The organism is Sutterella sp. AM11-39 (assembly GCF_003472385.1).
GTDB classification, from domain to species: domain Bacteria; phylum Pseudomonadota; class Gammaproteobacteria; order Burkholderiales; family Burkholderiaceae_F; genus Duodenibacillus; species Duodenibacillus intestinigallinarum.
Map to the genome: position 1 here is coordinate 1 of NZ_QRLV01000007.1, position 113,464 is coordinate 113,464.

Here is a 113,464-nt window from a genome sequence, read left to right on the forward strand (position 1 = left end):
GTCTTGCGACCGGTTGAAATCCTTCGCCAATGTTGGAAGGGGTTTACCTGTTCGCGGCACCGCTCCTACCTCTCAGAGCTTTTAACCGCAAACCGCAGAGCGCGGGACTAGGATTGACATCCCGCGGTGCCTATACATTCCCAACCAACGTAGCCCGCCTTTTGGGCGGTCTGAGGCTAGTCAACCAAGGCTTTTATCAAGCCTCGCTCTTTAGAGCGGGGTAGTTGACTCAAACCCACCGACTTTTCTCGAATCTCACCGTTGAAGAAACCATCCGTTTTCCGGTTCTGTTCGGCAAGCGAAAGCCGCTTCTTGCCTTCGACGAGCTCGTCGAGCTGCTCAGCATTGAAAAGCTGCTGGAACGCCGCCCCAAATCCTTTCCGGACTCTTGTTGGGCGTTTCGCGCGCAAGCGGCGAAGTCGGCATCACCATGATGGTGGGCGGGAACCTTTCGGGCAAAACGAACACGCTGTCCTTGGAGATCTTCAACGCGGTCTCGCGCGCAGACTTCGATGCCGCCGCAGCTCTCTGCCTGGTGCTCTCGATCTTCACAATTCTGATCTTCGCGGTTTTGGAAGGCCTTCGCCGGCGGACGCCCTCCGAGTAGCAGTTAATGCGCCGCTTCCCAGTTGTCGGCCACGCCCACTTCTGCAAGCAGCGGCACGGAAAGCGAAGCGGCCGACTGCATGATGCCGGCAACGTTTTGCTTGACCAGTTCGACCTCGTCCTCGGGTACTTCGAGAATCAGTTCGTCGTGCACCTGAAGGATCAACCGGCTCTTGAGATGCTGTTCCTTAAGCCAGCGATCGAGCGACACCATCGCACGCTTGATCAGGTCGGCGGCCGTACCCTGCATCGGCGCATTGATGGCGGCGCGTTCCGCCCCTGCACGCACGGCCGGGCGGGAACTCAGAATATCGGGCAGCCACAGGCGGCGACCGAAAGCCGTCTGCACGTAGCCCTGCGCGTGTGCGGCTGAGCGTGTCTGCTGCATGTAACGTGCGACCCCCGGGTAGCGGGCGAAATATTCCTCGATGTAGTGCGAAGCCATCCGGCGTTCGATGCCGAGGTTTTGTGCCAGACCGAAAGCGCTCATGCCGTAGATCAGACCGAAGTTGATCACCTTGGCCATGCGACGCTGTTCTGGAGTCACGTTTTCAGGCTGCGTGCCGAACACTTCGGCAGCCGTGGCGCGGTGAATGTCCTTGCCTTCGCGGAAAGCCTTCAAAAGGCCCTCGTCCTGGGAGATGTGCGCCATGATGCGCAGTTCGATCTGCGAGTAGTCAGCCGAAATCAGCTTGCATCCGGGCTTGGCGACGAACGCTTCTCGCACGCGGCGCCCTTCGGCGGTGCGCACCGGGATGTTCTGCAAATTGGGTTCGGAACTTGCCAATCGCCCCGTCACGGCCGTTGCCTGACCGAAGGTCGTGTGCACGCGGCCATCTGCGGCGTCGGCCATCTGCGGAAGCTTGTCCGTATAAGTACTCTTGAGCTTGGACAGCGCTCGGAATTCCAAAATCAATTTCGGCAGCGGATAGTCAAGCGCCAATTCACTCAAGACTTCTTCGTCGGTCGATGGCGTCCCTGAAGCGGTCTTTTTCTTCACCGGCAGCTGAAGCTTTTCGAAGAGAACCTGTGCGAGCTGCTTGGGACTGGCCGGATTAAAGGCGCCGCCCGCAATTTCCTCGATCTTTGCCTTGACTTCATCGATGCGCTCGGACAATTCCTTGCTTTGCTGTGCAAGTTTGTCGCGATCAATCAATACGCCCGTACGCTCCATCCCGGTGAGCACCTGCATCACAGGAAGTTCCATATCGCGATAAATCGATAAAAGCGCTTCGTCTTCGGCAAGTTTCACCCACATCACCGAAGCGGCGGTACGCAAAAGCGCAGCGGTACGTACCCCGAAGGCTGCGGTGTCTTGCATCGGCACGGCAGCTGCATCAACCTTGCTTGCTCCCTTTCCGTAAAGCGCCTCATCGTCCTGGGCCGAGAGTCCGGCCGTGCGGGCGACGATCTTGGCGAAGTTGTGCTTGAGATGCGCTTCGAGCACATAGCTCATGAGCATGGCGTCGTGCACGGTGCCCGCCACAGGAAGTCCGGCGTTGGCCAGCAGATGCTGGCAGCGCTTGGCATCAAAAAAGACCTTGGCAGTCGTACCCGCAAACCACGGCGCAAGACGCTCGCAGAGGGCTTTTGCGTCCGCGTTCTGTCCCTCCTGATGCGCCAAGGGGACATAGGCCGTGCGCAGCGGATTAATCGCAAATGCCACACCCACCGCCGCATCGTGCATGGGGCTGGCGCTGTTGCCCGCCACCCAGACGGCCACGGGGAAGCGATCGGCGGCAGCCGCATTGAGTTCGTCGGCCAAAACGGCGATTTCTTCAGCCGTACGTACGACGCGCACATCATCTGCCACAACGGAAACGGGCGCAGGCGTCGTCTCCCCGGCTCCTTCCGTCGGAATCGAGGGTGCGGCAAAAAGATCAGGCGTCATCGTCGGAACGACTGTTTTGGGAGTGCGCGCGGCACGGCGCCCCGCAGAACCGCTCATTTCCCAACGAGCGTAGAACCGAGCGAGAGCCTGGGCGTCCGGGTCCTTTTTGGCAAACGCGACCGGGTCGAACGTAACGGGCGCCTGCGTACTGATCGTGACCAACTTCTTTGCAAGATCCAGAAACGGAATACCCTCTCGCAGATACTCGCCGATTTTGCCCTTGACGCTGTCGGCATTGGCCACGAGATTGTCGAGACTGCCGTATTCGGCAATCCATTTGGCTGCGGTCTTCGGACCGCACTTGTTGATGCCGGGCACGTTGTCGACCTTGTCACCCATGAGTGCCAGATAGTCGATGACGCGCTCGGGATACACGCCGTACTTTTCAAAGACGCCTTCGCGATCGAGCACGATCTTGGACATCGTGTTGATAAGTTGAATGCGATCCCCCACAAGCTGCGCCAAATCCTTGTCACCGGTCGCGATCACGACGTCCCAGCCGGCGGCTACCGCCTGCACGGCCAGCGTACCCAGCACATCGTCGGCTTCAACACCTTCGATCTGCAACAACGGCCAGCCCTGAAGCTTGACCAGCTCAAAGATCGGCTCGATCTGGCTTCGCAATTCTTCAGGCATCGGCGGACGGTTGGCCTTGTACTGCTCAAAGAGCTCGTGGCGGAAATTCTTCCCCTTGGCATCAAAAACGCAGATTTCGCAATCGGGCGACACGGCCTCGTGCACCGTGCGCAGCATTCCGTTGAAGCCCTTGATGGCGCCCGTCGGCTCGCCCTTGCTTGTGGTCAAAGGCGGCAGCGCGTGAAAGGCTCGGAAAAGGTAATTGGAACCGTCGACAAGAAGTAGTTTGGGCATGAATCGATCGTCTCAAAATTTCAGTCACTCGATTCTAAAGAATTCCGCGGCCGCAACAGTGTCGCAGAAACGCTCCACTCCATATTTTTAAGGCGCTCCTAACACGTTTTAGGCCCGTAAAACCGCTAAGATAGAGACACACGCCGAGGATTTCTTTCCGCGGCAAACTGATAAAGAAAGAGAGGATTTTTGAATGCGTAAACTCTTTAGCGCACTGGTTTTGGCCGGCATGGCCACCGGTCTTTGGGCACAGGTCAACGATGCGCCGCCCGCCTACGTTCCGCCCTCCGAAGAAGTGCAGCGCAACGCTCCCCCTGCCCCCGATCTGAACGCCAACGTCAAGCGCTCGAACCGCGATGCCCGCGAAACATACGAAGCCTCGCGTCTGGAGCCGTCCGAACGCGACATGCAGCGCGCCCGTGAAGAGCGCAGCAAGCGTGTGGATACCGGCAAGGTGACGAAATATCGTTCGGAATACGGCACGATCATCGAGGAAACACACGATCAGAACAACCGCGTGACCGACGTGCGCGTGACGCCGGGCTCGACCGAAATCCCCTACACGATGAAAAACCGCAGCGACCGCCCCGTTGACAACCGTCCGGGTGCCGATCCCCGCTCCACGCTCGATACGCCGAAGTTCATCGAGTTCAGCTGGTAATTCGGATCATGGCCGTCTTTACGACACTGTCGACGCAGGACGTGCGCTCCCGGCTCCCCGACTTCAACATCGGGGAGCTTTTGTCGCTTGAGCCGATTGCAAGCGGCATTGAGAACACCAACTATTTTCTGGACACGACTGAGGGTCGTTGGGTGCTCACCGTCTTTGAACGGCTCTCCGAAGAGCAGCTTCCCTTCTATCTGGAACTGTGCGCGCACCTGCGCGGACAGGGCTGCCCTGTGGCCGCTCCGGTGCGCACGAAAAACGGGCGCCTCTTTTCGCACATCAAGGGTAAGCCCTTTTCCATCGCCAACCGTCTGGAAGGGAGCAGCATCGAAAACGTCACCCCGCAGGAATGTGCCAGCATGGGTGAAGTACTCGCCCGCATGCATCTGGCAGCAAAAAGCTTCACGCTCTTTCAGGAAAACCTGCGAGGTCCGCAGTGGTGGAAGACAACGGCGCCGATCGTGCTTCCCCACCTTGCCCCCGATGTGGGTCAAATGCTCTCTGAAGAGGTCTCGCATCAGCTTGCCGTCTTCTCCGATCCCGACTTCAAGACGCTTCCCGTAGCCGCCTGCCATTGCGACCTTTTCCGCAACAACGCCATGATCGTCGGGCACGGCACCGCGCAGGAACGCGTGAGCGGCGTATTTGACTTTTACTTTGCGGGCTGCACGGCTCTTTTGTTCGATGTTGCCGTCACCGTCAACGACTGGTGCACGGACTTCAATGCACCCGACCTGCGATTGGATCCGAACAAGACCGAAGCCTTTCTCAAGGCATATCACGCCGTGCTTCCTTTCACGCAAACCGATTGCCGTTGGTGGCCAGACATGCTCAGAGCCTCCGCGCTCCGTTTCTGGCTCTCTCGCCTGTACGACTTCTACCTGCCGCGTGAGGCAAGCATTTTGAAGCCCCACGATCCAACATATTTTGAAAAGATTCTGAGGAATCGAAAGCGCGAAACTATTGCGCTTGTTGCCTAAAATTTTGCGTTCTGGGAAGAGTCCTCTCGGCTCTTTCCTTTGTTTCATTCAACCTTTTGTTTCAATGACTGACAGCAACACTTCGCGCCGTCTGCCCGCCGCAAGCGGCTGGTACTGGTTTCGCGACGCCGCAACGGCCGTCGGCCGCAAACCCCTCAATCTTTTGGCCGTCACGATGCTCTACCTGCTCATCATGGGCTTTCTGAGCGCCATTCCATATGCGGGCATCGTCTTTGCGGCGCTCTTCATGCCCTTTGGCACCGCCTTTATCGGCCGCAGCACGCGCACCGCGCTTCAGGGAGGCGATCCGCGTCTTTCCGAACTCAAGGCTGTCTTTGCCGATCCCGTCGTGCGTCAAAACCTTATGCGCATCGGCTTTGTTTACGGCTTCATTCTCATCACCGTCAACGCGCTCTACGGCCTGATGGCCGCCGACTCCATCGCGCTCTGGAAGATTGACGCCAACGATCGGCTTGACTGGGCAAGCGTGCAAGCCAACATTCCCTGGGACGCCATCGTCGCCGTGACTGTCGTCTACATTCCCGGTCTCATGGCCGTGTGGTTTGCCCCGCTTCTGGCTTCGGAAAAACGCATGAGCTGGGGCAAGGCCGTGTTTTATTCGTTCTTCGGATGCCTGCGCAACATCATCCCGGTGATTTTGCTTGTGCTGCTTGTGGGCGCCATGATCGTCGCCTTCGGGCTGCTTGCTTCGGCACTGATTACTGCGTTCGGCTCGACCGACGCCGCTGTGACGTTCGTCGTCATGCCGCTTGCCTTCATGATGCTCACGCTCGTCTACTCGGTCTATTGGCCCATGTACGCTTCGCTCTTTGAAGACGTTCGCTAAAAGAAGTCTTCCGGCGTCATCACAATTTCGAAAAAAAGGATTATTCTCGGTTGGCATTTCTGCGCGAAGGCCGACCGAGTTTTCTTTTTGCGGATCCGCTTTTTCGCACGAAAAATTCCTTGGAGTTGAGATATGCAGACGACCATTGAGCTGCCGCCGCCGGTGGAAATGACAATGCCTTTTTCGCAGGTGTTGGGACGTCGCCGCAGCCGCCGTGAATTTTCAGATCAATCTCTTGATCTGCCGCTTCTTTCGACGCTGCTGTGGGCCTGCGCCGGACAAAACGGCGCCGACGGCCGACGCACCGCGCCTTCGGCTCTCGACAGCCGCGAAGTCGAATGTTTCGTTTTCGACCAAAAGGGGGTGTGGTCCTATTGCGCCGAAACCAATGCTCTCAAGCTTCTTGCCGAGGGTGATCACCGCTCGGCTACCACTGCGGGGCAAGACTTCGTGCATTCGGCTCCCGTCACGCTGATCTTTGCGGTCAATCAGGCAAAAACCGAACGCATCTCGGGCGGTCTTGCAGGCGCCATCTGTCAGTCGGTCGATGTTGGCGTCATGGTTCAAAACGCGCTTCTGGCGTGTTCGGCCATGGGCCTTGCCGCCGTTCCGCGCGCCTGGTTTGAGCCGCAGACCGTACTTCAAGCCCTGGGACTCACCTCCTACGATCCTCAAATGGCCGTCACTGTCGGCTTCCCGAAATAAGGAGCTACGATGAAACGCATTGATGAACTCAAAGACATCATCAAAGGCAAAAAAGCCGCTGAGGCACCCAAGGCTCCCGAACGGGAGCTGCCAGAGCCGGACGATATGTCGATGTCGCTCACAGAGGTCCTGATGCGCCGACGGTCGTCGCTCGATTTTTCCGACGCCCCCATCTGCGACGAAGATTTGGTGCGCATCCTGTGGGCGGCTGACGGCTTAAACGGCAAGGGAAACAACGCAAACCACCGCACGACACCCACGACGCTCAATTGGAAGGAAATCGACACTTACGTCGTCAAGGCCAACGGCGTATGGCTGTGGGTGCCGGAGCGCCGCGTCTTGTCGTTTGTGCATGAGAAGGACTGCCGCAAGGACTTCTGCCTGCTGCAACCGATGGTCAAGCAAGCGCCTGTACATCTGGTCTACGTCTATGACCAAGCCAAGACGCAGGGACTGATGACGGATCTGGCCATGCAGATCGTGCAGTTCATCAACCGCAAGAACATCACGAAACTCTCCAACGAAGTGATGGCGCACGCTCCGCTTCTGGACACGGGAGCCAAGGTGATGTCCGTTTACATGGCCTGCGCTGCGCTTAACATCAATTGTCTGGCGCGACTTACCTTCGACTCGGAAAAGGTGCACGACACGCTTCAGCTTACCGCAACGCAAGTGCCCCTGTGCGTGCAGACGCTCGGCTACAGACCCAAAGGACTTCTGGATCTCGCTTTCTGATCGACCAAACGTTTGACGCCGGCTCGGTTGAGTCGGCGTCTTGCTTTTGATTTGCAGTCCAGGCCGTCAAGCCTCTGATTGATCAGAGGAAGACATCAGGAAAACAATTCGCTCATTTCTTTGCTGCGGGCTCTGCAGGCCTGCACCGCCGCCTTGACGGTACCGCGCAGATCGTGCGCTTCAAACGCTTCGATTGCCTTGGCCGTCGTGCCGCCCTTGCTCGTGACGTTGTGACGAAGCACGTCAAACGCCTCACCGCTCGTGCGAGCCAAGGCCGCCGCGCCTTCCACCGTGCTGAGCGCAAATTCCTTGGCCTTTTCAGGAGTAAGACCTTCCTGCACAAGCGCGTCGGCAAGTGCTTCCATGAAGAGAAACACGTAGGCGGGTCCCGAGCCGGGGCCGGCGGTCACCAGGTGCAAATCGTCCTCGCTTTCGACCCATACCAAATCGCCAACCGTCTGCATAACATATTGAGAACGTGTGCGGTCGTCTTCGGTTGTCCGCGGACCGGCAAAGAGTCCAGAGAAACCCTTTCCCACCATCGAAGGCGTGTTGGGGATGCAGCGCACCACACGGCAGGTGCCGAGCCACTCGGCAATCACGTCGGCGCGAACGGCCGCTGCGATTGAAAGCACCGTCGTCTCGGGCGACACCAACGAAGCCACTTGCTCACAACATTCCTTGAGTCCCTGCGGCTTGACGGCCAAAACCACAACGTCAAGCGCCGTGATCCAGTCGCCGGGTTTCTCTTGCGTCGTGATGCCGAACTGCTCGCGCAACGCGGCCAATTTTTCGGGATGACGATCCATCACCGTCACAAGCTTCGGATCCGCGCCGCTTGAAACCAAGCCCGCCACAATGGCACGCGCCATGTTGCCGCCGCCTAAAAAGCCGATTTTGAGCATCTGTCGAGTCTTCCAAAAGATGTTGAAGAAAAGTCGTGACGATCATCATACCGCGGGCATCCCGGGAGAAAATCGCAAACTCCAAAAGTCGTCGATGCGTGATTTGGTGCAACCGATTTTGACTATAGTGTCATCTCGTTCAACAAAATGCACAGCTAAACGATGTCTTCCTTCTGGATGCTGGTGGCGTCCTTTCTTTTTGCAGTCATGGCGGCAAGCGTCAAGATGGCCGCACCGGAAATCGGATCCTTTTCGATGATTCTCTGGCGCGGCGTCTTCGGCTTCGTCGCGATTTTCGTCTGGGCCCTGGCAACCGGCCGGTCTCTGAAGACACCGTGCTTCGGCTCTCACGTCAAACGCAGCGGCATAGGTACCGTGGCTCTGGGCATGTGGCTATATGCCGTCGCCAATCTTCCGCTTTCAACAGGCATGACGCTCAACTACACCTCGCCTCTTTTCATGGCGGCCTTCGTCGTGGGAGCCGCACTTTGGTACAAGAGGCCCGTGCAGTGGCAACTCGTTGTCGCTACGGTCGTGGGTTTTGCGGGCGTTGTGGAAGTACTGCAGCCGGAGTTTCATGCGGGTGATATGTTTCCGGCTCTCATCGGTCTGGCCTCAGGATTGCTGTCTGCCGTTGCTTACATGCAGATTCGGGAACTCACGCGTCTGAACGAACCCGACTGGCGCGTGGTGTTTTACTTCACGCTGTTCAATATCGTCTTCGGCGCCATCACGCATCCGATCTTCGATCAGCCCGACGTGTACACCACCAAGAGCGTACTGTGCATCATTGCAGCGGGAAGTTCCGCTACGCTCGCTCAGATTGCGCTCACCAAGAGCTACGGATCGGGCAATCTGCTTCTCAGTTCCATTCTGTCGTTCTCTGCCATCGTCTTTGCAGTCATTATGGGCGTCGTGATTTTCGGCGATCCCATCGAACTGCAGAGCTTGCTTGGGATCGCTATCATTATTTTTGCCGGTGTTTGCGCGAGTGTCATCACCAAGCGCGCATCAGCCCGTAAAAAGAAAGACCCATCCTAATTCCATCGAACCGTCTTTAGGAAAACAGCATGTCCGGCTCTCAGCTCATCTCCGTTACCGAACTCAACGCTCTTTTGTCCGATCCCAAGCTCGTGCTGCTTGATGTCCGCTACAGCCTGACCGATGCGGCTTACGGACGGGCCGCCTATGCCGAAGGTCACATTCCGGGAGCTCGCTTTGCCGATCTCAAGACCGACGTCGCCGGAGTCTGCTCGGGCAGCAATGGCCGCACGCCGCTGCCGGATTCCGGACGCTTTTGCGTCAATATGCGTCGCCTCGGACTCAATCCGGATTCAACCGTCGTCGTCTACGACGACGGAGAAAGCAACTTTGCCGCCCGTCTCTGGTTTACGCTGCGCTGGGTCGGTTTTGCCAACGTACGCGTCCTAAACGGCGGGCTTTGCGCCTGGAAGGCAGCAGGTCTTGCTCTTCAGGTCGAAGAACCCGAATGGGAAGCCGGCACCTATCGCGCCACCATGCCGCTGGAGCGCGTCTTTGACGACGACTTCGTGGAACGCAATCTGGAGCTTCGCGACTACACGCTCGTCGACGCGCGCGCTCACAACCGCTATACGGGCGAAGTCGAAAACCACGATCCGAAAGCGGGACACATTCCGGGCAGCCTCAACCGTCCGAGCGGCGATAACCTCCTTCCCAACAAGTGCTTTAAAGACACGGAAACGCTTCGTCGAGAATTTGAGACGGTCTTTAACGGTGTTCCTCACGCCGACATCATCAACAGCTGCGGCTCGGGCGTGACGGCCTGCTGCAATCATCTGGCCATGATGGAAGCGGGCATTCCGGCCGCGGGCGTCTACATCGGCAGCTGGTCGGAATGGGTAAGCGACGACAACCGTCCGATCAAAACGGGCGACGAACCGTAACGGCACCGTTTTTGCCCAAATTGCTCCGATTCAAGACCCGAGCACCTGAAAATTTCGAGGCGCTCGGGCTTTTTTCGAGCAATTCCTAACCTTCGTCTAGGCCTCGCCGTTCTAAAATGGCTCGATTGACTGCGCTAAACCGTAGTCGCCGATGAGACAAGACCATTCACACAGAAAGCAGTACCGTGAACGACACCAAAACCATTTCCTTTTCCATGGATGCGGCCGGACAGTTGCGCGCAGCCGATTTCAAACCCCGCAGCCTCAAGAAGGTGCTTGAGTCCGAGCTGGGCGAAGACTGGAAGAAATCTCCCAAAAAGCTCCTCAAGGCCATGACCCGAGTGTCCGACCTCTACACGGTCATCTTTGCCGCGCGTCAGCGCATGATTCCCGAATACATCGCCAAGTACGAAGCGCTGCATGATAAGGTCCGCGAATTGAGCGCACAGGGCCTCAAGGCGCTCGAACTCACCAAGGACGGCCTTCCCTCTCAGGACGATCTCGACGCCGCACAATCCAATGATGTCTTTGAGCTCTACGCCGAAACGCGCCGCGACGCGCTTCGCTGCCACCGTGCACTCTCGCTGATGCAGAAGTCTTCGCTCACCGACTGGGTGGAGCGAATGGACAAGACCGAATTCAAGGCGCTCACTGCCACAGCCAAGACACTCTTGGAACGCAACATCCGAAAGAGCGACTCCCTTTTCTGCGCGCTCAAGGACAGCCCCGAGGGCGCCGCCCTCGCCGTGCTAATGGATATGCCGCCCGCCTCGCTCAAGCCCTTCGGCTTCTCGCAGACGATGCTCGGCGACGTGCCCTGCGCCGTGGTTTCCGATCGCAAGGCATTCAAGAGCTGGTGTGAAGAGCAAGGTTTCGAATTCTCGGAGACGACCGCGGCTGAAAAGTCCCGTACACCCGTTCCCCAAAAGTCCGCTAAAGTCGAGAAAAAGGCAGAAAAGCCGGCAAAACCGGCCAAAATCACCAAAACGGCTGTTAAGCCGCAAGAAAATCTGACGGTCAAGATCATCAAGACGGAAGCCAAGCTTGCAACCTCCAAGCCCAAGGCCGCTGCGCCGGCAAAGGTATCGCCCGCACTCAAATCCGCCGCGTCGGCTTCTTCCGTCGACGATCTCGCCAGCCGCCTTGTGAGCAGCCTTCAGATTGCGCCGAGCGCCGTCGAGCACCGTTCGCCGGGGCGCCCCCGCAAGAACGCCTCCAAACCCGCTGCCGCTCAGACGGGCGTCTCGACGACAATCTCCTCCCGTCCGGCTTCGCGCAACAAGTCCGGCGGCAACCATAAGGCATAACACGAGCCATGGATCACTACGGCTACGCCGACGCTCTGCGCGACGCCGTGCAGAGTCTTTCGACCAAAGAAGCTCAGGACATGCTCTTTGACTGTCTTTTGAGCGACACGCAAAAGGGAGAGCTTCTGATCCGGGCGCTCCCCACAACGCCGCCGCGCGCCGTGGCCGAAAGCTTTGCGCGAACGATGCTGTCAATTCTCAGAGAGCTGTCCGACCGTCTGCGGGAAGATGCTGCCAAGCCCACGCTTGCCTTCTTTCTTCCCACAAACATCGATCATTACTTGAAGAAACTCGCGGAATTTTCCGCACAGGCCGCACAGCGCCTGCCCGTGGGCGTTCTTTTTCCGATGCTTTTTGCGATTGAAGAGGAAGCGCGCCGCATCACCACGACGACCGTTTTGCCTCACGGAGCCGACTGCCACGATCCGCTTTTTACCTCCGCGCTCAAGGCAATGATCGGTCTTTCTCCGACCAAACGCTGGCAGACGGCTGAACTCATCCGCGCCTACGTGGGTACGCTTCACGAAGAGCGTCACCGCACGCTCGTTTTGGACAGCCTCAACAAGGCGCTCGCTGCTGCCGAAGCCTGAAAATACGCCGCCCGGTTGCAAAAAGGCCCGCATAAGCGGGCTCTTTTTTGCGCAGTCGCCCGCAAAAGGCGACTGCAGTAGGAAGCATCCGATTACTTGTTGCTCGGGACTTTGCCGGTCACGCCCTTGACGAAGTAGTTCATCGTGGTCAGCATCTTGTCGTCGGCACGCTTGCCTTCAGGGATCTGAACCTTGCCTTCGTTGTCCACGATCGGACCGGTGAAGACATCGAATTCCTGCTTTTCCATCTTGGCGTAGGTGGCGTTGATGTCGTCAACCACCTTCTTGGAAGCATCCTTGGAGATATTGGACAGACGCACCATATGCATTTCGGCGCCGCCCCAAATCGGCTCAACCTTCCACTTGCCGTCCATCACTGCCTGGATACGCTTGGCGTAGAACTCGTCCCAGTGGTGCGTCACGGCACCGATCAGCTGCGTGGGAGCGGCCTTGACCATCGGGGAGTTGTAGCTGATCACTTTCACGCCCTTGCTTTCGGCCGTAGAGGCCACAGCCTGGGAGTTGGTGTGGTGCGTGATGATGTCGCAGCCCTGGCCGATAAGCGTATTGGTCGCATCGGCTTCCTTGCCCGGGTCATACCAGGTGTTGGTCCAGACCACGTCAACCTTCACGTTGGGATTGATGGTCTGCGCGCCAAGCGTGTAGGCGTTGATGCCCTGGAGCACTTCGGGAATCGGCACAGCGGCAACGTAACCCAAGTGGCCATCCTTGCTCATCGAAGCGGCAAGCTTGCCTGCGAGATAACGAGCCTGATAAAAGCGAGCGTTGTAGTAGCTGAAATTGTCGGCCGTCTTATAACCCGTGCAGTGTTCGAACTTCACATCGGGAAATTCCTTGGCCACCTTGAGCGCCGGGTTCATGAATTCAAAACTCGTCGCAAAGATGATCTTATTGCCTTGCGAAGCGAGATCGCGAATCACGCGTTCGGCGTCGGCCATCGTCGTGACGTTTTCCACAAACTGCGTCTTGATCTTGTCGCCGAACTGCTTCTGGATCAGCTGACGCGATTCATCGTGCTGCTTGGACCAACCTTCGTCGGCGCTCGGGCTCGGATAGATCCAGGCGGCCTTCAAAGGACCGGAAGAAGCGGTGGCGGCAGGAGCCTCTGCCTTCTTCGGAGCAGGTTTGGACGAATCGTCGCCGCAGCCGGCCAGCACCAGGCAGGAAGCGGCAGCAAGAGTCAGGGCAATTTTCTGGAATGCCATCAGGGATGCCTCTTTGAAAAGAAAGGAAAATATGGGAATGGGGAAAGTTGGCGTGATTTTATCAGTTATCGACTCGATGCTGAAAAAGAAAACGGGCGCGCCGGCAAAACGCTTGAGTCTTGCCTTTGCACCCGTCTTCCGGCAACGTTGATTTTGTTACTTGCCGGTGGGCACCTTGCCGATCACGCCCTTGACGAAGTAGTTCATTGTGTTGAGCATCTTGTCGTCGGCAACCTTTCCTTCAGGAATCTGCACCTTTCCTTCGTTGTCGACAATCGGGCCGGAGAAGACGTTGAATTCTTTCTTTTCCATCTTGGAGTAAACGGCGTTGATGTCTTCAACCACTGACTTGGGCGCATCAGGCGTAATGGCCGATAGACGCACCATGTGCATTTCGGCGCCGCCCCAAACAGGCTCAACCTTCCATTGGCCGTCGTAAAGCGCCTGGATTCGGTGGGCGTAATACTCATCCCAATGGTGTGTCACGGCACCGATCAGCTGCTTGGGAGCCGTCTTCGTCATGGCCGAGTGATAGCTGATCACCTTCACGCCCCGGCTTTCAGCCGTTGCGGGAACAGCCGTCGAATCGGTGTGGTGCGTGAGAATGTCGCAGCCCTGACCGATCAACGTGTTCGTGGCGTCCACTTCCTTACCCGGGTCATACCAGGTGTTGGTCCACACGACGGACACCTTCACGTCAGGATTAACGCTCTGCGCACCCAACGTGTAAGCGTTGATTCCCTGAAGCACCTCGGGAATCGGCATGGCGGCCACGTAACCCAAATGAGCGGTTTTGCTCATGGAAGCGGCGAGTTTGCCCGCGAGATAACGGGCCTGATAAAAGCGTGCGTTGTAGTTGCTGTAGTTGGCAGCGGTCTTGTATCCGGTGCAGTTTTCAAACTTTACGTCCGGAAACTCCTTGGCTACCTTGAGTGCCGGATTCATGTACGTGAAGCTCGTGGCAAAGATGATCTTGTTGCCTTGAGCTGCCAGATCACGAATGACTCGCTCGGCGTCCACCGTATTGGTGACGTTGTCGACCACTTGAGTCCTGATCTTGTCACCGTACTTCTGCTCAATGAGCATACGGGCTTCTTCGTGCTGCTTGGACCAACCTTCATCGGCGCGCGGGCTCGGATAGACCCAGGCGGCCTTGAGCGGTTCGGTGGAGGCAACGGCCTTTTCGGCCTTCTTGTCGGTGGTGGTGTCTTCTCCGCATCCGGCCAACAACAGGCAGGAGGCGGCGGCCATCGTCAGGGCAATTTTCTGGAAAGCCATAGTTGTTTATTTTTGTGAAAGCACGAGCAACTTTTCAGACGCAAAAAAGCCGCCGCCGGCCCCGGTTGCTCGCCTTTTCGGGACCATGATCGGCGGCTCAATCAAAAAAATCAGTTTCTCGGATGAAACGTCTTGCCAAGGCTTGCCGGCACGTTGAGCGCAATCCACTTCGGGTTGCGGCTGATGAGGATCAGCACGAGAATGGTCGCCAGATACGGCGTCATCGACATGATCTGCGAGGGAATCTCAATGCCCATCGCCTGCATATTGAACTGCAGCATTGTCACGCCGCCGAAAAGATAGGCGCCGAGCACCACGCGAAGCGGACGCCAGGTGGCGAAGGTGACAAGCGCAAGCGCAATCCAACCGCGGCCCGCCGTCATGCCTTCAGCCCACAGAGGCGTGTAGACAAGCGACAGATAGGCACCGGCCAGACCCGACATGAAGCCACCGAAGAGCACTGCCCAGAAACGGATGACACGCACGTTGTAGCCCAGGGCGTAAGCCGAGCTCGGCGATTCTCCCACCGCACGCAGCATCAGGCCGGGGCGCGACTTGTAGAGAAACCAGCCCACGGCGGCCAGGCCGATCAGGGAGAGATACACAAGGCAGTGCGATGAAAAGAATGCATCGCCCAAGAACGGAATCGATTCAAGACCGGGAATGCCCGTGGGCGCGCGGCTCGGCAACGCCATGCCCTGCAGAGGCTGGCCCACGAAAGCCGAAAGACCGGCGCCGAAAAGCGAGAGCGCCAGACCGGCTGCGTACTGATTGGCGTAGAGTCCAAGCGTAAAAAAGCCAAAGAGCGCGGCCATCACGAGGCCTGCCAGGGCACCGGCCAGGAAACCGAGCGCGAAGCTGCCCGTGGCGTAGGTTACGCCGAAACCGGTCACCGCGCCCATGAGCATCATGCCTTCGACACCCAGGTTGAGAACGCCGCTTTTTTCGTGAATGAGAATGCCGATGGCGGCAATCAGCAGAGGCGTACCCGCATTCAACGTCGCAGCAATGACAGAAGCAATCACACCAGCATCCATGATTAAGCCTCCTTGCTCAGCTTGCGTTCGGTAAAGCCCTGCCAGACAGGCTTAAAGTAGATGAGCGAATCGCAGATCAAAAGGAAAAAGAGAAGCATGCCCTGATAGACACCCGTAATTGAGCTCGGCAATCCCAGACGGGACTGGCCGAGTTCGCCGCCCAGATAAAAGAGCGCCATCACGAAGGCCGCAGGGATGCAACCCGCGGGCGACAGACGACCCACGAAAGCCACGATAATGGCCGCAAAGCCGTAGCCCGGACTGATGTTAAGCGTGAGCTGTCCGACGGGCCCCGCAACTTCGGCAACGCCGGCCAAACCGGCCAGACCGCCGGAAATGAGCATCGAGACCCAAAGCAGACGCTTCGGACGGAAACCGGCGTACTTGGCTGCCAAGGGCGCCATGCCGGAAACCTTGAGCTGAAAGCCGATGAACATACGCACCATCATCACCTGGATGACAAGCGCGGCCACTACGGCCAGAACAAAACCCAGATGCAGACGCGTGCCGCCGAGAATCACCGGCATGCTAGCCGCGGAAGCAAAAAGCGCGGACTGCGGAAAGCCCAGACCGTCGGGATCCTGCAACGGCCCCTGGACACAGTAGGCAAGCCCGAACTGCGCCACGTAGACCAACATCAGGGATACGAGAATTTCGTTGGCGTTGAATTTGTCTTTCAGTAACGCCGTGATGCCGCCCCAGAAGGCGCCGCCCGCAATACCGGCCAGCAGAACGATCACCAGATACCAATGGCCAATGCCGTCGGGGCAAGCCAAAGCTGCCCAGCCGCCGGTGATGGCGCCCGCAAGGAACTGGCCTTCGGCACCGATATTCCAGATGCTTGCTCGAAAGCAGACCACGAGACCGGCGGCGCAAAGCAGCAGCGGCGTCATCTTCACGCCGACTTCGGCCCAACCGCGTAGGGTTTCCAGAGGCGCAATCAAGAACACATAGAGCGCATTGAGCGGGTCCTTACCCAGCATCGCAAACAGAATCGCACCGAATAACACAGTCAGGCCAAGAGCCAGAACCGGAGAAAGCCACATCATGCAGCCCGGGGTTCTGCGGGCAACCAAACGCACAGGAAATTGCATTTTTATTCGGCCTCCTTGTCGGCGGACTGAGCGTGACGGAAGGGGCTGCCCACCCACAGACCGGCCATCCAGCGGCCGAGCTCTTCGGTCGTAATCGAACTGACGGGAATGGCCGGCGATATACAGCCGCGATACATCACGGCAATGCGGTCGCAGATGGCAAAGAGCTCATCGATTTCTTCGCTCACGACCAGAATGCCGGCACCCTCGCTGCGAAGGCGCATCAGAGAATTGTGAATCACCGTGGCGGCCCCCACGTCCACGCCCCAGGTGGGCTGGTCGATGATGAGTACACCCGGAGAACTCAGGATCTCGCGACCGACAATGAACTTCTGCAGATTGCCGCCCGAGAAGCTTCTTGCCGCCGCCTTCGGAGCTTCGGGTTTCACATGGAAGCGCTCGATGACGAGATCGGTAAACGTTTCGGCCTCTTCCTGCTTGATAAAGCCGTGGCTGTGAAAATCATCACCCGTCAAAAGCGTGTTGTTGATGAGCGAAAACTCCGGCACCGACCCGTGACCAAGACGCTGCTCGGGCACGTAGCGCAAGCCCTTGGCGCGACGCTCGGCCGGATCGAGATCGTCAACCGCTTCACCGAAAAGCTTCACGGAACCCTTCGTCTGCTTGAGTTCACCCATGCAAACGCCGAGCAATCGCGACTGACCGTTGCCGGAAATGCCGGCGATCCCGACGATTTCACCCGCACGCACCGTGAGCTTGATGTCCGTAAGCCCCGTGACGTGATGGCCGCCGTCGAGACTCACGCCCTTGAATTCGAGCGCCACTTCGCCGGGCGTGCCTTCCGAAGTCAGAAGCTTGGGCGGTTCCTTGCCGATCATCAGGCGCGCGAGTTCCTCTTCGGTTTTCTCCTTCGGATTGACCGTTTCGATCACGCGGCCGGCGCGAAGAATCGTGCAGCGATCGGCTAGCTCGCGAATTTCGTCGAGCTTGTGAGAAATAAAAAGAATCGAAACGCCTTCGGAGGCAAGCTTCTTGAGCGTTTCAAAAAGCTTGCGGACAGCCTGAGGCGTCAGCACCGAGGTGGGCTCATCCAGGATCAGAAGCTTGGGATTGCTCATCAGGGCGCGGATGATTTCCACGCGTTGGCGCTCGCCCATGGAGAGGTCGGCAACGATGGCAAACGGATCGACCGCAATGCCGTAGCGCTCACCTAACGCATTGATGCGCTTGGCGCACTCCTCCACGGAAATCTTTTCGGCGATGCCGAGAATGACGTTTTGAGCCACCGTAAGCGTTTCGAACACGGCAAAGTGCTGATGCACCATGGCAATGCCCAAACGGTTGGCTTCCGAAGGGCTGCTGATCTGCGCAGGACTTCCGTCAAACTCGATGAAACCCTTGTCCGGCGTGACCGAACCGAAGATGATTTTCATGAGGGTGGACTTGCCGGCGCCGTTTTCGCCAAGAATAGCAAGCACTTCCCCGGGACACACTTCCAGACAGATGTCGTCGTTGGCGACGATGCCCGGATATGCTTTTGTGATGTGATTGAGCCGAAGTCGAGGGGTCATTGCAGGGCTTCTGAAAACGCAAATACCTTCGGTATCTGCAGCATCGTGCAGCCGAAGTCGTAAGGTGCCGTAATTGTAAGGTTTGAGGCTATCTTTTCCAAGAGTGAAAGCCGAGTTTTTCGGTTCTCTCTGCTCGATTCTTCTCTCGGGCTAGGACTCTCTTCGATCCGATTGCTGGAACTTGTCGTTCGTGAGCTTAAAATCCGCTGACTAGTTCGCGACTTTTGCCGCGCTCAGACTTATCTTGTAGAAATCCCAACCAAAGGAACTTTTCCCATGCAGATCGTCACTCCCGACTTCAAAAGCGAAAACAAAGGTCACTACAGCGCCGGCGTCATCTCCAACGGCACGCTCTACGTTTCCGGCCAGCTCTCGATTGATCCGGATACGCGTGAAGTCTGCAAGGGCGACATCCGCGAGCACACCCGTCTGGCTTTGAACAACGTCAAGCGCGTGCTTGATGCCGCAGGCGTTACCACCAACGACGTCGTCTTCTGCCGCATCTACACGCCGGACGTCAACTACTGGGGACCGATCAACGAGGAATACGCCGCATTCTTCGGCGCACACAAGCCCGGTCGCGTCATTGTCTCAACCACAACGCTGCACTTCGGCTGTCTCGTTGAAATCGAAGCCGTCGCCGAAATGCCCGCCAAATAAGCATCACACCGCTTTCGCAAAAAAGGCAGCCTCCGGATTCTCCAGAGCGCTGCCTTCTGTTTAACCGTTGCTAAAAACCGATTAATCAGCTTTGACGCTGACGGACAGTCTCAAAGAGACAAACGCCGGTGGCTACCGAAACGTTGAGGCTGTCGACCGCCCCGAACATGGGGATCTTGGCCAGTTCGTCGCAGCGCTTGCGCGTGAGCTGACGAAGTCCCTCTCCTTCTGCGCCCAACACCCAGGCAAAAGCACGCTTCTGATCAAATTCATAGATCGTCTTTTGCGCTTCGCCGGCCGTGCCGACCACCATAACCCCGGCGTCACGAAGCTCGGTGATGCTCGCGGCAAGATTGGTGACCGTCACAACGGGGACGCTTTCCCATGCCCCCGCTGCGGCCTTTGCGGCTGCAGGCGAAAAGCTAGCGGAACGATCGCGCGGCGCAATCACTGCCTGAACGCCTGCGGCATCGGCCACGCGAAGGCAGGCGCCGAAGTTGCGCGGATCGGTCACGCCGTCGAGAACAAGCAGCAGCGTGTCCGGCGTGATGCTGTCAAGCAGCGTGTCGAAATCGAGCGTCTGTTTAAGCTCATCGGCAAGCGCCACGATGCCCTGATGCGGAATGCCCGGCGCCATACCCTCCAGACGCTTGGCGTCGGCCTGCATGACCTTGACGCCGGCAGCCGCAAGACGATCCTTGCATTGCTGCATGCGCTTGTCGCGGCGCGTAGCTTCGACGTAGACGACACGGATGGAGTCGGGATTGAGTTTTGCTCTGGCATTTACGGCGTGAAAGCCTGCCAATACGACTTGTTTGGGCATTTTTAGAATCTTCTCTTCGTTTTTTTGTTCTTATTGCTGCGGGTGCGTTGTTTATCCGTGTGATTTTGCACCATTTCAAAGTCAATGCGGCGCGTTTCCGTGCTCGCGGCAAACACGCGCACCGTCACTTTGTCGCCGATCATATAGCGCTCGGAACCGAATTCAGCTTCAAAGAGCATCTTTTTGTCGTCGTAATAGAAATACTCCCAGCTGTTGAGACGACTGACATGCACGAACCCTTCGACGAACACGCCGGTAAGCGTAACGTAAACGCCCGCAGGATTGGCGCCCGTAATGACACCCTCAAAGCACTTGCGGCGGTACCCGGAAATATAGTCGGCCTTCATCCAGGCGACGATGTCACGAGAAGCGTCGTCGGCGCGTCGTTCTGCCGCCGACGTCAACAAACCGAGCACTTCCCAGGTCATGTCAACCTTGCTCTTCTTGACTGTTTTTTCGCCCTGAGCAGCCGCTAGCTCCGACATGCGTGCCTGCATCAGCTCCTGCGGCGCCTGCGCCAACACCGGTTCGTAGCGCTCGCCCTTCAAAATAGCACGGATGGTGCGGTGCACCAGCAGGTCCGGATAACGGCGAATCGGCGAAGTGAAGTGCGTATAGGCGTCGTAATTGAGGCCGTAGTGCGGCTTCTTGTCGGGGCTGTATACAGCGCGCTGCATGCTGCGAAGCAAAAGCGTATTGATGACTTCGGCTGCCGGCAGCGTTTCGGCTTCATGCGCCACCTTGGCGTAATCCGCAGGAGTGGGTTTTCCTCCGCCCGAGAGTTTGAGACCGAAGGCGCCGAGCGTCGTACGCAGATTGGCGAGCCGATCTGCCGGCGGCGCATCGTGCACGCGATACAGGCTCTTGGCCTTGTTCTGACCGATGAAGTCTGCGGCGCACACATTGGCCGCAAGCATGCACTCCTCAATCAGACGATGCGCATCGTTGTGGTCGCGTTTGCGGATGGCCACGATCTTCTGCGTCTGCGGATCCGTTACGATTTCGGTTTCGGCCGACGTAAAGTCCGCAGCTCCGCGGCGACCTCGGGCCTGAAGCAACGCCTTAAAGAGTGCGTAGAGATTGTTGATGTCGGTAAGGTTGCCTCCGCGCACCAAAAAGTCCTGCACGTCGCCGTTGAGCGCGTTCCAGACACTCGTATAGGTAAGACGCGCCTTGGACCGAATCAGTGCCGGATAGAACTGATAAGCCGTCACCTCGCCCTTCTCCGAAACGATCATGTCGCAGACAAGCGAACAGCGATCTACTCCCGGATTGAGCGAACACAGGCCGTTACTGAGCTTCTCGGGCAACATCGGCACCACGCGCGTCGGGAAGTACACGCTCGTGCAACGCTGCTGAGCATCGGCGTCAAGCGGACTTTCGGGCGTGACGTAATGACTTACGTCGGCAATGGCGACCAAAAGGCGCCAACCGCCTTCGCCGTCATTGAGCGGAGCACACCATACCGCATCGTCAAAGTCGCGGGCATCTTCGCCGTCGATCGTCACGAGACCAACATCTCGAAGATCAACTCTCTCCTCGATTTCCTTGTCGCTTTCGACCGCATCGGGCAGCGCCTGAGCCTGCGTCTGGGCCTCCTCGGAAAATTCGCTCGGGATACCGAGGCGAGCAAGCGTCATGTCGATTTCGCTTTGCGTGGAGTCGATGGGGCCGATCACGCGTCCGACCGTACCGGTCAACGGCACAATGGCGGAAAACGGCTTGCAGCAAGACTCGTCAATCTTCATCGTGAAGAATTGCTGCTGAAGTTTCTTGACAGCGTTCTTATCCAAACGATTGGCAAACGAAGAGCCGCAGCCTTCCACGCCGGCCGACTTTGCATAGTTAATGGTGCAAACGGGTTCACGCAATGCACGGCTAACCAGAATGCGCGCTGCAAACCCGTAGTCGTCGTTGACATAAGCACCGTAAACAACATCCCCCGGCAACAAACCGTGGTGCGGATTGGAACTTTTAACGCCTTCGACAATCTTGTCGGGATTCTTAAGACTGCGAATCTTGAATTCGCCGGTTCGATTGCCGACCAGACGCACAAGATCTTCTTGCTTTGAAATACCGGGACCACGCGTGTAATGACGGGCTTGCTGAGCCGGCGCAATGATTTCGCTTGCCAAAAGCCTTTCAAAAGCCTCCTTTGCCGCAGCAAGCGTCACACCGAACGTTTCGTGATAGCACTTAGTGAAGACGGTTTTGGAAAAAGAATCCCCTTGGACAAGGACAAATGCCCTGTCGGCGTAATTGGAGGTGTTCTGCTTCTTCTTTTCGGGAGATGCCTTGGATCGACTGGGTTTCTCGTGAACTTTCTTTTGCATTTCGAATTCTCTATGTGCTCTCGGAGCATCAATTGGCTACAAAACGGCAGACGCATCGGCAACATCCTTCTCGTCGGCCTCGAATCAAGCGCATCATACCTGAGGAAAAATGACGGAACTCTGACAAGATGATGCCGACTATCTGAACAGACCGATCAGTTGCGGCGCAGAGCCTGTCGGCAAGTCTTTTGAGCAAGCAATTTCTCCTAAAAATTGCTCGCAGAAATTTTTTTCGAAAATCGTTTGACATTTTTATTCTGTTTGGTAATAATTCGCGTCTCAGAAAATTTGTGCCCAAGTGGCGAAATTGGTAGACGCACTGTGTTCAGGTCGCAGCGCCGAGAGGCATGCTGGTTCGAGTCCAGTCTTGGGCACCAAACACAAATTTCTGAAACGCTGCAAAAAAGGACGCTCGCCATTCGGTGATGCGTCTTTTTTTTTCGAAAATTTCCGGTTATGCACATCACACTGCGTCAGCTTGAAATCTTTCTTGGTATCTACGATCAGAAAAGCTTGTCAAAAGCTGCTGCCAAACTCTGTGTGACGACAAGTGCGGCAAGTCAGTCGCTCAAAGAACTCGAGAGAATACTTGGAACAGAACTGTTCGAACGAAAATCCAATGGCTTGTTTCCGACAGATGCTGCCTCTGCTCTCCTCCCTCTGGCCACACTGGTCGTAACTAAAGCCAGCGAAATTGAGGATATTTTCGCAGCCAGAGAAAAAGGGCTGGCAGGGAAGCTGATCATCGGTGCCAACCGCGCCTGCGGCATTTATATCCTCTCCCGAAGGCTCCCGGAATTCAAGCGACGTTATCCGACTGTGGATCCGATTTTGCTGATTGAAGACAATGAAATCGTAGAAGCCGGAGTTCTTGCCAACCGTATGGATATTGGCTTTATCAGTCGTCCCCCCGTGGATCCATCGTTAACCTTTTTCCCGTGTTTCCGTGACGATTTCGTATTGATCGCCAGCCCGAAGAGTCCATACATATCGGTCGAAGCGACAACGGAAGATTTCTGTTTAGCCACCTGGATCATGGATCAGGAAGCAACGGTAAGCGATGCAGCCAAACGATGGCTTTTGGCCCAGGGAATTACCGTTTCCAACATCCTTACTATGAATACGATGGGCGCGATCAAACGAGCGGTTCAAACCGGTCTCGGATTGGCTGTGATGCCGTTGCTGTCCGTTTCGGAAGAAATTCGCCGTGGAGATTTGGTTGAGTTGAGAAAAGAGGTTAATCCGGATCATAAAAAAGAAAGCAGCCGCTGCATCTACGCGATCTACAAACAAGAGCATTTGCCTGCATTGCGAGAGCTTTTCTTCAAGGAATGCAACATTTCTCCGCTGTCAACGCTCTAGTACCCAAAAAAAGAGGTCCTGTCGAACCAACAGAACCTCAAATGTCTGCCTTTTGGCAACAGCAGACCTCCACTGCCAAGAAACAGACGAGATTAGGAGAAGAATGTTTGCTTATTTTGCTTTGAGTGCATAGGCAGCTGCATGTTCGCCGCTACGGCGACCGAAGACGACGGTATCGGCAATAGCATTACCTCCGAGGCGGTTAAAGCCGTGTACGCCTCCCGTCACTTCTCCTGCCGCATACAGCCCCGGAATCGGGCGACTTTGGATGTCCAGCACCTCGCTTTCCGGCGTGATCGCCACCCCACCCATCGTATGATGAATGCCGGGAGCAACAGCTACTGCATAGAAAGGAGCCTTTTCAATACCAAGCGGCATATCGGGACGACCGAATGCTTCGTCTTTTCCTGCCTTGCGGAACTTGTTGTAGTCGCTGGCCGTCTTTTCGAGAGTTTTCGCATCCATGTCACAAATCTTGGCCAGCTCAGCCAGAGTATCAGCTTTCTTGAGCATACCCAGGTGATCATAGCCTTGCACCATCTTTGCAGACTTATAGAGGTTGCTGTCAAAAACCAACCAAGCTCGCTTTTGAGGCTGATGCAAAATTGCGTCGCTTGCGCGGTCACGTGTTGTAAGTTCGTTCACGAAACGCTCACCGTTGATGTTGACCATTACAGCGCCGACTCCGCGAACGGTTTCGCTGATCAAAATACGGCTGTCGAGGCCAACGGTCGGATGAGCCTGAACCCAATCGATATCGGTCATGGAAGCACCGATATTGAGAGCCATGGTAATGCCGTCGCCGGTACTCGTTACATTGTTTGAACTCGTCATGTCCTTGAAGGTCGGACGATAGAAGGCAATCATCTGCTTATTCTGACCGTAACCGCCGGTTGCCAAAACCACCGCTTTCGCTGCAATTTTGTAGTAGCCGGAGTGCTTGCCATGCACAATGGCTCCGGCAATTTTGTAGTCTTTGTCGAGCAAAAGCTTGACGGCACGGGAATTCACCCGGGCGCCAACGCCTTCTTTTGTAGCTTGGGCGCGTAACACATCCACAATGTGCGGCCCGACAGACATACCTCCGTGGGGACGGTGCGTTCGATCAACGGCGGCTCCTCCGGAACGTTTGACGTCCGAAAGATCAGCCCCCATGTCTTCCAACCATTTGACGCCGTCGGCGCTACCTTCAGCAAGAATTTGTACAAGCTTCGGATCGTTTTTGCCACGCCCGCCCTTCATGGTGTCTTTGACATACTGATCAACGGTATCCTTAATGCCTTTCTTAGCCTGTTGAGGCGTCCCGACAGCGTTGTAACCGCCGGCAGCGAGCATTGAATTGCCGCCTGCAAAAGAATGTTTCTCAAGCAAAACCACCTTGGCTCCGGCGCGCTTTGCCGCAATTGCCGCATTTAAGCCGGCCGAACCCGCACCGATCACCAGTACGTCAACCGTTTCGCGAGGAGCAGACTTTTCGGCGGCTGCAACAGCCTCGTCATCAATCGTTGCATCCCACTTGGCTGATTCAGGAGCATCGGAAAATGGCATCTTCAAATCAAATGTGTGACAGTCATTGCAGACGAGCTTGGGTTTTGCGTGTGCGGTATGACAAGCCGTGCAATTAATGGGACTTCTGTCGCTTAAGTGACTTGCATGCGGATCAAAGTGTTTTGTTTTGTCAGCTAATTTTTTATAGTCTCCGTGACAAGCCATGCATTTGTTGTTGAGATCAATTTCGTCGTCCGGAACGTTAGCAGCCGTCACAGCGTTCGTGCCGTGGCAAGCAGTGCATCCTCCCATACCGGCATGAAAAGAAGCCAGGTCTTGGGCAGTTGCCAGTCCTGAGACAGTGGAAAATAAGGCACTGAGCACAATTGCCGTAATTGGTTTGATCATCTCTTTCTCCTTAGATTCGCAATGCTTCCGGGTATTGACGTAGTGTCAGTAAGCAGCAAAGCGGTGGTTTATGTTGTCAGGCAAAGAGTGTAGGGGCAGCGATAGCGCGGCTTTTGACTTGAATCAAACGCAAAGACGTCCGTGTTTCGAAGTTTTGTATCACGGTTAAGTTTTTCTAAACCGGCAAAACTCCAGCAGCTCGAAAAGCTCTCTAATCAATTGTCCCGACGTTAATATGTCAAGAAACCTCAAAAAAATTCTGGATGAGACTTTTTGCGCATTCATGCCATTTCTTCTCATAGTGTGCCATTCGATCGCGCCGATTCGGTTCTCGCACTAGGCTTCTGACTGCCTTCCAACGATTTTGACGGTCATGTGGTTTTCATCTTCTTGTCTTTGCAAAGCAGCTACGGAACTTGTGCTGTTCTTCACCTTGACAGGGATCACTGTACCTGTCAGAGCCGAGGCGGCTATTGCGACGAGCCAAGCAGCGGAGGCCCAAGGAATCGCGACTGCAGACTCGCGCATCCACTATGTCATCGGCATCGGTTCAGCCTTGCTTATCGGCATCATCCTGGGCAACGTGGTCTATTTTTGGCGTCGTGCGGAACGCATCGAAAGAGAACTCGACGAACTCAGGGAGTAGCGCATTGCTCACGCCCGCGAGAAGAACAAAGAAAACGATAACCTATTCGTCTGATCAACCAAAACGATGCCGACACGTCAAAAAGCCCGCATGCCAAGACCGACACACGGGCTTTCGCAAGGTCCTTTGGTGCGAATTAAGCAGCGCTGCGAGCGTTGAGATCCTCAATGAGAGCCGGCAAATCACCGATGCTCTCGATCACATAATCGGCACCGGCGGCATAGAAGCGCTGACGAGCCGATTTGATCTGTTCGGCGCGCTTGGCTTCAGGCAACGCCGCCCAGCTCTGCGCGTCCAGACCGATCATGGAGCTGCCCACACAGACGCCGACGGCAATCACGCCCGCGTTCTTTGCTTCGGCCATGTCGGAGGTCGTATCGCCCACCTTCACAACCTGACGCACGTTTGATAGACCGAGGCCGCGCATATTGGAGAAAATCATGTACGGCCAAGGACGGCCGAAACCGTTGTTGCTGTCGGCCGTTTGAACCATTTCGGGTGCGTAGCCGCCCCTGCGGGCGCCTTCGGTCACCACAGCCATCATTTCCCGGGTAAAGCCGGTGGTCGAACCCACGCGGATCTCGTTTTGACCGAGATACTCCATCGTTTCGAGAATGCCTGGAATCAGATCACAATGTCGATCAAGCACAGCCATCAGGGCCGGTTCAAAGTCGGCATAGATCTTTTCGGCATCGGCGTCGGTTGCCGCGGCACCGTACTTGTCCTGCCAGGCTTGCGCAATACGAGGCATCGCGAGCATCGTCTTGATGTGATCACGTTTCAAAAGCCCCATCGGCGCACGAACTTCCTCGTCCGTCACGTCAATGCCGGCGCGGCGAAATGCTTCCTTAAACGCCGAAACAGGACTCGTGCAACCGAAGTCAACCGTCGTACCCGCCCAATCGAAAATCACGCCCTTGATGCGGTTCATTACATAAACTCCTTGGTGTACTGTGCAAACAATTCAAGAATGCGGTCGGCGTCCGCGTCGTAGATTTCGCCGATGTTGCCGATGCGGAAGGTGTCTCGGTCGGTGAGCTTGCCCGGATAGATCACATAACCCTGTTCCTTGAGCCAATGGTGCATGTGCTTGAAGTCGAGGTTGCGACCTTCCGGATAAAGGAAGGTGGTGATGATCGGCCCCTGGAAGGCTTCGCTGACGAACGGTTCAAAGCCAAGAGCACGCATTCCTTCACGCAACTTGCGGTTTGTAGCTGCATAGCGTTCGCCGCGAACCGTCACTCCGCCCTCTTGCTGCAGTTCCTTGAGCGCCTGCGCAAAAGCGGCCACGACGTGGGTAGGCGACGTAAAGCGCCACTTGCCGTTGTCCTTTTCCATCGTCTTCCACTGGGAGTGCAGATCGAGCGAAATCGTGCGGGCGTTGCCTTTGGTAGCCGTAAGCGCTTCGCGGCGGGCAATGATGAAGGAAAAGCCAGGGACACCCTGGATGCACTTGTTCGCAGAAGAGATCAGAAAATCGATGCCGAGCTCGGCCACGTTCACATCCACGGCGCCGAAGGAGCTCATGGCGTCCACGATAAAGCGCAGGTTGTGGTTCTTCACGACTTCCGAGACACTCACCAGATCGTTGATGAGGCCCGAAGTCGTTTCGTTGTGCACGATGCTGATCGTCGTGATCTCGGGATGTGCGGCAATCACCGCCTCCAGACGGGCAGCGTCGACGCATTCGTTCCAAGCGAAGTCTTCACGCACAAAGGCGATGCCGTAGCGCTCCAGAATCTGGCACATGCGTTCCGAATATGCGCCGTTGACGGGCACGAGCACGCAGTCATTCTTACCGACCACGGAACTGAGAACGCTTTCCACGCCGAACGTACCCGAACCCTGCATCAGTACGGTGGTGTAATCAGTTTCGGAAACGTGGGCAAGCGTGAGGAGTTCACGGCGCACGAACTGGGTCATTTCTTTGTAGTCGTCGTCCCACGTGCATCGATCAACAAGCATTTCCTTACGCACGGACAATGACGTCGTCAGGGGACCCGGGGTCAAAAGTTTGTAGGTATTCGGATCGGCAATCATGACAAAACAAAAAAGAAAACTGCCGACTCCCGTTTGAGAGCCGGCTTATTGAAAATCAACAGAATTATTTGCCGGCGTCCTTGACCATCTTCTGGTGCTTCTGCAGCAGTTCGACGGTCAGCGGCTCTTTATAGAAGCTCGGACGAGCAGGCTTGTTTTCAGCGGAAACCGTTTCACCTTCGTAAAGTGCCACGGGGTAGAACTTCAAGAGTTCGGGGCGGCCGTACTTGACGATGATTTCAACGACCTTTTGAGCGTTCGGATTGGTCTTGGCTCCCTTGTCAACGACTGCGGCAGCTTCCTGCAGCTGAAAGTTGCCCTCTGTCGGATCGATGTAGTCGATCGGCAGTCCGCGTGCCTTGTCGGCCACAGCCTGATGGCGCAAACCGAAGCCGACGGCCGCCTCACCGGCACGCAGCTTCTTCAAAGGACCGGAACCGGACTTTTCAAGATGGGCGCCGGCATTCTTTTCAATCGCCGCCACCGTCTTGGCACCGGCTTCTTCACCCTGCGCAGACATCACAGCCTGCGTCATGAGCCAAGAGGTGGAACTGCCCATGATGTCGGGCACGGAAATGTGGCCGGCATATTCGGGCTTGGCAAGATCGGCGATGGACTTCGGAGCTTCGAGCTTGCTTTGCTTCAAAACTTCGGTATTGACGAAAAGTGCACCCGTGTTGCCCAGAATCGGAGTCCAATAGGACGGAGACGGCTGAATGGTTTTGGCCTTGTTCTGAAGATCTGCAAAAAGCTTTTCCTTTTTCTGGAAGCTGTCGAGGTAGTAGGTCGATAACGTCACCACGTCGGCTTCGATGTTCTTGCCTTCGGCCGCAAGCTTGCCGCCCAGCTCGGACGTGCCGAACGACTGGATAAGATAGGCACCCTTCATGCCATTTTTGTCAAGGGCATTCTTCATTGCCGTCTGAGCTTCTTCATCGGCGTTGGTGTAGATCACAACTTCGGCGGTCTTGGCGGGCGCCGCGGTACTCTTGCCCTTGTCGGCGTCGGTACCGCTGTCGTTGCCGCAGCCAACCATGGCAGCACACAAACAAGCAGCAAAAGTCAGTTTGAAACAGGTCATCGGTTGCATTTCTTTTAAGCTCCGGTGGAAACAGGTGAAAGCGTGGGAGTACGGCTCGAGCTCAGGCGGCGCATGATCGACTGAATCAGACCGCCCTGCGGGTTCTTTCTTGCACGTTCCGCAAGGGCGTCGCAAATGAGCTTGACCGCAACATTGGTAAAGAAAATCAAAAGCGAGAGCACAAAGATTTCTTCGAACTTCTCGAAATACTGGAGTTCCTTGATCTTCGTGGTGATCAGCATGGTGCGGGCGCCCGACAGGAACACGACGGCACTGATGGTCACCATGGAACTCACGAACATGTACTGGAACATCTGCCAGAGCGTAGCGGCGGAATTGGGCACCACGACGCGCATGACGGTCTTGAGCCAACTGTCGCCCATCAAGGCGCCGGTGGTTTCCCAACCGGCGTTCATCTTGCTCAGAGCCGAAGTGGCCATCAGGTAGGGCGACGTGAAGAAGTGCACCAGGTTGACGAGCACCAGAATGGCAAACGTGTTGGCCAGCATCGTGCCGCTCATGGCAAAGAGAAAGCCGATACCGAGCACCATGCCGGGCACGGTGTTGGTGAGCATGGCAAAGCTGTCCATCGTCGTCCGGCACCAGCCCTTAAGCTGAGAGCGTGCATTGACCATTGCTGCGGCGTAACACAGCAACGTGCCGGTCACGGCACTTGCTAGGGCCACTCCGACCGAATTGCCGTAGACCTCCCAGACGACACTGTCGGAGAGAATGCGGGAGATCACGTCAAGCGTAAAAACAGGCTTATAGGGCCACTGCTCAACGAAAGGCACCACGAACATCACGGCAAAGACCGAAAGCAGTACGGCGGCGATAATCACGTAGTAGCCGGCAAAAAGCGCATCGCGCACGCGGTTGCGGGCAGGCGGCTGATAATTGATGCGGTTGTATCGGAAGTTGAATCGCTCGACGTACTTCAAAAGCATCACGGAAGCAATCGAAGGAACGAGCATCGCCATGGCGATCACGGCACCGCGGCCGAAGTCAGGCACGGCACCCATCATCGTGGTGTAGAGCTCGGTGGCAATGACGTCGTATTGACCGGCGATTGATACCGGAATACCGAAGTCAGTGAAAGACAAGAAAAAGCTGAGAATGAAGGCCGAGCACAACGCACCTACCACCGGACGCAACGCCGAAATGTAGAAGGTGCGCCAGGGACTGTCGCCCATCAGGCGGCTCACCGTAATCGTGTTGCGGTCAATGTAGTGGAAGGCGTTGGAAAGGATCAGGAATGCGGGCGGAAGCGTGTAGATTACGTCAGCGATCAACAGCCCCCAGAAACCGTAGATCGAAAACGGCAGCACGCCGAAGATTTGGCTCACCAGCCCCAGACGTCCGAAGGAATAGATCACCGCAAAGCCGTAGGTGATCGAAGGCAGAAAAAGCGGTAAAAGAATGACGATCTGAAAGACCTTCTTGGCCCAAGGGTTGAGTCGCGTGAAATGCAGACCGTAGGCACAGCCGAAGGCAAGCACAGCAGCGATAACCGCCGACAAGCCCGACACGGCAAAGCTGTTGGAAAGCGCATTCCAGAAGCGCGGTTCCGAAAGAAGCGAGGTGTAGTTCGCAAGCGTCAGGCTGCCGTTGCCGTCCAAGATCGACTGAAACAAAACGCAGCCGAGCGGATAGAGCAACACAGCCGAGAGCGTGAGCACCACCAGGGCAAACACGATCTTGAGTTCGCGGCGCTCGCGCCCGAAGAGTTTATCCGTAAGAGTGGTCATGACAGTCATCCCGCAACTTAAGCCAGAGCACCAGATTCGGCTTTGAGCGTTGCGGCGTTCTTAGGGTTTGGGCCGCTGAACAGCTTCAGGATGTTGGTGCGCTTGACCATCAACTGGGAAATGATGAAGTCATTGACGAAATCGTCTGCGGGCTTGTTGATGATCGTCATCGGATCGGCAAACTGCGCGATGCGTCCGTTGTTGATGATGAGCACGCGGTCCGAGAGCGTGAGCGCCTCTTCCGGGTCATGCGTCACAATGAGCGTCGTGAGCTCAAACTGACGGGCGATCATGCGGATTCGTTCTTTAATGGACTCCTTGATGAGACCGTCCAAAGCCGAGAGCGGTTCGTCGAGCAGCAGAATGCGAGGCTTGAGAACCAACGTACGGGCAATGGCCACGCGCTGCTTCTGACCGCCGGAAAGTTCGTCGATGCGCTGGTGCAGATGCTTTCTCAATCCCAGAAGATCAATCAGTTCATTGACTTCCTCGGGAGTGGATGCGGAAGGGTTGTTGCGAAGACCGTAGACGATGTTGTCGTGAGCGTTCAAGTTCGGGAACAGCGCAAAGTCCTGGAACACGATGTTGAAGCCGCGCTTTTGCATCGGCACATTTGTGAGGTCCTCGCCGTCGAACATAATTTTGCCCGAGGTCGCTTGCGTCAGGCCGAGAATCAGATTCAGAAGCGTCGTTTTGCCGCAGCCCGACGGACCGAGGATGGAGACAATTTCACCTTTGCGAATGGAGAGCGAAATGTCCGAAAGGATGGTTCGATTTCCGTAGCTCTTGTTGATGTGTTTGAGGGTGAGCATTTCTTAGCGTCTTGAAATTGAATTCTGGGCAGACGCCATTTTGAGAGCTGCTTGTATCGAAGCCGTGACAGTTCTGTGACGAGTCTTTGTCTGTTTTATGACGCTTTTATGACAAGATGCATCCATTGAGCAAATCCTCTCCTGCCTATAATCCGACTGACCACTCGACTGATTTTTTGCTCCTGCAAATTTATGAAAACCATTCGTCTGCTTTATCCGGACTGGCTCAGCGGCGGGCTTGAGACTTACTACTTCGGCGCCAACCTGCTGCAGCACATTCTTCCTGCCAATCCGAATCAACCGCTGGTCAAAGTTGACATTCCGACTCCGGACGGTCGTCAGCGCAAAGTTCAAGACGGCATCGCCGGAAAAGACGAAGTGCTCGCCGGCATTCGAGCCGCACAAGCCGCCATTGAAAACGAAGCCCCGCAGCGGATCATCACGATCGGCGGCAATTGTTTGGTATCCCAGGCACCATTCGATTATCTGCACGGGCTTTATCCCAACAGCGGCATTCTGTGGCTTGATGCTCATCCGGACGTTTCCATGCCCGAGGACGGTTATCCCAATGCACACGCCATGGTCTTGGGGGCATTGCTCGGAGCCGGTGAACCGTCAATGGCGGGACTCATGAAAAACCCCGCGTTCAAGCCCGATGAGCTACTTTATGTCGGTCTTCAGGGACTGCACGACTATCAAGCCAAGTTCCTGGACAACTTAGGCGTCAACTACAAAGTGCAGACAGAAAACTTCGTTTCTGACGACGACATCAGAGCGTTTGTGCAAAAGTTCGATCATGTCCTCGTGCATCTGGATATCGACGTACTTGATCCTCAGTACTTCCACTCCACCTATTTCGCTAATCCGAATCTTGTCGGAGACGGTTCAGGAGGCGGACGCATGACAATGGATCAACTTGCTTCAATCCTGCATCTTGTTGCCGCTAACTCAGAAATTGCAGGCTTAACGATTGCCGAATACCTTCCGTTTGACGAAGAGCGTCTGCACAAGCTTTTCGGCTCATTGAAGCTTTTCACTGATTAATTTTTTTAGAGGACTTCCATGTCGGTTTTGATGCCCGAACCCAAGAACACGCTGCTTGGTAAGGACACTGTTTACAGCGATCGCTACAACCCGGACTTGCTTCAGCCGATTCCGCGCGCACTCGGGCGCGATGCCATCGGCGACCATGATTTCCGCGGCACGGACATCTGGCGCCTCTATGAGCTCTCTTGGCTCAATGAACAGGGCATCCCGCAGACGGCCGTGGGTGAACTTCTGGTACCGGCCAGCACGCATTCCATTGTGGAGTCGAAGTCTTTGAAGCTTTACGCGGGCTCCTTTGCCATGACCAAGATGAGCGGCAAAGATGAAGTGGCTCACCGCATGGCCGAAGACCTGTCGTCCCGTCTGGGGGAACAAGTCGAAGTACGTCTTTACGATGTAACCGCCTATCCCGGTGCCGTGCGTGCGATGCCGGGCATCAATCTTGACACCCTGACGCTGTCTGAAGGCGATATCGTGAACGCGTATGAAACCGAGCCGGCCTATCTGAAGTTTGACGAAAATCGCTCGGAGACGGCTACCGAAACGTTTTCGACCTCCGTTTTCCGCTCTCTCTGCCCGGTCACGGGGCAACCCGATCTGGCAAGCATTCTGATTTCCTACACAGGTAAGGCGATTGATCAGGCCGGCCTCTTGAAATATCTCGTTTCTTACCGCTGCCACCGCGGGTTCCACGAGCAGTGCGTCGAACAGATCTTTCACGACTTGCGCGCAACCTTTGCGCCGGAAATGCTTGAGGTGTACGCCTGCTTTACCCGACGCGGCGGCATTGACATCAATCCGTTCCGGTCATCGATGCGTGACACTCCTGACGAGATCATTCGAGAGATGCGTCAGTAGATTTTCGAACAGTTGACGACAGATCGCGACAATTAAAAGCAATTTCTCTTATTGAGGCTGCAAATCATGGCTACTCCCTATCAATTTCAATGCGACTACATCGCCGGTTGCACGCCGCAGATCATGGACGCTTTGCTTCGCCACAATCTCACCGAAGTGCCCGGCTACTGCGAAGACATGTTCTGCAAGGAAGCCGAAGCGAAAATCCGCGAAGCCTGCAAGTGTCCTGACGCCGGCGTATTCTTCTTTGCGGGCGGTACGATTTGTAACCTCTCCTTGATTTCTGCCGTTCTGCGGCCCTGGCAGGGTGTTCTGGCGGCACCGAGCGGCCACATTGCCGCACACGAAACGGGAGCCATCGAAGCCACCGGCCACAAGGTGCTTGAAATTGACGCTGTCGACGGCAAGCTGACGGCCGAAGCTGTCAAGAAGGCGCTTGTTTCCTACCGCACCAACGCCGAACGCATCTTCTACGTGGAACCCGGGCTCGTCTACATTTCCAACCCGACGGAATTGGGGACTCTTTACAGCCTCGCGGAACTCGAAGAACTCTCCAAGGTCTGCCGCGAAGAAGGACTCTTTCTTTATGTCGACGGCGCGCGTCTTGCCTATGCGCTTGCTGCAGGCGACATCAAACTTGAAGACTACGCACGTCTCACCGACGCCTTCTGCATCGGCGGCACCAAGTGCGGTGCGCTGGGCTGCGAAGCCTTGGTTATCACGGATCAGAAGCTTGCGAGCGACTTCCTCTCGGCTCAGCGCCAGCGCGGAGCGCTTCTGTCCAAAGGTCGTCTTGCGGGATTGAGTTTCTCGACTTTCTTTACCGATGATCTTTACGGGAAGATCGGCAAGCGAGCTATTGAGCAAGCCATGATGCTCAAGACTGCATTTGTGCGTGCGGGCATTGAGCTCTACATCGACTCGCCCACCAATCAGCAGTTTGTGCTACTGAACGATGCTGCAATTGAACATCTCAAAGGGAAATTCATCTGGGAAGACTGCGGCAAACACAGCGACGGCCGTACAATCGCACGCTTCTGCACGGCGTGGTCGACAACGGATGAAGCACTGCAGGCGCTGCTTGATGCGCTCGGCGAGATGGCTTCGGAAGCAAAGGTCTAGGAAATCTCTAGGCATGTCCGGACGGAAGGTGATCGAGAACGGATGCCTTCCGCTTTTCTTCTATATTCTTCTAATCTTCTAAAAATCGTAGAAGATTAGAGGAAAAATCCGACAAGCAAAGAACTTTGGAGCAACTCAGACCGACTCCAAACCCAGCATCTTCATCACGGTCGGCAGTCCCGAAGGCAGTTCGCCCTGCGCTCCGGGAACCGGCCGAGTCCCCGCTTCACTGTGAAAATCACTGCCGGTACTGATGGCCAATCCGTAAAAACGGGCAAACTGAAGCGCCTTCTCGGTAAACGACGGACTTTGCGAGCCGCTCACGACCTCAATGCCATCACCGCCGCATTCGGCAAAGCCTTCGACTAAAGCATCAAGCTGCCAGTCGGCAGAGAAGCTGTAACGACCGGGGTGAGCCAACACGGCAATACCGCGCGCCTTGTGGATGAGCTCGACGGCGTCGGCCACCGATCCCCAAGGAGCGGCCACATACGCGAGCTTTCCTTCGCCGAGGTATTTGTCGAAGGCTTCCTGCTGATTCTTGACGATGCCGCGCTTCATGAGCGCCTTGGCAAAGTGCAGACGCGAGAGATTGCTTTCGCGGGCCGAAAAAGTCATGGCCTCTTCGAACATCCCCTCAATACCGAGTTCTGCAAAGCGTTCTGCCATCAAAACGGCACGGCGATCTCGCTCAGAACACATCGTCGTTGTGACAGCGAGCAACTCTTCGTCGTGCGGATTGATGCCAAGCCCCACAACATGAATGTTTTTGCCGGCGTAGATCGTCGAGATTTCAATGCCGGTGACAAAAGTAAGGCCCTCAAGCTGCGCGGTACGCTGCGCAAGATCAACACCGGCCACCGTGTCGTGATCGGTCAGAGCCATCGTGCGAACGCCGCACTCGCGCGCAAACCGTACCAGCGCGTCCGGCGCCAAACTGCCGTCGCTGGCTGTTGAGTGCATGTGCAAATCAAGCGTTCCCACCGAGCCTCCTTCTTTCGTCTATCGCGGTTACAAAGATCACTGCCGTGTCGATCACGCTTTGGTGTCGGTACAATCCAAAACCCAAGCAACATTATGACGTTTAGCAGTCGTACGATTATGGCTCGATTCTCCTTCGAAAACCACGTCCCTCAGGTATCTTTTTCAGCCTGGACCGCAGAATCCTCCCAAGTGATCGGTCGCGTCGAACTCAAAGACAACAGCAGCATCTGGCCGGGAGCTGTATTGCGCGGAGATTTGGAGTCCATCACGGTGGGAGTCGGCAGCAACGTGCAGGACAATGCCGTCATTCATACGGAAAAAGGCTTTCCCTGCGTCGTTGAGGACAACGTCACCGTCGGACACGCCGCCGTTTTGCACGGCTGCACCGTCAAAAGCGGCGCCCTGATCGGCATGGGCGCGATTGTGCTCAACGGTGCCGTTGTGGGTGAAAACGCCATTGTCGGCGCTGGCAGTCTCGTTGCCGAAGGCAAAACCGTGGCGCCCGGCACGCTCGTCGTGGGCACTCCCGCCCGTTTCGTGCGCAACCTCACCGAAGAGGAAATCCGCACGATGCACCGCAACACGGCGCATTACGTCGAAGAAGCCCGCCGCTTTGAAGCAGGACTGCGTCGCATCGACTGAAAAAAAATTCGCGTGGCAAAGGCTTGAAATCAAGCATTTTTGCCCTCATTTATAGGCAAATGAGGTTGCTCTATCGAGCGGCCTATCCGACCTGTTTTTTGTGTCCGTCGCCGTTGGCATTTAGTCGGGCGACCATGACGAATCTGAAAATTTATGGCTGATTCTCTCGTTAAGCTCCTTTTTCCCAATCAAAACTGCCACGTGCAGAGCGTTCGCCTGACGGACAGCTGGCAACAGATGAAGGCTTCGCTCGAAGCCCCGGCCCCCGTGCTGCGCATGCTGGGCGAACTTGCCGCTGCCGCCGCTCTGATGGCTTCAGGCCTGAAGTTTGAAGGCGCACTGGTACTGCAAATCGTGGGCGACGGCCCCGTAAAGCTCGCTCTCGTTGAAGTGCGTTCCGGCTTGAAGATCCGCGCCACCGTGCAGATGCGCGCCGGCATGGAAGTTCCCCCCAACGCCACGTTCAAGGACATGGTCAACGCCAACGGCAAGGGCCGCTGCGCGGCAATTCTCGACCTTGCCGATCGCCGCCCCAACGAAGATCCCTATCAGGGGGTGGTGCCTCTGACCGGCAACACCGTCGCAGAAACACTCGAGGGTTTCATGACGATGTCCGAGCAGCTGCCTACGCGCATGTGGCTGTCGGCCGACGACAAGGCCGCCGGCGGCATCATCATGCAGCGCCTGCCCGCCCACGGCGGCAAGGCGGCCGAAGGCACGACCGAGGACACCGTGGAAGAAGGTTTCCGTGAAGTGCAGACCTTCGCACAGACCGTCACCCCCTCGGAACTTCTCGAAATCGAACCGATGGAACTGTGCCGGCGTCTTTTCTGGGAACTCAATCCCAGCGTGCTCGATGAGCTCACCCCCACCTTCTCCTGCCGCTGCTCGCGAGAAAACATCACGCGAATGATCCGCTCGTTCGGCGAAAAGGAAGCGCGCGAAATCATCGCCGAACAGGGTACGCTCAAGGTGCGCTGCGAATTCTGCGGGTCGCTCTATCTGTTCGACTCCAAAGACATTGACGCGATCTTCAGCGATCATCCCGTCAAACAGACCTCGGCTGACATTTCAACCACGAGCAAAGGTTCGGCCTGATTTTTGACTCGGAGCCATCGCACGCTCCGTATAATGAACTTCTGCCTGCAGGCGGGCGTCGTCCTGAAAGCCCGCCTTCGGTTTTTCCAACATTTTCGGTACTTCTATGTTTCGAACCACCAGTCGCCGTACGCTGATCGCTGCAGCGGCGCTCGCCATGACGGGCTGCGGCTTTCGTCTGCGCGGCCGCTTCTCGCTTCCGTTTGAGACGCTCTACATCAGCTATAACCTCAACACCCCGCTGGGCTCTCAGCTTTCGCGCCAGCTCAAGGCGGGTTCCGATGTCCGACTGGTGAATTCGCCTTCGGAAGCGCAGGCCATTCTCTACGTGCTCGGCGAACGCCGCTCCCGCAACGTAGTTGCCTACAACGCATACGGCGATGCGCGTGAGTACGAGTTGAAACTCGAAGTGAGTTTCCGACTGTCCGCTCCCGACGGCGCACAGTACCTGCCCGACACCGTGATTGCGGCCGTGCGTGAAATCTCCTACAACGAGGAGGACTACCTCACTCGCGATGCCGAAGAAGCGCTGGTGATCAACGAGATGCTCTCCGACATCGTCGTTCAGATGGTGCGCCGCATCGAAAAGGCTCAGCCGCCCAAGCAACCTGAAGATCTCACCACCCGCTAACCGTTTTTTCTGACACTCGGGCAAATCCGATGCGCTTTTCCGACCTGGAGTCCTATCTTGCGCAAACCCCTCTGGCACCTCTGTGGGTGATCACGGGCGAAGAGCCGCTTCTGATGCTGGAAGCGGCCGATCTGTTGCGCGCCAAGGCTCGGGAGGAAGGCGCAACGGAACGCGAGGTGCTCAACGCCTCTGCCATCTGGGACTGGTCGAAGCTTCCCGAAAGCTGCACGGCCATGAGTCTGTTCGGTGACAAGAAAATTGTGGAGCTGCGTCTGGCAAGCCCCCGCCCCGGCGTTAAGGGAACGCAGGCGCTCACCGACATTGCTTCGATGCCTTTGGACGGCGTGACGCTTGTCGTCACCATTCCCTACGACTGGAGCCTGAAAAAAGCAGCCTGGTACAAGGCGCTCACCGCCAACGCCGAAGTTGTCGAATGCAACAGCGTTTCGGCTCGAGAACTCCCCTCCTGGTTTGCTGCGCGTCTGGCCAAGAAAAACCTCAAGGCCGAACCCGCCGCCCTCAAGATCCTGTCGGATCGCTGTGAGGGAAACCTTCTTGCCGCAGCGCAGGAAGTCTTAAAGCTCGCCTATCTTTTCCCCGAAGGCTCCGTCATCACGGAAGAGGCAGTCACGGACTCCGTGCGCGATGTAGCCCGCTTTGACGTAGAAAACCTTCTCGAAGCGATGTTTGCGGGCGACGCCGCCAAGTCGCTTCGCATCGTTGAAAACCTCAACGCAGCAGGTGAATCCATCCCCTCCTTCATGTGGATGATCACCGAAGAGCTGCGCATGACGCTGAAATTCCGCGCAGCGATCGACAACGGGTCGGATCGCAACTCTGCGCTGCGTCAAGCCGGTGTTTGGGGTGACCGCTCGGCTCGCATCACGCGCGCAGCGGGACGCCTCAACACCCGCAAATTGTCGAGTGCGTTACTGCTTTGCGCAGACATCGACAAGATCAGCAAGGGTCTGACCGTCCCCAACCGCGACACCGATCCCTGGATTGAAATTGCTGCGCTGGCCGCTTTCGTGGCTTCCTAACCGTTCTCATTCCAACCGCCTTTTGCCGGTCTCTTCCCGCTCCGTCAAGTCTTGAGCCGCTACAATCCAAGAACACGCTTTCGCGTTCTACTGTAGGGTTACAGCATGACGACTTCCGTTTCCAAATTGATGATTGAAGCCGGGCAAAAGGCTCGTGCCGCCTCGCGCCGCATGGCCGCCGCCTCGACTGCCGACAAGAACAAGGTCCTTCTTCGTCTGGCCGAACTGTTGGAGGCTAAGAAAGAGGACATTTTTGCAGCCAACGAACAGGATCTCGTCAAGGCAAAGGAAAACGGACTGAAAGAATCGTTCGTGGACCGCCTGCGCGTCACGGAAAAAGTTCTGGGGCTGATGGCTGAAGGTGCCCGACAGACTGCGGCCCTTCCCGACCCCGTCGGTGAAATTTCCGAGATGCGCCGTCGCCCCTCGGGCATTCAGGTCGGACGCATGCGAGTGCCGCTTGGCGTTCTCGGAATCATCTATGAGTCGCGTCCAAACGTGACGGTGGACGCGGCCTGTCTTGCCGTCAAATCCGGCAACGCCTGCATTCTGCGCGGCGGCTCGGAGGCGTTTGAAACAAATCGCATTCTGGGTGAACTGGTGCAACAAGCTCTGACTGAAACCGGCTTACCGACTGAGGCCGTGCAGATCGCTCCCACTACTGATCGCGATTTCGTGGGCGAAATGATTCGGGCCAACAAATACGTCGACGTGATTATTCCGCGCGGCGGCAAAGGACTGATTGCGCGTCTTGCGGCAGAAGCCACCGTGCCGATGATTCACCATCTTGACGGCATCTGCCACACTTACGTCGACAAGGACGCTGTCATTGACATGGCTGTTTCCGTCACCGACAACGCCAAGACGCAGCGTTATTCGCCTTGCAACGCCACGGAAACGCTTCTGGTCCACGAAGCCGTTGCAGACGTATTTCTGCCTCGCATCGGGAAAATCTTTGCGGAGAAAAACGTGGAGATGCGCTGCGACGCCAAGTCAAAGGCCGTTCTGGAAGCCTCGGGGCTGTCCTGCGTCGACGCTGATCCGTCGGATTGGGATACCGAGTACAACGCGCCGATCATTTCGATTGCGGTGGTAAAGAGCCTTGATGAGGCCATCGCCTTTATCGAAGAGCATTCGTCCAAACACACGGACGCCATCATCACCAATAATCTGCAAGCTTCTCAACGCTTCCTGCGTGAAGTGGATTCCGGCAGCGTCATGGTGAACTGCTCGACGCGTTTTGCCGATGGCTTTGAATATGGGCTCGGAGCGGAGATCGGCATCAGTACGGGAAAATTGCATGCCCGTGGACCGGTGGGGCTTGAGGGTTTGACGAGCCTGAAGTATGTGGTGATCGGCAACGGAGAAGGACGACAATGAGACGCAGACCAGCCAACATCATTTGAGACCATCACTTACGAGGTGCACGGCTGGTCAGGGTTTTCGTCACCTCCTTTAGGAGGTGACCAAAGTTCCTAATCTTTGGTACGTAGTCGGCAGAACAATCGAGTTGTAGCATCACCTGAAAGAACCACAAAGATCAGGTTCGATGTCATCACGGTCGAGGTGTACGACCGGAAAAGGAGAAAAAAATGTTGCAACGTCGAGATTTGTTCAAAGGCTTATGTGCAACGGCAGTCGCTCCCGTGCTTGGTTCCGCAGCAACTCAAGCAATCGCGATGCCCCGACAGGATAAATGGTCTCTGTCGGCTATCCATCTGACTGCTCTTGATCTTCCTCCCGAAAAGTTGGCCGTAGAAGCCCATAAAGCCGGATACGACGCCATCGGCATTCGTATCAATCCGATTTCCAAGGGGTCCGTATCCTATCCCTACAAGGCTGGCAGCAAGGAGCTTCGTTCCTTCAAGAGCCTTTTGGCCGATCTCGGTATGCGCGTCAACGGTGTGGACGGTTTTGCCTTAAACAGCAACACTGACCCCACTCAATTTGCCGGTATTTTTGAAACGTGCGGCGAACTGGGCATCAAATCGCTGTGCATCTGCGGCGATGCTCCGGACAAGCCCAAATTTGCAGCTATGTTTGCCAAGATGTGCGAAATGGCCAAACCTTACGGCTTCCGCATTGACCTTGAATTCATGGCGTGGCGTACCATCGGCACGCTGGAACAGGCCTATGAACTCGTCAAGATGGCCGGTTGCTCCAACGGTACCATCGCCGTTGACTCCCTGCATCTGTACCGTTCCGGTGGTACCGCTGCCGATCTCGACAAGATCCCGGCTCGCTATCTGGGGGACATTCATCTGTGCGACGCGGTCAAGAATCCACCGATCGACCGCAAGCTCATTGCTCAGGTTCGTGCCGGCAAAGCCAATCTCGACAGTACCTCCGGTACGCCGAAGGGATTCGAAGGACTGGTCAACGAAGCCCGCCTCGGTCGTCTGCTTCCAGGCGACGGCGAATTGCCTCTGGTCGACTTTATGCAACATATGCCCAAGTCCTGCGCTATCGGTGTTGAAGTCCCCGTCCCGGGCCTGGCTCCGGAAACGGTTCTCAAGCTCTCCTATGAGCATTCGATCCGCGTGCTCAATAAGCTCTAAAGAGCCAGTTTCGCCCAATTGAAGCAAGCCTCCGTTGCAATTGCTGTAGCGGAGGCTTTTCGCATGATCTTCAGAAAAGTCAAGCCAAAACGAAGCTTATTTCAGACAAGGTTCGCCTTTGCCTGTAAAGCGTACCGTGCTCCGGATTTGCCGGCTTCCCGACCAAACACAAAGCAGTCGGTAATGGAGCATCCTCCCAACCGATCCTTTCCGTGCACTCCTCCGGTTGTCTCTCCGGCTGCGTACAGACCGCCGATGGGAATGCCCTGAGCATTGAGTACTCTGGCATGTTCATCGATTCTCAAACCACCACAACAGTAGTGCACATACAATCGTTCTTTTCCATAAAAGTAGGGAGGCTTATTAATCTCTTGGGTAAACATGTTTTTACCGAAATCTTCGTCAATGCCCTTGCGAGCAAAACTGTTGTATCGCTCCAAAGTCTGACGCAACGTATTCTTGTCGACTCCCATCCCAGCAGCCATTTCCTCAACGGTATTTGCTACCGACACAATTCCGTTCATGATCTTTGAACTTCGACTCGCACCCTGAATCGACTGTGAATCTGTGATAACCCAGCACTGTTCATTCGGCAGTTTGCGGATAGCCGTACTGATCTCGTTCCATGACGAGCCTTCGTTGACAAATCGCCTTCCCTGTGCGTCCACGTAGATATCGGCGCCGACATAGTCTGTCAATCGCCCTCCCCAAAAGGGAATCACCATGATGCAATCCATATCCACCAAAGCGGCTCCCAGTTGCGCTCCCATCTTAATGCCGTCGCCAGTAGCACAATCTGTACCGGTGAAATATGGATTGGCCGTCGTCGGGTAGCGAGCATCCAGCCAAGGCACATATCGGCTGCGCATGGCAACGTTGCCGCCGTAGCCGCCGGTCGCCAGAATGACTGTGGGGGCCTCAAATTCCACTGACTGCGATTCGGATTGCACGACCAAGCCTACGATGCGGTTATCCGAGCCGGTTTTAATCTGCATCGCACGAGTCGAAAAGCGAACCTCCACACCCAAGGAACGAGCACGTTTATTTAGCGTCGTAATGTAGTCGTATCCAGCACGTACAGCGCTCGATATGTAGCTTCTGGGTGCTAAACCCGCCAAAGTCTGAAAAACATTGTCTTCCCAACGCAGCCCCATGGAGGCGAGCCATTCAATGATGTCAGCGGACTCGTATACTAGCTTTCTCTGTAGCGCTTCGTTCCCTCGACCGTCAGCAAGCCTACGCATACCTTCCAGCATGGTGTGCGCCGACGCTTCATAGTCTTTTTGCGACACATTTTTACGACTCAGAGCACTGACATAACCGGTGGAAACCATAGTATGACCACCGAGTGTTGTTTCCTTTTCGAGTACCAGTACACGACGCGCGCCATTTTCAGCCGCCGATACCGCTGCCGAGAGTCCCGCCGCACCGGAACCAACAACAATAACGTCGTAGGAATGATCAACACTGCCGGCATAAGCAACTTTGGCTGCCAGAAGTCCTAAAAGCAATTTTCGCCGCTTCATACCGCTCTCTCGCCTGATTTGAGTTTGATCTCGAAAATCGTGAAAAGTCGGGTGAGTTCCGCACTCGTATTGGCTGCAAGCTTAGCCATTGCATTGGCACGATGCATCTTGACCGTCGTCTCTTCGATGCCGAGTTTTCGGGCAATTTCTTTATTGCGAAGACCTTCGGAAACGAGTTTGGCAATTTCAAGTTCTCGGTGAGAAAGCTTGTCGATCCGCTCGACCAGCTTTTGAAGCTGTTCATATTCGTTGGTCTGTTGGATGCTCAAAGCAACGGCTTTGGTCACCCTTGCAAGCAAGCGCTGCGGTTCCACCGGTTTTTCCAGAAAATCAACCGCTCCGTGGCGCATGGTGTGTACGGCCATTTCAATGTCGCCGTGGGCAGACAGAAAAATGATCGGCAACTGACAGTTTCGCTTTTCAAGTTCCTGCTGAAGTTCTAAACCAGTCATGGCTGGCATACGAACGTCCAAAAGCAAACACCCCGGCCGTTCCAATGCATCTTCGGAAAGAAATTCAGGAGCACTAGCATACGTAATGACTTCCCAGCCCAGCGTTTCAATCAGCATCTTTTGTGACGCCGCGAATTCGTCGTCATCATCAACGATGCGGATAAGAACAGTCGTATCTGTCATGCCGCGAACCTCAGAATTTTTCAAAAATGACAGTAAACTTCACGCCGCATGGGATGAGCCGGTCGATCTGGATATGCGCCGAGTGGGCATCGGCAATACTGCGTACGATGGCCAACCCCAAACCCAGACCTTCGGCTGTTGTGGAATCACAAACGTCCGACAACTGCTTGAACTGCTCGTCCGTCAACGCGGGTCCGGAGTCTGCTACCGAAACATACACGCATTTGTCGTCGGTATGCGTGCGTACCTCGATATTTCCGTTGTTTTTGCGAACTGCTCGACCGGCGTTTTTCAGCAGGTTCAAAAAGAGAATCTCTATTTCAAGTGCTTCAGCATTGATCCTCGCGTCCGGATCAGAGAGCATCACCGAAATTTTGGGCGTACTGTCGGCGTAGTGTGCAAAACTATCGACAGCGCGTTTGACAAGGTCGCCGACCTTGCAAAGCTTGTGCTGCGAATTGGGCCGCTTGACGTAGGATCGAACGCGATCCACGATCTGAGCAATACGGTGGGCCTCACGATTGACGGCATCCGTGACATCGGCAAGCTTGGACTCGTCCTTCGCTCCCGATTCAATAGCCATCTGCAGCACGGCGCAATAATTGATGATCGCTCCCAATGGCTGCTTCAAATCATGAGCAATGACCGAACTCATTTGCGAAACCAGGGCATAACGCTCCATATTGTGCAGTCTGTGATTAAGTCCTCTCACCTCCTCAAGCATTCGTCCCTTTTCTTCAACGAGGTCATTGAGTTTGGCCGTGCGAATCTTGACCAATCGATAAAGACGAAGTTCGCTGAGAGTTAGAAATGCCAGCAAGCACAAGACGATGGTGATTTCGCTCGAAAACCGCTTCAAAATCCCTTCAAAAGACCAATCCTTCAGATAAGCGTAGGGACCGATTTTCAGCGCCTTAAACAATCGGTTGATACTATCGAAGCGACCGACAACCTGCCAGGAAAAAGAAGTATTGTCTTTTTCTGTAATGCCACTGCCGTTAATCTTTTCCCGCATTTGCAACAGAGCAATGCTGATTTGCTTGAGCGTTTCAGGATCGAGATTTTCATTGACTGAACCGAAAATCTGGTCCGGATATAAGTGGGTCGAATGCGAGCAGGAAAAGCCCGGCGTACGGCGGGCGTTCAGAACTTTTAGTTTACCCGCCTCAATCAGGCCTCGTTGCTCGGCCACCTCCAGTTGGCAGGTACTCAGGACACCGGCATCGCTACGGCCGGACAACACGGAGCCGACAACTTCCGGAATCTGATAAGTCTCAAAATCAATGCGAGAAAAGAAAGAGTCCGCCTCATGCCCTTGGGCGGCAAGTTCCCCGGCAAAAGCTAACCAGCCCCCTAGAGAGTCCGGAAGAGAAGCACTGATAGTTTTGCCTTTCAAATCTGCAATGTGATTGATGTCAGCTCTCGTTTTGAGCGCAATGACAGCCGAACCCAGAGATCGATTGGCGTCTTTGGCAAAACTGCTTTTGCGTACAGCCAGAGGATGCGCACTGATTGATGAACTCAGCGTAACAAACACATCGCTCGGAGCAATCACGAAGTCCGGTCTCGTGCGAAACAGATCGTCAACAGCTTTATATGCAGCGATATCAACCGTCCGAAATGAAATGTTCGGCAATGTCTTTTTTAGATAATCCAATGTTGGCGTAAGAACCTCTGCCCTGAACCCCGGCTCATTGTTATTGACCAGGCCGATGAGCACGCTTCGTTCGACTGCGTCTTGGCTTGAAACCGGCGAAGCGACAAGCAATGCCGCCAACGCTGCCGCCGCACAAAAGGACTTGACCGTATGCATATTGGTCATTCTAAGGGAGACAGATGTCTTTTCACTACCTCCTTTTTGAGGTAGTTCGAAACTGACAAGGCGCCTACCATAAGAGCTGTGAAAAAGAAGTTGGAAGCCTAATTGGTTCAGCTTCCAATTGCCTCCATTAAAAAAGGAGAAACAAAATGATGGATCGCCGCGATTTGATCAAGACCGGTTTAACCGGCATGATGGCCGGCCTAGTGGCTCCGACGATGGCCTCGACCGTCCTTGCACCTGATGCCAAGATGATGCCGGTCGACACTCGCAATGGCCGCAACGGCTGGAAGACGCCCGCTCGCCGTGTCGTGCAGATTAAGAAATGCCGCATCGGTGAAGGTTCTCCGAAGATCATTGCTTCCACCACAGCCAAAACACCGGAGTCCTTCCTTAAGATCATGAAGGACTATGCAGCTATGCCCGAACTGGATGCCATCGAAATGCGTCCCGACTACATCGGTGAAATTTCCGGAAAGGAATTTGCCGATCTTTCGCGTGAAGCATACAAATTGGCCGGCGACAAACCCGTTCTGATGACCTTCCGCGACAAAACCGAAGGAGGTGGTCGTCACGTCAGCGATGACTGGTACGGCCAGTTCTATGATGCCGTACTCGACAACGGCTCCGTCGACTGGTTTGATATTGAACAGTTCCGCGATATCGAAGTTTGCCGTCACATCATGAAGAAAGGCAAAGCCAAGGGCAAGGTCATGATGTTCTCGGACCACGAATTCGGTTGGACCCCCTCCGAAGATGAAATCATACGTCGTCTGCTGTTTCAGGAAAAGGAAGGCAGTGACATCCTGAAGCTGGCCGTAATGGCTCATAACACCGGTGATGCTCTGCGTCTGATGAGCGCCACTTGGAAAGTGCGCAATTACTACAGCGATCGTCCGATGCTCACGATGGCCATGGGACGCTGGGGCGTGCTGTCCCGTTGTACAGGTGAATTCACTGGCTCGGATCTTTCGTTTGCTATGGTGGGCGGCATCCCGTCCGCACCGGGGCAGATTCCATACAAAGATCTGAAAGTTGTACACGACGTCTTGCATAATGCCATGTATCCGAAGGGAAAGTAACTCCTCTTCTCTAGGGACTTAATGTTGTCGCTTTCGGTTTAACCGAAAGCGGCAACGAGCCTGAAAAAGGAACAATATGATTCGCACAACTTTAATCACAGCCGCTGTGGCCATGGCGTTAGGCGCCACTGGTTCGGCATGGGCTGCCGGATACAAAGCCGGCACCTATCAGGCCTCGGCTCAGGGCATGGGTGGTCCGGTGAAAGTCGAAGTCGAGTTCACGAGTTCGGCGATTAAAGCCGTCCGCATTGTCGGAACCACAAAGGAAACTCCGGGCATCGGTACGACTGCTCTTGAAAAATTACCACCTTTGATCGTTGAAAACCAAAGCCTTGGCATTGACGCCATCACGGGCGCCAGCAAATCTTCTTCGGCAGTTCTCACGGCTGTGGCTGACTGTGTCCGTCAAGCCGGCGGAGATCCCAAGGCACTGATGGCTGTTCCGGTCAAGAAGTCCGGTAAAGCCGCTTCCAAGACCATTGAAACCGATCTGGCCATTGTCGGTGCCGGCGGTGCTGGTCAAGTGGCTACCTTGAGAGCATCAAGTCTCGGCAAGAAAGTCGTTTTGATTGAAAAGATGCCCTTTGTGGGCGGCGCAGCAGCCATCAACGGTGGCACGGTCGTCATTCAGGGTTCCAAGATTCAAAAAGAACTTGGCGTGAAAGACGACACTCCTGAGATCATGCGTCAGGACCTTTTGAAGAACGGTCACAATCTCAACGACCGCTCCAAGCTTGACCTCTATGTCAACCATGTCGGTCCGACGATCGACTGGCTGTTGGATCAAGGGTTGGTTCTCGATACTAAAGCCGGTTTTACAAACGAAGCAGAATATTCCAAGCCTCGTTGCATTCGCTGGCTGGGCGGCGCTCCCGCCAACATGAAACGCATGCACGAACTAGTGCAGAAAACCAACGCTCAGGTCTTTACCGGCACGAGAGCCGAAGAGCTGATTGTTGAAAACGGCGCCGTGGTGGGCGTAAAAGCTGTCAGCAACGACGGAACGACCTACACGATCAAGTCCAAGGCCGTGTTGTTGTCAACGGGCGGCTTCGGTTACGCCAAGGATATGCTGACTGGCGCCTTGAAACAGTCTTTGTACTACGGGCCTGTTTCCTCCACGGGCGACGGCCACAAAATGGCCAAAGCCGTCGGCGCAAAACTTCAGCTGATGGAATACGGCAAGATCTATCCCAATGGCGTGGAAGTGGCCCCCGGCATCGCCAAGTCGACAATTTGGGCCAACAAAAACGCCTTTGAAAAAGGATCCGGCATTCTGGTTGCCAAAAACGGCAAGCGCGTCATAAGTGAAACCGCATCAAACAATGCCATCAAACAGGTTGAGCTCAAGCAGCCCGATTCGACGCTCTACATTCTGATGGATAAGCCTACATACGATGGCTTCGTCCAGGGGTTGTACATCGGCGGCATTACCGGTGGTGAAGTCGATTCCTGGATTGCCAAAGACGGCAAGGGAACTCCTAAGTTTGTGAAGGCCGATACCATTGAAGCGGCCGCCGCTAAAATCGGCATCGACGGCAAGGCTCTCAAGCAAGAAGTGGTTCGCTATAACAGCTTTGTCAAGGCGGGCAAAGATGCTGACTTTGATCGTCCGGCTAAGTTCATGACCAGAGCAGTAGTCGAACAGGGCCCCTACTTCATCATCGAGCAACAGCCTCGCTTTGCGACCACGATGGGCGGTGTTGTGACCAACGACTCGTTCAACGTACTCGATACGAATGGCAAACCTATCAAGGGGTTGTTCGCAGCAGGTGAAATTGTTGGCGGCGCCATGGGCGACGACTCGCCTCCCGGCGGCAATATGGGCTGGGCAGTTACTTCCGGCAAGCTTGCTGCCGAAGGTGCTGTGAACTCTATGAAGTAAGTTTTCTCTTCTCTCTAGACGATTGCTTGCGCCTTTCTGCCTTCGGGCAGCTGGGCGCAAGTTGTTTTCTGAATCGAACGAGCGTTCGGAGCTGACACCGACATCAGACAAAGGGACTCGGAAATGGCAATAAAAAACCGCGAACCCTTAATCCTTCCAGGCTTTCGCGGTGACCTTCGACATTCAACGGTGTCGTCCGTGTTGTTTTGGCGTCCCCATGGGGATTCGAACCCCAGTTCTAACCGTGAGAGGGTCATGTCCTAGGCCTCTAGACGATGGGGACGAGAGGCTTTCACTTGAGAGGCTCCATTGTACGACCTGACAAGAAAATTTCAAGTCGTTTTGCAATCAAAAGCCGACCAAACATCCTGTGCTTGATCGGCCTGATTGTTTCGGAAAACTTCGTCAGTGCTTGTCTCGGAAGCTACCAGACACCAAATTGAATTCAAAGAAACGGCATTCCAACGGACCGTTGAATAGCGGCGTCTTCTTGCTTTCCTTCAGACGCATCTGACGCGGCAGATTGCGGTCGCTCGTAAGAAAGCGTGCCGTCCAGCCCGAGAAGTTGTGCTTCAGGTTGTCGGCCACATCCTTCATCATGGACGCTACCGTCGCGCTCTTCGGATTGGACTGTTCGCCGTAGGGCGGATTGGCCACAATGAGGCCGGCCGGTGCGGGCGGCGTTACCTGACGAGCGTCGCACTGGGTAAACGTAAGGCGTCCGTCGTCAATCAATGCGCCAAGTCCTGCGCGGCGGGCATTCTGTTCTGCCTTACCGACCACAATAGTGCTGATGTCGCTTGCGGCAATTCTCACTTTTGTGTGCATGTTGACTCGGGCTTTGGCTTCTTCAAGTTCTTCCTGCCAAATGTCACGCTCAAAGCCAGCGAAGTTTTCAAACAGGAACTTGCGCTTAAGACCGGGGGCCACTCCGCAGGCGGCAAGTGCAGCCTCGATGGCAATCGTGCCGGAACCGCAGAACGGATCCACGAGCGGCGTATCAGCACTCCAGTCTGCAAGCATCAGAAGACCGGAAGCCAAGTTTTCCTTGAGCGGCGCTTCGCCCTTGTCCGTACGCCAGCCGCGCTTGAAAAGCGCTTCACCGCACAAGTCGAGATAGAACGTGCAGTGCGTGTCATCGGCAAAAGCAAACACGCGGATTTCAGGATGCGCCGTGTCCACGCTCGGACGTCGGTCCATGAAGTGCATGAAACGATCGCAAATGCCGTCCTTGATGCGCAACAGGGTGAAGTCGAGGCTGCGTAAGGGAGAGCGACGGGCATTGATATCCACGCGAATCGTTGCGTCGGGACCAAACCAGTTTTCCCACTTCGTGCGGCAGGCAAAGTTGTAGATGTCTTCTTCGTCTTGATAGTCCGATACGCCCACGCGCATCAAAATGCGGCTCGCCGTGCGGCAGTAAAGGCAAGCACGCTGTGCCATGAGCATCGAGCAAGTGAACGTGACGGCTCCTCGTTGAACGCGAAGGCCGGTGATGCCGATGGCTTCGAGTTCCTGAGCGCACAGCTCTTCAAGCCCCAAGGGCACGACAACATAGAAATGAGTGGGATTTTTCATTGAATCAGAAGTTCCGCCGCTTTCGCGGAAATTGACCGCTTTCGGTAATTGTCCGCCGACGAATAGAGAATGGAATAGTGTTCGTGCGAATTGTAAGGAAAAACGGTCTCTTCATGGCAAAAAACGGCTGATTTCCACTCCGAAACAGCGTTGTTCAACAGCATAAAGACCTCTAGGCAAAAGGCTGTAGAGCGCGCCAAATCTCTTTCCTTGGCACTATCAAATGCGGTAGTATCCGTTGAAACAAATTAAAACAATGAAGCTCTGGCAAGCTTTTCTTCGCCACAGTTCCCCTCTTTCAAAAATCCAAACGAGGCTCCCTGATGGACTTGCTCTTTAACCCCATCATCTTGTCGGTGTTGGTACTTTGCGTACTCTGCCTGGTCAAAGTCAACGTTCTTGTCGCGCTTATCCTTGCGGCCATCACCGCCGGCCTGTCGGGCGGCATTGACATCGGTAAAACGATGACGCTTTTGGCCGACGGCTTTTCCGCCAACGCCACCACCGCGCTTTCCTACATCCTGCTGGGTACCTTTGCCGTTGCCATTGCGCACACAGGCTTAATGCAAGTGCTTGTTTCCTGGATTTCCAAACATCTGGGGTCTCGTCCGGCGGTTTTCTGTCTCGTTTTGGCCGCCATTGCCTGCTTGTCACAGAACGTGGTGCCGGTGCATATTGCCTTCATTCCGCTGTTGATTCCGCCGCTGCTCTATCTGATGAACAAGATGCAGCTTGACCGCCGAGCGGTGGCTTGTTCGCTCAGCTTTGGCCTGAAGGCTCCCTACATCACGCTGCCCGTTGGTTTCGGTCTGATCTTCCAGGGCATCGTCGCTGACAGCATGACTCAAAGCGGCATGAAGACCACGGTGTCGGACGTCGCTTCCGTCAACTGGATTCTCGGTGCGTCCATGTTGATCGGTCTGCTGATTGCTGTCTTTGTGCTCTATCGTAAACCGCGTCACTACGAAGATCGCCCGGTCATCGGCATGGAAACCAAGGCCGAGGAAATCAAGAAGTTTGAACTCAAGCACTGGGCGACGCTTCTGGCCATTGTTCTGGCCGTTGTGGTTCAGCTCATTTGGCAGTCTCTGCCGCTAGCCGCTTTGATCGGTCTTCTGGTCATGATTCTCGGTCGCGCCTTCCTTTTCCGTGAATTGGACGATCACATCGCCGGCGGCATCTCCATGATGGGCTTTATCGCCTTTGTGATGCTCATCGCGGGTGGTTATGCAGCCATTCTCAAGGAAACAGGCGCTGTTAATGAACTGATTCAGAGCGTAGTTCCCTATCTGCACTCCAACAAGATTCTGGCTGCCACCATCATTACCGGAATCGGTCTTATTGTGACGATGGGCATCGGCACATCTTTCGGTACCGTGCCGATCCTGGCTGTGATCTACGTGCCGCTGTGCTCCGCTGTGGGTTTCTCGCTTCCTGCCACCATTCTTCTGATGTCAGCTGCCGGTGCTCTGGGCGATGCCGGTTCTCCTGCCTCCGACACCACACTCGGCCCCACGAGCGGTCTGAATGCCGACGGTCAGCATGACCACATTTGGGACACTTGCGTACCGACCTTCATTGCCTACAACATCCCGTTGATGATTGCTGGCATTGTCGGGGCTCAGTTTCTGTAAACAGGAAACCAGCTAATTCTTCCTGACGGGCGGTCTTTTCGGATCGCCCGTCTTGTTTTCAAGTGTTAGGCCTTCTTTTCCGAGCGCAGCTGTTTGACGGTTTTACCGTTGATGCCGTAGTTGGTCATCGGCACCTCATCGATGATGACCACCAGATGCGTCGTGTCCTTGCCAAGCACATCGGCGATGAGTTTGGTAACCCCCGCGATAAGCTGTTCCTTTTGCTCAGGAGTCGGCGCTTCGCAGTCGCCGGTGAGTTTGATGTTGATGTAAGGCATGGTTTGTTCCTTTGATTGAATGGAGCAATCTTCGCACTGAAGCCTTGGTTAATTCGATTAAGGATGCGAGGCCAACGCGAGATCAGGGCCGTTAACCGCAATTTTTCCCTATAGGTGTTGTAAAAAAGCATCACATCCATTTGAGGCTTGCTTTTGAATTTGAGAGTTACGCAATTCGGAGTGAGAATGCTCGCACCCTTTCGGAACAAAGGGTGATTGGGCCTTCGGGCATGTTGCGGTTCCTTGCAGGCTTGCAACGCTTAAATCCCGGGCCTTTTTGATCAAAAAGATCCCCTATCTTTATAGGAACAAATCAAAATGAAAAAGACTCTTGCTGCAGTTGCCGTTCTTGGCGCTTTTGCCGGTTCTGCTCTCGCTGCTGATGTTCAGCTCTACGGTATCGTTGACACGGGCTTGCAGTACGTGCATGGCGACACCGATTCTACGTCTGCCAATAGTGACTTTGATTCCTTCTCGATGGAATCCGGTATGGCTTCCGGCTCCCGCTTCGGTTTTAAGGGCACGGAAGACCTCGGTAACGGTCTGACGGTTGGTTTCATTCTGGAAGACGGCATCAAGTCCGACACCGGTGTTGACGACGACGTGTTGTTCAATCGTGAATCTAGCCTCTTCCTGCAGGGTGGTTTCGGTAAGGTTGCTTTCGGCCGTATCGGTTCCTTCAACGGTGGCGTGAGCTCCTGGGCCAAGTACGGTGTGATGTCCGTCTTTGGCACATCCTGGGGTGACTACTCCGCTCAGGCTGGTACTTGGGCCATGGGCGCCGGTATGTGGAACAACATGATTGCCTATGAAACCCCGAGCTTCGCCGGCTTCAAGGTGTTTGCTCAGTACGGCATGGGTAATCAGGTAGACGGTGTCGATGAGAACGGAAAGGCCGGTAAGTTTGGTGAAGAAAACGAATCCTCGAGTGACCGCTACTATGCTATCGGTGCCTCTTACAACAACGGTCCTTTGAGCTTGTACTTCGCAGTTGATTCCATCAACTATGCTTCTGTCACCATGGAGCAGGCAGGTGAATCCATCAAGGATCAGGATGACAGCCTGACCGTGACCTTCGGCGGCAACTATGACTTCGAAGTTGTCAAGCTCTACGCTGGTGCTCAGTACTTTGACGAGATCAAGACCAGCAAGATGAAAGGCATTATTCAGGACGTTGAAGCCTTCAATAACGGCACGGATAAATTTGCAAGCCGTATGAAGGGCTGGAGTCTTGGTGTTTCCGCTGGTATCCCGGCAGCAGGTGGCACCGTCATGGTTGGCGCCGCCTATCTGGATGCTGAAGCTGCTGACAGCGTTGATGCTGGTCACAAGGATGATGAGCTTTCTCGCTGGATCATCTCTGCAGGTTACGACTATCCGTTCTCCAAGCGTACCGATGTCTACGGCGTTGTGACCTACAACCAGGACAACCTGAAGTTTACGGGCGATCATGCTGATCAGGATCCGTACATGTTCGGTGTGATGGTTGGCCTGCGTCATCGCTTCTAATCAGCCCTTTAGCTTGATTACAGCGCGCTCAGCGTATAGCTGAACACTAAGCCCTCTGAAAGATCGGAACCTTCCGAAGCCTCAGAGGGCTTTTTGTACCAGTTCAAATTTCACTCGTTTGATGTCAAATTTGCAGTGCTCATTTTTTAGGCATATCACAAAATTTATTACAAATCAGTGACCGAGAGGTCGAACACCCACACTTATTCACAAAACCTGTGAAGAACCACCTCCTTATCCACAACGATAGGAATTGTTAAGCAACAACGCTTTGCAAATCCAAGCATCAACTCCTCATAGCGGCCTCTACAATTGAGGGTAACGTTCCTTCCCGCAAAGGCAAGCCATGCGCACACCGATTCTTTCTGCCGCACTAGCGACTCTGTTCTTAAGCGGTTGTTCAACAACCGTGATCTTTGAAAGCGACTTGGAAGGTGCCGAGGTCACGACGGTTGCCGGCCAGAAGTACGGAATGACACCCGTTTCCGTGTCCTTTTCCAACGATGATCTGGATGCCTCTCGCGGACCGGACGGTTGTGCACGTATTCTTGGCGTAACCTATACGTGGCCTTCGGGCGCCAAGGTCGCCTCTCCCAATCCGATCGTGCTCTGCGGTGACGGTTATCAATTCCGTTATGTCATGAAGCGTCCTACTGATGCTCCTGGCATTGAAAAAGATTTGCAAAACGCTCTTCAGCTCTCGAAGAGACGCGAAGCACAGTTGCAAGCTGAGTTGGAAACCGAGCGTCTCTACAACGATCGCTTCATGTGGGGGCCGTTTATGTGGGGACCGATGATGATGCCTCCTCCCCCGCCTCCGCCTCGTCCCCATCGTTGATAATTTGTCCCTCATTTAACAGAGCGGAAATGAGTCACTGTGGCTAGAATGGCTCCACTTTGAATTTTTTGTTTTTTTAGATCTCATGAAAGTTCTCGGCATTGAAAGCTCGTGCGACGAAACCGGCGTTGCGCTGATCGACAGCGAAAAAGGACTGTTGGCAGACGCCGTCCACACGCAAATCGATATGCACCGAGCCTACGGCGGCGTTGTGCCGGAACTCGCCAGCCGCGACCATATCCGCCGTGCGCTGGTGTTGATTGACGACGTTCTGACGCGCGCAGGCGTCAAGAAAGAAGAAATTGATGCCGTTGCCGTCACCGAAGGCCCGGGTCTGGCCGGAGCGCTTCTGGTCGGCTCGTCCGTCGCTCACGCCATCGGCTATGCCTTAGGCATTCCCGTGGTCGGAGTGCACCATCTGGAAGGTCACCTGCTCTCAGCTTGCCTTGCGGACCCTGCTCCCAAGTTTCCCTTCATTGCGCTGCTGGTAAGCGGCGGACACACGCAATTTATGCGCGTCAATGCTTTCGGCAGCTATGAACTGTTGGGAGAAACGCTGGATGACGCCGCGGGCGAAGCATTTGACAAAACCGCGCAGTTGTTAGGTGAAGGCTATCCCGGCGGTCCTGCGGTTTCTCGTCTGGCCGAAACAGGTTCGCCCGGCGCCATTGAATTGCCGCGTCCGATGCTGCACTCTCCGTCGCTTGACATGAGCTTCTCGGGGCTCAAAACGGCTGTTCTGACCGCCGTCAACGATGCCAAGGATCCCACGGATCCTCAGTTCCGTTCGGATTTGGCTTTGGCGTTTACTGAAGCGGTTGCCGAAGTGCTCACCACCAAGGCCATCAAAGCCATCAAAACGACCGGCATCAAACAGTTGGTGGTGGCAGGCGGCGTATCCGCCAATAAGACGCTGCGAGCCAGCCTGATCGATGCCTGCCGCAAACGGGGTGCACGAGTCTTCTTCCCGCCTCAGCGTTTGTGCACCGACAACGGCGCCATGATTGCCGTGGCCGGCATGATGCGTCTGCAACGCATGACTGAAGAGGAACTTCAAAACGCCCGCAAGCGCTGGAGCTTCTCAGCCAAGCCGCGCTGGACGCTTTCTCAAGCCGCCAATCCGGACGCCGTCAATCCGAGACAGCGATTCCGCAATCACTGATACATTTCGGGCCGGAAATTCCGGCCCGTGTCATTTGTATATCCGATTTTCGTGACAACTGCCTAAATCTGCATCACGGACATCAACTCAGAACTCGTCATTGAGCGTGCTGGCGATTCTTGACCCACTTCTCCCAGCCTTCCTGACGCAACTTGCAGGCCGGACACTCGCCGCAGCCGTAGCCCCAGTCGTGGAGCACATCGTGGTTACCCATATAGCAAGTGTGCGTCTGAGTGCGTACAAACTCCACAAAGGCGTCACCGCCGAGGTCGTGCGCCAGCTGCCAGGTTTCTGCCTTCGTGAGCCACATCAACGGTGTCTCAATCACCACCTGACGATCCAATCCGAGCGAAAGCGACACCTGCAGGCTCTTTAGCGTGTTGTCTCGGCAGTCGGCGTAGCCCGAGTAGTCGGTTTCACACATGCCGCCCACGAGAACAGAGCCGCCGCGGCGGTAGGCAATCGCAGAAGCAAACGTGAAAAAGAGAAGATTACGTGCCGGAACGAAAGAGTTGGGCACGCCGTCCTTTTCAAACTCGATTTCGATCTCGCGCGTGAGAGAGCACTCCGAAATCTGGCCCAAGACCTTCATGTCAATCATGTGATCCTGACCGAGACGCCCCTTGGCGTAAGGCAGAACGTCTTCGATGGTCTCTAGGATGTGCTTGCGGCATGTGATTTCAGCCGTGTGGCGCTGGCCGTAGTCAAAACCGACGGTCTCCACTTCCTTGAAATTTTTCAGCGCCCACGCCAAACACGTCGTCGAATCTTGTCCGCCTGAAAAAAGCACCAACGCTTTCTTGTCCGCAAAGCCACCGGCCATCTTGAATCCTTTTGCAATCATTGAGAACGGATGGATTCTACGGTGAATCAATTCAAAAAAAAGCAAACTGTTAACAAAAAATAAGAGCCCTTGCAATCAAGGGCTCTCGAGTCAAGAAAAAATCTTTTTGGGCTATTTAGTTTCTTTCAGGATTTCTCGTACTGCAATGCGAGCAAATGAAGGCGGGACAAAAACATTCACATTGTGTCGACCGAGATTGGAATCTGTTACTTGGCCAACTGCATAGAGTCCTTTGATTGGTACCCCATTCTGATCCAGTGCTTGTGCTTTTGTATTGATTGCTATTCCTCCCAAAGTTGCGTGTACTGCAGGCTCAATTTTCACACCATAGTATGGAAGCGTGTCGAATTTGCATCCAAAGGTTTTACGACCAAATTCAGGATCGTTGCCACTTTCTGCATAAGTTTTGTACTTCGCAATTGTGTTAGCCAGTCCTTTCGGATCAATTCCCAACCGTTTTGCTAGGTTTTCGAGTGACTTATCATGCAACACGTAACCTTTTTGAACATAATCCTTGATAATTGCCAGCTTGGATACCGAACTCTGGTCAAAGATTAGAAAAGCTTTTCCCGTGCCCCCAGTAGCTTTAATCATTGCCTGAGTCACACCAGTTTTGTCATTGCTCGTATCATCGATAAATCGATTACCACTCTGATTGACCATGATACCGCCACTTGTAAAGCGTAATGCGGTAAAGGAAATCTGGGTACCGTTGGCATTGTATGTGCTTGGATTAAGTACGATTTTTCCCATATCTGTCAGCTTTGCACCTACTTCTTGAGCCAGACGATGTCCATCGCCTTGCGTTCCAGCAGAGTTTGTCGTACCCAACACTGCCGCCTCAGGTGCAAATTGCTTGAGCATCTCCTTGCTGGCAGAAAAACCACCTGTGGCCAAAATAACAGCTTTGGCTGTTACTTTGTATGGCTTACCACTCAAAGGTGTGACCTCCACTCCAACGGCTCTACCATCCTTCATCAAAATTCTTGTCGCTCGAGCATTCAAACGTACATCCACCTTTTCCTTTTCCAAGGCCTTGGTAAAAGTTTTGGTAATTTCGAGTCCCGGAGCACGTCCGTCCGAAGGCGCATGTGCAAAAGGCTTAAAAATACGATCAAGATCAGCACCGTTTTCAACCAGAAAATCAACAACAACTTTGCTTTCAGGAGCAACAGTTTGAGCCATAACTGGATCGGTATCCGGATACCCTGACAAATATTTTGCAAATCCCTCAACAGTTGTATCTGTACTCTTATGCTTGGCTTGAACAACTGTTCCGCCAGCCTGAATATATGTTGAAGTAAAGGTACCGTTTCCTCCAAGTACGCCAAGCTTTTCAAGCAGGATGACATCTTTACCTGCACGGCTCAGTTCAATAGCAGCCATCATGCCACCAGGACCACCGCCAACAACTACAACATCGGTCGAAGCATCCCCAAATGCGGTTTGAACTGTATTTTTCACGCCATTCGACGCCTGGTATCCAGCTTTTTGAAGTGCAACACTGAGAGCCATCAAAGCAGCTTTACTTGAAGCAGTTGCTCCACTAACCGCATCCACGGCAAGGGATTGCGTCTTGACAACCGATCGCGCAATGACATCCAGCGCACGGGATCCTACTCCCTCGGTTTCGTTGTGCTTAAAACTGATATCCGCAATTTTGCCTTGCTTAACAACGACAGTCGTCTCTACCGGACTGCCCCAGACACCAGGAGCACTTGCGACATACGAACCATCCATCAGGGCTGCAAAAGCAGCTGTATGAACAAATGCAGCTATCGCAAAAGTTGCAAACTTCGGTACATACCCAGTCATTGTCAACCTCCTCTTTTGTTCTTATGGCGAGGACTTCAATTCCCCACGTTCTTCACTATATCGGCGAAGGTGCGCGCGCACTTTGTGTGCTGTCAAAAAGCCTCTCTTAGCTTGAATAGATGGTTTTCTACCGTTGCTAAGATTGGTCAAAAGTTCCTGCGATTGAGGCAAAAATGAAAGCAAGCTGGTACAAATTAGCTGCACTACTGAGCATTGCTTGGGCAGGAAATATCTGTGGCGCTATACAAAAATCGGAACCGGTTTATTTCTATGCCAGTGAATTTTCTCTTCCTGGCATTGAAATGGATTGTGCCGCGCCAACAATCGAAGCAATTCGTAAAGCAATCGCTCCTCGAGAGCTTCGGGTTGTGCAATTGACGTCAATAAAGGAAGTCGACAAAGTTTTCGGCATGCCGGGTCAGTTTGTTGCCGTCGTCGGCGCCTCGACATATTGGCGACATTTGCGTGACGGCATCCGCGATATAGCAACACTGGTTTCTCACCATCAACCAGATCCTGATCACGCCGTTGGTGCATTGGTCGTGGTACGTAAAAATAGTCCAATTAAAACATTGGACGATCTGGAAGGTCACAGTATTGCCGTCAATGAGCCAAACGGCTTTCAGGCTATTCAAGTGGTCTACCGCGAGATCGCGGATGCTGGACATGAATGGCGCGGATTTTTCTCCAACGTCAAATCCTACGGTCTAGACTTTCGTCAACGCCTTGAGGCGGTCCGCAACGGTGAAGTAGATGCGGCAACTGTCAATGTCTGCTACGCCGAAAGAATGGCTGCCAAAGGCATTGATGTTCTCAAAGATCTCAAACCTCTCTCGATCAAACGTCAAAAATCCGTTTCGTGTATGACAAGCACGAAACTCTACCCGAACTGGAGTCTCCTGGCTTCTCCGGAACTTGACAGCAGTACGCGCGTCAAGATCGCTAATGCGGTTTATGCCATGCAACCGGTATCCGATGGCCAGCGATGGACAATGGCAAGCGATTTTCGAGAAACTGATGAACTTTATCGCGTCCTGAAGACTGGCCCTTATGCCTACTTAAACCAATGGACGCTACGTCGAATTTGGGAGGAATACCGACTTGCCGTTCTCTGCGCATTGGCTGCAATTGCCTTTTTTCTTTGGCACTCTTGGCGAACTTCCCAAATCGTAGTCGTTAAAACAGCTCAACTTCGCGAAGCACTTGAACGTCAAAAACAACTTTCTCAGTATGCAATTGACGTATCTAAACGATACGAAAAAACTAGGAGAGCTCTGACAATCACTCAGCTTTCGAGCATGGTCGCACATGAGCTCAGCCAACCATTGAGCGGAATCCTGCTCTATTCACAAGGGATCCGCCAGCTTGTATGTACTGCTTTACCAATATCTCAACAACGCGTTGCTCTTGACGTTCTTGCCAAAATCGAAGCCAGAGCAAGAAAAGCAAACAATATTGTCAATTACGTTCGAAGCTACGCAAAAAGCAATGAATTGCCTTTTAATGAAATTGACTTACTTTCAATTGTCAAAACAAGCGTAGACAATATGGTTATCGCTGGGAAAATGTCCGAAAAAGCTTTCCAAGTGAACTGTAGATACAAATACATATGGATCCTGGGCTCTCAGTTGGAACTCGAATTAGCATTGAACAATATAATCGAAAACAGCATCCAAGCCATTGGTAAATCCTGTCGAATCAATATTGATCTAAGTGTTTCAAGTCAGTCTGTTCATCTGGATGTAAGCGACAATGGACAAAATGTTGACAACACCCTCTTGCAATCGTTATCCGAACCATTGTCAACTTCAAAAAAAGAAGGGCTAGGGCTTGGGCTTTCATTGGTTCGCTGTATCGTTGACAGACATGCCGGAACAGTAACTTTTAGCAACACAAAGCAGGGCGGTCTTCGGATAACTATGAAATTTCCTGTTCTGCGAAAAAAATAGATATGCTTGAGATAAAACGAGATTGTTTTTTAATACGGGTCGTTGATGATGATGTTGAACTACTTGATGCCATCAAGTTTTGTCTCGAATGCGCTGATTGGCGAGTCGCCATCTACGTGTCTGCAACATCATTTTTAGCAAATGAAAACTTTGAACAACCTGGCTGCATCATTCTAGACATTAACATGCCCTCTATCTCAGGTTTGGAACTTCAACAGTTTCTAAACACGTGTGACCACGCTCTGCCTGTAGTATTTTTAACTGGGCATGGAAATATGAATACTGCAATTCACGCTTTCCGGCATGGTGCTGTTGATTTTTTACAAAAGCCTTTCGAACCTGATGAACTTCTTACAGCAGTCCAAAAGGCTATCAAAATTGCGGAAAAACAGTATTTAGCTCGTCTTAACCGTTCGGCCACGGCCCGTTGGAATAGTCTGACAGATAAGCAAAAACAAGTCGCCAAAGATTTGTTAACCGGCGTAACAAGTGCGGATATTGCTGAACATTTAGGTATCAGTGAACGAACCCTACAACGCCATAGACAAAATGTTTTCCATAAACTTGGCATTAGAAAAACAGCCGATTTAACAACCTTCCGTATTCAATTGCAACAAGAAACTGGAAATTTTCCATAGCCCAATAAACCTTGCTTTGCTAACGGTCAAGCTTGATGACAATTGGGGCGAAGTTTCGTTAGGCGCTGGCTATAACGTGACCGACTCTGTGCATGCGTTCATTGATATCGTTACCAGTTTCGATGGCGATATTGACCAGAAGTGGCGCGTGAACTTCGGTGGTCGCTACGTCTTCTAATGTGAGTCATCTTCCCTATTAAGGGATCACAAAACTCTTTTCACACATCCCCAAATAGATCTAAATTTTCATTGGGGATGTTTTTTTATTAAATTCGTTCCAAACAGAAAATTGAATCTTTATCCCAACATCTTATGAGCAGACCTTCTTACAAGAGATAGGCACATTTGGCATAATCAGATATATCTCATTGATATATCTTTTTTAGTCAAAAAAAATGAGCAAAACCGCAAAAGTTTTCATGTCCGGCCGTAGCCAGGCCGTGCGGCTGCCAAAGGAATTTCGATTCGACACCAAAGAAGTCTGGATTCGCCGCAATCCGGATACCGGAGAAATTATCCTCAAGCCAAAACCCGACCTACCCGAAGGGCTCCAAAACGGTCTGCAAGTCTTCATGCATGAAATGGCTCAGCTTAGACAGGAGCTCGGTGACGATTGGGAACCTCTCGAAATCGAACCAAGAGAAGCCTGGAATCCCAAGGAGCTTTTCAAGTGACCTGCTACCTGTTGAACACAAACATTTTGATCGCCGCTGCCAACGACACGTCGGCCATTCTTAACAGCCATCTTGCGAAACATACCAACGACGAACTGTTTACATCTTCTTTGAGCTGGATGGAGATTTACCACGGAATTTTGAAAATAAGTCCCGAAGGAGTGATAACTCATAAGGCCAGGATGTATCTCAAAGTTTTCGAAAAACTTGAGTCATCAATTCGGATCGAACCTTTCACCAAGGAAGACGCCGAAGTTACCGCCAAGCTTTACGATCACTCTCGCCGTCTTGGCCATATGTTGTCATTTCAAGACGCATTAATTGCCGGTCAGGCACTTTCCCGAAACTTTGTGCTTGTCTCCGGCGATCGCCGAGCCGGCTTCGAGCTTTATGCCGACATGGGGTTGAAATACGAAAACTGGCTCTATCCGATTCATCAGACGCCTCCTTCCACTCTACTCAACGATCTGCTGTAGCAAGTTGGCGCCGAATCTCCGTCAGGGTTTGGTGCCGATCCACTCATAGACGCGCACCGGCACTCGCTTTCCTTCGTCATGCTTCGGTGTCTGGGCGCATGATCCTGAGCAAGCACCGCTTGCACACGCCGGCAGTACTTTCGTGAACCGCACCTTGCCTTTGGTTCTCAAAGTCTCCGCCACCATTTCCACCATCTCGAAGGTGGTACGGAACTGTTGCGCGAGTTCCGGTTGTGTAGCCGTTCCATAACGGCGCAGATAGTCCTGGATATCCATCAAAAGGCTCATACTTTGTCCTTGTGTTACATGCAAGAAAAAGCCGCATCCGACAGCGAATCTCTGGTCTGAGTATCGGATGCGGCCAGTCAGGTGCTTCAGAGCTTTGTTCTCCGAAGCTTTACGGTTATTTGATTACGAAGGCTGCGCCACAGCGATCGGGATCACCTTCGGACCCTTGCCGCGATTGTTCTTCACGTAGTTGCGCATGAAGAACAACAGAGAGGCAAGCAGGCCGAGCGAAATCACAATGGCCACGGTCGCGTAGAGCGGATCCTGAGCAAACGTGCCAACACGGTAGACGATGGTGGCCGTCGAGTAGCCGAGAACCGTCGTCCAGGCCGCCAGGAACAGCGTCCAGGCTGCGCCTGCCTCACGATAGACCGCTGCGATTGCCGCTACGCAAGGCATGTAGAGAAGCACAAGCATCAGGTAAGCAAAAGCAGCCAGTTGAGAACCGAAGAGCTTTTGCATCATGTCGATGGTCGTCACCGTCACTTCCTGCGATTCGGCGGCGGCTGCCGTATCCGACAAATCGTCAACGGCGATACCGAGAGGATCAGTAAAGGCTCCGCCCAGGTCAGCCAGATTGTCAACGATCGTGCCGCCGGCTTCCGAGAGAATGGCACCGAGCGACCAACCTTCGTCGGCTTCTTCTTCAGCGGGTGCAGCAGCGCCTTCGCCTGCAGCTTCCGCATTCTTGTCGCGAGCCATCTGGTCGTAGAGCGAGTTAAGCGTACCGACGACAGCTTCCTTGGCGAAGATGCCGGTAAAGACACCCACAGCCGCCGGCCAGTTTTCCTGCGTCACGCCCATCGGCGAGAGCACCGGAGCGATCGTGTAGCCGATTTCAGAGAGGACCGACTTTTCGGAGTCCTCATTGCCGAACGAACCGTCGGTACCCCAGCTGTTCAAGAAACCCAGTACGGCGCAGATCACAACAATCACTTTGCCGGCACGGTTCAGGAAGGCCTTCAGGCGATCCCACGTGCGCATCATGACGCCCTTGACCGTCGGGATGTGGTACGGCGGGATTTCCATCACGAAGGCGGAAACTTCACCGGGCAGCACCACGCGCTTGATCAAAAAGCCCGTGATGATGGCGGCAATGATGCCGATCACATAGATGCCGAACACCAGATTCTGGCCATTGGTCGGGAAGAACGCCGTCGCAAACAGCACGTACACAGGCATGCGGGCGCCGCAGCTCATGAAGGGAGCCATCATGATGGTGATGATGCGGTCGGTTGCCTTATCCATCGTGCGGGTGGCCATAATGGCGGGCACGTTGCAGCCAAAGCCCACGATCAGCGGTACGAAGGCTTTGCCGGGCAGGCCCAACGCGCGCATCACGCGGTCCATCACGAACGCGGCACGAGCCATGTAACCCGAGTCCTCAAGCATGGCGAGGAACAGGAACAGGAAGAAGATCGGCGGAATAAAGGTCGAAACCGTCGTAATACCGCCGCCGATACCGTCGGCAAGCAAAACCTTAAGCCATTCGGGCGTGCCGACTGCCTCAAGCAGGCGACCGAAACCGTCGACAAAGATGCCGGCAAACGTGATGTCGAAGAAGTCGATGAAAGCGGCGCCGAGGTTCTGCGTAAAGAGGAACATCACGTACATGATCGCCAGGAAGATCGGCAGTCCCAACCAACGGTTCAAGACCACGCGATCGATCTTGTCGGTCATGGTGTTGCTCATTTCGCCGTGTCGAATCAGTGCCTTTTGCGTGATGCGGTTGACAAAGTTGTAACGCGCGTCGGCAACCACGATATCGGCGTCGCCGTCATAAGCGGCATTCACATCGTCAACAATCTTCTTAACCTTGGCGTAGGCTTCGGCAGGAAGCTTGTCTTCAATGCCCGGAGCGCCTTCAACGAGCTGCAGCGCAAACCATTCGGGACGTTCCACGCCTTCTTTGCGCAGTCCCTGAGTAATCGCCTCACGAGCCTTCTCGATACGATCTTCGAACGAAACGTTCATCGGCGGCAATTGCGGATTCTTCAGAAATTCCGCAACTGTTTTTTGAAGTTCACGCACCCCCTGCTCGCGCGCTGCGACCAGTCCCACAACAGGGCAACCGAGCGCCTGCTGCAGAGCCTTGAGATCCATCTCAATCTTGTGGTTCTTGGCAATGTCGAGCATATTGACGGCCACGACCATCGGAACGCGCATTTCAATGAGTTGCGCCGTCAGGTATAGGTTTCGTTCCAGGTTGGAGGCATCAACGATGTTGATCACTGCCTGCGCTTCATCCGTGAGGATGTAGTCGCGTGCAATACGTTCGTCTTCGCCGGAAGTCGAAGCCGGCGTAATGGAATAAATGCCGGGAAGGTCAACGATCTCAACGTCGTTGCCTTCAAAACTGTAACGTCCCGTTTTCTTATCGACGGTGACACCCGGCCAGTTGCCGACTTCCTGTTTGGAGCCCGTCAGAGCATTAAAAAGCGTCGTTTTGCCGCAATTCGGATTGCCGACAATACAGATGATATTTTTCATTTTGCAATCCCCAACTCAATCCAAGCGCACTTCCATAATGGCGGCTTCGTCCTTTCGAACGCTGATAAAGCTGCCGCGCACGCGAATCTCAACCGGATCGCCCAGCGGAGCCACGCGCACCACCTCAAATGCTGTTCCCGGTGTTGCACCGAGCATCAGCAAACGCCGGCGATATTCCGGCGCCTTTTTGTCATAGCCGACAATCGTTCCCTTGGTTCCGGGAGAAAGTTCCTTTAACAACATGGTTTGCCTGTCCCTTGTTCCGAGCCGCTTGCTTTTCAGTCGCAATTGAGCGGCTCTCAGTACACGTAAATTTTCTGAGCAACGTCGAAGTTCACGCCGATGCGGCTGTCTCCGACGGCAATCAAAATGCTCTCGTTGACCGCGCCGCTTAACACTCGAACCGAACTGCCCACATGCAATCCGAGCTCATCGAGACGAGCCGCTTCTGGAGCCGGCAGCTTGACCTTGGCGACAATGCCGGGTTCTTCGATTTTCAGTTGCGTGAGCTTGCGAATTGTTCGTTCTTTGTTCATTGCTTTTGCGTTTGTGGTGGCACCGAAATCGCTCACCGAGCGACCCGAAGTCATCAACGATGGATAAATTCAATGCGAATGATACCCTTTCTCAATCTCGATGAGAACGGTTATCAATCAGTATTTTCAACAATGAATCAGCCATTCAAGCGTTGACACTTGTTTCCTGATGTCGCTTAGCAGCACAGAAGACGACGAGAGAACTTGAAAATTAGCAATTCTCGTTCTCATCAAAAGAATGTTCGTCGCCGCTCAGATTTGAAAAAGAGCCGTGACATCGAGGGCCCCGGCTCTTTTTGATTTGCGAATCGGTTTACACCTTCATTGCGTCGTTGTGTGCTTAGAACGTGTGCACAAGACCCACGCCGAAACCGACGCTGTTGTAATCAGCACGGCCCATCAAACCAAATTCTGTCTCGTTGGCACCGAGGTCCTTGTCAAGACCGTCGCCGCCGACCGAGTAGAACGCAGCGCCGTAGAGCGTCGTACGCTTGCTCATGTCATAGGTATAGGCCAGACCGAGAATCGTGGCACTGCCCTCTTCGTCGGACACCGCATCGTTTTCACCCTTGACGTACTGAACGGAAGCGCGCAGCGTGCCCTGTCCAAGCGGAGCCGTGGCGCCGAGCATGAAACTGTCGAAGTTATAAGCGGCGTCAGAGATCTCTCCTGCCGCAAATTCGCGCGTCTTGCTGGCGTGCTGATACACAAAGCTCGGACGGATCACTTCAAAGTCGTAAGCAGCGGCCACCGTAAAGGTCCAGGAGTCATCGTTGTCAGCGTTGGCACCCCAATCAGCCAAGCGATCGTACTTGCGCATCTCAGCAATCGCAGCCAAGGCCAGCGGGCCGTTTTCATAGGACACACCCAGACCGTAGTAGTGATCGCGATCCGACCACTTGGCATTGGAGTCGTCATCACCGGTGTTGCCCATCAGAGAAACCTTGAAGCCCTCCATCGGCGTCACTTCGACAACAGCCATGTTGCCGCTTGCAAAATCCTTAGACGCAAAAGCACCGAGACCTGCCACACCGACAAAGGCTTCCATCGGGTCAAAAGCGCAAAGCAAATCAAAGTCGCCGCCGGCACTTGCCAGACCGCCGATGTTGCCGAAGGCAAAATTCACCTTGTCATTACCGATGCGCAAATAGGCCTGGCTGTCAAAAAGCACGCTACCCTCTGGATCTGCTCCTGCCATTTCACCCGTGTCCGAGCCGAACTCGTTTTCAAGCGTAAAGCCGACGGTCCAGCCGTTGCCGAGATCTTCTTCACCGGTAATGCCCCAGATGGAATCCCCCCAGAAACCGCTTTCCATCGTGAACGAATCCTTGCTTTCCTGGTTAGCCGCGTCCTGGCTACCCGACAAGGAAGCTTGGTTCTGGTAAAGAACACCCGTCGAAACGGAACCATAAAGCGAAACCTGAGCTGCCTGAACCGAGAAGGCGGCGGCGCTCACCGCCATCGCCAGAAGCGTTGTCTTGAATTTGGTCATTTGTTGTCTCTTTAAAAGTAGGAAGAAGCGACGGCAAGAAGCGTTTTTTTCCAGATCTATCGAACCGTCTTGAATCGTTGCGAATTGTAATAGGAATTATTCTCATTTCGCAACAATAGGCAGAAATCAGTGGAAAATCGTTGCATCTTTGACAAAAAGGCAAATCGGTTAGACAGTTTTACCTAGCGCGGAGCAGCAAAAAGCCCGCAACGAAACCAAGCTTCGAAGCGGGCCGAAAAATGATGGAAATGCGGACAGCTACGCTTTTTTACGCGGCAGACGCTTAATCAGCGAAGAGGTATCCATTCGCGCCGCCCCCATCGCCTGCAGTTCACCATAGAACTGATCAACCAATGCAGTCACCGGAAGCGATGAACCGTTACGTCTGGCTTCGGCCATGGCGATCCCCAAGTCCTTGCGCATCCAGCCGATGGCAAAACCGAAATCGAATTTGTCGTCGACCATCGTTTCGCCGCGATTGGCCATCTGCCAGGAACCTGCCGCCCCTTTTTCGAGCACTTTCAGAACCTTTTTCATATCAAGGCCCGCGTTCATGCCGAAAGCGATCGCCTCAGAAAGGCCCTGAACGGCGCCTGCCAACGCAATCTGGTTGACCATCTTCGCAAGCTGGCCGTTGCCTGCGGGCCCCAGATGCGTCACGTTGCAGGCATAAGCATCGATGACGGGCTTTGCCTTTTCGAACACGTCGAATGCGCCGCCCACCATCACGGTAAGAACGCCGTTGACGGCACCGGCCTGGCCGCCTGAAACGGGCGCATCCAGGAAACCCAGCCCACGCTTCTTGCAGACCGCAAAGAGCTCGCGCGCAAGATCGGCAGAATCGGTCGTGTGATCCACGAAGACCGCACCCGGCTTCATGCCGGCAAAGGCGCCCGAATCTCCCAACACAACGCTGCGCACGTCATCGTCGTTTCCGAGGCACGCGAACACGAAGTCGGCGTCTTTGACAGCCTCAAACGCCGTTTCCTTAAAAGCGGCGCCGTACTCCTGCAACCACTTCTGAGCCTTGGCGATCGTACGGTTATAAACCGTCACCTCAAAGCCCCTTTTGACCAGATGTCCGGCCATGGGATAGCCCATCACGCCGAGCCCCAAAAACGCGCATTTGATCGTCATTTGCTTCTCTCCTTTTCAGCCTTCAACCTGAGCGTATTCGGCCGCCTGATCGCCCCAGTCCCATAAGTCGGACAGCGTCTTTTCGATGGCCTCGTACCGCTCTTCGGTGATGCTGCCTTCGTTTAACAGAGTCTCGTAGCGGTCGCGTACGGAATCAATCTCTTCGAAATACTTCTCAAGCGTCGTCGTAGCAGCCCCTTGCTGCGTGAGCCGCTTGCGGCATTCGGCAAGCCACTTTTCCCGCTCGGCATCATTGAGCGTCTGCGGCGCACAGCGGGCACGCAGGCGAAACAGCAATTCATTGAGGCGTTCATCGTCAAAGTAGAGCCTTCCGTCGTGCACCTGCTCGGCGATAGTCTCAAAGTCGAGATTCAAAAGTCCCTGTGCACGAGCCCGATCGGCTTCGCTCACAAAACCGTCGTAGAGCGCCGTTTCGGGATCCTTGGGGCCTTCGCTTTCAAAACGCGCTTTGTTCTGTTCTTCAAAGATCTGCCATGCCTGCAGCACGGGACCTTCAATCATGCCGTGAAGACGCGTGAGCTTTTCGCCGAAATCAACCACTTGCCGCAGATCAATACCAAAGCGCTCGCAGACCGAACTTGACGCCACACGCAGATCCGCGCAGACAAAAGGACACTCGTTGATGCGCAGTCGACGCAACGCCAGAGGCTCTTCACCTTCTTCTCGCATGAAGGCCGGCGCAAAAGCACGTCGAGCAATCACTTCGGGCGATAGGCTCGTGAGCTGATCGGGATCCTCACGACAGTCCCAGACGAAGTATTCGTTTTGATTGTCGGGGTTTCGAGCAACCGGCATCACAAAGCGCAGGAAACCGCGCTCCTGTCCCGCTCTCGGATCGACCCACAGACAGGGACGACGCGTATCGAGCGCTTCAGCCACCTTGGTTTTGGTGCGATTGTTCAAAGCCCATTGCCACAGCCGCTGCTTTTTCTCAGCAAGGAATCGCGCAAGCGCCACCGTAGCCGACACGTCGCTCGAAGCATCGTGTGCGTGGCTGTGTTCAATGCCGTTGGCTGCCGTCAGTTTTTCAAGTTTGAAGGTTTGACGTTCGGGCTTGTCGGGATCGGTGCCGCGCACCTTGGGCCATTCCACGCCCTCGGGGCGAAGCGCCCAGACGGCAAGTACGAACGGGTACAAGTCCCAGCGCGAGCAGCCGTTTCGCCAAACGTGACTGTAGACGTCCAGAAGACTGCGCCAGAAAAGCGCGCGGTTGACCTTGTCGTCAAAGCCGATGCTGTTGTAGCCCACCGAAATGGTTGCGGGCGTGTTGAGTTCCTTAAAGACACGCTTGGCAAAATCAACCTCAGGCATGCCCTTTTCAGCGGCCGTCTGCGGCGTGATGCCCGTGAGCACGCAGGCCATCACTCCGGGCAGGTACTCCATCGAAGGACGGCAATAGAAAACATCGGCCTCGGCCACCGGTTCAAATTGAAGCGTCGTGCGCATGCCGGCAAACTGTGCCGGCCGATCGCGCAGCGTATCCAGCCCGAAAGTCTCGTAGTCGTACCAATAAAAAGTTGTGCTCTGCGTCATTTTTTTTGTCGGTGGGAAGCTTGATCCTCATTTTCGCTTCCCGAAATAAAAAAATCGCCGCGGCCTTTTTCCTGCGGCGACTTCAATTTAAGCAAATCCAGGCAAAACGCAAGCGTCCCTATCCTGCGTTTGCTACGGAGCAGTTTCCTGCTGGACTTCTTTCTGCTTGGCGGCATTGACAAGGCTTTGCAAATAATTGGCCGCGTACAAGGCAATCGTCTCGAGCTTGATGTTGCCGTCGGCCGGCACGGGACCGGAACCCCGCTGCAGCGCCTTGCCGTCAATTACAGCTTGGAAATCAAATGATTTGGCGACATTGTTTTCCGCTGTCACGCCGTAAAAGAGACATAAGCGGCATTCGGACGGAACCTGATCGTGGTTCACAACGCGCGTTTTCACTCCACGTTGTTTGAGTCCTGCCTCAATAGCCTGTACGAGACGATCGGAGCTCAATTGAGGATTTTGATGACGCACCACGCAGATCGTATCGATAGTGCCTCTTTGCGACTGTTCTTGCCGCTGTTCAGAGCCTTGTTGATCCTGCTGCAAAGCCGCACAACCGGAAAGCAACAGGGACGCGACCGACAGCAACACCAATGTTTTCAACGACTTTTGCATGAGGCCTCCTCCTCGCGACTGTTCTTTTCTTTCACTGCAAACTTGTCAGAGTTTAGCGAATCAAAACGCTGACAAAAGTGCAGGCTCGGCGGCTTTGCTTTGCCTGCCGACAGCCGTCAGCAACGAAACTCCTACGGCTGTCGGTTGCAACGTTTCTGCCATCAAGCGATTTTGGAGTAGCCGCCGGCTCGATCGGATTCGCGCAAGTAGCGGTCAAACTGCATGGCCACGGCACGAACAAAGATCTTGCCCTTGGGCGAAACGATGATCTTGTCGGCCGTGAGTTCGGCAAGCTCGTGCTTGACATAGGCCTGAAGCTTCTTCATTTCGTAGGCGAAGTATTCGTCGAACTTGATGCCGAATTCCTCTTCGATTTCCCGCTTATCGAGCTCAAAGCGACACATGATCGTCATGATGACGGCGCGGCGTAGCTTATCGTCGTCGTTGAGATCAAAGCCGCGGCAGGTCGCAAGCTTGCCCGACTCGATCGCTTCGCTCCAGGGCTCGATTTCGCGGGGGTTGCAGGCGTAGAGACCGTCGACGAACGAAATCGAGCTCGGCCCCAAGGCCACCATGTCGCACTCGGCTCGCGTGGAGTAGCCCTGGAAGTTGCGCTGGATGGTGCCGTTGACCTGAGCAATCGAGAGCTCATCGGTTTCCTTAGCGAAGTGATCCATGCCGATGTAGCGGTAACCGTGGCTCGTGAGCGTCTTGATCGCATCGAACATGATGTTGACGCGTTCGGCCGCTCCGGGCAGCTCCGCGGGAATGATGCGGCGCTGAGGCTTGAAGATGTTGGGCAGGTGCGCGTAGTGATAAAGCGCGATGCGATCGGGTGAAAGCTCAATCACCTGCTCGATCGTGCGGGCAAATGTTTCGCGCGTCTGACGCGGCAGACCGTAGATAAGGTCCATGTTAATCGAGCCGAATCCTTCGGCGCGGGCGCTTTCGAGCACTTCCTTGGTCATTTCGAAAGGCTGAATGCGGTTGACGGCCTTTTGCACGTCCGGATTGAAGTCCTGCACGCCCAGGCTCATGCGGTTGAAGCCCGCCTTGCGAAGCGTCTTGATCTTGGACGGAGGGCAGCTTCTCGGATCGACCTCAATGGAAAATTCGCCGCCTTCCTCAAACGGGAAGCGCTCATTGAGGCCCGCCATCAGTTCCAGAATTTCGTCGTCGTTTAGAAAAGTGGGCGTACCGCCGCCCCAATGCAGCTGCTCGAGCGTCTTGATGCCCGTGAGGTGTTCCTTGGCAAGATCTGCCTCCTTCAACAGGGTCTTAATGTAGGCCGCAGAGCGCGAGTGATCGCGCGTGACGATCTTGTTGCAGCCGCAATAGAAACACACGTCGTTACAGAACGGGATGTGGCAGTAGAGCGAAAGCTTGGCGGGCTTGGCAGCCTTTTCTCGGCGGGCGAGCGCGGCCTGGTAGTCCTCAGGCGTGATGCGGCCATGGAATCGGTCGGCCGTCGGATAAGACGTATAGCGCGGTGCGGGAACGTCGAATTTCTTCAAAAGAGCTTCATCGGGCAGCTCTACGCCGGCACGTGTGGGGTCGAAATCCATATTGAGAAACCTCGAAAATTTCTATGACAAAACGCAAACTTACCTGTTATGATTCAGTAATTAGCGAAACCTTTGACAACAATCAAATGTTTCGACGACAGTTTACTGCCGGCCTGAATCGGCTCTGCTCTTAGCGGCAAAGTCCCCTGGCTGCCGGCGGTTTTCGGTTGCCGGCCTTCCCGAAGGACGGGCTTTGGATGCTTGCGGCAGTGTAAACGCTGGAGATTATTCTTTCATTAGCACGCACGCCGTTTCAAATCCTAAGTCGCCACCCGGTTTGACACCGCCGACCGAAAGCCGTTGCAGCTCAGTGTGCTTGCCCGGAGCTCTTCCGCCGGGCCGTTTTGTTTGCGTTCGACCCATATGCTCAACAACCCCACGATCAACATGGCAACCCTTCGGGTAGCGTGCTCCAACTGCAACCTGCGCGAATTGTGCCTTCCGCTCGGCCTCACCCTCAAAGAAATCGAACGGCTCGAGGAGTTAGTGAGCACCCGAAAGCGCGTGCGCCGCGGCGAAGCTCTTTATCGTGCGGGCGACCGCTTTGATGCGCTCTACGCCATCCGCCTGGGTTTCTTAAAGAGTGCAGTCACGAGTTCCGACGGCCGCGAACAGGTGACGAGCTTTCACATGTCGGGCGACATCGTCGGTCTCGACGGCCTGGCCGGCATGGTCTACTCAAGCGATCTGATCGCACTTGAAGACACGGAAGTATGCATCCTTCCCTACGACAAGCTTCTTGAAGTCACGCAGAACATGTTCTCCATGAGCCAGCACTTCCAAAAACTGCTTGCCATGGAAATCGTGCGCCAAAACGGTGTGATGCTGCTGTTGGGCTCGATGCACGCCGAAGAGCGTCTGGCTGCCTTCATCCTGAACCTTTCGCAGCGCTTCGAGCAGCGCGGCTACTCGCGCAGCGAGTTTGTGCTGCGCATGACCCGCGCCGAAATCGGCTCCTACTTAGGCCTCAAACTCGAAACGGTGAGCCGCGTTCTGAGCCGCTTCTCGCACGACAACCTGATCATCGTCAATCAAAAGCACGTTCAAATCATGGATTTTGAAGGCCTGCGCGCCATTGTGAGCGGCCAAGCCTACAGCCACGAAAATCCGGGTCTGCACCGCATCGAGCCGGTTGCCCACCGCGGCGTCGACGACCTGGTCGGTTTGGAAGATTGATTTTTAAGAGTCTCTGGGTGAACTAGCCGCCTTTCTATTCAGAAAAATATCGGCAACATCACGGGAATCTCTGACATGCTTACCTTTGGAAGCGTTTGGGAACATCTACCGTAGTAGCATGCAAGATAAACCCGAGACCTTAAAAAATCTCGATAAAACGCAAGTGTCCCCGATTCCAGATGAATTCGAGGACACTTCGAAGCGAAAGGGGCACCAGATCAGAGTAAAGGCGCCCCGTTAACAGTTACGATCAGAAGACGTGGCGGATTCCAACGTTCCAACGCCAGTTCTCCTTCACCTCGCCGCCGGCATTTTTTTCCAAATCTACATATGTGTAGGTGCGATCGGTCAAGTTGAAGTTGCCACCAACGCCCACTTCATACCACGTACCTCCGAGATCATCGAAGAAACGTGCGTTCGCAGTACCATTGGTTGCGCGTGACTCCATTTCCCCCTGGAAATCATGCAAAACAGATGCTCGCAAATAGATCGTGCCTTTATTTTCCGGGAAATAAAAACCACCACGTACGCCAATACGACCAATCAGACTGTCAAAATCGTCCTGTTCAATCGTAACGCCATTTGCAGCCGAGAAGTCGTCGCCCAGGATCTGCCCATAGGTGAGTTCAACCTGCGGTTCCACAAAAGCAAGATCGGCCAGCGCAAGATGCCAACCATATTCAGCACTGACAGTCCAAGCGTTGTTGTCGTAGCTACCATTCATAGTACCAAGGGTAAAATCGGTGCTCATGCGGTTGTACTTGGCAATCAAATCAACAAACTGGCCGTTGTCAGCAAGCCAGGTACCATAGACAGCAAACCCATAAGAATCTGCATCAGCGCTTCCGTCACTGTAGCTAGCATCGCCATCGGTGTAAGTGAATGCACCACCCACCTTCCAACCGTATCCAATGTCATAGTCGGCACCGACCTGAATCGAGGTGCTCTTGCTGGTGACAGACTGACCGCCGTATTCTTGCTCTGAACCGTACATGCGGGCCCACGTACCGACACCTGCGGGACTGTCGCGCAGTTCACCCATACGCTTGGTAAGGTCATTCATTTCATTGCGCCAGCCGATTGCAGCCAAAGCATGAACAGACCGGTAGGCATCTAGGTTTGTATTGGACTTCGCGGTTACGTTGCCGTCAGCATCAACCGTAATTTCGCCCAAAATGCTACCCTGGTCAAAAACAGCCTCTTGGACATTTCCATCCTTTCCGCCGACAGAGATCTGATCTCTAACAAGATCCGCTGCATCATCAGCAGAGGCAAGTGTATCAGTCACGTTGTTCGTGAAATTAACAGAAACAGAAGAATTCTCGCCGGTAACATTACTGATCGTCACCAACTTTCCAGTCTCAGCAGTATGGTCGGATGTGATAACAACATTGCCTTGAGCATTCGTTACCGTAAGCGTGCGGTTGTCCTTGAGAAGCACAGAGGAATTGGAGTCACCGTTGTAGTTGGTGACGGAAAGGGCTCCATCCCCCGTAAAGCCCAGAGTAGAGTTTTCAAGAGTCAGGCTACCTAGGTTGGAATTGACCAAGTCGAGCGTTTCCTCAGTTGAGGTAAGGCCCGTAGCTGTGATGTTGGCATCGTCATTAAGTGCAACTTTGCCTTCGATGTGAGAATCCCCGGACAAAGCCAGAGTAAAGTTGGTTGCTTTAGAAGCCGTGATCGCCGTCCCACCGTTGGTTGCGATGATAGAACCAGCATTTTCAAAAGTTGAGTTGTCCTTAATATCTTCGGCCCAGACACCAACGGCACGTTCACCGTCAACAAGAATTCGTCCTCCGGCAGCATTTTTGAATTCCTGCAGGTCGGCGTTCTCTTTGTTCCAAGACATGCCCGCGCTATACACACCTGCCGTATCGCTCGTTTTAACTTCGATAGTGCCGCAGTTAACCATTGAGCCATTAGCATTGCTGTTGGCGTACATTCCAACACCGCCTTCAACAACAATCGTTCCATTATTAATAATCGTTGCACCTTCGTTGGCCCCCATGGCCTTTGTACCTTCAAACCAGGCGTCGGACTTTACATAAATGGTTCCTTTGTTGGTCAGAGTGGTTGTTACACCGTTGATATTACCCATGCCCTCGGCATAGTTACCGTAATTTCCACCACCGAGAACCCAGATTGTTCCTTCGTTAGTCAGATTCTGTCCATTTTGCAGAGCCGCCAACAAAGAAGCAGAAGTACCTCCTGCATTCTTCCACTGGGAGTAGACAACAGCCGTCTGATCCTTTTTAAGCCCATCCAGAAGCTGGTCATACACCTGAGTCCCAAGTTGGCCTTGAACCTGTGTTTCACCACTCATATTGGTTATGAGGTACGTTGGTTTTTCAGGTTCAGAAGGAATAACAGAAGAAAAAGCCGAAGTTGCAATAAAAGCGCTACCAACTGCGAGCGCAATTTGAGTCTTAAAAAGCATTTTTTCTCAATGAAAAAGATTAATCGGATGGTTGAGTATCTCTTTCTACCCCCCCTTCCCCTTGTCAAGATACTGTTGCGAGAATCAAACATTCATCCAACAATTCCGACCTTTAAGCTAAAGGCAATGTACAAAGCTCATCCGCCTCCCTTGTCCTGTGGAACAGTTCTTACATCGCGAACCACCTAGTTACGGCAGGCCTCATTCCCTGTTTCCTATCGTTAATGACAACTCTCGAGATTTCGTCTACAGAGCGCTTAGATAGACCCCAAACTCCCAGCAGGAACAGCAAGTCTCACCATGTGAAACCCTGAAGTATCTGTTCAATGGGTTCTCGTAGTCGGCAACCCTATGAAAAACCTTTTGATGTGGTTCTCTTCCCAAATAATGTCTCGACAACTTCGCTATCAAAAAAGTTAGTAATTTTTTTGATAGCGTTTTTGCTGAGAAAACATTTCGTGACAACGACGCCACTTTTTCTGATCAGTCCTGGACTGCAGATACTGAAGTATGTTTTCTAAGCAATTCTGCGTAGAATCCTCAGCACAGCAATCCGAACGTCGATTCAACCTGTGGGATATCGACGCCGAAGGTTTGAGGAGTCTTCCAAAGGCGCCTCCTTTCGCCCGGATTGCCTTTCCTCGAGTCTTTTTTCGTATGAGCGAAGCCGTCAAATCCAACGACAAAAACCCTGAAATCGTTCCGCACCACGCCGCCGAGCCCGATGTCAGCCTCGGGGCGCTTGCCAAACTCTCCGCCCCGATCTTCATCGCCAATCTGGCGTTGATGGGCGCAGCCACAATCGACACCTTGATGACCGGCAACCTCGGCAAAGAGCATCTTGCCGTCGTCGCTTTGGGCGGTGCGACCTCCGTCATGGTTCTTTTCGGACTGGTGGGCATATTGCAGGGGCTCTCCCCTATCGTCGGTCACCACTACGGCGCACGCAATTACAAAGCAATCGGCTTTGAACTTTCTCAAAACCTCTGGCTGGCGATTCTGCTGGGCATCATCGGCTGCGTATTGTTGTTGCAAACGGATTTTTGGACGAAATTCGGCGGGGTCTCGGGCGAGGTTGCTCGCATGACCTCGCTCTTTCTCGTCTTTTCCGCACCGGGTATTTTCGCGTCGATCGTCTCCCGAAGCTTCATTGCTCTGAATGCGGCGGTGAGCCGCCCTCGCGTGACAATGTACGTGAGCCTTTTGATGCTCGCCTGCAAGATACCGCTCAACTGCATCTTCATGTACGGCTGGCTCGGCTTTCCCGCACTGGGCGGCGCGGGTGCCGGGTTGTCGCTCGCTGTTGACGCGTGGCTGGCGCTCATCTGCTACATCGTCATCTACAAGGAGGACACCTTCTACGACAAGATGCGCGCCGAGCGCTTCTTCTGGCCTCAGATCAAGGCTGTTTTTGCTCAACTCAAACTCGGCGTGCCGATCGGCCTTTCGATTTTCTTTGAAGTGAGCTCCTTTACGCTCATGGCGATCTTCATTTCTCGCCTGGGTACGACCGATGTCTCCGCGCACCAGATCGTCGGCAACATCACCGCAACGCTCTATCAGATACCGCTTTCCATCGCCATTGCCGTGTGCGTGATGGTAAGCCAAGCGCTCGGTGCCGGCAGTCCAAAGGCCGCACGCGAGATCACGGTGCGAGGCCTGAAGGTAGCACTGGCCATCGCGGCCTGTTCTGTGGCCTTCATGTATTTCGGACAGGATTTCCTGCTGGGGCTCTACTCCAAGGAAACCGCAGTGACATCGCTTGCCGCTTCGCTTCTGGTATTCGGCATGATCTACCACATCACCGACGCCGCGCAGACGGTTTCGAATTTTGCGCTGCGAGGCTACCGCGTCACGATGCTTCCGATGATCATCTACGGCGTAATGCTCTGGGGTGTGGGCTTGGGCGGAGGCTACTATTTCGCCTTTGACGGCACGTTCCTTTTCGGGCAACCGCTGCGCGCCGAGGGCTTCTGGATGTGCACGGCCGTAGGCCTGTGTCTGGCGGGCGTCACGCTGTCGGTCATCGCACTTTGGGTTTCAAAAGTTCGCGTGGCCGACTCACTTGCTCACGGGCACGCCGCACTCAAAACCAAGAACTGATGGGAGCACCGGAAGCATCCTTGAGAGCGGCTCGTGACGGATTGCAACATTTGCTCTAGTTCCAAACTCTCTCTTGGTAGAATGCTTCTCAAATTCAAAGTAGGCGTTTCTTCGAAGCGCTCGTATTGTGTTGCGTCTTTTTCGGGACGCACGCCACGATTTAGGACATACACGACATGGCATTAGTGAGCATGCGCCAGCTGCTTGATCATGCAGCGGAAAACGGTTACGGCGTTCCCGCCTTCAACGTCAACAACATCGAACAAGTGCAGGCCATCATGACGGCTGCCGCCGAAGTCGGCGCTCCGGTCATCATGCAGGCGAGCGCCGGCGCCCGCAAGTATGCCGGCGAAGCGTTCCTGCGCCACATCATCGAAGCCGCCGTGGAAAGCTGGCCGGACGTTCCGGTTTGCATGCATCAGGACCACGGCCAGAGCCCGGCCGTCTGCCAGATCGCCATGCGCATGGGCTTTACGTCGGTGATGATGGACGGTTCGCTTATGAGCGACGGCAAGACCATTTCCTCCTACGAATACAACGTCGACGTCACCCGCCGCGTGGTTGAAAACGCCCACTGCATCGGCGTGTCCGTCGAAGGCGAACTCGGCTGCCTGGGTTCTTTGGAAACCATGAAGGGCGACAAGGAAGACGGTCACGGCACGGATGCGACCATGTCCCGTGAACAGCTTCTCACCGATCCCGATCAGGCCGCCGACTTCGTGCGTGAAACCCAGCTCGACGCTCTGGCCATCGCCATCGGCACGAGCCACGGCGCTTACAAGTTCACGCGCAAGCCCACCGGTGAAATTCTTTCGATCCAGCGCGTCAAGGAAATCCACGAACGTCTGCCCAACACCCACCTCGTGATGCACGGCTCGAGCTCTGTTCCGCAGGAATACCTCGCTGAAATCCGCGAATTCGGCGGCAGCATGCGCGAAACCTATGGTGTGCCCGTTTCCGAAATTCAGGAAGCCATCAAGCACGGCGTGCGCAAGGTCAACATCGACACGGACATTCGTCTGGCAATGACCGCCGCCACGCGCCGCTTCCTTTTCGAGCACCCCGAAAAGTTCGATCCGCGCGAATACCTCAAGAAGGCCCGTCAGGCCGCTTACGAACTGTGCAAGCAGCGCTATCTTGAGTTCGGTTGCGAGGGTCAGGGCGCCCGCATCAAGCCGATCTCGCTTTCCGTGATGGCCGCCAAGTACGATGCCGGCGAGCTCGCGCAGAAGGTTCAGTAATTCGGTCTTTGCGCCACAGTATTGCGGCCGCGGAAATTGCTTCCTCGGCCGCATTTTTTTGACGCTTTTTTTAACGCAGGAAATTTCGTTATGCCTCAGGATGCTCGTGACTTAAAAGGCAAAACCGGCATTCGGCGCCTCATCAACGCCACGCGCTACTCGCGAGACGGCTTTTTGAAAGCCTTTCAAACCGAAGAAGCCTTCCGCCAGGAATCCATTCTGTCCGTGATCGGCCTCGTTGCCCTCGTTTTCATCCCGGCCGCCTTCACGCTCAAGCTCTTTGCGGTTTTCGCCCTCGTGTTTCTGCTGGTGACCGAGCTCTTGAATTCCGCCGTTGAGGCTGCAATTGATCGCATCGGCCCGGAAATTCACCCCATGAGCAAGTACGCCAAGGATGCTGGCAGCTGCGCCGTGCTCTTTGCGCTCACGTTCTGCATCTTTGTGTGGTGCGTGGTGCTATGGGACGCTTTCGTCTCTCCGATCATGGCGCACTGATTCTGTTCCTGAGAGCTGCCGAGTTCGTATGACTCGGCAACTCTCCTGAAGTCACGCTCGGAAAGCCGGCAGCTCCGTCGTTCCCATGAGATAGAGATCCACGGCTCGTGCGCAGCGGCGTCCCTCGCTCATGGCTCGGACGACAAGCGATTGACCGCTTCGCGTATCTCCGCAGGCAAACACTCCTGCGACAGACGATTCAAACGGTCGAAGATCCGTCTCGGTGCCCGCCTTGGCGTTGCCCCGCGCATCGCGTTGAATGCCGAAGGCCTCCAAGAGTTCTTCGGTCGGATGTGAGAATCCCATTGCCAAAAACACGCGGTCGGCCGCAATCTCAAAGTCCGACCCGGGTTCTTGCGTGAGTCTCTTTGTGGCCGGATCCAGTCTCACTTTCACGCAATGCAGTCCACGCACCGCTCCCGAATCATTGACCAAAATCTCTTTGGTGGAAATTCCCCACAGTCTTTCGCAGCCTTCTTCGTGAGACGATGAGGTGCGAAGTTTCCGAGGCCAATCGGGCCACGTGGCAGCCTTATCCTCCTGCAGAGGCGGACACGGTCCGATGTCGAGCTGAACGATACTTTCGGCGCCCTGTCGCCTTGCGATGCCCACGCAGTCGCTGCCGGTGTCGCCGCCTCCGATGATGACCACCTTGCAGTCCTTGCAGGAAATCGGCGTTTCATCGAGTTCGCCTGAAACGGCACGGTTCTGTCCGATCAAAAGTTCCAGCGCGAAATGCACGCCCTTGGCTTCCCTTCCCGGCACCTTGAGATCTCGCGGCGTCTCCGACCCGCACGACAGAACAACAGCGTCGTAGTCACGCTTGAGTTTGTCTGCCGACACCGTCTTTTGGGCCTGTGAAAACACCCCCTGCGAAAACGACTTGACGCCGACTGCGGTACCGAACTTGAACGCAACGCCCTCGGCCTGCATCTGCTCGATGCGTCGATCGATGAGATCTTTGGGAAGCTTAAAGTCCGGAATGCCGTAGCGCAGCAAACCGCCCGCTTTCTCGTTTTTCTCGTACACCGTCACCTTGTGCCCGGCTCGCGCCAACTGCTGCGCACAGGCCAGACCCGCAGGGCCCGAACCCACCACTGCCACGCGCTTGCCCGTTTTGACCAGAGGCTTGACGGGCTTGACCCAACCCGAAAGCCACGCACGATCAATGATGGCTCGCTCAATGGTTTTAATGCCGACGGCAGCGTCTTCGAGGTAATACTGCGTGCAGCCGGCTTCGCAAATGGCCGGACACACGCGGCTTGTAAATTCCGGAAAACTGCTCGTCGAATTCAGGCATTCCCAGGCGGCTCGCCACTTGCCGTCAAGCACGAGACGATTGAAGTCCACCGGTCGGTTATGCAGCGGGCAGCTTGCCGAACAAAACGGCGTACCGCAATGCAGACAGCGCATCGATTGTTGATGAATCTGCTCGTCATCGAGAGCAATCGTGAAGTCTCCGAAATGCTTGATGCGCTCTTCCACGCTCTGGTGACCGAACTCAATGCGCTGCAGCGGTGCATTCGGCTGATTTTTGTTTACGGTCATTGTCGTCTCCTGTTATTGCCGACCGGCACCGGCCAAAAGCGCTTCCTTGTACTGAAGCGGCATCACTTTCACGAAACGCGCGCGAGCATTGCTCCAATGCTCAAGCAGTTCTGCGGCCAATTTGGAGCCCGTAAACCGCGCGTGGCGCTCAATGAGCTCCTTTAAGAGCTCTTCATCGGTCTTGCCGAGATGCCATGTACGCGAATCGCCCGAACGCTTCTGCTCGGATTTCGCGACAACTCGCTCAAGCGCAACCATCGACGTGTTGCAATGCGACTCGAAGTCGCCCTCGGCGTCAAACACATAGGCCACCCCGCCCGACATGCCCGAAGCAAAGTTGCGCCCCGTTTTGCCGAGCACCACCACAGTACCTCCCGTCATGTATTCGCAGCCATGGTCCCCCGTGCCTTCCACAACGGCGCTTGCTCCCGACAGACGCACCGCAAAGCGCTCGCCTGCGACACCGTTGAAATAGGCTTCGCCAGAAGTCGCTCCGTAAAGCGTCGTATTGCCGGCAATGATGTTTTCCTGCGCTTTGCCATGAAAGTCGTCTCCCGCCTTCACGATGATGCGGCCGCCCGAGAGCCCTTTGCCGACATAGTCGTTGGCGTCGCCTTCGAGCACCATCGTCATGCCGGGTACCGCAAAGGCCCCGAACGACTGACCGGCCGTCCCTTTGAACGTCAAGTGCACCGTATCGTCGGCCAACCCCTGTGCGCCGTACAGATCAACGATTGCGTGCGCAATCTGCGTGCCCACCGTACGGTTGATATTGCGTATGGCGTAGGTTTTACGGACAGCATGACCTTGCCGGATGTGTCGATCAATTTCGGCAAGAATTTGTGCGTCCAGACTCTTTTCGAGATCATGCTTTTGGGCCAAACGATGGCGCCGTTCCTCAGGACGGCTCTGCGGCCTGTACAGCACTCGGGCAAGATCGACGCCTTGAGCCTTCCAGTTGTCAATGTCGTCTCGCTGCTCCAGAAGGTCACTGCGTCCGATCAACTCTTCAAACCGTCGAACACCCAGCTGCGCCATGATTTCACGTACCTCTTGGGCCACGAAGAAGAAGTAGTTGACCACATGCGAGGGCTGCCCTTTGAAGCGTTTCCTCAATTGAGGATCCTGCGTGGCAATGCCGACAGGACACGTGTTGAGATGACACTGGCGCATCATCAGGCAGCCTTCGACCACCAAAGGCGCCGTGGCAAACCCGAACTCGTCGGCGCCTAGCATGGCCCCGATCACCACGTCGCGCCCGGTCTTGATCTGTCCGTCGACCTGCAGCACCACGCGCTCGCGCAGCTTGTTGACGACAAGCGTCTGCTGCGTTTCGGCCAATCCCACCTCCCAGCAGCTTCCGGCGTGCTTGACGGAAGAAACGGGGCTTGCGCCCGTACCGCCGTCGTGTCCGGCAATGACAATATGGTCGGCCTTGGCTTTGGCAACGCCTGCGGCCACCGTTCCCACGCCCGTTTCGCTCACGAGCTTGACCGAAACATCGGCCTTGCCGTTGGCGCACTTGAGGTCATGGATGAGTTGCGCCAGATCTTCGATCGAATAGATGTCGTGGTGCGGCGGCGGAGAAATCAATCCCACGCCGGGCACCGAATAGCGCAGTTCGGCAATGTATTCGGTCACCTTGTGTCCGGGAAGTTGTCCTCCTTCACCGGGCTTGGCGCCTTGAGCCATCTTGATCTGAATCTGATCGGCGCTAGCCAGATATTGCTCGGTCACGCCGAAGCGACCGCTTGCCACCTGCTTGATGCGCGAGCGCAGACTGTCACCGTCTTCGAGCTCGATGTCGGCCACAATGCGATCATGTCCGAGAACATCGGCAACCGTCATGCCTTTTTTGACAACGGAGTGTCCCGCCTTGAGTTCGGCCTCATAGCGTTTCGGATCTTCACCGCCTTCGCCTGTGTTGCTCTTGCCTCCGATGCGGTTCATGGCAACGGCAAGCGTCGCATGAGCCTCCGCAGAAATGGAGCCCATGCTCATCGCGCCCGTCGCAAAACGCTTGACGATGTCCTTGGCGGGCTCCACCTCGTCAATCGGAACCGGAGTGCAGTTTTCCGTCTTAAAACGCAACAAACCGCGCAGCGTCATCTGCCGACGGCTCTGATCGTTGATGATTGATGCGTACTCCTTGTAGGTCTGATAGTTCTTCTGGCGAGCCGCTCTCTGCAGCTTGACGATCGCCTCGGGCGTCCACATATGCTCTTCGCCGTCGGCACGCCAGGCGTATTGGCCGCCTGAATCCAATTGCGCCTTGATCGGCATGCGTTTGGCGTAGGCTGCGTCGTGCCGCTTAACCGCCTCCCGCATGACGTCAAACAGCCCCAAACCTTCGATTTTGGACGGTGTGCCGTGAAAATAACGGTCCACAAACTCGCTGTTAAGGCCGACGGCTTCAAAGATGCGGGCTCCGCGGTAGCTCATGACCGTGCAGATGCCCATCTTGGCCATTACTTTGGTGAGTCCCTTGCCGACGGCCTTGACGTAATGCGACACCGCATCCTCAGGCGAAAGCCCTGCCAAGGGAGCCGCCTTGCGGATCAGTGCCAAACTCAGATACGGATGCACAGCTTCGGCGCCGTACCCCAAAAGCAGCGCAAAGTCATGCGTCTCGAAAACCGCCCCCGAGTGCACGATCAGACCCGTATTTGTGCGCAATCCTTCCCGGATAAGATGCTGATGCAGCGCGCTTAAAGCCAGAAGAACCGGAACGGCCACGCGCTCGCGGCTCACGTTTTCGTCGCTCAGAATAAGGATGTTGTAGCCCTCGCCGATCGCATCGACCGCCTGCGCGCAGAGACTTGCCAGATGCGCCTCCACGCCGCTGTCGCCCCAGGCGGCCGGGTAGGTGATGTCAATCTCGAAGCTGCGGAATTTTCCTGCCGTGTGCTCGTCAATCGTGCGCAGCTTGGCCATATCGTTTTCAACAAGCACCGGCTGAAAAATTTCGATCCGCCGCGGCGGGTTGACATTGTTGACATCCAGGAGATTGGGCTTGGGGCCGATGAAGCTCATGAGGCTTGTCACCAACTCTTCTCGGATCGGGTCGATCGGCGGATTGGTGACCTGCGCAAAAAGCTGTTTGAAGTAGGCAAAAAACGACTGCGTTTTTTGAGAAAGAACCGGAAGAGCCGCGTCGTTTCCCATAGACCCGGTAGGCTCCATTCCCTTGGTAGCCATCGGCATCAGAACGACGTCTACGTCTTCCTGAGTCATCCCGAATACGCGCTGCAGCTCTGCCAATCGGTCGTCGGCCATCGGCGCTTGAGCGGTTGACTCTTCATCGGCGCTGAGATCAGCCAAACGCAGATTGAGTCGCTCCACCCACTCTCGATAAGGCTTGTCGAGCGCCACCTGATTCTTGATTTCTTCGTCGGAAATGATGCGGCCCTGCACCGTATCGATAAAGAGCATTTTGCCCGGCTCAATGCGCCATTTGCGGCGAACGCGTCCTTCCGGAATGGGCAATACGCCCACTTCAGAGGCCAACACCACCGTGTCGTCTTCCGTTTCGATGTAGCGCGCCGGTCGCAGACCGTTGCGATCGAGCATGGCACCGATCTGTACGCCGTTCGTAAAGACCAACGCCGCCGGCCCGTCCCAGGCTTCCATCATCGGAGCATGGTAGGCGTAGAACGCCTGCCGATCGGCATCCATCGTCTCGGAGCGTTCCCACGCCTCCGGCACCAGCATCATCATAGCCTGCGGCAGCGAATAGCCCGCCATTACGAGCAGCTCAACGGCATTGTCCAAGCTGGCCGTATCGGATTGCCCTTCATAGATGAGCGGCACGAGCTTTTTGACGTCGTCTCCCAAAACGGCCGACTTCCAGACGTTTTCCCGAGCGCGAATCCAGTTGTAATTTCCCTTGACGGTATTGATTTCGCCGTTGTGTGCGATATAGCGATACGGATGAGCCAAGGCCCAGGCCGGAAACGTATTGGTGGAAAAGCGCTGATGCACGACGGCAACGGCGCTCTTGCAAGCAGGGTTTTGCAAATCCCTGTAGTAGCGTCCGACCTGATCAGCCAAAAGCAAACCTTTGTAGACCACGGTGCGCGTACTCATCGAGGGTACGAAATACTCGCCGCCGTGTTTGAGTTTCAGTGACTGGATTCGATGCGAAGCACTCTTGCGAATCACATAAAGCTTGCGCTCAAGGGCATCCTGAACCATCACGTCGGGGCCGCGACCGATAAAGATCTGACGAATAACGGGTTCGGAGGCCCGCACCGTCGGGCTCATTTCCATCGTTTGATCCACGGGCACGTCGCGCCAGCCGAGCACCACCTGGCCTTCCTTTTTGACCATGCGTTCGAGCTCCTGCTCGCAGGCTTGGCGGGAAGCGGGCTCCCTCGGCAGAAAGATCATGCCGACGCCATAGTCGCCGGGCGCCGGGAGTTTGACTCCGAGCGCTGCCATTTCTTCACGATAAAACGCATCCGGAATCTGAATCAGAATGCCCGCACCGTCACCGCACAGGGGATCGGCACCGACGGCGCCGCGATGATCAAGATTGTGAAGGATGAGCAAAGCATCTTCAATGATCTTGTGCGATACATGTCCCTTGATATTGGCCACAAAGCCGACACCGCAGGCGTCGTGCTCGGCATCCGGACGATACAGGCCTTTTGCGGCAGCCTCCTGCCGCACGGCTTGCGAACTAGCCATGAAGTTCTCCCTTTTGTTCGAGTTTTTTTGTTCCGGCACTGGAAAGCTTTTTTCGGCCCCGAGGAAGGCTCCGAATCGTTGTTTTATCTGGCTTTCCGAGCCAAGTTTTCTTACTGTATCGGAGATAAAGAATGCCGCAATAAAGGAATTGGTCGCTTGACAAGTTAATTGCCAAAGGCCTGATTTAGCCCAAATTTATTATTGAATTCCTCCTACAAGGTTTTATGCAGTTGGTTTCATACGCACGTATCCGCACGATTAACGAAACATCCAATCACAACACGATCGCAATGTCACAAGATCTCGCATTTGAATGAGTGCTTAACTTAGTCGGAACAAACCGAGTCGGATTGATCCGACTAAATGTGTCAACAGAACAGAGTGAGCCTCGCCGTACAATGCGGCGCAAACGGAGCAACTAACTTTGACCATCAACAACCAGAATTCAACCGACACAAACGCCACCTCACAGTCCAATCGAAAGCATCTGCCGTTTCGCATTTTTATGCTGCTGTTCGGCACGGCTTGTGCCTCTTTCGGTATCGCGCTGACGACGACGTCGGGTTTGGGCACCACACCGATCAGTTCGGTTCCGTGGACGCTGACCGCCATTACCGGTCTTTCCTTCGGCACCACCACGTTTCTCATCAATCTTCTGTTCTATTTGATTGAAGCGGTGCTGCTTGGAAAAGCCATGCCCAAGTGGAACATCCTGCAAATTCCGGCTGTGCTTGTTTTCGGCATCTTCATTGACCTCGGCATGGCTGTTGCCAAACTGATCGAACCAACATCGTGGCCAGCAGGTCTGGTCATGAGCCTGGCCGGCAACCTGTGGCTGGCCGTCGGCATCGTGCTGCAAGTCCGATCCAAAACTTTGGTTCAGCCGGGCGAAGGTGCAGTGCTCGCCATTTCTGTGGTGACTCGGAAAGCCTTCGGAAGCATCAAGGTGTTTTTCGACTGCTTTCTCGTTTTGTCGGCCGCCGTTTTGGGCTTTTTCGTTTTGAATGAAATTGTCGGCATCCGCGAAGGCACACTGATTTCGGCCGTTCTGGTCGGCAGTCTTGTCAAAGGAATTTCGAAGCTTTTTCCTGAAAAAAAGAAAAACTGAGCGAATGCGCACTTTTGTGTAAGCGAGAAGAGCGCTTTGCGCTTAAAATTAAGCGGCTACAGTGCGGTTCATTCCACGGGCTTGGATGCGACTTCAAGCTCGCGATCACCGTGCGTCGATTTTCATTTTCCTTGACGGAGACAATCGGACATGCCCGATATCATGCAGACCTCCATCAAGAGCCTTCCTCTGGTCTACCGCGGCAAAGTACGTGAGTGCTATGCCGTCGGCGAAGACAAGCTCTTGATGATCGCCACCGACCGCATCAGCGCCTTTGACGTCATCCTTTCCGTACCGATTCCCAAGAAGGGCAAGGTGCTCACGGCTTTGACCAACTTCTGGTTTGAAAAACTTGCCGAAGGCATGCCCACGCAGCTCACCGGCATCGATCCCGAAACGGTCGTCGCCGAAGATGAGCGCGAACAGGTCCGCGGCCGTGCCATGGTCGTCAAGCGCTTAAAGCCCATCCTCATCGAATGCGTTGCCCGCGGTTACATCATCGGCGGCGGCTGGAAGGATTACCAGGCCACCGGCTGCGTGTGCGGCATCAAACTGCCCGAAGGTCTCAAGCAGGCCGAAAAGCTGCCCGAACCGATCTTCACGCCGGCAGCCAAAGCCGAAGTGGGCACTCACGACGAAAACATCAGCTTTGAAAAGGTCGTCGAGCTCTATGGCGAATCGATTGCCACGCAGTTGCGCGACCTCACGATCTCGCTCTACAAGAAGGCCGCCGACTTCGCCGCCACCAAGGGCATCATCATTGCCGACACGAAGTTTGAATTCGGTCTGGACGAAAACGGTCAGGTGTGCCTCATGGACGAAGTCCTCACGCCCGACAGCTCGCGCTTCTGGCCGGCCGAAAGCTACGAAGTCGGCATGTCGCCTCCCTCTTACGACAAGCAGTTCATCCGCGACTGGCTTGAAACTCAGACGTGGGACAAGACGCCGCCCGCTCCGGTGCCGCCCGCTGAAATCATCGAAAAGACGGCTGCCAAGTACCGCGAAGCGCTGGTGAAGCTCTCCGGTAAAGATGTTGAATAATTTCGATATCCGGATTTTTTAACCGTCTTTGATCGTGCGCCCGGGCTTGCCAAAGCCTGAGCGCACCTTTGCTTTATTGATCTCGAAAGAAGTTTTGTCATGACTGAAAACACTGCGCAAAAGCCCGTTGTGGGCATCGTGATGGGCTCGGACTCCGACTGGGCCGTGATGCAGAATGCCGCTCTTGTTCTCAAGGACATGGGCGTTGCCTATGAAGCCCGCGTCGTGAGCGCCCACCGCATGCCCGACGAGATGTTCGAATACGCTGAAACCGCCAAGGAACGCGGCATCAAGTGCATCATCGCCGGTGCAGGCGGAGCTGCTCACCTTCCGGGCATGATTGCCGCCAAGTGTGTCGTTCCCGTTCTGGGCGTTCCCGTTCCTTCCAAGTACCTGCGCGGCGAAGACAGCCTTCTTTCGATCGTTCAGATGCCCAAGGGCGTTCCCGTGGCAACATTTGCAATCGGCGAAGCCGGCGCCGCTAATGCCGCGCTCTACGCCGTGAGCATCCTTGCGGTCACCGATGAGGCGCTTTACGCCAAGCTGCAGGCCTTCCGTAAGGCACAGAACGAAAAAGCCCGCAACATGACTTTGCCCGCTCTCTAATCAAACACTTTCCACTGCCATCGTTTGTATGCAAGCCAATTTCCCTCTTCCCCCCGGCTCCGTTCTCGGTCTTCTCGGCGGCGGCCAGCTCGGCCGCATGTTTGCGCAAGCCGCCGCAAGCATGGGCTACAAAGTCAAAGTGCTCGAAAAGGGCGAATGCCCCGCTTCGGAGGTGAGTGCCTATCACATTGACGCCGCCTACACCGACAAGAAGGCCATTGAAGAGCTGCGTCAAACGACGGCGGCCGTCACCACCGAGTTTGAAAACGTGCCCGCCGAAGTGCTGAGCGCCTTGGCAGCCGACGGCGCCTGCGTCACGGCTCCGGCCTCCCACGCCGTGGCAATCGCCCAGGATCGCATCGATGAAAAGACCTTCTTGCAAAGCGTTGCGGGCGTCCCCGTGGCACCCCACGCCGCGCTGTTGTCGGCCGACGACGCGGACTCCCTGGACGCATCGCTTTTCCCGGCAATTCTGAAGACCGCCCGCATGGGCTACGACGGCAAAGGCCAGAGAAGCGTCAACAACATCGCCGAAACCAAGGCCGCCTTTGCCGAACTCGGCAACCGCGTGTGCATCCTCGAAAAGAAGCTTTCGCTTGCAAAAGAAGTCTCGGTGATCGTCGTGCGTTCGCTCACCGGTGAGACCGTCACGTTTCCCTTGTTTGAAAACGTGCACCGCAACGGCATTCTCGCCACAACCGTTTTCCCGGCCCGAGTAACCGACGAGGTGAGCCAAAAGGTGCGCGACTACGCCGCACGTATTGCCGAAACGCTTCAGTACAAGGGCGTTTTGTGCATTGAATTCTTCGTCCTCACCGACGGTTCGGTTTCGGCAAACGAAATGGCTCCGCGTCCGCACAATTCCGGTCACGTCACGATCGAAGCTGCCGTCACCAGCCAGTTCGAGCAGCAGGTTCGCGCCATGGCCGGTCTGCCCTTGGGCGACACGTCGGCGTTGTGCCACGGTGTGATGCTCAACCTGCTGGGCGACCTGTGGTTTGACGAAAACGACAATCACCGCGAACCCAACTGGGCAGAACTTCTCAAAATCGAAGGCGTCAAGCTGCATCTCTACGGCAAGGCCGAAGCTCGCCGCGCCCGCAAGATGGGCCACGTAACGGTGCTCGGTGCCACACAGGAAGAAGCACTTTCGCGCGCCAAGCGTGCCGCTTCGGTTCTGGGTCTTCCCGAACCTCTGTAACGGAGAAGACGCGAAATGGCCACGGAAACAACGCTTTCGGACAAAACGCTGCAAGACATCGAAAAAGCGGCGCAGGTGCTTGCTGCGGGAGGTCTCGTTGCCGTCCCGACGGAAACCGTCTACGGACTGGCGGCAGACGCCGATAACCCGACGGCCGTGCGCAGCACCTTTACGGCCAAAGGCCGCCCTGCCGATCATCCTTTGATTGTGCACGTGACGGGCTTTGAAGCACTGTCGGCCTGGGTCTCGGAAATTCCCGAGTGCACCAAGACGCTCACGGATGCATTCTGGCCGGGGCCTCTTACGCTGGTCTTCAAAAAGAGCGATCGTGTCAACGACGCCGTCACTGGCGGTCAGGACACCGTGGCCATCCGCTGCCCTTCTCACCCGGTGATGCGTGCGCTTTTGAAGCGCTTTGCCGGCACCACACACAAGGCCGTGACGGCGCCTTCGGCCAACACGTTCGGCCGCATTTCTCCGACCAACGCCAAGCACGTGGCCGATGATCTGGGCGTTAAGCCCGCAGGCAAGCTCGACATGATCCTTGACGGCGGCGAATGCGAAGTCGGCGTGGAGTCGACCATTGTGAACCTCACCTCGGAAAGGCCCACCATTTTGCGTCACGGCGCCGTGACCGCCGCCATGCTCTCCGAAAAGCTCGGTTTTGAGGTACTCAATGCCGGAGAAAACGCACCGCGCGTCTCCGGGCGACTCAAGAGTCACTATGCGCCGCAGACAAAGCTGCAAATCGTACCCACGGAAGAACTGGAAGCGCACCTCGAAGATATTGCTCTCGAAGAAACCGCCTTTTTGATGTGCGGCCAAAGCGAACTTGCGCAGAAAGTGCAATCCAAGGCTCGCCGCTGCCTCGTGGCGCCCGGTGATGTCGCCGGTTACGCACACGTTCTCTATGCAGCCATGCACGATCTGGACGCATGCGGCGCTAAAAAAATCCTGGTGCAGGCTCCGCCCTCGGATCCCGCATGGGCTGCCGTCAATGACCGTCTCGGCCGCGCCGCAGCCGACAAGACCAAGCCGTAACCCGTCATGCCTGCGGCACGCGATCCGATCGGCGTTCTCGACTCCGGCTTGGGCGGGCTTTCCGTTCTGAAAGCGCTGCGTGAGGAACTGCCCAACGAGCAGTTCCTCTACTGCGCCGACTGTGCCCACACGCCTTGGGGCGACAAACCCGAAAGTTTCATCGTGGAGCGCACGCGTGCCATCGTGCATTTTCTTTTACGAAAGCAGGCCAAGGCAGTGGTGCTGGCGTGCAACACGGCAACGGCCGCAGCCGCCGACATTTTGCGCAAGGAGTTATCGATTCCGATCATCGGAATCGAACCGGCGGTCAAGCCTGCCGCCGCTCAAACCCGAACCGGCGTCATAGGCGTCATCGCCACCCGCAGAACCACGGAAAGCGCGCGCTATCTGTCACTCTTAAGGCGCTTTGCGGGCAACGTCAAAGTGGTGACCGTAGCCGCTCCCGGATTGATGGAGTGCGTGGAGCGCGGAGACTTCAACAGCGAAACCACGCGAGAACTTCTTCTCAAATACCTGACCCCCATCAAAGATGCAGGTGCGGACAAACTCGTGCTCGGCTGTACGCACTACCCGTTTCTTTCCGAAGCAATCTCGGAAATCATGGGGCCCGAAGTGGAACTGTTGGAACCGGGCAAACCCGTTGCACGTGTCGTACGCATGCGACTTCAAAAAGCCGGTCTGTTAAACCCGTCTTCCAGCGACATTTTCCGTTGCACCTACTTTGTTGCCGGTGCCGAAAAACACCTTCCAACACTTAAGCTTTTGGTTCCCAACCAGAAACGGGATGCGGCTTTTCGTCCAAACATCTTCGAACTTCCTGCCTGATCTCACTTCACCGCTCTCTCATTTCCCAAAAAGAGCGTAATTTTCCCCATTTCGCTATTACATTAAAAAATAGCGGTCGTCAGAGCCGATCTTTTACGCCTTTTCGATCTTCATCAGCCATAAAAAAGATCATTTGATGATCCTTTTCTTTCTCGCCTAACATATTGATTTCAAAGCTATTTCGTTTTTCAAAAAACGAAAATTTACCTCATTGCAATTTTGTTGACTTTGATTTTCATCAATATTTTCAGGGCGGGAGCATCCACCCTCACTGCTATATTCGACTTAACTCTTAATGGATAAACCTTATGTCCGTCGACCAACTCACCGTCCAGCAACTCAAGATTTTCTTGGCTGTATACAAGCACAAGAGCGCGAGCTTGGCCGCCGCGGAGCTCGGTGTTACGAACTCGACTGTCAGTCGGGCTCTGGCTGCCGCACGTTCAGTTTTTGACGACGTTTTATTTGTTCGCACGGCCAATGGTTTTGTGCCGACAAATAAGGCACACGAACTTGCCTCTCCGACGAGCGACATTGTTTCCATCCTGCGGAAAATCGACACGCGTTACACGCGCTTTTTACCGGCGACTTGCACGGGAAGTATCGAAATTCGCGCTTACGACGAATTCAATTACGCCGTACAGCGAGTCATTCAAACCCGCATTCAGCCGTTGGCTCCGCGCATGCATTTTCATGTAAGCGCGCTTACTTACGATTGCGTCAATGAGCTTTTGAACGGAACGGTTGACTACGCCGTCGTGTACGAAGGTTTTAACGACAACCGTCTGAATTTTGAATGTTTCTCGCAAACGGGAGACATCTTTTTGCTGTGCCGCAAAGGACATCCGCTTTTGTCAGGCGACTTCAGCGCCTCGGATTTGTCCTGCTATCCGCTTGTTGAAATCGACAATTACCGAGACAACAGCAGTCCTCTGCTGGTCGACATTTGCCATGAGGTCGGATCGAATATGTGCGTACGCGCCTATACGGAATCCGTTGCCTCGGCTTTTCAGTTGATTGCCTCATCCGATTCCGTTGCGGTCATCTGCAACCAATTCACGCTTCGTTTCGCCAACACCGTTACGGGCTTGGACTACATCAAACTTCCGACTCCGATCTTGACTCGCATCCGCAAACTGCGCAGCGCAGTCAAACCCATCGGCAACTATATCGCTTACGGCCACACCAACCAGTCGCCGGTGTTTCAGTGGGTTCTTCGGCAACTCGTCGACGGACTGGCTGAAGACTGGAAATTGGCCTTGCAAGCCAATTCAAAGGAGATACATCCCAAGTCATAAAACCATTGAATCCCCTCAGAAAGCAACAACAAAGGACCGTGATACCGCAACTTCCCCAAATGCGGCTCCACGGCACAAATACTCCGTAAATCAAGACGGAGATCATTTACCAGGAGAAAAACAATGCCGAGCATTTCCCGCCGTACACTGCTGCAAGGCACTGGCGCTATGGCCGTCGTCGGCAGCCTCTCGGGGCTTATCCCCGAAACTGCGCATGCGATGAACTCTCTGGGCGCCAAACCCGAACTGCTCAACAAGCGTGCTGGTACGGTCAAGTACCACAGTTGCTTGCGCAACTGTGCTGACCGCTGCTTGATGAAATTCCGCGTTCAAGACGGCCGCATGACTTACGTAAGCGGCGCTGAAAAGCAAGCCAAGACAGGAACTTGTCCCTGCGTAAAGGGGCTGACCTATGTTGAGTACACCTATGCCCCGGATCGCATTCTTCACCCGATGGAACGCATCGGCGAAAAGGGTTCGCACAAGTGGCGCCGCATCACTTGGGAAGAAGCATGGGCCAAACTCATTACCAAGACTAAGGAAGTCGTTGCCAAATATGGTCCTGAAGCCGTTCTGCCCTATTCCTACTCGGGCAACTACGGCGCCATCGGCATGCACGCTTCCGGCGAACGCTTCTTTAACCGCCTAGGCGCCAGCTATCTGGATCGCCTGGTGTGCACGGAAGCCGGTGTCTGGGGTTACGGTTCCGTTCAGGGTACGACTGACGGTCCCGATCCCGATGAAATCCCGAATTGCGACTGCTACATCAGCTGGGGCTTCAACGAAACCGTCTCCAACGTGCACGGCATCAAGCTTATCAATCAAATGCGTGACAAGGGCGGTGTTGTGCTTGCGGTCAACCCGAACCGCACGCCGATTTGCTCGCAAGCCGACGTCTACCTGCAGAACTACCCGGGTAGTGACGCTTGGGTTGCGACCGGTGTCATGAAGTATTTGATCGCCCACGACGAAACCATTGATCACGAATTCCTGGACAAGTGCTGTATCGGCGCCGACAAGGTTTTCGAAAAGGTCAACTCCGTCAAATGGGAAGACATTGAGCGCGTCACCGGCTGCAAACGCGCCGAAATCGAAAAGTTTGCCGCCCTCTACGGCAAGTCCAAGAACTGCATCATCCGCGGCGGCTATGGCATGCAGCGCAACTACAACGGCGCCCGCATGACTCGCGCCATCGCCATCATGCACGCTCTTCGCGGCATGTTTGACCGTCCCAATGCCGGCATTATTTATGACAATGTCCGCAGTATCACCGGCATGAACAACTTTGACGGTCGCGGCAACTACTTCCTGACCGGCAAGGAACAACATGTCAACATGACCGACCTGGATCAGGCATTGAAGGCTAAGAATCCGACAAGCCAGAACTTGATCGACAATCACACGACGCCACCGCAGCCGATCAAGCCGATTCATCTGTTCTTCTTCTACAACGGGAATCCGGTCGCCGTTTCGCCCAACGTCAATCAGGTCATCGAAAATCTCAAGCGCGACGATCTTTACGTCGTTGGCTTCGACATGATCATGACCGACAGCATGGAATACTGCGACTTGGTTCTTCCTGCCTCCACGCAGTTTGAAACGGACGACATCATCGGCGACTACCACGGCTGGTTCCTGCAGATTTGCGAAAAAGTCATCGAACCGGTCGGCGAATCCATGCCCAACTGGGACTTCTTTGCCGAATGGGGCCGCCGCATGGGCTTCAAGGACCAGGCCTTCAAGGATACGTCCTTTGACATCATGCGCCAGCTGCTCAATACCAAGGCACCTTGGTATCAGGGCATCACCCTCGAACGCCTGCAGAAGGAAAAGTGGATCAAGCTGCCTTATCCCTCCAGCGTTCCCGTACGCTCCGGCGGCAAGTGCGGCACCGAATCCGGCAAGATCGAGCTTTATTCCGAAATGATGAAGCGCGCCGGTTTCGATCCTGTCATCGATCTGGGCCTGTGCGAAGACGATATGCCCGAAGTTGAGAAGAAACTTCCGTTCCGTCTGCTCTCTCCCGGTATTCCGCAGCGTGTCAATTCCTCCTTCTACAACGTGAAGTACATCCGCGCATTTAACGCTTACGAATGCGAAATCAGTCCGGAAGATGCCCAGAAACTCGGCATCAAGATGGGCGATCGAGTTCGTTTGACCAACCAGCGCGGCGAAGCTTATTTCATCGCACGTGTGTCTACACGCGTCGGACCCGGCGTTGTTCGTACCGCCAAGTGCAATTGGCGCAGCACCAATCCTTACGGCAAGAACAACACCAATACGCTGACGACTTCGCGTCTGACCGATATGGGTGGATGCTCTGCATACCATTCCACCCGCGTGAACGTGGAAAAGGCCTGAGGGAGGATAGACCATGACAAATAAACTGCAAAAAGGCTTCATCTTCCGCCAGGAAAACTGCGTCGGTTGCGGCGGATGCACGGTAGCCTGCCAAATTCATAACGAATTGCCTGAAGACGTTCGCTTCCGCAAGGTTGATCTCTATGAGGTCAAGGACGCTGAGGGTCGAGTCCGCGACGTGTGGCTCTCGCACGCCTGCATGCATTGCACCAATCCGAGCTGCATGGCGGTTTGTCCGGCCAACTGCTTTACGAAACGTCCCGACGGCATCGTGGTGCTTGATCGCAACCGTTGCACGGGCTGCGGTCTCTGCAAGAGCGCTTGCCCCTATGACGCAATCGTCATCAGCAAGCTCGACGGCAAGGCTGCCAAGTGCAACCTCTGCGTTGAGCTGCTTGATGCGGGTCTGAACCCGGCTTGCGTCGACGGCTGCCCTGTGAAGTGTCTTGAAGCCGGCAATATCGCTCAGGTGCTCGCGAGCAAGAAATCTGCCTCGCGCTCCGGCATCGGCTACAAGAACGGCATCAATGAACCCAACATGATCATCATCAGGGAGCGTCGTTGATGACTGTCTCGCAGATCGATTCGTTTGTGTCGGCTCTGAAGCTGTTCAAAGAGCCCGTCTTTCATCCTGCCAAGGCCTCGGTCTATGAAGAGCTCGGAATCTGGGCTCAGAAATACGACCGCAAAGACCTTGCACTGGCGTGCGCTCAGGCCGCGAGCGACACCGACGAAGCCGAAGCGGAATTCAATCGTATGTGCATTGGTCCTTATCGACTGACCGTGCCGCCCTACGAAAGCGTCTGGCGTACCGGAAGACGTGTGCTGAACAATCGTTTCAGCGCCGCCGTTCAGTACTCCTATGAAGAAATCGGACTCGCTGTCGGCGACATGAACGAGCCCGTTGACTTCTTCGGCTATGAACTGGAGTTCTGTTACGCCACGCATGCTTTTGCGTCAGCCTACGAAAAAGAAGGCAAAACGCAGGAAGCCGAACTGCTCAGAGAAGCGGCATCTCGCTTCTGGGCTGAACATCTCGGCCACTGGGCCGGGAAGTTCCTCGAAGCCATGCAGCAGGATGCCAGACATCCGTTCTGGCGCGCTTGGGCACAGGCGCTTTCCGAACTGCTCACGGTTCAGCACAAGGACATTGCACTTAGCAACACCATGTCAGGGGAAGAGACGACTGCTGTCGTTCAACCTCCCCGTTCCCTTCACGGGACAAAGGATTCGATATGAAAAAATTGGCTTTCCTTTCCGGCATGACCCTCACAACGGCGGCCGCCGCTGCCGAAGAGACCGCCGTGCACCAGCCCGAGTTTTGGATGCAAGTCCAGGAGCATGTTGTCAACAACGACATTCCTCAATTGTTGGGCTACGCCAGCAACCCGGCTTACACCAAGACCTATCTGCCCGAAGGCGTTAGCGAAGGTTACCTTTCCTTCGTTCAATCGGCTGCAACGATCGGCAACGTCATTTTCATGAGCGTTGTTCTCGTCGCCATTCTCTTCACGATTTTCGTGATCTTCAATGGCCGGGCAAAGCTTGAAAACGGCTTTTCCGGAAAACTGATCAACCGCTGGTCTCCGCTTGATGTGGCTCTGCACTGGCTTGCCGCCATTCCCTGCCTGATCCTGATTCTTTCGGGATTGGTCATCGGTGCCGGCCGCTTCTGGCTCGAGCCTCTGATGAGCCCGACGCACTTTGCCTCCTTTGTGGATGCAAGCGTGATGTTCCATAACTTCTTCGCCTTCCCCTTCATCGTCGGCGCCGTGATCATCATGATCAAATGGGCTGCTCGTCAGTTCCCTGAAAGCTGCGACGCCAAATGGTTTGCCTGCCTCGGTGGGTACATCAACTTCGGCGGTAAAGCCAAGCATCCGGATGCTGGTTTTGCCAACGCCGGTGAGAAGGCTTATTTCTGGACCGTCTTCATCTTCGGCCTGGCCTTGATTGTCACAGGCCTGATGATGCTCTATCCGGATCTTTTCGGCGGAGTGGATAAGAACGGCGCATTGCTGGCTCTGATCATCCACATCATCAGTGCTGTCGTGCTCGGCGCCTTCACCGTGATCCATATCTTCATGGGCGCTGTGATGAGCGAAGGCGGCATGCAGAACATGATCAACGGCAAGTGCGATGAAAACTGGGCCAAGCAGAACCACAACCTGTGGTACGCCAAGGTCTCCAAGTAACTTGTCTGTCTCTACCTCCTAAATTCAGCCGAACTCTGCCCGAACGATTCTCGTTCGGACGGAGCTCGGCTCCTACGTACACAGAAAAACTATGCTGATCAATCGACGCTCACTGCTAGAGATGATGGCGGCAGGAACGGCTTTTACCCTGATTCCCAGCGCGCAGCTCTTGGCCAAAACCCCCGGCAAGCGCTATGCCATGGTCTTTGACGTTCGACGCTGCACCGGCTGCCTTTCATGCACCGTAAGCTGCGCCATGGAAAACAAGACGCCTGTCGGCCGCAGCCGAACCGACGTCAGTCAAGTCACGGTCACAGGAAAGTCCTTCGGCAGCGCTGTCTTGCCGATGCCGCACCAATGCAACCATTGCGACAACCCGCCCTGCGTAGCCGTGTGTCCCGCCAAAGCCACGTACAAACGTCCCGAAGACGGAATCGTCGTCATTGACTACAACAAGTGCATCCACTGTCAGGCTTGCACCAAAGCCTGCCCGTACGGAGCACGTAAGGCTGATCCCGAATTTAAGACAGCTCCTGAAAAATGCAATTTCTGCATCCACCGATTACAGGAAGGGCTGTTGCCGGCTTGCGTGGAAACTTGCATCGGCAAGGCTCGCGTATTCGGCGACCTGAATGACGAAAACAGCGAAATTTATCGCCTGGTTAAAGAAAACAAGGTCTACGCTCTGTTGTCCGACCTTGGCACCAAACCCAACATCTTCTATATCGGTCTGCCTGATGACATCGATGATAAAGCCATGCTTCAGACCAAACCGATTCAATGGCAGCGTTAAGAGGATTTCACATGAGTCAAGACATCAAAAAACCAGTCTTCGGTAACGCCGCAGCTCCCGAATTCGTCCGTGTCAACGGCAAGTTGCAGGTGCGTGACGGCATCCGCGTCGGCTTTACCCGATGCTTTACCTGCAACAATATGTGCGGTCTTCGCTATCGTGTGGATGAAAAAACAAATACGGTCACGAGAGTGGCCGGCAACCCGTACTGCGAGGTAGTCTCCGGCGGCAAACCTTTGCCTCTGAACACTCCGGTTGAAAAAGCGTTTGAAATTCTCACCGGCGATGCAGGCCTGGAACATCGCGCAACGGTTTGCGGCAAAGGTTCATCGGGCCCCGACAGCATCACTGATCCGCGACGAGTCACTCAAGTGCTCAAGCGCGCCGGCAAGCGCGGTGAAAACAAGTGGAAGACCATTTCCTACGAACAGGCAGTAAAGGAAATTGTCGAAGGCGGCAATCTGTTTGGCGAAGGTCATGTCGACGGTCTGAGAAAAATCCGCGACCTAAAAACGCCCGCTCGCAAAGGCTACCCTGAATTCGGCACGGCCGCCAATCAGCTTTTTGCGACGTTTAACGAAGAAGACACCATGCGCGGCGGCTTTTATCGTCGCTTCATCACGCAGGCCTTCGGCTCCGTCAATCTTTGCACCAAACATGCCTACTGCGGCGCTGCAGTCGGCGTCGGCTATTCGCTCGGCTTGGCCCCCGAAGTGGCGGCCGGTATGTGCGATGTCGATTGGAACAATTTCGAATACGCCATTTTCATGGGCACTTCGCCGGGCTCTTCCGGAGCAAGTATCAACCGTCTTGGTCGCGCTGTCGCCGATGCACGAGTCGATCGCAAGGTGAAATACGTTTGCGTTGACCCCATTTTGCGCGGCAATGTTGTGAACAATACCGAAGCACGCTGGCAGCCGATTCTTCCCGGCAGCGATACTGCATTCCTTTACGGTTTGGTACGCACGATTTTTGAAGAAAAGCTCTATCTGGAGTCTTTCCTGCGTAACCCCAACGAAGCTTGCGCCAAGAAAAACGGCGAAATCAACTGGACCAATGCAACGCTGTTGATTGACATTAAGACGCAAACGCCGGCTCTGGCCAAAGATTTCGGCTTGGGTAAGGATGCCCAAGGCGTCGTCGCTGTCGACGGTAAGTTGGTCAATGCCGAAACAGCCGGTCCGGCCGACCTTTTTGTGGACGGTTCCTTCAAAAAGACCGACGGCTCCAGCGTTCGTCTCGTATCAAGCCTTGAACTTCTGCGTAAAGAGGCCCTTCGCTATTCCATGAAGGAGTACTCTCAGCGATGCGGCGCATCGGTTGAACGTATGCAGGAAATTGCACGGGAGTTCTGCTCGCACAACCGCCGAGTTGTCGCCGTCTCCAATGCCGGCAACAACGGTGCTGATGCCATCATGAGCGCCTGGTTGCTTTGCATCCTTAATTCGCTCGCGGGCAGTCATGACGTCAAGGGCGGCGCCCTATACGGCAACGGCGCCTTCATGGGCTTTGAAGGAAACTACAACCTTGGTGAGGTTGCCGGGGCTGCTGAACAAACAGCCACCATGAATGTCTGCTTCAATGCTCCCTACGAAGATTCGACCGAATACAAAGAAAAGGTCAAAGCAGGCAAGAACCCCTACCCCGCCAGCCATGTGTATCACCCGATGAACCCGGGTTACGTGGCGGGCAATGCTGCGGAGATGTTTGTAGCTTTGGCCAACAAGGATCCGTATCCTGCCAAGGCTCTCATCAATTGGCGCAGTAATGTGCTCTACAGCGCATCAAGCATTAACTCCAAAGTCATTGATGCAGTTAAAGATCCCAAGTCTTTGCCGCTGTTTGTCGCAATTGACGCTTTCATCAATGAGACGAATTGCTACGCCGACTACATCATCCCTGATCGTGTCATGTACGAGGAATACGCTTGCGACCGTACGTGGGGCAACTTTAATGTCTGCGTCGTGGCAGGAGTTCCGGTCGTTGAGCCGCGAACCGTTGTCAATAAGAAAGGACGCCATGTCTGCATGGAAGAGTTCCTCTTTGACTGCGCAGCAGCCATGAAGCTTCCGGGCTTCGGCAAGGGAGCTATCGCTAAAAAAGATGGCGGCAAAGCGGATTTGCTTACCTATGACGACTGGTATGCACGCTATTTGAGCAACGTCGCCGAACAGTGCGCAAACCTGCCCAAGGTGACGGCCTCCGACCGTAAATTTGCCGGTCTGGATCGCGCAATGAAGATGGTTTCTCCGCGTCTGACCAAAGCTGAGGCCGCCAAGGTCGAAGCCTTGCTGTCTCGCGGCGGTTACTATGACGAACCCGAGCGCTACAACGGCAACTTCATGTTCAACGGCGGCGGCAAGTATCTGCAATTCTTCAATCCTGCCATGCCTGCCATTCGTCACTGCTACTCCGGCAAGCCTTATCCGGGCGTGCCCGTGCTTGACGAACCCCGCTTCTTTAACGGTGACAGCTGGAGCAAGCATTGGAGTAAAAAAGACTTCCCGTTGCTCATGAGCAGCTTTAAGCCCATTTTGCGCAGCAACTACTCCGTTGCCTTTGCTCACTGCACGGAAATCTCTCCCGAGAACTTCGTGCAAGTACACTCCGCCACCGCTAAGAAGCTTGGCCTGAAGAAGGGCGACAAAGTTCGCATCGTAAGCCCCAACGGCACACCGGCTCAGGGCATTCTCTACTGCGACGAAGGTGTCGCACCGGGTGCAGTCTGTATTGCTCATGCATACGGACACTGGGCTTACGGCGCGGAAGACCGCATCGTTGACGGCAAGAAACTACCTGGCATCAAAGCTCGCGCCGGAGGTGTAGCAGTCAACCACTTGGTGCCGTATGACCCAACGCGTCCGGGCAAGGTTTCTGCACTTAACGACTACTGGGCAGCCGGCAACTGCCGTACCGGTATTCCTGTGCGCCTGGAAAAAATTTAAGTCTCCTCTGATATAAGGGTCCGCAACTGTCATTTCTCAACAGTTGCCTTCAAAGCCGCATTCTTCATTGGATGCGGCTTTTTTTAGTATGTTCGGCATGAGCACGTTCCAATGCAGCTTCACGGATAAACGCTAAACCACGAAAACAACCGACCTACTCCCCGCTAGATTCGAATCCGCGGAGAGAATTCTTTGCAAAACCGAACAACCCTCCCCCGGTGTGCCTTGTTGCCGGTCGTTGGTTCTAGAATCCAAAGGACAACTTTTAGAGGACCGGACATGGCCAACGAACTTTTAAATGCTCTTCTCCCCCGCCGCAGTCTCAAGCCCAAGTATCTGACGCTGCCGTTTCCGACGAAAGATCAGATCGAGACCGCTGCCCGCGCCGCCCTGCGCGCCCCGGTGCATGGCGACGATTTTCCCTGCCGCTTCGTCGTCATCCCTGACATCAAGCGCGACAAACTAGCCGAACTCTTTCGCGGCGCAGCCGCCATGCAGGGCTCCGATGAAGAAAAACAGGAACGCGCCGCCAGCAAAGCCTTCAAGGGGCCTTTGCTTGTCGCCTTCGTGGTGAACCTGTCTGCCAACGGCAACGCTACGGAATCCCTGATTTCTGCCGGTGCCGCATTGGAGCAGTTCCTGTTGGCACTCAAGGTTCAAGGGTTCGGCGCCATCACACTTTCGGGATCCATCCTTGAAAGCCCGATTCTTCAAGCGGCTTTCTGTAAAGATGGATCCGAGAAACTCGTTGCCTGGATCACAATCGGTACTCCCGCCGAAGGGGTGACCTTTGAGCCCGAGGCAAGAAACGCCCCAATTAGTGTCTGGTCCTAATTCAGTCAGTCCTTCGAGAAACGAACTCTGTGAGCAAAGAATCCTGATAAATCCGAAAGTTGACTTTGGATAAAATCGGAAGTCCACTTTGTTTTTTATTCAACGTCGGCAACGCTGAATTTCGCCTCCGATCGCGTCAAAATCAGCCAAAATCTCCCGTAAAATCAACCTGGTATCCTCTTTGAGAAGCCGATACCTCCTGTGTTTCAAACAAGGGATAACGTATGGAAAAGAGACGCACATTACTGGCAGCAGCCATTGCCTTATCGGCATTGGTTTTGACAGGCTGTCCGCATCATCATCGTCGTCCCGGTCCGCCTCCCGGCGGCCCCGGCGCCGGCGGTCCCGGCGGTGGACCAGCTGGTGGTCCCGGAGGCCCTGGGCCTGGCGGCGGAGGTCCGGGCGGTCCCGGCGGCGGTCCTCGTCGTTAACACTTTGAAGCGAAGTACGGTTACTCCGGCTTCCCTTTTTGCCAGGTACCGGTCAAACTCTCGGCAATGGCGCGCATGGTAAGCGGCGCGCAGCCCTCGGCTTTGTTATTGGCCACAACGAAAGCTCGCACACCGGACGCTTTGGCAAGCTTTAAAAGCCAAACGATGCCCTCTCGCGCCACGATGTCTTCCTGTTGAATCCTGTTAAAGGGCGCCCAATCGCGCTTAAGTCCCGAGTAGGTGCCTCCGGCAGCGAGCGACCAACGAATAACGATGTCTCCGGCAGCCTGCCAAGGGCCGACTTCAACGCCCGGAGCATCAAAAAGCCTCAGCATATCGGTTTGACGCATGATGCTCGGCATCGAAGGATGAAGCGACAAAACGGGGCGCACGCCGGTGCTTGCCATTTCCTTTACCCAGCGCGGCGTAAGCAACACACGCGTGCGCATTTCGACGGCAAACGTCACGGATTGCGTCGGCATCCTCGACTTAATCTGGGAAAAGAAGTCCGCCATCGTGGCGATGGCTGCGTATTGCGCAGGACGCTCAATCAGGGCGTGCCGCGGAATGTTGGGCATCTCAAAAACGAGTACGCCGGCTTTGTTTCCAAGTCCTTCCACGGCGGGCAGCACAAATTCCTCGAGCGCCCGATCGGCGTTAAGGTAATCGGGATTGGCGTGCATGGGCCTGCCCGTGTGATCACGCAGCACACTGTCGCAGACGATCTGAGGCGCTTTGACAAGAAAGCGAAAGTCGTCTGGCACCTGATCGGCAAAACCGGCATAAACATTTTTCTGCAAAGGCCGATAGAAGGCTCTGTCAATGCCGACCGTTCGAAAAATCGGATACTTGGAGTATGCGGGCAACCCCTGTTGAGAAAGCTGTGACAAGCCGGAGGCATGCGACCAAACGATGCCTCTCCACCCGGGGAAATTCCAGCTCGACGTTCCCAGATAGATGTTGCGCGGCAGCTTCTGCGCCGTACGCACAAGATCCCGATCGGCCGGCTCGGCAACAACGGGGCCGGACATCGGGGGCGTATCGTCAAAAAGGCTCACGTTCTCGAACCTTCTTGTCACGTGGCTTGCTCCTAAAAATGAAAAACCCGCACCCAGCTTGCTGCATTGACTGCAGTCAGAGGTGCGGGCCTGAATCCTCATGTAAAGGATTCTAACTTAAGGCTTACCAGCGGCAACCGGGGCCATAACCATACTGGCCGTAGCCATGGCGGGGACCATGCCAACCCCAGCCGTCTCCGCAACGCGGGCCATTGTTGTAGACACAACCGGGACCGCCGGCGCAACCCGGGCCGTAACCGGGACCGTAGCCCCAGTCACCGCGATGACCGCGATAGTGGTGGCGCGGACCGTTCATGCCGGCGCGGGGTCCCATGCCACGGCCGTAACCCGGACCCACTCCGTAGCGGGGCTCATACTCGTCCATCATGGCCTGCTGTTCGGGCGTGAGGCTCTTGTCGAGCAGTTCACGGGCCGAAGCGATCTGCTCGAGCATGTCAGCACGAACTTTCATGTGTTCGGCGCGGAAACGCATGGCTTCTTCACGATTGGCCGGGCGCTTGCCGTCGCGGGCTTCGTGCCAGGCAAAGTGCTTGCCGGCGATGTCCTGACGGCTGGCGACGTACTTGTCGAACGCCTGCTTGGCGGGACCGGTAAGATTCATGGCCTGTGCGAGTTCGGCGTAATCGGCGCGCATCTGCTCAACGCAAGGGGCATTTGTCGTGGTCGGAGCGGCATTCGAAGCGGCGAAAGCCATTCCGGCAAAACCGGCGATTGTTGCAAAGGCAACTGCTGCAAGGGGAGTCTTCACTTTCATAATCAACCTCTAACGTGTCTTATTCGGTTAAGGCACCTGCTTTCTGGAAGTGCTGTTTCCGTAAAGCAGCTGTTTTTTCCTGTGTCATCCGGCGAGCTTTTTGTTTTCTCGCTCGGCTGTTTTCTTAAGGTGAACTTTACGCCGAGCTCTCGCAAAGAAACGTAAAGACAAGGCAAATCCCGGTAAAGGTTCTGTTTGTCGAAAGCTCGAAAAGACAGGCCTCGGACGCGGTAAAATAATGGGATTGATCAGAAACTCCGGGCGCTTATTCTTTTTGCGCCTCTTTTCTTTTATTTAAGCACCTATGCAGACACTTTCCTCTCTTACCGCCCTGAGTCCTCTTGACGGTCGTTATGCCCGTCAATGTGAAGTCCTGCGCGGCATTTTCTCCGAATCGGCTTTCATGAACGCCCGCGTGCGCGTTGAAGTCGAATGGCTGATCGCTTTGTCGGAAGCCGGTTTTGAAGAACTCGCTCCGATCAGCGCACACGGTCAGGCATTCCTGCGCGGCTTGGCCGACAACTTCACGGAAAGCGACTGCGAAGAAATCAAGACGATCGAAGCCCGCACCAACCACGACGTCAAGGCCGTGGAATACTGGATCAAGGAAAAGGTCGCTCACGACGAAGAACTTGCCAAGGCCTCCGAATTCGTGCACTTCGCTTGCACGAGCGAAGACATCAACAACACGAGCCATGCGCTGATGCTCACCGCTGGCCGCAAGGCTCTCGTGGAACGCCTCACCGCCATCCGCGATCACATCCGTGAATTTGCGCACCGCTGGGCCGCCGTTCCGATGCTTTCGCGCACGCACGGCCAGACTGCCAGTCCGACGACGGTCGGCAAGGAAATGGCCAACGTCGCCGTGCGTCTGACCCGCATCATCGAAGCGATCGAAACCGTCAAGTTCTACGCCAAGATGAACGGCGCCGTGGGTAACTTCAACGCCCATCTCATCGCCTACCCCGACTACGACTGGGAAGCTCACAGCAAGCGCGTGATCGAAGAACGCCTGGGCGTGACCTTCAACACGCACACCATCCAGATCGAACCGCACGACTACATGGCCGAACTCTTCCACGAGATCGAACGCGCCAACACGGTTCTCATCGACTTCGACCGCGACGTCTGGGGCTACATCTCCATGGGCTTCTTCAAGCAGAAGCTCAAGGAAGGCGAAGTCGGCAGCTCCACGATGCCGCACAAGGTCAATCCGATCGACTTTGAAAACTCCGAAGGCAATCTCGGCATCGCCAACGCTCTTCTGAATCATCTCGCCGGCAAGCTGCCGATCAGCCGCTGGCAGCGCGACCTTACCGACTCCACGGTGCTGCGCAATCTGGGTGTGGCCTTCGGCTACTGCTTTGTAGCCTACGCCGCTCTGGAACGTGGTCTGGGCAAGCTCGAACTCAACGAGCAGGTTGTTGCCGACGACATCAACCGCGCCTGGGAAGTGCTCGCCGAAGCCGTCCAGACCGTGATGCGCCGCTACGGTGTTCCGAAGCCCTACGAAAAGCTCAAGGCTCTGACCCGCGGCAAGGGCCATATGGATGCTCAGACCATGCGTGAATTCATCACCACGCTGGAAATCCCGGCCGAAGCCAAGGAACGTCTGATGGAACTGACGCCTGCGACCTACGTCGGCAAGGCCGAAGAACTCGCCAAGCGCTGCTGATAAGCGTTTGATTCCATTCTGAACGAACGACTCACCGACGCTGCTTCCGAGTGGAAACAGCGTCGGTTTTGTTTGCGCTCAAGGTAATACCGCAAGAAAACACCGAAAACAGCACAAATTGCTTCTCTGCCGTATCAAAGTCACTCCGATGCTCGGTTATAGTTGGAAAACCGAAAATAAGAACATTTCTGGGAGCATTTGACGTGAAAAAGCAGATTCTGACCGCGGCCTTGTTGTCGCTTCTCTCCGCGGGGCTCACCGCGGCCGAACTCACTGTGGCCGCCACCCCCGTTCCGCACGGCGATATTCTCCGTTTGGTCGCGCCGGACCTCAAAGCACAAGGGTACGACCTAAAGGTCGTCGAATTCTCCGACTTCGTGAGCCCCAACATCGCCCTTGACGCCAAAGAAGTCACTGCTAACTACTACCAGCACAAACCCTTTCTAGACGACGCCGTCAAGAGTCGAGGCCTTAAGATCGCCTCCGTTGCACCGATTCACATTCTGCCGATGGCCGCATACTCCAAACGCGTCAAGTCGCTAAACGACCTGCCCAAGGGCGCGCGCATCTCCATTCCCAACGATCCTGCCAACGGCGGCCGCGCGTTGTTGCTGCTGCAGTCAGCGGGCGTCATCAAACTTAAGGACGGAGCCGGCGCCACCGCAACACCCTTGGACATCGCCGACAATCCCAAGCGTCTGCGCTTTACCGAAGTAGAAGCCGCACAGGTACCACGCACTCTCGACGATGTTGACGTCGCGATCGTCAACTCCAACTATGCCCTGGGTGTCGGCTTGAATCCGATCAAGGACTCCATCTACCTTGAAAACAAGGACAGCCCCTACGCCGTCGTTGTCGCCTGCCGCTTGGGCGACGAACAGAACCCGGCCGTGCAGGCTCTCGTGAAGGCGCTCACGAGCCCCAAGGTCAAGGAATACATGATCAACACCTACAAGGGCGGCGTGGTTCCGGTCTTCTGATCGAAACCTCACCTACTCTTGAATAAGCCGTCCTCGTTTGGGCGGCTTTTTGTTGTGCCTTCTTGATTGCATCCATGTGTCGAGCACACGCGCTTTAACGAACAGGCCTTTAGCGACTCGGCTAAAATGCGGTGTCTCTGACGCAAACGCACCGAAAAAACATCGGGGCGTCGTTTCGTCTGATTTGTGTCGATTGCGCCTTCGCGCACAGACTTTTTCCTCTCAAAGAACAATGAAAGAAATTCGCACTCGCATCGCACCGTCCCCGACGGGCATGATGCACTTGGGCACCGCCCGTACCGCCATCTACTGCTGGGCCGTTGCACGTCACTTCGGCGGCAAGTTCCTGCTTCGTATCGAAGACACCGATCAGAAGCGCTCCACAGCAGAAGCCACGCAAGTCATTCTCGACTCGATGAAGTGGCTCAACCTCGATTACGATGAAGGTCCGATCTATCAGATGGATCGCCTGGAACGTTACCGTGAAGTCGTCGATGAAATGCTCGCCAAGGGTTTGGCATATAAGTGCTACGCCACGCCCGAAGAGCTCGACGCCATGCGTGAAGCCCAGCGCGCTGCCGGTATCAAGCCGCGTTACGACGGCCGCTGGCGCCCTGAGAACTGCGTGGGCAAGCCCATTCCCGAAGGCGTCAAGCCCGTCATTCGCTTCCGCAATCCCGACGACGGTGAAGTGACCTGGGACGATGCCGTTTACGGCCGCATCACCATCGCCAACAAAGAGCTCGACGACCTCATCATCATGCGCGACGGCATTCCCACTTACAACTTTGCCGTTGTGATCGACGATTGGGACATGAAGGTGAGCCATGTGATCCGCGGTGCCGACCACATCAACAACACGCCTCGCCAGATCAACCTCTACAAAGCTCTGGGCGCTGAAGTACCGGTGTTTGCGCACCTGCCGCTCATCAACGGTCCCGACGGCCAGAAGCTCTCCAAGCGCCACGGCTCGGTGTCCGTCATGGAATACGAAGCCCGAGGCTTCCTGCCCGAAGCCGTATTCAACTACCTGGCTCGCCTCGGCTGGGGCCACGGCAACATGGAAAAGTTCACGCGCGAAGAACTCGCCGAAGTGTTCGAGCTACGCGGCGTCTCCAAGGCTGCCGCTCGTATTGACTTCAAGAAGTTCGAATGGCTCAACGCTCAGTACATGAAGGAAGCCGACGATCAGCGTTTGGCCGGACTCGTCAAAGCCCGCATTGAAAAGCGTGGCGGCGTCGTTGACGGCGGCCCCGATCTGGCTGGCGTCTGCGCCCTTCTTAAGACCCGTGCCGCAACGCTCGAAGCGCTTGCCGATCAGGCTCTCTTCTTCTACAAGCCCGCAGAGCCCACCGAAGAAGCCCTCCAGGCCGCTTTGACCGAAGAAAACCGCAAGGCGCTTGCCGCTTTTGTGGAAGGCATCAAAGCTCTTGAAAACTTCAAGGCTCCCGAAATCTATGGCGTCATCAAGAGCGTCATGGAAGCCCAGGGCATCAAGATGGGCCCGGTTGCCACTCCGCTTCGCGTGCTCGTTTGCGGTGCCGACAAAGTTCCGCAGATCGACAAGACGCTGGAGCTCTTCGGCAAGCAGACCGTGCTTGCCCGCATTGAAGAAGGTCTGAAAAAGGCCGGCTTCTAATTCGAGCCTTCCAAGAGCTCAAAGGCGCTGCTCCATTGTCGGAGGCGGCGCCTTTTTCGTTTCTGTTTCGTCACGCCGCTTGAAGCATGGTAAATAGCGACCAGAAAACGCCGATGGCCAAGAGCCAAAACAACACGGCACTCACCTTGTTGACCCAGAACAAAAACTTCTTGTTTTGCAGATGGTGTGAAGCAATGGCCGCCACAAAGCCGTAGCCAAGATGAACGGTGAGGCCCACGGCCGCGAAGATGCTGATCAGCGTCGTCATGCGGGAGACGTAGTCGTGCTGCGGCGTGATGAACTGCGGCAGCAGCGAGAGCAGGAACACGATCAGCATGGGATTTGTGGTCTGCAACAGCATCGCACCGACGTATGCCGAGCGCAGATTGTGCGAGCGTACCTTGTCTTCCACCGCGGGATTGTTTCCGGCCGCAGTCAGATTAATGGGCTTAGCCTTCCAGTTCTTCCATCCGAACCAGACCAGCATCAGCGCGCCAACGGCCTGAAGTCCGTAAAACAGCGCAGGCGTTGCCTGAATAACGGCACCCAACCCGGTAGCCGAAACAATTGACATCGCGATGATGCCTGTGCAGTTACCCAACGGTGCCGCCCAAGCTCCGCTTTTTCCCAGTCTAAACGAGGAAGTAACGGTGTAGAGCACGCCGGCGCCCGGCGTCACACAGGCAACGAAGGCCACGAAGGCAAAGAACCAAAGATCGCTGCTCATGGATTTTGAGAACCAAGTTGGCGACGAAAGACATGCTCTTCACTATACGCCGCGCCGAAGATTCTTTGCTCTTTTGCGCTTTGACGCCGGACAAACGCCGTTGATTATGCGGCCAGCGCCTTGAGAATTTCCGCGGGGAAGTCCTGCTGTCGCCCAATCTTTCGCTCCCACACGTCCGGGGAATCGATTTCTAGCAGCGTCCAGCCGTTATTTATGGCATCGCTTCGAATCGAGGCATGGTCGGACAACAAATCGATCAGTGCCGGAGGATCCTGATGCACACGACGTTCGGATGCGCTTGCCTTCTGACAGATAAGTTCGTAGTGGTTGCGGATGTATTTTTCAGAAAAGACGATGGCGAAGGCTGCAGCGCGGCTCTTTCCCAATCCGTGCGCAAACCTCCCTGCCTCGACAACCGGCAAAGACACTCCTTCGATGATCAACGACTGACCGTTTTCATCGGCGACACGTGCCATCTCGCGCACAATGGGCCAGAGGCGCTCGGCAATCGCCTCGTCGTCCTCGGGTGTGAGACCGGAAAAATCAGTGTTACCGGACTTGATCAGGCCCATTTTGAGCAGATCCAGGGACACTACGCTCGCACCCGTGAGCCTGGCCAGATGTTTGGCAAACGTTGTTTTACCCGCATGCGAGGCTCCTTGAAGGAAAAGAATCATCTGAAAAAAAAGGAAGAAACGACTGAACGGAGCGATTGGTCCTGCATTATCCGACCTTTCGATCAACTTTTGTCCGTCTCGAAGCGCCATTTTTCCCAGGCACGGTTTATCCTTTACGAGTCTTCTTTTCTCGTCAAGCCGTATGTCCGGAACCGCCATACATGATGCTCTTCGCGGCGTTAAAGCCGCCCTGCCGTTTTGGTTGGGCTTCTTTCCGTTGGGCTTCATTCTGGGAGCTCAGGCTTGCCATAAAGGCATGAGCGTTCCAACTGCAGCAGCCATGTCCTTCTTCAACTACGCAGGCGGCAGCGAATTTGCCGCCGTCGCTCTTTGGACAGCGACTCCCCCGCTGCTTTTGATTGCCTTTACGACTTGGCTTATCAACAGCCGCCACATTGTGATGGGCATGGCACTGTCGCTCTACACCAGAAAACTTTCCACCGGCAAAAGTCTCTTTGCTTTCTTCCTCATGTGCGACGAAGTGTGGGCCGTAAGCATGCAAGAAATCTCAAGGAGAAAAGCCGCGGGCGTTCCGGAAGACGAATGTTTCTGCTACGCCTTTCATGTCGGCACGGGACTTGGCTTCTGGTTGCCATGGACATGCTCGACCGCACTGGGTGCCTTTATGGGCGGCACGCTGGGCGACCTCAACCAATGGGGCCTTTCGATGGCCTTTCCCGCTACCTTCATCACGCTCATCGTACTGATGTGGCCGGGATTCAAAAATGCGCTTCCTTTGACGGCAAGCGGTATCATTTCGGCCGTCTGCAGTTTCTGGCTGGCATCGCACTGGTGCGTCCTTTTGGGAACGCTGACGGGACTCGTGCTTGCAGCCTTGCTGCCTCAACATTCAGAAAACCAAGCCGGCTAAGGAATTCTTATGGAAACACCGATTGCCGATATTTGGTCTCTGCCTAATGTTCGTGAGGCACTCACGATTTTTGCCATGTTCTGCGCCACCTATTCCACGCGCCTGATCGGATGGCTTCTGCTTCGAAACAGAACAATTTCACCAGCGTTTCGCCGTGCTTTGGAAGCTGCTCCGGGTTGCGTGATGGCCGCTATCGTAGCTCCGCAGTTCATGACCACCAATCCAATCACGATCACGGGGCTTTGCACCGCCGTGGCTGTCGCCGTATGGTCACGCAATATGGCCGCAACCGTGATTGTTTCGATGCTGGTGTATGCCGGATTGAATAACTGGCTCTGAGGCTGAAAAAACGAGTTTTGGAGACGTTACCTCGTTTTCTATTCTGGAACTGTCGTTACCGAGTTTTTTTCCTCAGTTTTCGTTCAGATTTGGAGTGATCTTGGAAAACAATCGGAGTTCAAAAAGCAGAGACTTCGGATTTACTGAAGTTTCCCTCGAAAAGAATTTTCCAATAAAATCAAATACTTACAAAAGTCTCAGATAAAAAGAAAGGTCCGCAGACTGCAGACCTCAACCTTTTTGATGGTGCGCCAGGCAGGATTCGAACCCACGACCCCCTGGTTCGTAGCCAGGTACTCTATCCAACTGAGCTACTGGCGCACATCTGATTTTTCTTTTGTCTCCGTCGCATTGCGCGGCGAAGAATGCGTATTTTACGGAAGAAAAATAAAAATGCAAGTCTTTTTCTAAGATTTTCTTGTCACCTTGTCCGCATCCGCGTCGACGGCAGCATTCAGAGCCTTCAAAAAGAGCTGTGTAAGCGGACTCTTGATCGCCAGCGGCGGCCACGCCACCGCCACTTCCGTAGTCAGAATCGGCTGCAGCGGTAGGAACATCACATCATCGTCTTCCGGAAGAATTCCACCGATGCAAAGCACATGCGCGCCGCTTCTTACCAACAAAGAAGCGTTATAGAGCAGGTTATAGGTTCCTCGGATTCTCAGCGAACCTTCCTCCATTCGGCCAGCCCAAAGATTCTGAAGCGCCTTTTGCCGCGGCACATAAAGTTCGACTCCAGACAATTCTTTCGTTTGCACGCTCTCATGACCAGCAAAGATCCCGTCTCGGCGTGTCATGAGTCCCCAACGGTTTTGCTCAGGCAGCACAAAGAAATCCAGACCGTTCAGATCAGCCGGCAAATTGAAAACACCGAAATCAGCCGTTCCCATTTTGAGACTCAAGGCCGCATCCACCGCATTAGAACTTTGCAGCTGCACGCGTACACCCGGGTATTGCTCGGTGAATTGAGCTACGACATCGGCCACCAACTGCATCACCGGTGTTTCTGCTGCGGCGATTGTGAGTTCGCCCGCAAGCTCCTGTGTCTTCATTACTTCATCCCGAGCACGTTGCACCATCTCGAGAATTTTCTCGGCGCGACGAAAAAGCATCGCTCCTTTTTCCGTCAACGCAATGCGGCGAGTCGATCGATCAAACAAAACTTCTCCAAGTTCGTCTTCAAGGTCGGCAATCTGTCGCGACAACGCGGGCTGCGTCACGTACAGAGCAGCGGCCGCGGCGGTAAAGCTGCGGCGCCGCGCCACTTCCACGAAGTAACGGAGCTGCTTGATATCCATCGTTTGACTTCTCGGAATATTTATTCCTGAATTTTATAAATTTCGATGAAAATAAACCATTGGAATCGTTGGATTTTCTGCCCTACCATGGCACTAACCGAGGCTGTATCGGCACTCGTTTGAAGGAAACACTGTCATGTTGATGAATGGTTTTGAGAAGTCTCGTCGAGATTTTTTATCGTGTACCGCCGCTGTTGCCATGATGGCGGCCTCCCCGTTTGCCGGAGCGGAGCCTGCTGCCGGCCAACCGACAACACTGATCACGCAGCGCCGTACATTGGGTCGAGCCTCACCGCTGGAAGTTTCCGCGGTCGGTCTGGGTTGCCTCCCGATGGTCGGTTACTACGGCGGCAAGTTTGAAAAGAAGGACATGGTTGCGCTTATTCGCCGCGCCTTCGACGAAGGCTGCACGTTCTTCGATACGGCTGAGGTTTATGGTCCGTATACGAGCGAGACATGGGTCGGCGAAGCACTTCAGCCCGTGCGCGACAAAGTGGTCATTGCCACTAAATTTGGCTTCGGTGTTGAAGAAGGAAAGCCGACGGCTCTCAACAGCGAACCCAAGCATCTGCGTCGAGCCGTGGAAGGATCGTTAAAGCGCCTGCGTACCGACCATATTGACCTTCTCTACCAACACCGCGTCGACCCGAAGATTCCGATGGAAGATGTTGCGGGAACCGTGGGCGAGCTAATCAAGGAAGGCAAGGTTCTGCATTGGGGCTTGTCGGAAGCTTCCGCTCGTAGCATTCGCCATGCTCATGCAGTCACGCCACTTACGGCCATTCAATCGGAATACGCTATTTGGTGGCGCGAACCGGAAACCAAGATCTTCCCGACGCTTGCTGAACTTGGCATTGGTTTTGTCCCCTACTGCCCGCTGTGCCGCGCCTTCCCTCTCGGACAAATTAACGAAAACTCCACTTTCCCCAAGAACGATCGACGCGCCACATTGCCGATGTTCACGCCCGAAGCGCTCAAGGCCAATATGCCATTCGTACACTTGGTAGCGAAATGGTCAAAGCAGAGCGGTTGCACGCCGGCTGAGTTTGTTCTCGGTTGGGTGCTCTCTCGCGGCAAGCACATTGCTCCGATTCCGGGCACCACCAACCCGAAACACCTTGATGAAGATCTGCGAGCGGCCTCTCTGTCGCTTTCTGCTGATGAATGGAAGAAGTTCGACGAAGAATTCGGTCAAATTAAGCTGGTTGGTCACCGTGCTGATCCGTTCACCGAGAGTCAGATCGACAAATAACCTTGGAATCGGAAGAAAAATCGCACAGTCGAAACTTGTTTGATCAAAACTGTTTTGGCTGTGCATCTTTTTTCCCAGCCTATGTCGTGCCTGTTTTTACAGTAGAGGCCGTAAAGCCCCTGATCAGCCAGGGGATATAAGGCCGATCGTGCATCGCACGATAAAAAATCGGGCAATGCTGGCGCGTATACAAAATTTCAGGCATGA

General features: G+C 54.9%; 99 protein-coding genes and 3 tRNA genes. 60 read left to right on the forward strand and 42 right to left on the reverse strand.

Annotated features, from left to right (window positions below; genetic code table 11):
- Positions 1-224 precede the first annotated feature (224 nt).
- On the forward strand, positions 225-434 hold the full coding sequence (locus DW133_RS06760; RefSeq protein ID WP_118275894.1) for a hypothetical protein: 210 nt from the start codon (positions 225-227) through the stop codon (positions 432-434).
- Positions 392-607, forward strand: a complete 216-nt coding sequence (locus DW133_RS06765) for a hypothetical protein (protein WP_233542136.1) — start codon at positions 392-394, stop codon at positions 605-607. Before DW133_RS06760 ends, DW133_RS06765 begins: the two co-directional genes overlap by 43 nt.
- Positions 608-610: 3 nt before the next feature.
- On the opposite strand, the gene polA is transcribed toward DW133_RS06765, so the two are convergent.
- Entirely contained in the window at positions 611-3,367 is a 2,757-nt protein-coding gene (gene polA / locus DW133_RS06770) for a DNA polymerase I (protein ID WP_118275895.1), read from the reverse strand.
- A 193-nt stretch (positions 3,368-3,560) separates the two neighbouring features.
- Between polA and DW133_RS06775 the strand changes: the two genes are divergently transcribed.
- The 5 genes from DW133_RS06775 to DW133_RS06795 all read left to right on the forward strand — a co-directional run bounded on the left by DW133_RS06775 (position 3,561) and on the right by DW133_RS06795 (position 7,301).
- Positions 3,561-4,028 (forward strand): hypothetical protein, encoded by a 468-nt coding sequence (locus DW133_RS06775; protein ID WP_118275896.1) that lies wholly within the window; start codon positions 3,561-3,563, stop codon positions 4,026-4,028.
- 8 nt (positions 4,029-4,036) lie between these two features.
- Complete coding sequence (locus tag DW133_RS06780) at positions 4,037-5,014, forward strand: homoserine kinase (protein WP_118275897.1); 978 nt, start codon at positions 4,037-4,039, stop codon at positions 5,012-5,014.
- A gap of 64 nt (positions 5,015-5,078) precedes the next feature.
- Positions 5,079-5,861: a BPSS1780 family membrane protein gene (locus DW133_RS06785; RefSeq protein ID WP_118275898.1), complete on the forward strand. Its 783-nt coding sequence runs from the start codon at positions 5,079-5,081 to the stop codon at positions 5,859-5,861.
- Positions 5,862-5,993: 132 nt separating this feature from the next.
- On the forward strand, positions 5,994-6,566 hold the full coding sequence (locus DW133_RS06790; protein ID WP_118275899.1) for a nitroreductase family protein: 573 nt from the start codon (positions 5,994-5,996) through the stop codon (positions 6,564-6,566).
- Positions 6,567-6,575: 9 nt separating this feature from the next.
- Positions 6,576-7,301, forward strand: a complete 726-nt coding sequence (locus DW133_RS06795) for a nitroreductase family protein (RefSeq protein ID WP_118275900.1) — start codon at positions 6,576-6,578, stop codon at positions 7,299-7,301.
- A 95-nt stretch (positions 7,302-7,396) separates the two neighbouring features.
- On the opposite strand, the gene proC is transcribed toward DW133_RS06795, so the two are convergent.
- A complete protein-coding gene (gene proC / locus DW133_RS06800) occupies positions 7,397-8,206 on the reverse strand; it encodes a pyrroline-5-carboxylate reductase (RefSeq protein WP_118275901.1) in 810 nt (269 codons plus the stop codon).
- Positions 8,207-8,368: 162 nt separating this feature from the next.
- Between proC and DW133_RS06805 the strand changes: the two genes are divergently transcribed.
- The 4 genes from DW133_RS06805 to DW133_RS06820 all read left to right on the forward strand — a co-directional run bounded on the left by DW133_RS06805 (position 8,369) and on the right by DW133_RS06820 (position 12,028).
- The gene (locus DW133_RS06805; RefSeq protein ID WP_118275902.1) at positions 8,369-9,247 is read left to right on the forward strand and encodes a DMT family transporter; all 879 of its coding nucleotides are present in this window, start codon (positions 8,369-8,371) and stop codon (positions 9,245-9,247) included.
- 29 nt (positions 9,248-9,276) lie between these two features.
- Positions 9,277-10,131 carry a sulfurtransferase gene (locus tag DW133_RS06810; protein ID WP_118275903.1) on the forward strand — a complete coding sequence of 285 codons (855 nt, stop codon included), beginning with the start codon at positions 9,277-9,279 and terminating at the stop codon, positions 10,129-10,131.
- A gap of 185 nt (positions 10,132-10,316) precedes the next feature.
- Positions 10,317-11,438: a hypothetical protein gene (locus DW133_RS06815; RefSeq protein WP_118275904.1), complete on the forward strand. Its 1,122-nt coding sequence runs from the start codon at positions 10,317-10,319 to the stop codon at positions 11,436-11,438.
- An 8-nt stretch (positions 11,439-11,446) separates the two neighbouring features.
- Positions 11,447-12,028, forward strand: coding sequence for a hypothetical protein (locus tag DW133_RS06820; RefSeq protein WP_118275905.1), 582 nt, complete (start codon positions 11,447-11,449; stop codon positions 12,026-12,028).
- 92 nt (positions 12,029-12,120) lie between these two features.
- Here DW133_RS06820 and DW133_RS06825 read toward each other — a convergent pair whose 3' ends face one another.
- Positions 12,121-13,254: a BMP family ABC transporter substrate-binding protein gene (locus DW133_RS06825; protein ID WP_118275906.1), complete on the reverse strand. Its 1,134-nt coding sequence runs from the start codon at positions 13,252-13,254 to the stop codon at positions 12,121-12,123.
- Positions 13,255-13,267: 13 nt separating this feature from the next.
- On the opposite strand from DW133_RS06825, the gene DW133_RS10120 reads away from it, so the two are divergent.
- Positions 13,268-13,405: a hypothetical protein gene (locus tag DW133_RS10120; protein WP_199588843.1), complete on the forward strand. Its 138-nt coding sequence runs from the start codon at positions 13,268-13,270 to the stop codon at positions 13,403-13,405.
- 5 nt (positions 13,406-13,410) lie between these two features.
- Here the strand turns inward: DW133_RS10120 and DW133_RS06830 are convergent, their stop codons facing one another.
- The 4 genes from DW133_RS06830 to DW133_RS06845 form a co-directional block, all read right to left on the reverse strand.
- Positions 13,411-14,532: a BMP family ABC transporter substrate-binding protein gene (locus DW133_RS06830; protein WP_118275907.1), complete on the reverse strand. Its 1,122-nt coding sequence runs from the start codon at positions 14,530-14,532 to the stop codon at positions 13,411-13,413.
- Positions 14,533-14,642: 110 nt separating this feature from the next.
- The gene (locus tag DW133_RS06835; protein ID WP_118275908.1) at positions 14,643-15,569 is read right to left on the reverse strand and encodes an ABC transporter permease; all 927 of its coding nucleotides are present in this window, start codon (positions 15,567-15,569) and stop codon (positions 14,643-14,645) included.
- A gap of 2 nt (positions 15,570-15,571) precedes the next feature.
- Entirely contained in the window at positions 15,572-16,663 is a 1,092-nt protein-coding gene (locus DW133_RS06840; protein WP_118275909.1) for an ABC transporter permease, read from the reverse strand.
- Between the two features lie 2 nt (positions 16,664-16,665).
- On the reverse strand, positions 16,666-18,195 hold the full coding sequence (locus tag DW133_RS06845) for an ABC transporter ATP-binding protein (RefSeq protein ID WP_118275910.1): 1,530 nt from the start codon (positions 18,193-18,195) through the stop codon (positions 16,666-16,668).
- Between the two features lie 276 nt (positions 18,196-18,471).
- Here DW133_RS06845 and DW133_RS06850 point away from each other — a divergent pair, with 276 nt between their 5' ends.
- Positions 18,472-18,855, forward strand: coding sequence for a RidA family protein (locus DW133_RS06850; RefSeq protein ID WP_118275911.1), 384 nt, complete (start codon positions 18,472-18,474; stop codon positions 18,853-18,855).
- Between the two features lie 85 nt (positions 18,856-18,940).
- On the opposite strand, the gene rlmB is transcribed toward DW133_RS06850, so the two are convergent.
- Both rlmB and DW133_RS06860 read right to left on the reverse strand, forming a co-directional pair.
- Positions 18,941-19,678 carry a 23S rRNA (guanosine(2251)-2'-O)-methyltransferase RlmB gene (gene rlmB, locus DW133_RS06855; RefSeq protein WP_118275912.1) on the reverse strand — a complete coding sequence of 246 codons (738 nt, stop codon included), beginning with the start codon at positions 19,676-19,678 and terminating at the stop codon, positions 18,941-18,943.
- A 2-nt stretch (positions 19,679-19,680) separates the two neighbouring features.
- A complete protein-coding gene (locus tag DW133_RS06860; RefSeq protein ID WP_118275913.1) occupies positions 19,681-22,011 on the reverse strand; it encodes a ribonuclease R family protein in 2,331 nt (776 codons plus the stop codon).
- Between the two features lie 292 nt (positions 22,012-22,303).
- On the opposite strand from DW133_RS06860, the gene DW133_RS06865 reads away from it, so the two are divergent.
- Both DW133_RS06865 and DW133_RS06870 read left to right on the forward strand, forming a co-directional pair.
- A tRNA-Leu gene (locus DW133_RS06865) sits at positions 22,304-22,388 on the forward strand.
- Between the two features lie 79 nt (positions 22,389-22,467).
- A complete protein-coding gene (locus tag DW133_RS06870; RefSeq protein ID WP_118275914.1) occupies positions 22,468-23,373 on the forward strand; it encodes a LysR family transcriptional regulator in 906 nt (301 codons plus the stop codon).
- Positions 23,374-23,484: 111 nt separating this feature from the next.
- On the opposite strand, the gene DW133_RS06875 is transcribed toward DW133_RS06870, so the two are convergent.
- Complete coding sequence (locus DW133_RS06875) at positions 23,485-25,269, reverse strand: flavocytochrome c (protein WP_118275915.1); 1,785 nt, start codon at positions 25,267-25,269, stop codon at positions 23,485-23,487.
- A 373-nt stretch (positions 25,270-25,642) separates the two neighbouring features.
- On the opposite strand from DW133_RS06875, the gene DW133_RS06880 reads away from it, so the two are divergent.
- Positions 25,643-25,915 (forward strand): hypothetical protein, encoded by a 273-nt coding sequence (locus DW133_RS06880; RefSeq protein WP_147408894.1) that lies wholly within the window; start codon positions 25,643-25,645, stop codon positions 25,913-25,915.
- A gap of 136 nt (positions 25,916-26,051) precedes the next feature.
- Here DW133_RS06880 and phnX read toward each other — a convergent pair whose 3' ends face one another.
- The 5 genes from phnX to DW133_RS06905 all read right to left on the reverse strand — a co-directional run bounded on the left by phnX (position 26,052) and on the right by DW133_RS06905 (position 31,596).
- Positions 26,052-26,846 carry a phosphonoacetaldehyde hydrolase gene (gene phnX, locus DW133_RS06885; protein ID WP_118275917.1) on the reverse strand — a complete coding sequence of 265 codons (795 nt, stop codon included), beginning with the start codon at positions 26,844-26,846 and terminating at the stop codon, positions 26,052-26,054.
- A complete protein-coding gene (gene phnW, locus DW133_RS06890; RefSeq protein ID WP_118275918.1) occupies positions 26,846-27,955 on the reverse strand; it encodes a 2-aminoethylphosphonate--pyruvate transaminase in 1,110 nt (369 codons plus the stop codon). The genes phnX and phnW overlap by 1 nt, the downstream gene beginning before the upstream one ends.
- A 64-nt stretch (positions 27,956-28,019) precedes the next feature.
- Positions 28,020-29,036 (reverse strand): ABC transporter substrate-binding protein, encoded by a 1,017-nt coding sequence (locus DW133_RS06895; RefSeq protein ID WP_233542138.1) that lies wholly within the window; start codon positions 29,034-29,036, stop codon positions 28,020-28,022.
- Between the two features lie 14 nt (positions 29,037-29,050).
- On the reverse strand, positions 29,051-30,784 hold the full coding sequence (locus DW133_RS06900; RefSeq protein WP_233542139.1) for an ABC transporter permease subunit: 1,734 nt from the start codon (positions 30,782-30,784) through the stop codon (positions 29,051-29,053).
- Between the two features lie 17 nt (positions 30,785-30,801).
- Positions 30,802-31,596 (reverse strand): ABC transporter ATP-binding protein, encoded by a 795-nt coding sequence (locus DW133_RS06905; RefSeq protein WP_118275920.1) that lies wholly within the window; start codon positions 31,594-31,596, stop codon positions 30,802-30,804.
- Positions 31,597-31,788: 192 nt separating this feature from the next.
- Here DW133_RS06905 and DW133_RS06910 point away from each other — a divergent pair, with 192 nt between their 5' ends.
- The 3 genes from DW133_RS06910 (at position 31,789) to DW133_RS06920 (ending at position 34,623) form a co-directional block, all read left to right on the forward strand.
- Positions 31,789-32,640, forward strand: a complete 852-nt coding sequence (locus DW133_RS06910) for an arginase family protein (RefSeq protein WP_118275921.1) — start codon at positions 31,789-31,791, stop codon at positions 32,638-32,640.
- 18 nt (positions 32,641-32,658) lie between these two features.
- Complete coding sequence (gene queF, locus DW133_RS06915; protein WP_233542140.1) at positions 32,659-33,501, forward strand: NADPH-dependent 7-cyano-7-deazaguanine reductase QueF; 843 nt, start codon at positions 32,659-32,661, stop codon at positions 33,499-33,501.
- Positions 33,502-33,567: 66 nt separating this feature from the next.
- Entirely contained in the window at positions 33,568-34,623 is a 1,056-nt protein-coding gene (locus DW133_RS06920; protein ID WP_118275922.1) for a low specificity L-threonine aldolase, read from the forward strand.
- A gap of 135 nt (positions 34,624-34,758) precedes the next feature.
- On the opposite strand, the gene DW133_RS06925 is transcribed toward DW133_RS06920, so the two are convergent.
- Positions 34,759-35,607: a PHP domain-containing protein gene (locus DW133_RS06925; RefSeq protein ID WP_118275923.1), complete on the reverse strand. Its 849-nt coding sequence runs from the start codon at positions 35,605-35,607 to the stop codon at positions 34,759-34,761.
- Positions 35,608-35,724: 117 nt separating this feature from the next.
- Between DW133_RS06925 and DW133_RS06930 the strand changes: the two genes are divergently transcribed.
- The 6 genes from DW133_RS06930 (at position 35,725) to DW133_RS06955 (ending at position 41,576) form a co-directional block, all read left to right on the forward strand.
- The gene (locus DW133_RS06930; protein ID WP_118275924.1) at positions 35,725-36,249 is read left to right on the forward strand and encodes a gamma carbonic anhydrase family protein; all 525 of its coding nucleotides are present in this window, start codon (positions 35,725-35,727) and stop codon (positions 36,247-36,249) included.
- A gap of 153 nt (positions 36,250-36,402) precedes the next feature.
- Positions 36,403-37,347: an Hsp33 family molecular chaperone HslO gene (locus DW133_RS06935; RefSeq protein ID WP_118275925.1), complete on the forward strand. Its 945-nt coding sequence runs from the start codon at positions 36,403-36,405 to the stop codon at positions 37,345-37,347.
- A 106-nt stretch (positions 37,348-37,453) separates the two neighbouring features.
- Positions 37,454-37,978 (forward strand): LPS assembly lipoprotein LptE, encoded by a 525-nt coding sequence (gene lptE / locus DW133_RS06940; RefSeq protein ID WP_118275926.1) that lies wholly within the window; start codon positions 37,454-37,456, stop codon positions 37,976-37,978.
- Between the two features lie 29 nt (positions 37,979-38,007).
- On the forward strand, positions 38,008-39,018 hold the full coding sequence (gene holA, locus DW133_RS06945; RefSeq protein ID WP_118275927.1) for a DNA polymerase III subunit delta: 1,011 nt from the start codon (positions 38,008-38,010) through the stop codon (positions 39,016-39,018).
- 105 nt (positions 39,019-39,123) lie between these two features.
- On the forward strand, positions 39,124-40,398 hold the full coding sequence (locus DW133_RS06950; RefSeq protein ID WP_118275928.1) for a glutamate-5-semialdehyde dehydrogenase: 1,275 nt from the start codon (positions 39,124-39,126) through the stop codon (positions 40,396-40,398).
- Between the two features lie 212 nt (positions 40,399-40,610).
- Entirely contained in the window at positions 40,611-41,576 is a 966-nt protein-coding gene (locus DW133_RS06955; protein ID WP_118275929.1) for a sugar phosphate isomerase/epimerase, read from the forward strand.
- 101 nt (positions 41,577-41,677) lie between these two features.
- Here DW133_RS06955 and DW133_RS06960 read toward each other — a convergent pair whose 3' ends face one another.
- Genes DW133_RS06960 through DW133_RS06970 form a run of 3 tightly spaced genes read right to left on the reverse strand, consistent with a single transcriptional unit; the run spans position 41,678 to position 45,550 of the window.
- Positions 41,678-43,102, reverse strand: coding sequence for a flavocytochrome c (locus DW133_RS06960; protein WP_118275930.1), 1,425 nt, complete (start codon positions 43,100-43,102; stop codon positions 41,678-41,680).
- Complete coding sequence (locus tag DW133_RS06965) at positions 43,099-43,737, reverse strand: response regulator transcription factor (protein WP_118275931.1); 639 nt, start codon at positions 43,735-43,737, stop codon at positions 43,099-43,101. Before DW133_RS06965 ends, DW133_RS06960 begins: the two co-directional genes overlap by 4 nt.
- 10 nt (positions 43,738-43,747) lie before the next feature.
- Positions 43,748-45,550: a sensor histidine kinase gene (locus tag DW133_RS06970; protein WP_158571143.1), complete on the reverse strand. Its 1,803-nt coding sequence runs from the start codon at positions 45,548-45,550 to the stop codon at positions 43,748-43,750.
- A 155-nt stretch (positions 45,551-45,705) separates the two neighbouring features.
- Here DW133_RS06970 and aroD point away from each other — a divergent pair, with 155 nt between their 5' ends.
- On the forward strand, positions 45,706-46,638 hold the full coding sequence (gene aroD, locus DW133_RS06975) for a type I 3-dehydroquinate dehydratase (RefSeq protein WP_233542141.1): 933 nt from the start codon (positions 45,706-45,708) through the stop codon (positions 46,636-46,638).
- Positions 46,639-46,714: 76 nt separating this feature from the next.
- On the forward strand, positions 46,715-48,523 hold the full coding sequence (locus DW133_RS06980; protein ID WP_118275933.1) for an FAD-binding protein: 1,809 nt from the start codon (positions 46,715-46,717) through the stop codon (positions 48,521-48,523).
- Positions 48,524-48,730: 207 nt separating this feature from the next.
- On the opposite strand, the gene DW133_RS06985 is transcribed toward DW133_RS06980, so the two are convergent.
- Positions 48,731-48,806: transfer RNA gene (locus tag DW133_RS06985), tRNA-Glu, on the reverse strand.
- 122 nt (positions 48,807-48,928) lie between these two features.
- Entirely contained in the window at positions 48,929-50,101 is a 1,173-nt protein-coding gene (locus DW133_RS06990; RefSeq protein WP_118275934.1) for a class I SAM-dependent RNA methyltransferase, read from the reverse strand.
- A 323-nt stretch (positions 50,102-50,424) separates the two neighbouring features.
- Here DW133_RS06990 and DW133_RS06995 point away from each other — a divergent pair, with 323 nt between their 5' ends.
- Positions 50,425-51,735, forward strand: coding sequence for a Na+/H+ antiporter family protein (locus DW133_RS06995; RefSeq protein ID WP_118275935.1), 1,311 nt, complete (start codon positions 50,425-50,427; stop codon positions 51,733-51,735).
- Positions 51,736-51,800: 65 nt separating this feature from the next.
- Here the strand turns inward: DW133_RS06995 and DW133_RS07000 are convergent, their stop codons facing one another.
- Entirely contained in the window at positions 51,801-52,013 is a 213-nt protein-coding gene (locus DW133_RS07000) for a 4-oxalocrotonate tautomerase family protein (protein ID WP_118275936.1), read from the reverse strand.
- Between the two features lie 318 nt (positions 52,014-52,331).
- Here DW133_RS07000 and DW133_RS07005 point away from each other — a divergent pair, with 318 nt between their 5' ends.
- The 3 genes from DW133_RS07005 (at position 52,332) to tsaD (ending at position 55,522) form a co-directional block, all read left to right on the forward strand.
- Positions 52,332-53,522, forward strand: a complete 1,191-nt coding sequence (locus DW133_RS07005; RefSeq protein WP_118275937.1) for a porin — start codon at positions 52,332-52,334, stop codon at positions 53,520-53,522.
- A gap of 346 nt (positions 53,523-53,868) precedes the next feature.
- A complete protein-coding gene (locus DW133_RS07010; protein ID WP_147408895.1) occupies positions 53,869-54,360 on the forward strand; it encodes a hypothetical protein in 492 nt (163 codons plus the stop codon).
- 85 nt (positions 54,361-54,445) lie between these two features.
- On the forward strand, positions 54,446-55,522 hold the full coding sequence (tsaD, locus tag DW133_RS07015; protein WP_118275939.1) for a tRNA (adenosine(37)-N6)-threonylcarbamoyltransferase complex transferase subunit TsaD: 1,077 nt from the start codon (positions 54,446-54,448) through the stop codon (positions 55,520-55,522).
- A gap of 97 nt (positions 55,523-55,619) precedes the next feature.
- Here the strand turns inward: tsaD and queC are convergent, their stop codons facing one another.
- The gene (gene queC / locus DW133_RS07020) at positions 55,620-56,345 is read right to left on the reverse strand and encodes a 7-cyano-7-deazaguanine synthase QueC (RefSeq protein WP_118275986.1); all 726 of its coding nucleotides are present in this window, start codon (positions 56,343-56,345) and stop codon (positions 55,620-55,622) included.
- 132 nt (positions 56,346-56,477) lie between these two features.
- Positions 56,478-58,181: a flavocytochrome c gene (locus DW133_RS07025; RefSeq protein ID WP_118275940.1), complete on the reverse strand. Its 1,704-nt coding sequence runs from the start codon at positions 58,179-58,181 to the stop codon at positions 56,478-56,480.
- A gap of 173 nt (positions 58,182-58,354) precedes the next feature.
- Here DW133_RS07025 and DW133_RS07030 point away from each other — a divergent pair, with 173 nt between their 5' ends.
- The 4 genes from DW133_RS07030 (at position 58,355) to DW133_RS07050 (ending at position 61,918) form a co-directional block, all read left to right on the forward strand.
- Positions 58,355-60,130 carry a PhnD/SsuA/transferrin family substrate-binding protein gene (locus DW133_RS07030; protein WP_118275941.1) on the forward strand — a complete coding sequence of 592 codons (1,776 nt, stop codon included), beginning with the start codon at positions 58,355-58,357 and terminating at the stop codon, positions 60,128-60,130.
- A 2-nt stretch (positions 60,131-60,132) separates the two neighbouring features.
- The gene (locus tag DW133_RS07035; RefSeq protein WP_118275942.1) at positions 60,133-60,768 is read left to right on the forward strand and encodes a response regulator transcription factor; all 636 of its coding nucleotides are present in this window, start codon (positions 60,133-60,135) and stop codon (positions 60,766-60,768) included.
- Between the two features lie 395 nt (positions 60,769-61,163).
- Positions 61,164-61,442 carry an antitoxin gene (locus DW133_RS07045; protein WP_118275944.1) on the forward strand — a complete coding sequence of 93 codons (279 nt, stop codon included), beginning with the start codon at positions 61,164-61,166 and terminating at the stop codon, positions 61,440-61,442.
- The gene (locus DW133_RS07050) at positions 61,439-61,918 is read left to right on the forward strand and encodes a type II toxin-antitoxin system VapC family toxin (protein WP_158571144.1); all 480 of its coding nucleotides are present in this window, start codon (positions 61,439-61,441) and stop codon (positions 61,916-61,918) included. The genes DW133_RS07045 and DW133_RS07050 overlap by 4 nt, the downstream gene beginning before the upstream one ends.
- A 21-nt stretch (positions 61,919-61,939) precedes the next feature.
- On the opposite strand, the gene DW133_RS07055 is transcribed toward DW133_RS07050, so the two are convergent.
- The 9 genes from DW133_RS07055 to hemN all read right to left on the reverse strand — a co-directional run bounded on the left by DW133_RS07055 (position 61,940) and on the right by hemN (position 71,598).
- Entirely contained in the window at positions 61,940-62,194 is a 255-nt protein-coding gene (locus DW133_RS07055; protein WP_158571145.1) for a FeoC-like transcriptional regulator, read from the reverse strand.
- Between the two features lie 135 nt (positions 62,195-62,329).
- A complete protein-coding gene (gene feoB / locus DW133_RS07060; protein WP_118275947.1) occupies positions 62,330-64,696 on the reverse strand; it encodes a Fe(2+) transporter permease subunit FeoB in 2,367 nt (788 codons plus the stop codon).
- A 15-nt stretch (positions 64,697-64,711) separates the two neighbouring features.
- On the reverse strand, positions 64,712-64,939 hold the full coding sequence (locus tag DW133_RS07065) for a FeoA family protein (RefSeq protein WP_118275948.1): 228 nt from the start codon (positions 64,937-64,939) through the stop codon (positions 64,712-64,714).
- A gap of 56 nt (positions 64,940-64,995) precedes the next feature.
- A complete protein-coding gene (locus tag DW133_RS07070; RefSeq protein ID WP_118275987.1) occupies positions 64,996-65,232 on the reverse strand; it encodes a FeoA family protein in 237 nt (78 codons plus the stop codon).
- A 340-nt stretch (positions 65,233-65,572) separates the two neighbouring features.
- A complete protein-coding gene (locus tag DW133_RS07075) occupies positions 65,573-66,724 on the reverse strand; it encodes a porin (RefSeq protein WP_118275949.1) in 1,152 nt (383 codons plus the stop codon).
- Between the two features lie 258 nt (positions 66,725-66,982).
- Positions 66,983-67,861: an NAD(P)-dependent oxidoreductase gene (locus tag DW133_RS07080; RefSeq protein ID WP_118275950.1), complete on the reverse strand. Its 879-nt coding sequence runs from the start codon at positions 67,859-67,861 to the stop codon at positions 66,983-66,985.
- 15 nt (positions 67,862-67,876) lie between these two features.
- Entirely contained in the window at positions 67,877-69,415 is a 1,539-nt protein-coding gene (gene sbcB / locus DW133_RS07085; protein ID WP_118275951.1) for an exodeoxyribonuclease I, read from the reverse strand.
- Between the two features lie 132 nt (positions 69,416-69,547).
- On the reverse strand, positions 69,548-70,033 hold the full coding sequence (locus DW133_RS07090) for a hypothetical protein (RefSeq protein ID WP_147408896.1): 486 nt from the start codon (positions 70,031-70,033) through the stop codon (positions 69,548-69,550).
- Positions 70,034-70,194: 161 nt separating this feature from the next.
- Positions 70,195-71,598, reverse strand: coding sequence for an oxygen-independent coproporphyrinogen III oxidase (gene hemN, locus DW133_RS07095; protein WP_118275953.1), 1,404 nt, complete (start codon positions 71,596-71,598; stop codon positions 70,195-70,197).
- A gap of 363 nt (positions 71,599-71,961) precedes the next feature.
- Between hemN and fnr the strand changes: the two genes are divergently transcribed.
- Complete coding sequence (gene fnr, locus DW133_RS07100; RefSeq protein WP_118275954.1) at positions 71,962-72,774, forward strand: fumarate/nitrate reduction transcriptional regulator Fnr; 813 nt, start codon at positions 71,962-71,964, stop codon at positions 72,772-72,774.
- Between the two features lie 250 nt (positions 72,775-73,024).
- Here fnr and DW133_RS07105 read toward each other — a convergent pair whose 3' ends face one another.
- Complete coding sequence (locus tag DW133_RS07105) at positions 73,025-75,211, reverse strand: autotransporter outer membrane beta-barrel domain-containing protein (RefSeq protein WP_118275955.1); 2,187 nt, start codon at positions 75,209-75,211, stop codon at positions 73,025-73,027.
- Positions 75,212-75,868: 657 nt separating this feature from the next.
- Here DW133_RS07105 and DW133_RS07110 point away from each other — a divergent pair.
- The 3 genes from DW133_RS07110 (at position 75,869) to DW133_RS07120 (ending at position 79,050) form a co-directional block, all read left to right on the forward strand.
- Entirely contained in the window at positions 75,869-77,314 is a 1,446-nt protein-coding gene (locus DW133_RS07110; protein WP_158571146.1) for an MATE family efflux transporter, read from the forward strand.
- A gap of 176 nt (positions 77,315-77,490) precedes the next feature.
- Positions 77,491-78,555 carry a class II fructose-bisphosphate aldolase gene (gene fba / locus DW133_RS07115; RefSeq protein ID WP_118275957.1) on the forward strand — a complete coding sequence of 355 codons (1,065 nt, stop codon included), beginning with the start codon at positions 77,491-77,493 and terminating at the stop codon, positions 78,553-78,555.
- A gap of 90 nt (positions 78,556-78,645) precedes the next feature.
- Complete coding sequence (locus DW133_RS07120; protein ID WP_118275958.1) at positions 78,646-79,050, forward strand: diacylglycerol kinase; 405 nt, start codon at positions 78,646-78,648, stop codon at positions 79,048-79,050.
- A 51-nt stretch (positions 79,051-79,101) separates the two neighbouring features.
- On the opposite strand, the gene DW133_RS07125 is transcribed toward DW133_RS07120, so the two are convergent.
- Together DW133_RS07125 and DW133_RS07130 are read right to left on the reverse strand one after the other, a co-directional pair.
- Entirely contained in the window at positions 79,102-80,598 is a 1,497-nt protein-coding gene (locus DW133_RS07125) for a glutamate synthase subunit beta (protein WP_118275959.1), read from the reverse strand.
- A 12-nt stretch (positions 80,599-80,610) separates the two neighbouring features.
- Positions 80,611-85,287 carry a glutamate synthase-related protein gene (locus DW133_RS07130; RefSeq protein WP_118275988.1) on the reverse strand — a complete coding sequence of 1,559 codons (4,677 nt, stop codon included), beginning with the start codon at positions 85,285-85,287 and terminating at the stop codon, positions 80,611-80,613.
- 424 nt (positions 85,288-85,711) lie between these two features.
- Here DW133_RS07130 and DW133_RS07135 point away from each other — a divergent pair, with 424 nt between their 5' ends.
- The 15 genes from DW133_RS07135 to DW133_RS07205 all read left to right on the forward strand — a co-directional run bounded on the left by DW133_RS07135 (position 85,712) and on the right by DW133_RS07205 (position 101,966).
- The gene (locus DW133_RS07135; RefSeq protein WP_233542142.1) at positions 85,712-86,395 is read left to right on the forward strand and encodes a YitT family protein; all 684 of its coding nucleotides are present in this window, start codon (positions 85,712-85,714) and stop codon (positions 86,393-86,395) included.
- Between the two features lie 150 nt (positions 86,396-86,545).
- On the forward strand, positions 86,546-87,436 hold the full coding sequence (locus DW133_RS07140; protein WP_118275961.1) for a phosphoribosylaminoimidazolesuccinocarboxamide synthase: 891 nt from the start codon (positions 86,546-86,548) through the stop codon (positions 87,434-87,436).
- Between the two features lie 99 nt (positions 87,437-87,535).
- Entirely contained in the window at positions 87,536-88,042 is a 507-nt protein-coding gene (gene purE, locus DW133_RS07145) for a 5-(carboxyamino)imidazole ribonucleotide mutase (protein ID WP_118275962.1), read from the forward strand.
- 28 nt (positions 88,043-88,070) lie between these two features.
- Positions 88,071-89,243, forward strand: a complete 1,173-nt coding sequence (locus DW133_RS07150) for a 5-(carboxyamino)imidazole ribonucleotide synthase (protein WP_118275963.1) — start codon at positions 88,071-88,073, stop codon at positions 89,241-89,243.
- Between the two features lie 15 nt (positions 89,244-89,258).
- Entirely contained in the window at positions 89,259-90,284 is a 1,026-nt protein-coding gene (locus DW133_RS07155) for an L-threonylcarbamoyladenylate synthase (RefSeq protein ID WP_118275964.1), read from the forward strand.
- Between the two features lie 6 nt (positions 90,285-90,290).
- A complete protein-coding gene (gene murI / locus DW133_RS07160) occupies positions 90,291-91,109 on the forward strand; it encodes a glutamate racemase (protein ID WP_118275965.1) in 819 nt (272 codons plus the stop codon).
- Positions 91,110-91,417: 308 nt separating this feature from the next.
- Positions 91,418-92,407 (forward strand): LysR family transcriptional regulator, encoded by a 990-nt coding sequence (locus DW133_RS07165; protein ID WP_118275966.1) that lies wholly within the window; start codon positions 91,418-91,420, stop codon positions 92,405-92,407.
- 123 nt (positions 92,408-92,530) lie between these two features.
- Positions 92,531-94,768 (forward strand): molybdopterin-dependent oxidoreductase, encoded by a 2,238-nt coding sequence (locus DW133_RS07170; RefSeq protein ID WP_118275967.1) that lies wholly within the window; start codon positions 92,531-92,533, stop codon positions 94,766-94,768.
- A gap of 13 nt (positions 94,769-94,781) precedes the next feature.
- Positions 94,782-95,333 carry a 4Fe-4S dicluster domain-containing protein gene (locus DW133_RS07175; protein WP_118275968.1) on the forward strand — a complete coding sequence of 184 codons (552 nt, stop codon included), beginning with the start codon at positions 94,782-94,784 and terminating at the stop codon, positions 95,331-95,333.
- Positions 95,333-96,007, forward strand: coding sequence for a molecular chaperone (locus DW133_RS07180; protein ID WP_118275969.1), 675 nt, complete (start codon positions 95,333-95,335; stop codon positions 96,005-96,007). Before DW133_RS07175 ends, DW133_RS07180 begins: the two co-directional genes overlap by 1 nt.
- Complete coding sequence (locus tag DW133_RS07185; protein ID WP_118275970.1) at positions 96,004-96,963, forward strand: formate dehydrogenase subunit gamma; 960 nt, start codon at positions 96,004-96,006, stop codon at positions 96,961-96,963. Before DW133_RS07180 ends, DW133_RS07185 begins: the two co-directional genes overlap by 4 nt.
- Positions 96,964-97,054: 91 nt before the next feature.
- On the forward strand, positions 97,055-97,756 hold the full coding sequence (locus DW133_RS07190; protein WP_199588845.1) for a 4Fe-4S dicluster domain-containing protein: 702 nt from the start codon (positions 97,055-97,057) through the stop codon (positions 97,754-97,756).
- A gap of 11 nt (positions 97,757-97,767) precedes the next feature.
- Positions 97,768-100,701, forward strand: coding sequence for a molybdopterin dinucleotide binding domain-containing protein (locus tag DW133_RS07195; RefSeq protein ID WP_158571147.1), 2,934 nt, complete (start codon positions 97,768-97,770; stop codon positions 100,699-100,701).
- A 279-nt stretch (positions 100,702-100,980) separates the two neighbouring features.
- Positions 100,981-101,535: a nitroreductase family protein gene (locus tag DW133_RS07200; protein ID WP_118275972.1), complete on the forward strand. Its 555-nt coding sequence runs from the start codon at positions 100,981-100,983 to the stop codon at positions 101,533-101,535.
- Between the two features lie 224 nt (positions 101,536-101,759).
- Positions 101,760-101,966 (forward strand): hypothetical protein, encoded by a 207-nt coding sequence (locus tag DW133_RS07205; RefSeq protein ID WP_118275973.1) that lies wholly within the window; start codon positions 101,760-101,762, stop codon positions 101,964-101,966.
- Positions 101,967-101,986: 20 nt separating this feature from the next.
- Here the strand turns inward: DW133_RS07205 and DW133_RS07210 are convergent, their stop codons facing one another.
- Complete coding sequence (locus tag DW133_RS07210) at positions 101,987-103,045, reverse strand: DUF72 domain-containing protein (RefSeq protein WP_158571148.1); 1,059 nt, start codon at positions 103,043-103,045, stop codon at positions 101,987-101,989.
- A gap of 103 nt (positions 103,046-103,148) precedes the next feature.
- Positions 103,149-103,799 carry a hypothetical protein gene (locus tag DW133_RS07215; protein WP_118275975.1) on the reverse strand — a complete coding sequence of 217 codons (651 nt, stop codon included), beginning with the start codon at positions 103,797-103,799 and terminating at the stop codon, positions 103,149-103,151.
- Positions 103,800-104,103: 304 nt separating this feature from the next.
- On the opposite strand from DW133_RS07215, the gene purB reads away from it, so the two are divergent.
- The 3 genes from purB to gltX all read left to right on the forward strand — a co-directional run bounded on the left by purB (position 104,104) and on the right by gltX (position 108,093).
- Positions 104,104-105,474, forward strand: a complete 1,371-nt coding sequence (gene purB, locus DW133_RS07220) for an adenylosuccinate lyase (RefSeq protein ID WP_118275976.1) — start codon at positions 104,104-104,106, stop codon at positions 105,472-105,474.
- A 203-nt stretch (positions 105,475-105,677) separates the two neighbouring features.
- Positions 105,678-106,454: a MetQ/NlpA family ABC transporter substrate-binding protein gene (locus tag DW133_RS07225; RefSeq protein ID WP_118275977.1), complete on the forward strand. Its 777-nt coding sequence runs from the start codon at positions 105,678-105,680 to the stop codon at positions 106,452-106,454.
- Positions 106,455-106,686: 232 nt separating this feature from the next.
- A complete protein-coding gene (gene gltX / locus DW133_RS07230; protein ID WP_118275978.1) occupies positions 106,687-108,093 on the forward strand; it encodes a glutamate--tRNA ligase in 1,407 nt (468 codons plus the stop codon).
- Positions 108,094-108,163: 70 nt separating this feature from the next.
- On the opposite strand, the gene DW133_RS07235 is transcribed toward gltX, so the two are convergent.
- Together DW133_RS07235 and DW133_RS07240 are read right to left on the reverse strand one after the other, a co-directional pair.
- The gene (locus tag DW133_RS07235) at positions 108,164-108,820 is read right to left on the reverse strand and encodes a LysE family translocator (RefSeq protein ID WP_118275979.1); all 657 of its coding nucleotides are present in this window, start codon (positions 108,818-108,820) and stop codon (positions 108,164-108,166) included.
- A 104-nt stretch (positions 108,821-108,924) separates the two neighbouring features.
- The gene (locus tag DW133_RS07240; protein ID WP_158571149.1) at positions 108,925-109,497 is read right to left on the reverse strand and encodes an AAA family ATPase; all 573 of its coding nucleotides are present in this window, start codon (positions 109,495-109,497) and stop codon (positions 108,925-108,927) included.
- Between the two features lie 142 nt (positions 109,498-109,639).
- On the opposite strand from DW133_RS07240, the gene DW133_RS07245 reads away from it, so the two are divergent.
- A complete protein-coding gene (locus DW133_RS07245) occupies positions 109,640-110,368 on the forward strand; it encodes an AzlC family ABC transporter permease (RefSeq protein ID WP_118275980.1) in 729 nt (242 codons plus the stop codon).
- Between the two features lie 9 nt (positions 110,369-110,377).
- Positions 110,378-110,707: an AzlD family protein gene (locus tag DW133_RS07250; RefSeq protein WP_118275981.1), complete on the forward strand. Its 330-nt coding sequence runs from the start codon at positions 110,378-110,380 to the stop codon at positions 110,705-110,707.
- A gap of 244 nt (positions 110,708-110,951) precedes the next feature.
- Here the strand turns inward: DW133_RS07250 and DW133_RS07255 are convergent.
- Positions 110,952-111,028 (reverse strand) — tRNA-Arg (locus DW133_RS07255).
- An 86-nt stretch (positions 111,029-111,114) separates the two neighbouring features.
- Positions 111,115-112,005 (reverse strand): LysR family transcriptional regulator, encoded by an 891-nt coding sequence (locus tag DW133_RS07260; RefSeq protein ID WP_118275982.1) that lies wholly within the window; start codon positions 112,003-112,005, stop codon positions 111,115-111,117.
- Between the two features lie 136 nt (positions 112,006-112,141).
- Between DW133_RS07260 and DW133_RS07265 the strand changes: the two genes are divergently transcribed.
- On the forward strand, positions 112,142-113,257 hold the full coding sequence (locus DW133_RS07265) for an aldo/keto reductase (RefSeq protein WP_233542143.1): 1,116 nt from the start codon (positions 112,142-112,144) through the stop codon (positions 113,255-113,257).
- The last annotated feature ends 207 nt before the right edge of the window (positions 113,258-113,464 follow it).

What these genes read in the sequence shown, in the direction of transcription:
- DW133_RS07025 (WP_118275940.1), bottom strand. Translation starts at nt 58,181, where the DNA reads ATGACTGGGTATGTACCGAAGTTTGCAACTTTTGCGATAGCTGCATTT.
- DW133_RS07080 (WP_118275950.1), bottom strand. Translation starts at nt 67,861, where the DNA reads ATGACGATCAAATGCGCGTTTTTGGGGCTCGGCGTGATGGGCTATCCC.
- purB (WP_118275976.1), top strand. Translation starts at nt 104,104, where the DNA reads ATGCAGACACTTTCCTCTCTTACCGCCCTGAGTCCTCTTGACGGTCGT.
- DW133_RS07105 (WP_118275955.1), bottom strand. Translation starts at nt 75,211, where the DNA reads ATGCTTTTTAAGACTCAAATTGCGCTCGCAGTTGGTAGCGCTTTTATT.
- DW133_RS07180 (WP_118275969.1), top strand. Translation starts at nt 95,333, where the DNA reads ATGACTGTCTCGCAGATCGATTCGTTTGTGTCGGCTCTGAAGCTGTTC.
- DW133_RS06795 (WP_118275900.1), top strand. Translation starts at nt 6,576, where the DNA reads ATGAAACGCATTGATGAACTCAAAGACATCATCAAAGGCAAAAAAGCC.
- DW133_RS07235 (WP_118275979.1), bottom strand. Translation starts at nt 108,820, where the DNA reads ATGAGCAGCGATCTTTGGTTCTTTGCCTTCGTGGCCTTCGTTGCCTGT.
- DW133_RS07200 (WP_118275972.1), top strand. Translation starts at nt 100,981, where the DNA reads ATGGCCAACGAACTTTTAAATGCTCTTCTCCCCCGCCGCAGTCTCAAG.
- DW133_RS06875 (WP_118275915.1), bottom strand. Translation starts at nt 25,269, where the DNA reads ATGATCAAACCAATTACGGCAATTGTGCTCAGTGCCTTATTTTCCACT.
- phnW (WP_118275918.1), bottom strand. Translation starts at nt 27,955, where the DNA reads ATGATTGCCGATCCGAATACCTACAAACTTTTGACCCCGGGTCCCCTG.
- queF (WP_233542140.1), top strand. Translation starts at nt 32,659, where the DNA reads ATGTCGGTTTTGATGCCCGAACCCAAGAACACGCTGCTTGGTAAGGAC.
- DW133_RS07205 (WP_118275973.1), top strand. Translation starts at nt 101,760, where the DNA reads ATGGAAAAGAGACGCACATTACTGGCAGCAGCCATTGCCTTATCGGCA.
- feoB (WP_118275947.1), bottom strand. Translation starts at nt 64,696, where the DNA reads ATGAAAAATATCATCTGTATTGTCGGCAATCCGAATTGCGGCAAAACG.
- DW133_RS07185 (WP_118275970.1), top strand. Translation starts at nt 96,004, where the DNA reads ATGAAAAAATTGGCTTTCCTTTCCGGCATGACCCTCACAACGGCGGCC.
- DW133_RS06895 (WP_233542138.1), bottom strand. Translation starts at nt 29,036, where the DNA reads ATGACCTGTTTCAAACTGACTTTTGCTGCTTGTTTGTGTGCTGCCATG.
- DW133_RS06825 (WP_118275906.1), bottom strand. Translation starts at nt 13,254, where the DNA reads ATGGCATTCCAGAAAATTGCCCTGACTCTTGCTGCCGCTTCCTGCCTG.
- DW133_RS06820 (WP_118275905.1), top strand. Translation starts at nt 11,447, where the DNA reads ATGGATCACTACGGCTACGCCGACGCTCTGCGCGACGCCGTGCAGAGT.
- DW133_RS07045 (WP_118275944.1), top strand. Translation starts at nt 61,164, where the DNA reads ATGAGCAAAACCGCAAAAGTTTTCATGTCCGGCCGTAGCCAGGCCGTG.
- DW133_RS06785 (WP_118275898.1), top strand. Translation starts at nt 5,079, where the DNA reads ATGACTGACAGCAACACTTCGCGCCGTCTGCCCGCCGCAAGCGGCTGG.
- queC (WP_118275986.1), bottom strand. Translation starts at nt 56,345, where the DNA reads ATGGCCGGTGGCTTTGCGGACAAGAAAGCGTTGGTGCTTTTTTCAGGC.
- DW133_RS07250 (WP_118275981.1), top strand. Translation starts at nt 110,378, where the DNA reads ATGGAAACACCGATTGCCGATATTTGGTCTCTGCCTAATGTTCGTGAG.
- DW133_RS07245 (WP_118275980.1), top strand. Translation starts at nt 109,640, where the DNA reads ATGTCCGGAACCGCCATACATGATGCTCTTCGCGGCGTTAAAGCCGCC.
- DW133_RS07030 (WP_118275941.1), top strand. Translation starts at nt 58,355, where the DNA reads ATGAAAGCAAGCTGGTACAAATTAGCTGCACTACTGAGCATTGCTTGG.
- DW133_RS07125 (WP_118275959.1), bottom strand. Translation starts at nt 80,598, where the DNA reads ATGACCGTAAACAAAAATCAGCCGAATGCACCGCTGCAGCGCATTGAG.
- rlmB (WP_118275912.1), bottom strand. Translation starts at nt 19,678, where the DNA reads ATGCCCAAACAAGTCGTATTGGCAGGCTTTCACGCCGTAAATGCCAGA.
- DW133_RS06910 (WP_118275921.1), top strand. Translation starts at nt 31,789, where the DNA reads ATGAAAACCATTCGTCTGCTTTATCCGGACTGGCTCAGCGGCGGGCTT.
- tsaD (WP_118275939.1), top strand. Translation starts at nt 54,446, where the DNA reads ATGAAAGTTCTCGGCATTGAAAGCTCGTGCGACGAAACCGGCGTTGCG.
- aroD (WP_233542141.1), top strand. Translation starts at nt 45,706, where the DNA reads ATGATGGATCGCCGCGATTTGATCAAGACCGGTTTAACCGGCATGATG.
- hemN (WP_118275953.1), bottom strand. Translation starts at nt 71,598, where the DNA reads ATGGATTTCGACCCCACACGTGCCGGCGTAGAGCTGCCCGATGAAGCT.
- DW133_RS07065 (WP_118275948.1), bottom strand. Translation starts at nt 64,939, where the DNA reads ATGTTGTTAAAGGAACTTTCTCCCGGAACCAAGGGAACGATTGTCGGC.
- DW133_RS07150 (WP_118275963.1), top strand. Translation starts at nt 88,071, where the DNA reads ATGCAAGCCAATTTCCCTCTTCCCCCCGGCTCCGTTCTCGGTCTTCTC.
- DW133_RS07175 (WP_118275968.1), top strand. Translation starts at nt 94,782, where the DNA reads ATGACAAATAAACTGCAAAAAGGCTTCATCTTCCGCCAGGAAAACTGC.
- DW133_RS07215 (WP_118275975.1), bottom strand. Translation starts at nt 103,799, where the DNA reads ATGAAAGTGAAGACTCCCCTTGCAGCAGTTGCCTTTGCAACAATCGCC.
- DW133_RS07130 (WP_118275988.1), bottom strand. Translation starts at nt 85,287, where the DNA reads ATGGCTAGTTCGCAAGCCGTGCGGCAGGAGGCTGCCGCAAAAGGCCTG.
- DW133_RS06775 (WP_118275896.1), top strand. Translation starts at nt 3,561, where the DNA reads ATGCGTAAACTCTTTAGCGCACTGGTTTTGGCCGGCATGGCCACCGGT.
- DW133_RS07265 (WP_233542143.1), top strand. Translation starts at nt 112,142, where the DNA reads ATGTTGATGAATGGTTTTGAGAAGTCTCGTCGAGATTTTTTATCGTGT.
- DW133_RS07005 (WP_118275937.1), top strand. Translation starts at nt 52,332, where the DNA reads ATGAAAAAGACTCTTGCTGCAGTTGCCGTTCTTGGCGCTTTTGCCGGT.
- DW133_RS06950 (WP_118275928.1), top strand. Translation starts at nt 39,124, where the DNA reads ATGACGACTTCCGTTTCCAAATTGATGATTGAAGCCGGGCAAAAGGCT.
- DW133_RS07155 (WP_118275964.1), top strand. Translation starts at nt 89,259, where the DNA reads ATGGCCACGGAAACAACGCTTTCGGACAAAACGCTGCAAGACATCGAA.
- DW133_RS06960 (WP_118275930.1), bottom strand. Translation starts at nt 43,102, where the DNA reads ATGAAGCGGCGAAAATTGCTTTTAGGACTTCTGGCAGCCAAAGTTGCT.
- DW133_RS07035 (WP_118275942.1), top strand. Translation starts at nt 60,133, where the DNA reads ATGCTTGAGATAAAACGAGATTGTTTTTTAATACGGGTCGTTGATGAT.
- DW133_RS07110 (WP_158571146.1), top strand. Translation starts at nt 75,869, where the DNA reads ATGAGCGAAGCCGTCAAATCCAACGACAAAAACCCTGAAATCGTTCCG.
- DW133_RS06955 (WP_118275929.1), top strand. Translation starts at nt 40,611, where the DNA reads ATGTTGCAACGTCGAGATTTGTTCAAAGGCTTATGTGCAACGGCAGTC.
- DW133_RS07165 (WP_118275966.1), top strand. Translation starts at nt 91,418, where the DNA reads ATGTCCGTCGACCAACTCACCGTCCAGCAACTCAAGATTTTCTTGGCT.
- DW133_RS06835 (WP_118275908.1), bottom strand. Translation starts at nt 15,569, where the DNA reads ATGGATGCTGGTGTGATTGCTTCTGTCATTGCTGCGACGTTGAATGCG.
- DW133_RS06970 (WP_158571143.1), bottom strand. Translation starts at nt 45,550, where the DNA reads ATGCATACGGTCAAGTCCTTTTGTGCGGCGGCAGCGTTGGCGGCATTG.
- DW133_RS06920 (WP_118275922.1), top strand. Translation starts at nt 33,568, where the DNA reads ATGGCTACTCCCTATCAATTTCAATGCGACTACATCGCCGGTTGCACG.
- DW133_RS06965 (WP_118275931.1), bottom strand. Translation starts at nt 43,737, where the DNA reads ATGACAGATACGACTGTTCTTATCCGCATCGTTGATGATGACGACGAA.
- DW133_RS06930 (WP_118275924.1), top strand. Translation starts at nt 35,725, where the DNA reads ATGGCTCGATTCTCCTTCGAAAACCACGTCCCTCAGGTATCTTTTTCA.
- DW133_RS06980 (WP_118275933.1), top strand. Translation starts at nt 46,715, where the DNA reads ATGATTCGCACAACTTTAATCACAGCCGCTGTGGCCATGGCGTTAGGC.
- DW133_RS06870 (WP_118275914.1), top strand. Translation starts at nt 22,468, where the DNA reads ATGCACATCACACTGCGTCAGCTTGAAATCTTTCTTGGTATCTACGAT.
- DW133_RS06860 (WP_118275913.1), bottom strand. Translation starts at nt 22,011, where the DNA reads ATGCAAAAGAAAGTTCACGAGAAACCCAGTCGATCCAAGGCATCTCCC.
- phnX (WP_118275917.1), bottom strand. Translation starts at nt 26,846, where the DNA reads ATGAACCGCATCAAGGGCGTGATTTTCGATTGGGCGGGTACGACGGTT.
- DW133_RS06900 (WP_233542139.1), bottom strand. Translation starts at nt 30,784, where the DNA reads ATGACCACTCTTACGGATAAACTCTTCGGGCGCGAGCGCCGCGAACTC.
- DW133_RS07070 (WP_118275987.1), bottom strand. Translation starts at nt 65,232, where the DNA reads ATGAACAAAGAACGAACAATTCGCAAGCTCACGCAACTGAAAATCGAA.
- murI (WP_118275965.1), top strand. Translation starts at nt 90,291, where the DNA reads ATGCCTGCGGCACGCGATCCGATCGGCGTTCTCGACTCCGGCTTGGGC.
- DW133_RS07260 (WP_118275982.1), bottom strand. Translation starts at nt 112,005, where the DNA reads ATGGATATCAAGCAGCTCCGTTACTTCGTGGAAGTGGCGCGGCGCCGC.
- polA (WP_118275895.1), bottom strand. Translation starts at nt 3,367, where the DNA reads ATGCCCAAACTACTTCTTGTCGACGGTTCCAATTACCTTTTCCGAGCC.
- fba (WP_118275957.1), top strand. Translation starts at nt 77,491, where the DNA reads ATGGCATTAGTGAGCATGCGCCAGCTGCTTGATCATGCAGCGGAAAAC.
- DW133_RS06805 (WP_118275902.1), top strand. Translation starts at nt 8,369, where the DNA reads ATGTCTTCCTTCTGGATGCTGGTGGCGTCCTTTCTTTTTGCAGTCATG.
- DW133_RS07240 (WP_158571149.1), bottom strand. Translation starts at nt 109,497, where the DNA reads ATGATTCTTTTCCTTCAAGGAGCCTCGCATGCGGGTAAAACAACGTTT.
- DW133_RS07140 (WP_118275961.1), top strand. Translation starts at nt 86,546, where the DNA reads ATGCCCGATATCATGCAGACCTCCATCAAGAGCCTTCCTCTGGTCTAC.
- DW133_RS06845 (WP_118275910.1), bottom strand. Translation starts at nt 18,195, where the DNA reads ATGACCCCTCGACTTCGGCTCAATCACATCACAAAAGCATATCCGGGC.
- DW133_RS07055 (WP_158571145.1), bottom strand. Translation starts at nt 62,194, where the DNA reads ATGGATATCCAGGACTATCTGCGCCGTTATGGAACGGCTACACAACCG.
- lptE (WP_118275926.1), top strand. Translation starts at nt 37,454, where the DNA reads ATGTTTCGAACCACCAGTCGCCGTACGCTGATCGCTGCAGCGGCGCTC.
- DW133_RS06790 (WP_118275899.1), top strand. Translation starts at nt 5,994, where the DNA reads ATGCAGACGACCATTGAGCTGCCGCCGCCGGTGGAAATGACAATGCCT.
- holA (WP_118275927.1), top strand. Translation starts at nt 38,008, where the DNA reads ATGCGCTTTTCCGACCTGGAGTCCTATCTTGCGCAAACCCCTCTGGCA.
- fnr (WP_118275954.1), top strand. Translation starts at nt 71,962, where the DNA reads ATGCTCAACAACCCCACGATCAACATGGCAACCCTTCGGGTAGCGTGC.
- gltX (WP_118275978.1), top strand. Translation starts at nt 106,687, where the DNA reads ATGAAAGAAATTCGCACTCGCATCGCACCGTCCCCGACGGGCATGATG.
- DW133_RS07170 (WP_118275967.1), top strand. Translation starts at nt 92,531, where the DNA reads ATGCCGAGCATTTCCCGCCGTACACTGCTGCAAGGCACTGGCGCTATG.
- DW133_RS06810 (WP_118275903.1), top strand. Translation starts at nt 9,277, where the DNA reads ATGTCCGGCTCTCAGCTCATCTCCGTTACCGAACTCAACGCTCTTTTG.
- DW133_RS07120 (WP_118275958.1), top strand. Translation starts at nt 78,646, where the DNA reads ATGCCTCAGGATGCTCGTGACTTAAAAGGCAAAACCGGCATTCGGCGC.
- purE (WP_118275962.1), top strand. Translation starts at nt 87,536, where the DNA reads ATGACTGAAAACACTGCGCAAAAGCCCGTTGTGGGCATCGTGATGGGC.
- DW133_RS07075 (WP_118275949.1), bottom strand. Translation starts at nt 66,724, where the DNA reads ATGACCAAATTCAAGACAACGCTTCTGGCGATGGCGGTGAGCGCCGCC.
- DW133_RS06840 (WP_118275909.1), bottom strand. Translation starts at nt 16,663, where the DNA reads ATGCAATTTCCTGTGCGTTTGGTTGCCCGCAGAACCCCGGGCTGCATG.
- DW133_RS06990 (WP_118275934.1), bottom strand. Translation starts at nt 50,101, where the DNA reads ATGAAAAATCCCACTCATTTCTATGTTGTCGTGCCCTTGGGGCTTGAA.
- DW133_RS06850 (WP_118275911.1), top strand. Translation starts at nt 18,472, where the DNA reads ATGCAGATCGTCACTCCCGACTTCAAAAGCGAAAACAAAGGTCACTAC.
- DW133_RS06995 (WP_118275935.1), top strand. Translation starts at nt 50,425, where the DNA reads ATGGACTTGCTCTTTAACCCCATCATCTTGTCGGTGTTGGTACTTTGC.
- DW133_RS06935 (WP_118275925.1), top strand. Translation starts at nt 36,403, where the DNA reads ATGGCTGATTCTCTCGTTAAGCTCCTTTTTCCCAATCAAAACTGCCAC.
- DW133_RS06830 (WP_118275907.1), bottom strand. Translation starts at nt 14,532, where the DNA reads ATGGCTTTCCAGAAAATTGCCCTGACGATGGCCGCCGCCTCCTGCCTG.
- proC (WP_118275901.1), bottom strand. Translation starts at nt 8,206, where the DNA reads ATGCTCAAAATCGGCTTTTTAGGCGGCGGCAACATGGCGCGTGCCATT.
- DW133_RS07190 (WP_199588845.1), top strand. Translation starts at nt 97,055, where the DNA reads ATGCTGATCAATCGACGCTCACTGCTAGAGATGATGGCGGCAGGAACG.
- DW133_RS06905 (WP_118275920.1), bottom strand. Translation starts at nt 31,596, where the DNA reads ATGCTCACCCTCAAACACATCAACAAGAGCTACGGAAATCGAACCATC.
- sbcB (WP_118275951.1), bottom strand. Translation starts at nt 69,415, where the DNA reads ATGACGCAGAGCACAACTTTTTATTGGTACGACTACGAGACTTTCGGG.
- DW133_RS06780 (WP_118275897.1), top strand. Translation starts at nt 4,037, where the DNA reads ATGGCCGTCTTTACGACACTGTCGACGCAGGACGTGCGCTCCCGGCTC.
- DW133_RS07195 (WP_158571147.1), top strand. Translation starts at nt 97,768, where the DNA reads ATGAGTCAAGACATCAAAAAACCAGTCTTCGGTAACGCCGCAGCTCCC.
- DW133_RS06880 (WP_147408894.1), top strand. Translation starts at nt 25,643, where the DNA reads ATGTGGTTTTCATCTTCTTGTCTTTGCAAAGCAGCTACGGAACTTGTG.
- DW133_RS07010 (WP_147408895.1), top strand. Translation starts at nt 53,869, where the DNA reads ATGCGCACACCGATTCTTTCTGCCGCACTAGCGACTCTGTTCTTAAGC.
- DW133_RS07090 (WP_147408896.1), bottom strand. Translation starts at nt 70,033, where the DNA reads ATGCAAAAGTCGTTGAAAACATTGGTGTTGCTGTCGGTCGCGTCCCTG.
- DW133_RS07000 (WP_118275936.1), bottom strand. Translation starts at nt 52,013, where the DNA reads ATGCCTTACATCAACATCAAACTCACCGGCGACTGCGAAGCGCCGACT.